Raw genomic sequence first — 115,343 nt, 5'->3', positions numbered from 1 at the left:
TTGCCCAAGCGGGGTCAGAACCAAATCATCACCCGCTGTTAGCCCACTTGCTATCACTGCATCTTGGCTGTTTTGCCATAAAATACTCACTTCGGTACGCAGTAATTTGCCCTCTTGTACCACGTACACGTAACTACCTTGATAGATAGCTTTGGTCGGGATCACAATAGCGTTAGGCAACACTTTACCGGCAATTTTAGCCGTCAAGTACTGGCCAATTTTGAGTGGCATCTGCTTTTGACTCTGGTAACTAAAAGGATCATCGATTTGCGCGACAACATATAACTGCTGAGAACTGTTATCGATGGCACCTTCAGTGCGGTCAAGCTGACCTTGCCAGCTCTGTACGCCAATTAAATCGGACTGAAATTGCACCGCAGCCACCGCCCTTTTTCCTTGCTCGGGTAAATCGACCAGCGCTAAATCTCGGTTGTTGATCGGTAAGCGGATTTCAACATAATCAGTCGCATAAATGGTCGCTAACTGTGCATTGGTCGATACCACGCGCCCTACATCTACGTTCTTTTCAAGAATACGGCCATCAAATGGCGCAACCACTTTGGTGCGCTCCAACGCCAATAGTGCTTTGTCTAATTGGGCTTGGCTTGACAACATGGCCGCTTGGGCTGCGGCCAGTTGCGGTTGACGTAAAACCAGCTCTGTTGGTTCACGGCCATTGCCTAAACGTTTCCAATCAATCAATGCTTGTTCAACACGCGCTTGCTCTTCTTGCAGGCTCTGCTTTGCCTGTAAAATGCCAGCTTGGGCTATTTTCACCTCAGCAAGATAATCACGGTCATCAAGCTGGACCAGCACTTCGCCTTTATTAAAAAAGCCACCTTCACGAAAATTAGGACTTATCGATAGGATCTGCCCGGATGCTTGTGTCACCAATGAGCTTTGGGTTCGTGGTTTAACCACACCAAAACTACTCACTTCGACATGGTAATCAGCTGATTGCAATTGGCGAGTCTCGACCATCACATTGCTAATCGGCTTTTTTCCACCTCGTTTAGACGTGGGCGGGTTACTAGTGATGAGTACAATAACGGTAACAACCACCGCCACAATGGCTACGGGAATGAGATATTTTTTGTTCATTTTAGTTTTCATTTTGAGTTACACCTGCATCAAGGTCGCCACCTAACGCTAGGTGCAATTGAATACGATTAGCTATGATTTGATTTTTGAGATTAATCACCGATGTTTGCGCCACAAACGAACGAGTCTGTGCATCAAGTACTGTGGTGTAACTCTCTAAACCGGCTTGGTATTGCTCAAAGGACAATGTTTCCGCCTGCAGGGCGTTATCTTGTGACTTAAGCGTGGCTTGATACTGTTGTTGTAAACTGGCATCTAAATCTAGAGCGTTTTCTACCTGTTCGAATGCGCTAAACAAAGTGATGAGGTATTGTTGCTCTTGCTGTTTTAACAGTAATTTTTGTTGTTCTGTTTGCGCTTTTAACCGACCAGCATTAAAGATTGGCGATGTTAATCCGGCCACCACTGACCAACTACTAAAATCACCATCGAACAGCTCAGAAAATTCACTACTACTGCTGCCAACACTGCCCCCCAAGCGCAACGATGGATAGCGTTGCTTTTGGGTGTAAGCAACTGTCGCATCTTGTGACAACAGTTGATACCAAGCACTTTGCAACGAAGGTTTACGCTTAACGAGTTCACTTGGTACGCCGATTTTGATGCCTTGAGGTAGTAATGGCAGCTGCGCATCAACCATCAACGCCGCTGCTGGATAACCACCTAAAAGCCTCTCCAATTGGCGGATGTCGGTATTTAATTGGCTACGTTGGCCATGCAGGTTAGATTGCTCATTATAATATTCATTTTGCGTCAAGTAGACATCTAGAGCGGTATTGAGCCCTTGAAAGTAGCCGGACTCAATAATTTCAAAACTGACTTTAGCGTTATCAGTGCGGCGCTCATACAATTTAACCAGCTCTTGTGAGGTCACCACTTTGTAGTAAGCGCTAACAACATCAGCGACTAACGTATCTCGAGCTTGCTGATAATTGGCTTGTGCAGTTAGCAGATCAAGCTTACTCGCCTTAGCCGCATCAGATAGTTTTCCCCAAATATCAAGCTCGTAGCTCAAGTCAAAGCTCAAGCTGTTGGTGTTAGTTTGGCTGTCACTATCACCATTGCGCCCAGAATTTAATGACCCGGTAAGCTCCGGCCAAAAATCGGCATCTGTGCTGATAAGCTGCTGCTGTTTAATCTCGACATCTAACGCCAACTGAATCAATGCTTGGTTACGAATAAGTGCAATATTTGCCAGTTCTAAAAGTTGCTCTGTGGCAATGGCTGTTACCCAAGGTTGGTTTTCTTTAAGCGCTTGCACGCTGGTATACCAAGTTTGTGGCAGCGGTGGATTGACCTGTGTTTCATCAATGTATGTTGTGCTGCTGCAACCGGCCAGCAGGCTTATCGACAACACGATCCCCAATTTAGTGAGGTGTTTGCTCATCGAATTAAATCCCAAGATTTCATTATTTTTATAGTCACAATGTTAATGACTTACGCCAATAAATTAAACTGTGAACGTCGGTCTTTGCAAGGCTTTACATAGCAGCAACGCCACCCCACCTCGCCTTGGTGCAAAAATCACACAATAGTCAGTAAAGACTGCTTTTTGTCTATTTAATCAAGGCAAGGCGACAAAATAAAATAAATACAAAACAATAACTTGAGCCACGTTCTAGATAAGCCACCTCAAACTTTAACTACGATGGCAGAACAAATTTGAGAGTACACACTTACTTACACTCTCTAGCACTAAGTTTACAAAGCTAGAATGAAGCTCTATCACGCAACAGCGGCACCAATTCCATACTCAAGCAATGCTGCTCCTATCAATAAGCTGGTATAGTCGAAGCTAGCAAACCAAGAGATCAATAAAAGATACGTACGACGGCAAATATGGAGATATAGATAGGAGTAGGGATAGGAATAGAGACAAAAGCTAAAGCAAACTCAGCACAAATGAAACGACAGGAACGGGTATTGAGGAACAGGCATTGGGGAACTGACATTGAGTTTGACGAGCCGCAAAACTAAAACGCTATGGTTCAAAGCAATGGTTAAAGATGAGCGTAAAAACGATAACTAAAACCCGTCAGCATGGCATCAATATCCCAATGCAATGCTGACGAAGCCTGATTAAAAGTGAGCTAGAATGCTCAATTTAACGGTTGATTTTTCTCTGCAATACGATTAAAAATCGCGTTAAAAGATAGGCTTGCACCATGTGCGATTTTATCTGCTAGCTTCTTCTTCAACTGATAACGAATTTTAATTACTGTTTTATCTTCTGCGAGTTTCATGATCACATCATCACTGGTTGATACTTCATCAATCAAGCCTAAATCAATCGCTTGTTGACCGTACCAATGCTCACCAGTTGCGACTTTTTCAAGATCGACATCGGGTCGATAGTTGCCAATGAAGTCTTTAAACAATACGTGAGTTTCTTCCAGCTCTTTTTGAAATTTCTCGCGTCCTTCATCGGTGTTTTCACCAAATACGGTTAGCGTGCGCTTAAAGTTGCCGGCAGTATGCTGTTCATAGTCAATATCATGCTTTTTAAGCAAGCGATTAAAATTAGGAATTTGCGCTATCACACCAATTGAACCAACAATCGCAAACGGTGCAGCATAGACCTTGTTTGCAACACAGGCCATCATATAGCCACCACTTGCAGCGACTTTATCAACGCAGATAGATAATGGGATATTAGCTTGACGTAAACGGTCTAGCTGGCTTGCTGCAAGGCCATAACCATGAACCATACCGCCACCACTTTCGACATTGACGATCACCTCATCTTTCGGCTCAGCAACCGCAATTACCGCGCTGACTTCTTCACGCAACGACGCCACTTCATTGGCATCGATACTCCCCTTAAAGTCAATCACATAAACACGCGGCTTAGGATCATCCCCTTCGCCCTTCTTCTCCGCCTTCTCTTTAGCTTTTTCTGCGGCTTTTAGCTCTTTTTCATAAGCTTTAAATTGCTTTTTATCTAACAACTCTTCTTTTAAATGGTGTTTAAGCTCGGTCAGTTTTTCCGACATATTAGTCAGTTTCAACTCACCTTTATCTCCACCTTGTTTTGATGCCGAGGCAGCAACAATAATCACCACAGCAGCAATCGCAACCACAACCGTCAGCGCTTTAGCAAAGAACAAGCCGTACTCGTACAAAAATTCCAAAATATTCTCCCGCGGGGGTCAGTCAGCAAAGGCCATTAACTTCACAAGCTCAAGCAGGCACTAGACTAAACAAATAAAATTGCGTGACATTCTATCAGGCGTAGACAATAAAAAAACCCAGCATTTGCTGGGTTTTTCAATTAAATCACTTTATATCGAGTGATTAGTTAGTCTCAGGGCAAGGACGTAGTACGTCTTGGTCTTCAACTAAGATAGTCGCAGAGCCTTTACCAGCTGTAAGCGCAAATGCCGCAACTTGCTGTTGCATCTCAACGGTTGCAGCCAATGAGCCTTCTACTTCGTTAGGCCCAAGCAATGAGCTATGGTGACCTTTAGAGAAGCGCACCGCACCAGAGCTTGCAGTTGTGCGATCAATACACGCAAGTCCAAGGTTAGCGATCAGTGGCTCTGTGCCTGATACCGGGAAGCCTTCAACACTATTTGGCAACACTTGGTCAGGTAAATGATCGCCGCCATCACCAACCATTTCCACTAAGTGCAATGGTAGACCAGTCGCTTTAAGCATCGCTGCATGGTTAATTGGGTCAGCACTGTCGACTGCAGTTTGTACTGCAAAGGCAAACGTAGGTAAGAAGCCCGCATAAACTTGCTGTACAAGCGCTGCGTACTCAGGCGTACCAGGCTCATAACCTTCGGTATTCGCTTCATCCACAAGCGCTTGGAAATCTTCGGTTGCCACAATAGTGTCAAACAAGATTGGACCAAAGGTTGCTGAGCCAATAAAGGTACCGGCAAAGCCACCTGCTGGTGCGACGAGTGATGCTGCATTAACCGCATAAACATTTGGCAATGCAGTGCCTGAGCTTGGGTCGGTCAATCCGGTGCTGGCATAAGTGGCGAAGTTAGTATTAACAATGCCGCCTAAACTCAGGCCTTGAGAGCTGATTTTACCAATATCAAATACTTGTGGCAGCTCCATTTGTGCTAGTTGCAATGACAAGCCCGTCAACGCTAGGCGCAGACCTAAATGGTCAACCACACTCTGACGGAAGTTATCACGTACCGATAAGGTACTCGCTACGTTAACAAAGGCTAATGGGTTGCCGTTAACAAAAGCTTCTGGTGTACCGACCACATAACCATATGCAGGATCGGAAGCTGACACTTCGTAAACCCCATCACCGTTGGCGTCAAATGAGCGCGCACCATGCAGTGGTTGGTCAATCGCAATTGTTGCTATCCCCATTGCCGCATAGGTACCTGCGAAAGCTAACGCCATCTCCTTACCACCGCCTAAACCATGTAGGGCGATGTTAGTAGGCCAACCATTTGTTGGTGGCGTGAACGGCAACCCTTGCTCTTCATTAAACGCTTGCAACTTAGCAGCATTTGGCATGGCGATCAGAACCGGTACTTTCTCGTAACTCTTAATCTTTGGAATTGGATTAAACTTAGTTAAATGCTTACTCTTATCGGCAGGAGTGCCATCATCAAGCAGGAAGGTTTTACCAGCCAATAATGCCGGATTGCCGAGCGCAGCAGCAGGATCTTCAATGCCCTGTGCAACAGCTTGCATGCCATATGACTCCTGGCTCAATGTGCCCGCTTGCAACGCGAGTAGCACTGAAACAGGGCTGTCACCCTGTGCTAACCAACGACCATTGATTGTTGGTTGTAAGTTGGCATCTAAACAGGCGTTACGCGAACAATCGCCGTAATGCGGCAGCTCGAGTTCAGCCACATAAACATCGGCTAAATCTGATAACACATAAGCTAAGCCATCTGCTGGCGTTAACCCTGCAGCTTGAGCCACGGTATAACCTGCTGGCGTTGGCGGCACGGAGAAGTTAGGCCCATAAGGTGAGCCTGGCTGCGCCATCAGCAGCTTAGTCGTTTCATAGACATCAGCTACAGATTGAGTGGTAAATAACCCAGAATAACTAATGGTTTCACTGTCTACACCGTGCGCCTCAGCCATGCCCTTTTCATAGCTATTAACTAGCGTTTGCAGCAGCAACTGATCTGGGGTTTCAAGCGGGTTCGTATCGATATCGAGCTTTAGCAAGCCATAAGTTGATGATGGAGCGATTGTTCGACCTTCAGAGTCTTGAATTAAATTGGTTGTCGCGTAGATATAAGACTGACCAAACTTAAGCGGTTTAAGCGGCACAATTGCAATGGTATTGCCCGAAGCTGTTGAAATATAATCAACACCATATTGCAACTCATCGCCCACTTTACAGGCGGACACATCAGCTTGTGTTTGACACTCAGGGTCACTTGACAGTGAGCCGCCGACAGTGGCTTCAAATACTCGCACCGCACCAGGCTGAGCGACAGACTCAGCGGCTAAGCTAAGCATGCTGCCGTCATGGTCCATTGCAGGTGCGACTGTAATTGAAATTGGAGAGGTGGTTGACCAACCATCTAATGCGCCAAGGGCCATGCTTGGATCTGTGTAGTCACTACTACCATCCGCCATTTCACCGGGAATGTTAATGGTGCCATCTGTGGTGCCACTAAAGAGTAAATCGTTTGGTAATGGAACATCGCCTGCTGCAGGATCAAATACCATTTGCGACTGAGGAATGAGCGGTTCGGTTTTTTCCGCCAGTTCATTAACACTGTCTTCACTACAGCCTGTCAGGCCCAACGCAGATGCAATAGCAACACCCAAAAAGAGTCTTTTCATCTTTTTTCCCCAAATCTTGTTGTAATAATTTTGTTTTCCCCAAAAATTGGTCACAATAGTCGATAATAGGTGTGACCTAAGGACATTTGTGGCCTTATTTTTAGTTCAAGTTAACGTAAAATTATTGACTTAGCTACAATTTTGTCACAAACAAAGCGAATTTAATGAGCAAAAATCAATCATTTGTTTAAAACAAGTGTAAGACACCCGATAAATCACAGTAGTAGCGGGCTTTTCCGCCAAAAGGAACGACAGCGTCATGTTGGAATATCAAGCAACAGAAAATCTACTCAATAACAAAACAATCTTGGTAACAGGAGCCGGAGATGGGATCGGTCGAGCTGCCGCTTTGGCCTATGCTGCCCACGGCGCTACCGTGATATTATTAGGTAAAACGGTTAAAAAACTTGAAGCCGTATACGACGAAATAGAACAAGCCGGTGGTCCACAGCCTGCAATTATCCCATTGGACTTAAAAGGGGCGACGGAGCAAAACTACATCGATATGGCCGAAACTATTGAGCAACAATTTGGTCATTTAGACGGGCTGCTACATAACGCCAGTTTGTTGGGCGTATTGGGGCCATTTGAGCATATCTCGATGAGTTCAGTTGAAGAAGTAATGAAGGTCAACGTGATAGCCGAAATCATGCTCACTAAAGCTTTACTACCGGTATTGAAAAAAGCGCCGCTGGCTTCTTTGGTTTTCACATCAAGCGGTGTTGGTCGTCAAGGCCGTGCGTTTTGGGGTGAATACGCGATGTCTAAGTTTGCTACCGAAGGCATGATGCAGTCAATTGCCCATGAGTTCCAAGGCTCAAACCTGCGTACCAATAGCATCAACCCAGGTGCAACACGCACAGGGATGCGTGCCAATGCTTACCCAGCAGAGAATCCACAAACCCTAAAAACGCCCGCTGAAATTATGCCCACCTACCTTTATTTGATGGGCGATGATTCAAAAGATATCAACGGCCAGCAGCTCAATGCCCAGTAAAATAACTGGTATAGCCAACCAATAAAAAGGGGAAGCCAAATGGCTTCCCCTTTTTATTGTCTATCGCATTAAATCGCCGCAATGTTATCAACACCGCGGTATTTAACACTTAACGACTATTTATATTTGCGCATCACTAAAGTTGCGTTAGTGCCACCAAAACCAAAGCTGTTACTCATAACAGTATTGAGCTCAGTTTCAGTGCACTGGGTAACCAAAGGCATCCCTTGGGCTTTCTCATCAACCGTATCGATGTTAATGCTCGGGGCAATGAAGTTATTTTCTAGCATAATCAGGCTATAAATCGCTTCGTGAGCACCGGCCGCGCCTAAGGCATGACCTGTTAACGATTTAGTAGAAGCGATAGCTGGTAACGCATCACCAAATGTCTCTTTTAACGCTTCTAACTCACGCATGTCACCCACTGGCGTTGAGGTGCCATGTGTGTTGATATAGTCAACTTTAGTGTCTACATCTGCCAATGCCATCTGCATACAACGCACAGCACCTTCGCCTGATGGCGCAACCATGTCATAGCCATCAGAAGATGCACCATAACCAACAACCTCAGCATATATTTTGGCGCCACGCGCGAGTGCATGCTCAAGCTCTTCAACCACCAAGATACCGCCACCACCAGAGATAACAAAACCGTCACGGTCAGCATCATAAGTCCGTGATGCCTTTTCAGGCGTGTCGTTATACTTAGTCGATAAGGCACCCATAGCGTCAAAGCCCATGGTCAAGGTCCAATCTAGCTCTTCTGAGCCACCAGCAAATACCATATCTTGCTTACCCATTTGGATAAGCTCAACAGCGTGACCAATACAGTGAGCACTGGTCGCGCACGCAGAACTAATTGAATAGTTCATGCCTTTAATTTTAAACGGTGTTGCTAAACAGGCACTGGCCGTGCTGGCCATAATACGCGGCACAATGTAAGGGCCGACACGTTTAACACCTTTAGCACGCAGCGTATCAGCAGCTTGTACTTGGTTAGCGCTCGATGCGCCACCGGTACCAACAATAATGCCGACACGCGGATCTGAATACTGCTCTTCGGTTAAATTGGCATCTTCAATCGCTTGCTGCATAGCAATGTATGCGTATGCAGCCGCATCGCCCATAAAACGCAGTGCTTTGCGGTCAATATGTTCTTTAGGATCTAACTTGATATCGCCCCAGACATGGCTACGAAGCTTCATCTCTTCAAATTGATCTGAATGTGTAATGCCACTTCGGCCAGCTTTAAGTGACTCAGTGACTTCTTGCTTGTTGTTACCAATACTTGACACTACACCAAGTCCGGTGATCACGACTCTTTTCATTATTAACTATCCATTCCGTACATCTAGTACCAATTTTGCTGCGCCAATAGTATCGCTTTTAGATCTTTTAAGTGGTCAGCTTTCCATAAACGCGGCTAAAATAATGCCCAATATTGAACTGAGAGTAAATTCGTTGACTAAAGAACGTGAAGAAAACGGGCTAAATGTAGAAAATAACAATGAAAATCACTCATTATTTACACATTTTGCCAATTTGTCCGCTCTACAATCATCATTATCAGTTGCCGTCATTGGCCGCTTGACTGTGCATGTTACTGCTGTTTTGCTGTCACGTCTGCAACAAACTGCGGCAAACTCACCCTTATATATCAAAGTGTTTTTACCAATTGATGACTCGCTTGATAACTTATTGCCATTGCTGCCGACTTATACTCACGATGCCGTTAACGGGATCAGAGGCGTAAGCGGGTGTCACCGCTTCATTGCTGCAAAACTGACAGTAGATATTTACCTAGGTGACACGCCATCACAACTCAATAGCATGGTTAAGTTCGCCAAGCATAATATAGATCATTGGCATCTTAGCGACCCGACAATTATCGATACTGACGCCTTAGTCTGGACACTGGCAAGCTTAAGCGCTGATCACTGTCAGATCTCTTTATCTGAGCTCACCACTACAGCGGGTATTACACCACCATTTGATTTAATCAAAGCCCTGCAACAAAGTGGCTTCACGGTAAGCCGTTTTAATCCAAACTCAACAACAGCGCAGAACCCAAGTGAATTTGGCAGTGATTCGCCCACAAAACTTAACCAAATTCCTGCCCCAAAGCTTGATAATGTGAGCGCCGACATTATTAACCAAGAGCGCCAAGCGCTGCGCCGACAACAAGCCAATGATTTGCAATCACTGCCACTTCACCGTGCTCACGGCGACATTGCTATCATTGGTGGCGGTATTGCCGCGGGGACTTTATGTTTGTCGCTCGCACAAAGACAGCGAAAATTGCACCTATTTTGCATGGAAGATGCATTAGGCCAACAAGCTTCAGGAAATAAACAGGGCGCAATTTACCCACTGTTGACGCCTGACAACGGCACCTTAAGCCAATTTTTCCAGCAAGGATTATTGTTCTCTGTACGCCAAATAAGCCGGCTCACTGAACAAGGCTTCAACATCGACCATCAGTTTTGCGGAGTATTGCAAACAGGTCATGATGAACGCAGTCGGCAACGATTAAATAAAATTATCCAAGGCCAATCTTGGCCAGAAAATATAGCTAAAGCTGTCGATGCCCAGCAAGCCAATGACATCGCCCAAGTTGCCATCAATCAACCCGGAATATACTACCCGCAAGCTGGGTGGGTCTCCCCTCGTCAATATGCGCAAGCAGCATTTGATTATGCCCAACAGTTAACTGAAATTAACAGCCACTTTAATTGCCATATTGTCTCGATAAGTCAGCAAAGCCAAGGTTGGATATTGCAGCAAAAACATGCCGATGGACACATCGCAACCCATGGGCCTTTTGCGGCACTCGTACTCGCCAATGGTCGTCATTTGACTGACTTTGAGCAAACTAAACAGCTTGCAATAAGCGGGTTTAGAGGCCAGGTGAGTCACGTTCCTTCTACAGGTGAGCTAAGTAAACTGCAAACCGTGCTGTGCTCACATGGTTACCTCACTCCCGCTCACAATGATGCTCATTGCACCGGAGCAAGCTATATCAAAGACCCACAGGATTTAGATTTTAGTGCCGCTGAGCAGCAACAAAATCTTGAGAAACTGCAACAAAGCTACCCCGACTCTAACTGGGTTAATGACGTTGATGTGTCAGCCAATAGCGCCCGTGTTGGCGTGCGAATGGTCACGCGAGACCATGCACCTATGATGGGCTGTGCTCCAAACTATACAGTGATGCTGCAAGCCTATGCCAAGCATCAACATACCAAAGCCAGTATCAATTACTGGCGTACCACACCGGCACCTGTGCATGAAAACCTATTTGTTTTAGGTGGATTGGGTTCGCGCGGATTAACATCAGGGCCACTGGCGGCCGAGCTACTTGCGGCGCAGCTATGTGGTGAGCAACTACCCGCGGATATTGCCACTTTAAAAATGCTCAACCCGAATCGGATGTGGATGCGCAAATTATTAAAAGGCAAAGCACTGGATAAGACATTGGAAAACGGCGCTCGATAAGCTTTCTAGCAAACAGGCCTATGTTTAGGCCTGTTTTGTTGTAAAAGTGAGGGGATTTCAGCAGGCTACTTCGCAGCAGCGTTCATTAGCGCATTCTTAAAGTCGTTCATCCAACCACGATAAACTGTTTTTACATCGCCCCAATTAAAAACTTGGTTGTTTTGACTCCATTGATTAAACCCTTGGCCTCTATCAGCCGCTTTAGCTAACAACTCACCGCTTTCACCATCCTTAATCATCGCCAATAACATCATAGAACCCGAACTTTCACTATAAGTTGTGCCCATTGACGAAAAACTTCTACGGCTGGACTCTATCGGCGCGCTCAAGCGAATGTCTGTCACTGCGGCCTCAACAACCAACACACCCGGTCCTTTAGTGTCAACAAGTTCATAGGGTTGGTCACTGTTAAACACATCTTTTACGGTAATGGCAAACTGCGCCGACATCTTATCTAAAATCTCCGGAGGCAGATCATAAGTGGCATTCAAACCGTCGGTTCGTCTATCAATTCTTGGCGGTCGATAGTCTGCTGGGTGGTCGTTGGTGACAGGCACCTTTTCAAAATACAACTTGTTATATTGTGACCAATCAACGTTAGGTTTAACAAACGATAAGCCTAACTTTGAATGATCCACTCTAACCAACCCCTCAGGGGAAATTTCGGCATCTGGGCCCTGCTGTATACTTGGTGCTTGAGTGGCGCAGCCAGTAACCGTGACAATACAGCCAACAAACAATACCCGCAGTAGTTTTTCCATGATCGACTCCCCTGTATACAATGACTAACACCTCAATAGTAAAACTTTCGATTTAGCGCTTGGTTAAATATAGCAATAACCTATTAAAAATAAAGCATGTTTAAACTATGGCAATACAGAGGTGACGCAAAGAATGACTGGGCAAGCAATCGCATCACAGCCATTGAGGGAAAAAAGGGCAGAAAAAAAGCCACATTAACGTGGCTTCTTAATACTGTGTTTATCAGCGGCTGGTTTAACTCGAACTCGATTATTGGTATCTCGACTGCGACGAATAAGCTCGTCGCTGGCAATCGATGTAGATTTTGCCAGCCTGTCATACAGCAGAACATTCACTGATGCGGCCAAGTTCATGCAGCCTATGGTTGGCACATAGACTACTGCATCGGCACGATTAACAATTTGCTGACTGATTGTGCCATCTTCAGGTCCAAAGATATAAAGGGCTTTTTCTGGGTGCTGAAAGTCAGGCAATGGCACCGCGCCTTCAACCAAGTCAACACAGACAATTTTAACCTCGTCTGGCACCGCATCAACCAAAGACTCGACCTTAGTTTTCGCAATACTTTGGCTCGCCAATTTGGTATCGGTGTTGTATTGGGCACTACCATTACTGGCCGCCAGCTCATAGCGCTTGCCAGTATAGAAAACCGCATCTGCACTATAGCACCCCACCGCTCGCATGATACCACCAACATTAGTCGGGCTTTTAGGGTTAACCAGACCAATCGCGGCATAACTAGATTTACTCATAAGCAGCTCAACTTAAACCTTGTAACACTAGGCGGCCAATTTAGCGCTTAGCTGTGACCAGGCATCATTCACTAAAGCAAAATCACTTTCGTTGAGTTCTTGGCGCGCCAACGCTAAACACTCGGTCATCTTAGCTTCAAGGGCAGTAATATCTTGCTCGGTTTCTGCCTCTAGTTGTGACAAGACCACCGCAAAGTGCCCCTGTAAATAACCACTGGCAAAAAGTGCATCATCATCACCATCTGCGACAATTGCTTCAATCCAATCTTGTAAGGTTTGCTCGTACTTCTCAATCATCGAGGGCTCCGCATTATCTCATTTACACTGATTGGTCATAACCAACCATTAATCTTAACTCACCGCTAGCCACTAGCCTGGCTAACAGGATTTTAAACAAAATCAGGATTAGCTACCTGATACATCACATAATCATGATAACCAGTGATCACTTTATAATAACCTGATAGTGCTTTATCTAATTCTGGGTCGCCACTATCCACGATTAATGGCCGTCCTTCAAGTGCTTTTAGCTTAGTTTTCGTTGCCATTATAATGATATTGTCTTTGCCTACCTGACGGATCAATGCTGGGCTCAACTGCTGGTTACCGCGACCAAGAATATGGCCTTGACCGCCAATAAGGGTGATCACCAATTTGGCAGATTGACCGGCAACAATCTCAAGCAGTTGCGCTGCACTCAAGTCCGATGCCACCAATGCTTGCTCTTGGATCACATCAACACCTAGCAGAGTATTGTCTAAGCCTAAACTTTCCATCACCGCAGCAACCGTGCTGCCTGACCCCATAATAAATAACTCATCTTCCATTAGGTCAATCACTTCTGCTGCCATATCAGCGAGCACCAGTTCATCAACTTCTTTACCGCCCATTTTCACCGCTTGAATATAGCGTGGTTCGGCAGGTACACACATTTCGCCAAAGCGCCTTGCTTTGACTGTGCCACTTCGAAAAGCGCTTTCGTCAATATCCATCACATCGGCAGACATAATGCTCACAAGCTCACCATCTAACAGCATCTTCAACACCATGCCTGAAGCTTGTGGAGTGATACCGTAGACACCAGAGTGAATTTTCACTCCAGCTGGTACACCCAGTACCGGCAATTCAGTATCTAAAGCCTGATGAACATCGCGCGCAGTGCCATCACCACCGCTAAACATCAGTAGATCTAAATCTTGCTGCTCGAGCCGTTTTACAGCATTCTGGGTATCGGTCGCCAAAGTATGTTGACCGGCCGCCACTAAGCCCTGTTCAACAGTGCTTTGATAAACCACTTCATAATTAAATCCCATCTGTTGACACAGTGCCTCGCCCATATCGCCTGATGCGGTAAGGATCTTTATCCGTTCTTTATAAGGTAATATGACTGTCAACGCCTGTGCCATACGCAATGCCGACTTGGGCTCTGCGCCGCGAGCGAGTGCCTCTTTGGCCACATTGTCGCTGCCTTTCAATGCGACACTGCCGCCAAGACCGGCTAACGGGTTAATCACCATACCTAAGCGAAACATTCCTGCCATTAGCTATCCTTTATTTCCTATTCGTTATGACTTGTAAGCGCGCTGAAACCGCTTATGCTGACGGTTGCTGCGATGCTTTGGGGATCATCAGTACCGCTAACATCGACAATACTGCGCAAATACCAGCGACTAGCCAGCTCAGCCAAGCCAAGCTGCCATCTCCCCATATCATGCCACATAGCCAAGTACCCAGCGCGCCGCCCACACCAAAGCTTAAGCTGGCATACAATGCTTGGCCTTTGCTACGGTGGCGAATGTCAAAATGTTGATGAACAAACTGAATTGATGCGGCGTGCACTAAACCAAAAGTAAAAGCATGCAGTAGCTGCGCTATCGCCAACCACCACATACTATGGGCGCAAAAAGCCATTAGCAACCAACGAGCGGCTGTCATGGCGATACTGACCAGCAGTAGCCTTCTCACACCAAACCGCCCCATAAGCCGGGGGGCGTACATAAACATCACAATTTCAGCAAGTACTCCCAATGCCACGTATATGCCCGCAGCAGATTCGGTGTAGCCCACTTGCTTTAAATAAAGAACAAAAAATCCGTAAAAGGGTCCAGCACTCATCTGCAGCAACACCGCAGAAAGCAGGAACCAGAAAATAGCTTTATCTATTTTAAGCGGTTTAACAACACTGGTTTTATCGATACTCGCACGGGTATTGGGCAGCGCTAATGCACAAGCTAATAACCCAAGGAATAAACTCAAACCCACGTATGGCAGCACCTCAGTGCCCCACTCGCTGATAGCAAACCCAACGCCAACAACAAACACTAAGTAACCTAAACTCCCAAAACTACGTATCTTGCCATAGCCACCAGTGTTACTGCCTAAGGTCTCCAAAGTAATCACTTCAAGCTGAGCTAATATCGCATTCCAAAAGAAGGTGTAAATGCTTAGGCTGATAGCTAAATAGACAAAGTCACCGTGGTAAAAAAAACTGAGAAAGGTCACTGCTGAACATGCGGCGCCAAGTTTTACCAGTTGACCGCGCATGCCAGTGCGATCGGCCACTTGGGCCCAGATATTAGGCGCGACAATCCGAGTGGCCATTAAAATGGCGAGTAAAAAACCTATCTCTTGAGCATCAAAGCCTCGGTGCTCGAAGAACACACCAAGATACGGTACTAAAACACCTAAAATGGCAAAAAAGAAAAAGTAACACGCACTAATCCACCGTAATTGTGGCGTCATGGCACTGGATTGCGACATTTACATCAACTCTAAAAAAACGATGACTAAAACGAAAGAAGGCACATAAATGTGCCCTCTTTATCTAACTTGCACACCAATTAGCGCATACCGATATTAGGCGTCGCACTGCTGACATCTTGATTTTGAGCGCGATGCCTTAACAGGTGGTCCATTAGCACGATCGCTAACATAGCTTCGGCGATGGGTACGGCTCTAATCCCAACACAAGGATCGTGACGGCCTTTTGTCACCACTTCTGCCTGCTCGCCTGTGATAGTCATACTTTCACCCGGTACGCTAATGCTGGAAGTTGGCTTCATGGCTATATGGGCAACTATCGGTTGGCCAGATGAAATGCCGCCCAAAATACCACCAGCATGATTAGAGGCAAAACCTTGCGCTGACATTAGGTCGCGATGATCTGAGCCTTTTTGATTGACCACCTCAAATCCATCACCAATTTCAACCCCTTTTACAGCATTGATTCCCATCAATGCATGGGCAATATCAGCATCGAGTCGATCAAACACCGGCTCACCTAAACCAACGGGTACGTTGTGAGCAATCACTGACACTTTAGCACCAATAGAATCGCCACTTTTCTTCAAGTCCCGCATATATTCATCGAGCTGTTCAAGCTTACTCGCGTCGGGAAAGAAAAATGCATTTTGCTCTATCTGCGCTGCATCAAAAGACTCAGCACATATTGGCCCCAACTGAGAAAGATAACCGGTAATTTCAATGCCGTGCACTTGCTTTAAGTACTTTTTCGCCACTGCGCCAGCCGCGACACGCATCGCCGTTTCTCTTGCCGATGAACGTCCGCCACCACGGTAATCTCGTAGGCCATATTTTTGCTGATAAGTGTAATCAGCGTGTCCTGGTCTAAACTGGTCTTTAATATTTGAGTAATCTTTACTGCGCTGATCGGTATTTTCAATCACCAGTCCGATAGAAGTACCGGTGGTTTTACCTTCAAAGACGCCTGATAACACTTTAACTTCGTCCGGCTCACGACGTGCAGTCGTATATCGAGATGTGCCTGGGCGTCGTCTGTCTAGGTCGTGTTGCATATCGGCTTCGGTTAACTCCAACCCAGGAGGGCAGCCATCAATAATACAGCCCAGCGCTTTGCCATGGCTCTCACCAAATGTGGTGACTACGAAATTTTGACCAATACTGTTTCCCGACATCCGCTTTATACACCCCGTCTTTTATTCAATAAGCTTATGAGGTTAACTCAAAAATTAACCGATGACATATTCCGAAATAAACTAGCTTAAGGTCAGCATATGAGCTGACCCATAACTACCTATTGTCCACTATCTTTATAGATGGCGAAAAGTGATTCATTTTCAACTAGCTGATCACGGGTTAACACAAACACACCGTCTCCGCCATGTTCAAAGCTAACCCAAGTAAAAGGTACATCAGGGAACTGCTCAATCAGATGGACCATAGAATTACCCACCTCAACCACCAACAGACCTTCTTCAGTCAAATAATCCGCCGCGTTTGCTAAAATACGTTTAGTGAGATCTAAGCCATCTCGCCCCGATGCTAAACCTAATTCAGGCTCATGGTGATACTCACTTGGCATATCATCGATATCTTCAGCATCAACATAAGGCGGGTTAGAGACAATAAGATCGTATTGCGGACCACGTGGTATCGCTGAAAACAGATCAGACTCAATTGGAAAAACACGTTCCATTACGCCCAATGACTCAATGTTAACCTGCGCCACTTCTAAGGCATCGGTACTAATATCTAACGCATCAACCTCAGCTTCATCAAACTCATAAGCACACGCAATCGCAATACAGGCACTACCGGTGCACAAGTCAAGAATGCGATTAACTGGTTTATTGTATAACCACGGGCTAAAGCGTTCGGCAATCATTTCTGCAATCGGTGAACGCGGTACTAATACACGCTCATCGACATAAAATTCGAGGCCGGCAAACATCGCGCGATTAGTCAAATAAGGCACTGGTAGCCGCTCTCTAACTCGGCGAATAATCAATTCGACTATTTTATGTTTTTCGCTACTGGTTAAGTTAGCATGTACCACTTGTTGACCAAGCTCTTCTGGTAAATGTAATGCGTGAAAAACTAGCGCGATCGCCTCATCCCAGGCATTGTCTGTACCGTGACCATAATAAATATTAGCGTCATTAAATCGACTAACGGCCCAACGCAACATATCACCCACGGTGCGTAACTCGGTAACGGCTTCATCTACAAAAATCTTGTCCACAAGGGTACTCCAACGTATTTGTTCGGCATCATTGTAACTGAACTCTATTCATATGGCATCGGATTCAATAAAATAGCCAGCATGAAAAATGAAAAAGATGATGGTTTGGCGCTATTTAAGGCGCTTACCGCTGGCGTAAAGCCAATAACTCAAGATAAACGCCACTTTGCCGCGCCAGAAAAGCAGAAACGTCAGGTCGTGGAAAAACAGCAGCAGCTCTATGCTGATAGCTATTTTTCCGACACTTATCAGCCTCAGCTGCCCGATGAAGGTGCCATGCGCTGGCAACGAGAAGACACCGATAAGCATGAACTTAAACGCTTGCGCCGCGGTGATTACCAACCGGAGTTGTTGCTGGATTTACACGGTATGCGGCAAACTGAGGCCAAGCTAGAGATAGCCGCCCTCATACAAGCATGCAGTAAGCAACATATCCATTGCTGTTGTATTATGCATGGCCATGGCAGCGGAGTATTAAAGCAGAGTATTCCATTGTGGTTAGCGCAACACCCCCATGTGCAAGCCTTTCATCAAGCGCCTAAAGAATGGGGTGGCAGTGCCGCATTATTGGTTTTGGTGGATGTGGCAGAGCTAAACATCTAGCTCTGCTATGGGAAACTTTGTTGCCTACGCAATCGTGTAGGGAGAGTGCTGCCAGCTAATAGACTGCTGTTCGCCATGCTTATCGATGAGAGTTACCCCTGAGGTTGCAAACAGCGGCGGCTCAATGCCACGTACTAACTCACTAACCATGTAACCTAACAGCGGCATATGCGCGATAACCAATACTTTATCGGCGCGGTATTGTTCTGCGTAAGCACAGACTAAATCTGCCGCTGTACAGGGATCGGCTGATGGGGTTAATTCATCAAGCACCAACCACTTGCGCGGCTCAGGAAAATGCTTTGCAACCTCTTGCCAAGTTTGCTGGGCGCGCAAATATGGACTGACAAACACTAAGTCAAACTCGGCTACACTACGGGCCAAATAATTGCTCATTTGCTCGGTTTGATGTCGACCTAACTCAGTGAGTGTTCGCTCTCTGTCTGAGTGGGCATCGTAACCTGCTTCACCATGGCGCATTAGGAATAGCTGCATACAACATCTCGCTATTATTATCATTGCTTTTGCCAATTGTAGCTTTAAATTAGCAGTCAACAAACCATAGTTGACTCAATAATTAGTCGAATAGTCAAAAATCAGACAAGCGGCCATGTTAATGTAAATTTAACGTTAACCCGGCACAGTAGAACTAACAGATATTCAACACCCTGGCGGTATATAACAGCACTTACCCAGCGAAAATTGCCACTGAATTAGCGTTAACGACTGTTGATATCTATCAGAAATAACATATGAAATTTGCTAAAGTCGAGTTTCAATACCAATATGTATTATCGCGACATAACTTGCTAAGCTGATACTTTAGGTTGATTCATTTGATCAATCGCTAAAAAGGATGGATATACCTGTTGCAAACACAGACTTCGATCATTAAAAGCCCCAACGATCACCGCCAATATGCATTTATTACCTTAGCCAATAATCTAAGAGTCATGTTAGTGGAAGACAGTTTGGCCTCGCAGGCTGCGGCATCAATGGCCGTCAATGTCGGCCACTTTGATGATCCTGTAGAACGTCCAGGTATGGCTCACTTTCTCGAACACATGTTGTTTCTTGGCACAAAAAAGTATCCAGATTCTGGTGAATACCATGCTTTTATTAACCAGCATGGCGGCAATAATAATGCTTGGACGGGTACCGAACAGACCAATTTCTTTTTCTCTATTGATGCCGAGGTTTTCGAGCAATCTTTAGACCGATTTAGCCAGTTTTTTATCGAGCCACTATTTAATCAAGAACTGGTCGATAGAGAGCGCCACGCAATAGAATCAGAATTTAGCTTAAAGCTCAAAGATGATGTAAGGCGCACCTATCAAGTCCAAAAAGAGTCCGTTAACCCTGCCCATCCCTTTAGCAAGTTTTCGGTTGGCAACCTCAGCACACTTGATGGCGATGAAGGGCAATTGCGACAAGAATTGTTGGCCTTTTATCAAAACCACTATAGCGCTAATCTCATGACGCTTTGCTTGGTAGCGCCGCAACCAATCGCCCAGCTGCAAGCGTTTGCCGAACAATATTTTAGTGCGATAAACAATGCCAACTTAGTCAAACAATATCCTGATGTGCCGCTTTATAGTCAGCAGCTACTGCAACAGCAAACCAATATTGTGCCACTTAAAGAGCAACGCCGAGTGGCGATAACATTCGCCTTACCTGCAATCGATCCATTTTATCGACGTAAGCCTCTGACTTTCATCAGCCACCTACTTGGCTACGAAGGTAAAGGCAGCCTGTTAAGTTACTTGAAAGAAAAAGGCTGGGCAATCAACCTCTCGGCCGGAGGGGGCGTGAATGGGTATAATTTTAAAGACTACAACATTAGTATCCAGTTAACCGAGCGCGGGCTTTCGCATCTCGATGATGTCATTAGCTGTGCTTTTGAGTACATTGAGTTAATTAAATTACAAGGTATTGAAGATTGGCGTTATCAAGAACGCGCTAATTTGCTCAACTTGGCATTTAAATACCAAGAGCAAATAAAGCCATTAGATCTCGCCAGCCATTTAAGCATTAATATGCACCACTATGACGTCGACGATTTGATCTACGGCGACTATCGGATGGATGGCCTAGACTTACCGGAAACTCATCGGTTGTTAAAGCTACTAACCCCGCAAAACATGCGGCTGCAACTGATTGCCCCAGATCTAGATACCGAAAAACAAGCGGCTTGGTATCACTCGCCATACCAAACAAAACCCATTGAATCTGACAGGATGGCAAAGTGGCTTGAGGTGACTCCACGGGAAGCGCTGGAGCTACCCGATAAAAACCCGTTTATCATTGCCGATTCGGTCGCTAGACCGGACAAGAGCAGCGCCCCGGTTCCCGAAGTTGTTTGCCAAGAAAAAGGCTATCGCCTTTGGCATCGTAAAGATGATGAATTTAATGTGCCCAAGGGGCATATGTATCTATCGATGGACTCAGAACAAGCCTCTAAAACGCCTAGGCATGCCGCACTCACTCGGCTTTATGTAGAAATGTTACTGGATTATTTGACCGAATTTACCTATCCAGCTGAAGTTGCTGGGCTCAGTTATAACATCTACCCTCATCAAGGGGGGATCACCCTACATTTAACTGGCTTCACCGGCAAACAAGAAGCCTTGCTGTCTCTGCTTATTAATAAAGCCCGGGAACGGAACTTTACCCAAGCGCGATTTAACACCATTAAGCGACAGATCTTGAGAACATGGTATAACCACAGTCAGGCCAAACCGATATCTCAACTGTTTACCAGTTTAACGGTGACCTTACAAAAGCGCAGTTACGAGCCTAGCCGTATGGCTGAACTACTTGAAGAGATTGAACTGGAAGATCTGCACGAGCATGTCCGAAGCTTCTATGAAAAAATACACCTTGAAGGTTTAGTCTATGGCGACTGGCTGACAGACGAAGTGCGGCAGCTGGGCAACCGCTTAGACCATATTTTATCCTTGGTGACTTCACCAAGTGGCGAATCTGAGCGTGAACTCGTTAATCTCAAAGGTCACGGCACACTAATGCGTGAGCTACCTGTCACCCATCAAGACAGTAGCATTATCGTTTATTATCAGGCAGAACAAGCCACACCAGAAAAGATGGCCCTGTTTAGTTTACTCAACCACACCATGTCATCTACTTTTTTCCACGAGTTACGCACTCAACGGCAGCTTGGCTATATGGTCGGAACGGGGTATCTCCCGCTAAACCGTTACCCTGGGATGATTTTCTATATTCAATCGCCTACTGCTGGACCGCTGCAGTTGCTAGAAGCTATCGATGAGTTTATTGCTGATTTCAATTATGCGGTGATGCAAATCACCAGTGAACAGTGGGAACAAACTAAACTTGGGTTGATTAACCAGGTGATGGAACATGACGCTAACCTTAAGACCCGCGGTCAACGTTATTGGTCTAGCATTGGTAATAAGGATTATCAGTTCAATCAACGCGAATTGGTGGTAGAAAATATTCAACATATCACCCGCTCAGATCTTATCAAATTCATGATGAGTAAAATGCGCACCAAGCACGGAGACCGATTAGTCCTGTTTACCACTGGCGAACAACATCGCCACTTGGATAGATTAACGTCTGATAATATGATCACTGATTTGCGATCTTTTAAACAACAAGCGAATAAATTCAGCTATTAACAGGCTAACTATTGGCCGCGTAGATTTCAAATAGCTAATTTACCGATATAATACCAACAAACACGTAACACCAGACTTTTAATCTAAAAGGGCGTCATTTGTCAGTTAAATAAACTACAAACAATTACTGCACCAAATTTTCTTCATCGAAGTCAAAGGGGATGCAAATGATTTTCATCTAGAAAAAGTAGCCACAACTTTGACAAATCGCTTACTTTCTGAAAAAGTGAGGTTAATCAACTGTTGCCTACGCTTTTCTGGCTAATAATCAAACAAATAATTATGCCTAATGCTCTGTTAAAGCTTGTATTGACCTTGTTTATCACGTGCCTGTCTTTGACTGTTGCTCGTGCCCATGACTCTATTACTCACTCTGTTGAACTTAATAGCGACAATTTTAGTGTACCTCAAGGTCTATCTCAGAGCACCGTTACCTCTATTGTTGAAGACGAGCAAGGATATGTATGGATAGGCACACTAAATGGTTTAAACCGTTTTGACGGCAAGTCTTTTACCCGTATCAAGAGCCACCACAGCGGTTCATTGTCTAGCACTTTTATAAGAAGCCTTTATTATTCAAATAATCATGGTCTACTTATTGGAACTGACAAGGGCTTATACGTTTTTGATCCAGTCAATGAGCATTTTCAGCAATTAGTTCCGCAAAATACATTGTTGACTCAAGCAATTTGGAGCATTAACGAAAATGAAACCGGGCAGCTATTTATTACGCTACCTACCGAATTATTGGTATTGAACGCAGACCTCACTGTGAGTTTTCATGATACCAAGCCTACGGCAAAAGAAATTAAGAAAACGATAATAAAAAACAACATAATCTACACCCGAAATTACGATGGTGAACTCCATAGTATTGATATTAAGAACTCAGGAAAAACCCAAAAGCTCGTCGACAATGTCATCGATATTATCGAGCTCAATGACAAGATTGTTTTTTCAACAGCGTCCGGAATAAGCGTAATAGAAAGTGATACGACTTCGAGCATAGTGGCTCTGGAGTCGCCCCATCTAAGTGAAGCAAACGGCGTCGTTTATGCCGTGAATAAAAATGGCATTTATAGCGTAGACGGTAATAACCTCGAGATCGTTGGTCAGTTTAAGCACAATATTGCTGAAAGAAAAATTTCCAGCTTTTATCGAAGCCAAAATGGGTTCTATATTGGCTTTAACAATCAAGGCTTCCAACTTATTCTAGATGAGAGAAATCTTGTCCAGCAAATCACTGCTGAAGTTAATAACACTTGGAGTATCACGCCGTATAAAGAAGAGCAAATACTCGTAGCGTCAGATCAACCAACAATCAATCGATACGATAGGAACCTAAAGTTAACAGCAAAATATGACAGCGGTATCATTGGTTTTAAAAATGCAATTGAGCTTAACGGTGATATCTATATAGGCAGTTACGAAGGGCTGATAAAAATATCACCTAATAATGAAAAAAACCAAATACTTGAAGATACTATCGTCACAGTGCTGGCAAAGCACAAAAACAAAATATATTTAGGAAGCTATGACGGGCAAGTATCGGTCATTGACAATGAACAATACGAATTTACGATAGATACCTTAGTTCAAGAGCCTATCTTAGATATTTTTGCCACCGAAAAAGCGACTTATATCGCCTCTCAAAGTGGCTTCTACGAATACCACAACAACAGTTTAAGAAAAATACACGATGAGATCACCTACAGTGTCAGCCAGCTAGGGAATAACATCGTGTTTGGCACTGCGACGTCCATCATGCAATATGATCCCAACGGCAAAGTCTCAACTCTGTTTAGTAATAATAAAGAGATTTATGCATTGGTGGGGGTTAACAATAGCCTTGTAGCCTCATCTTTAGGTGAAGTTGTTTATTTAAAAGACAACACCCCCTTTGTCTTACCCACGGCTTACGGCAGTCAATATGAGTACAACACCCCGAGTAAATTAGTCTTGGATGCCAGTACTGTACTTTTAGGTGGCATTGATGGCATAAGCTTGTTCAATATCGACAAACTAAATCAGCATGTAGAAAATAAAAAAGTAATAAATACGCTGATAGAAGAAGCGCTGGTGTTTAACGTACCGGTCGCGGTTGGCAGCGAGTTTATAGAACAATCGATGATGAGCACGTCGCAAATTCAACTTAAATATTCCGACTACCCATTTACTTTTAAGTTCTCTAGCCCCAGTGCTAGCGCTCAAGATATTGAGTATTTTTACCAAATGAGTGGTCTTAATGAAGATTGGATTTCGGGCAAGAAGACCCACTCTGCAACTTACACTAACCTATCAGATGGTGAGTACATATTTAACGTTTATGCTATTGACCCTCTCACCAAACAGCAAGGGCCAATTAGAAGCCTACAAGTGCTGATTTCACCGCCCTGGTGGCTTTCCACAACATCTAAGGTCATCTACTCATTATGCACGCTAATATTGTTGGGCTTCACATTCAAAGCAGCGTTAAGACGACGGGAAGTACAACGTCAAATTGCTAAGTCAGAAGAACGCTTGAAGCTGTCACTCTGGGGCAGCGGTGATGAAATGTGGGACTGGGATATTGAAACCGGCCAGATCTATCGCTCCAATATCTGGGGCTCTTTGGAATTCCCTCGCGATGGACAGCGCTCTGGTGACGGCAGTGAAGAAAGCAATATCCACCCAATGGATCAAGAGCGCGTAAGTAGCGCGCTAAATAAACATTTCACCGGCGAATGCGATCATTTCGAGGCCGCTTACCGAGTAAAAGGCAAAGCGGATGAATGGGTATGGATTTTAGACCGCGCTAAAATTGTTGAGCGAGACGAACAAGACAAACCGGTTCGGATGACGGGTACCATCAAGAACATCAACAACTTTAAGCAAGCTGAAGAACAATTACGCTTGTTTGAGCGCGCAATCGAGAACATTTCTGAAGGTATGTTTATACTCGATAGCCAGTTTGACTTTGTCGAAGTGAACGAAGCTTGTTGTGACCTGTGTGAAAAAAGCCGCAGTGATTTTATTGGCACCAAACTTAACTTTGATTTGTACCCTGACAGTTATTCAGAACAGATCCATGCCATATTACAGCAGCAAGGCAGCTGGAGTAATGATGTCGAATCCTCTAAAGGCGATGGCAGTAGTTTCTTAATGGAGCTAACCATTGATGCCATCTATGACGAGCAAGGCGCGTTGTCCCACTATGTCGGCGTATTCTCCGATATATCACGTCGTAAACAGCAAGAAGAAGAGCTGCGAAAACTAACCAATAATGATTTACTCACTAGCCTGCCCAACCGCTCGAGCTTAATGGTGACGTTAGGTAACCTAGTACGCAAAGATACTCACCACACATTGATGGTATTGGATTTAGACAACTTCAAAAAGATTAATGACTCACTGGGTCACCAAGTTGGTGATGAATTGCTGAAGATGGTCGCCCTGAGAATTGAAGCTGCAGTACCTTACCATACAAGCATTTATCGTTTAGGTGGCGATGAGTTTGCCATTCTTGTTGATAACAACCCCGATATCGGCTCTGCAGCAGTGATCGCCAATAGCGTTATCGATGCTTTTAATAATCCATTTGACCTATCTAATGACCGAGTGGTCGTGGGTGTCAGTATAGGTATTGTGCTGTATCCTGAAGATGATCAAAATGAGCAAGCACTGCTGCGTAAGGCAGACATCGCTATGTATCATGCCAAATCTGGCGGTGGTAACCGATACCAATTCTACTCTGAATCACTCAACCGTAATGCAATTCGCCAGCTTGAAGTTGAAAATTTAATTCGTGAAGGACTGAAAGAAGATCTGTTTGAAGTCTACTACCAACCTAAGATTGACCTAAAATCTGGCAAGCTAGCCGGCATGGAAGCTCTGGTACGTCTAAATCACCCTCAGCATGGTTTGATACCACCAGGAGATTTCATTCCTCTGGCAGAAGAAACTGGCTTGATCATTGATATCGGTGAAGTCGTGCTAAAGAAAGCGTGCTTTGCGGCACAAAATTGGCGCCGTCAAGGAATCTTCAATGGTAGGGTTGCTGTCAATTTATCATCGCAACAATTCGCTCTACCCGACCTCCATCAACGCATAGAGTCAATTTTACGTCTAACTCAGCTACCTGCAAGTAATCTTGAGCTAGAAATTACCGAAGGGACCGTCATAAAACAGCCGGAAAAAGCGATCAAGGTGATGGATCAATTGTCGCAAATGGGCGTCAGCCTTGCGTTAGACGACTTTGGCACCGGATATTCGTCACTGTCATATTTAAAGCGCTTCCCTATCCATACTCTTAAGATCGACAAAGCATTTGTTGACGATATAGATAAGTCCGACAGAGATCTTAAAATGGTTGATTCTATTATCACCATCGCGCACAACATGGGGCTCTCTGTTGTCGGTGAAGGGGTTGAAGAAGCATCACAACTGAGTATACTAAAAGCATTAAAATGCGAAGAAATACAAGGCTTTATATACAGCAAAGCGGTAACAGAAGAATGCTTTTCTAAGCTGCTAATTCAAGAGAATATTGAGCCTCAAAAGCATGTAAAACAGGCAAATTCCGGCCCTAAAATGTAATCAAAATGCTAAATAAATAAGGAAAAATGTAAAACTTGGCATAACACCTGCAATTACTCTCTCAAACGTCAACGTTTTGTTGATACAAAAAAAACCACCTTGAGTAGAGAGAGATAAACATGATTAACGGACTAGTTACTGCCATCGCCCTTACCTTAACAGCACCTACTGCAATTAATGCACTGGATACTATTAGCATTGATAACAGCGAAATAGCTGGATCTCCTCATATCAAGTTCAAGCCTGTTGAATTAGCGGGTTCGCCACACATTAAATTCAAGCCTGTTGAGCTAGCTGGCTCACCTCACATTAAGTTCAAGCCTGTTGAACTAGCAGGTTCACCACACATTAAATTCAAGCCTGTTGAACTAGCGGGTTCACCACACATTAAATTCAAGCCTGTTGAATTAGCGGGTTCACCACACATTAAGTTCAAGCCTGTTGAACTAGCAGGTTCACCACACATTAAATTCAAGCCTGTTGAACTAGCAGGTTCACCACACATTAAATTCAAGCCTGTTGAACTAGCCGGTTCACCACACATTAAATTCAAGCCTGTTGAACTAGCCGGTTCACCACACATTAAATTCAAGCGTGTTGAACTAGCCGGTTCACCACACATTAAGTTCAAGCCTGTTGAACTAGCCGGTTCACCACACATTAAGTTCAAGCCTGTTGAACTAGCCGGTTCACCACACATTAAGTTCAAGCCTGTTGAATTAGCCGGTTCACCACACATTAAGTTCAAGCCTGTTGAATTAGCTGGCTCACCACACATTAAGTTCAAGCCTGTTGAATTAGCTGGCTCGCCACACATTAAATTCATCAATACTGCACACGCGTAAGGAGAAGTGACTATGTTAAATTCACTAAAGAAAGCCCTAGGTATTGCGCACAAGTCAGAACGTAAACGTGTTGAGTTGCCTGTTGGCCTTGATCATTTGGAAGTGATTCCTGCGAAAGTCTGGTGGAAGTAACCTTTTGGTTACCTCAAATAATCGTAGTAAATAAAAAAGGAGCCAACGGCTCCTTTTTATTTTGAATGACGCTATAAGCCAATATTGACGTTACCGCGCCCTTGCGCTTTTTTCCAAGCAAAACGCTTATGGGTGCTTAATAACGGATAACCAAATGGTCCACACAGCAATCCGATAAAAGCCCAGCGTTTGACGCCTAATCCTGCTCTAAATGCTAAATTTCCCATCACAAGTGATGATAACAACAAGCCCGCTACAACGAACAAAACCATTGGGTGTATACCTCTTACTGCTACTACACCTGCCAATACATCCCACGCAAACAACCTCATAAATTAGGGTGTGTACGCAGATAGCTGTACCAACAGAAACCGTCCAACGCGAACCTTAAATTGTACACTAAGCCATCATATTTTGGCTAAAAAATTAACAAAAGTTGCCTTTTAATCGAAAAAAAACGGCATAAATATGCCGTTTTTAATTTCAATAACAATGACCTGGAGTATAACTATGAGTAAAATTTACTTTGCTCTTCAGCCATTTTCTTTAGACGTTCACATGGTGTAAAGCGATCGCCATACTGAGACTGGTACTGGGTCAGTTTATCAACTAAGTTTTGCGCACCTAAGGCATCAATATACTTAAACGGCCCCCCAAGAAACGGTGGGAAACCAATGCCGAAAATCGCACCAATATCCCCATCACGAGCTGAGCTAATAATCCCCTCTTCCAAACAGCGTACTGCTTCGTTGAGCATTTGCACAACACACTGCTCTGCAAGCTGTTCAGCCAGTTTGCCCGCGCCTGGGCTCACTCCTAATACGCCATAAACGCTTTCATCTACGCGCTTATCTTTAGGTTTTCCATTATAAAGATAAAAACCTTTCTTATTCTTACGGCCTTTACGGTCATCCGCTAGCAACTTATCAAATGCCGCCGGCGCCTTGAAACGCTCACCTAATTCCGACTCTAAAATGGGGGCAATCTTAGCTCCAACATCAATACCTACCTCATCAAGCAGTGTCATTGGCCCGACTGGGAAACCAAACTTCACTAATGCTTTATCCAGATGTTCAACGCCATTACCTTCTAATAGCAAGTTAGCAGCTTCATTCATATACAGCGCTAAAATACGATTCACATAAAAACCTGCACCGTCTTGAACAACAATAGGAGTCTTACCCTGCTTTCTCGCAAATGCAACAGTGGTAGCAATGGTTTGCGCCGATGTGCCTTCATGGGCAATTACTTCAACTAACGGCATTTTTTCTACTGGTGAGAAATAATGCAGCCCTATCACATTTTCAGGCCGACTTGCCGCTTGGGCGATTTGACCGATAGGCAGTGACGAAGTGTTCGATGCGAAAATGGTATGCTCGCCACAGTGTGCCTCAACATCTTTAACCATTTGATGTTTTAAGTTGATATCTTCAAATACGGCTTCAACTACAATATCGGCATCTTTAACACCTTTGTACTCCGTTGTAGTGGTCATCAACGCCATTTGATTATCACGAGCTGCAGGGGTGATATGGCGACGTTTAACACTCTTATTAAGTAGCTTATAGGCATAGGCTAGCGCATTACTTAACCCTGTCTCATTGATATCCTTTACCCTAACTGGCAATTTAGCTTTAGTTGAGGTCACCGAGGCAATACCACCGCCCATTAATCCACCACCAAGCACCATCACCTTCTTAAGCTCACCGGGTTTAGTATCGCCCGCACCGGTTTCTTTTTTCATCTCTGTTGTAGCAAAAAAGATACTGCGCAAAGCTTCTGACTCAGGTGTCATAACCAGCTTAGCAAAATGACTCGCTTCCACTTCTAAGCCTTTCAACAAACCTTTAGCACTACCTTGGCGCACACAGTCAATAATTTTCTCAGGCGCAGGATAATTGCCTTGAGTCTTTTTATTAACCTGTTTGAGCGCCTGATCAAAGATAATATTACGCCCAACAGCGGTCCCTTCTAATACTTTATTAACCGTCGATAGTTTGGGCTTTTTGGCTGCTTTTTTACCTTTTAACGCCATATCAATGGCGGTTTGTAATAGAATCGACTCAGGCACAACGTCGTCCACCAAGCCCATTTTCTTAGCTTGTTTAGGTCTAACTTGTTTGCCCGTTAACATCAAATCAAGGGCTTTAGTGATTCCCACTAAGCGCGGTAAACGCTGAGTTCCACCGCCGCCGGGCAACAAGCCTAGCTGAACCTCAGGTACGCCCATCATGGTTTTTTTACTATCAGTACATACACGCTGATGACAAGCCAGCGCTAATTCTAGTCCACCGCCAAGGCACGGCCCATGAATCGCAGCAACCACCGGAATATTTAGCCCTTCTAAAGCTAAGAATACTTGGTGGCCTTGCTGAGATAACTGCTTAGCATCTTCTTCGGTTTGACAAGCATCCAACATGCTGATGTCTGCACCAGCAACAAAAGAGTCAGCTTTACCCGAGGCGACCACTAACCCCGCTATCTGACTGTCGGCCTTTATTTCCTCAAGCATGGTACTGATCTGCTCGCCAAACTCTGCTCGCAGGGTATTCATGGTTTCACCAGGCACATCCATAGTCAAAATGGCAATACCATTATCGTTGCGAGTTAACTTGAAACTGTTTTCCATCACATTACTCCACTTCAACTATCATTGCTGCGCCTAAACCACCTGCGGCACACGCTGTTGCCAAGCCCGTTCCACCACCACGACGCTGTAGTTCGCGACACAGTTGCGTGATGATCCGCGTTCCTGTTGCTGCAAATGGGTGACCATAGGCAAGCGAGCCACCAAGCACATTAAATTTGCTCATATCAATTTCACCTATCGCTCTGTCTCGACCTAAGTGCTGTTGAGCGAACTGCTTAGAAGCAAACATCTTCATATTGGCTAATGTTTGCGCCGCAAAGGCCTCATGCATTTCAATGAGGGTAAGATCTTCCAGCTCCATTCCTGCACGCGCTAGCGCCATAGGCGTGGCGTAGGATGGTCCCATTAGCATGTCTTGCCAGACATCTATGGCACTAAACGCATAACTCTTTATATAACCGATAGGCGTGTAACCCATGGCCTTAGCGCGGCTCTCACTCATCAGCAATACCGCTGATGCACCATCGGTTAAAGGCGTACTATTTGCCGCGGTTACTGAGCCATGTTTTCTATCAAATGCCGGGCGCAATTTGGCATATGACTCAATTGAAGAGTTTTCACGAATATTGTTATCGCGATCAATAAAGCTATTGTAAGGCGGGACGTGGGCAGTCATAACCTCATCAGTTAGTTTGCCCGCGTTCCATGTTTCTGCGGCTAAAGTGTGCGAGCGATGTGCAAGTGCATCTTGATCTGCACGGCTTATGCCGTAGGTTTTTGCCATTTGCTCAGCCGTTTGGCCCATTGATAGACCAGTAGAATACTCGGCTACGGCTGGCGGGACAGGCAGCAGATCTTTTAAGCCTAGGCGCTTGATGATGGCCAGTTTTTGCGAGAATTTACGGGCCTTATTTAGGTCGACCAAAGCATGGGCTAGTTTCTTGGAGACACCAATCGGTAGAACAGAAGAGGAGTCAGCGCCGCCAGCAATACCGACTTCGATATTACCGGTCATAATCGATTCGGCAACATTCACTGCAGATTGGAAACTGGTGGCACATGCTCGCGTCACGCTGTAGGCATCGGTAGCAATATCCATTCCGGTACCCAATACGATTTCCCGTGCGATGTTAGGAGCCGCTGGCATTTGCACCACTTGACCATAAACTAACTGCTGAATCTCTTTAGGGTCAATTTCAGAGCGAGAAAGCATCTCATTAACCACCATTTTACCCATGTCGAGTGCTGATACGCCATGGAAAGCCGTTGCTTGTTTAGCAAATGGTGTTCTTAGACCTGTCACAATCGCGACGCGGTCGCCATTGGCGTTGGTAACCCGCTGTAAATTACTCATTACTAACCCTCTTATTAACATCCACTTGGTATTCAAGCTGATGCGATTATTATTGTGTCCCTAAAAACCTGTCTTATCTCACCTGCTCAACAAACAGGTCTGACCATCAAAGTGTGATCTGATTCTAACTTCTTATGTTAAAGTTTTAAACACCTGTTTGGTTTTTAATCGTTAAATATTGAAAAAGTGCTTTATTAACAATGTTTAATTGAATATATTTTGAAAGTGATGGTCCAAATACGTCATAGTCAATGAATAATATTAGTGGTTAAAAGAGAGCCTTTTGCGCTAAAACGTCATCTATTTGTTTTAAATTAAGCCAACTAAGTCGGCTTATATGGAATTATTTCAATGACGAGATGTCCTAACGCTCATACAAAAATTTACGAGTAGCAACATGCCTTTAAGTCGATTTCACGCATTAAGAGAATACCTAGACCAAGTTATTCTTGGTCAGCCAGTCCTGACAGAAAACCTACTCATTGCATTAATTGCAGATGGCCATTTATTAGTCGAAGGCCCACCAGGCCTAGCTAAAACCCGCGCGGTAAAAGCCTTGTGCGATGGTGTTGAAGGGGATTTTCACCGCATTCAGTTTACCCCTGATTTATTACCCGCAGATTTAACAGGTACCGATATCTATCGCGCTCAAACCGCCAGTTTCGAGTTTGAAGCCGGGCCTATTTTTCACAATCTCATTTTGGCAGATGAAATCAACCGCGCGCCGGCTAAAGTCCAATCGGCGCTGCTAGAAGCCATGGCCGAAGGTCAAGTGACTGTGGGGAAAAATAGCTACAAATTACCCGAACTATTTTTAGTCATGGCCACCCAGAACCCATTGGAAAATGAAGGCACCTACCCGCTACCAGAAGCGCAGTTAGATCGTTTTCTCATGCATTTAAACCTCGACTACCCCAGCGCAGAAACAGAGTTTGCCATCATGCGTATGTCACGCAATGAAGCATTAAAACAAGCGCTGCCCGAAGTCACACCTATCATGCAGCAAGAAGTGTTTGCCGCACGGGAACAAGCACTTGAGATCTACCTCGCAGAGCCTTTAGAGAAATATATTGTTGATATCGTAATGGCAACACGCACACCAGCTAAATACAGTGATGACCTGGCTAAATGGCTCGAATACGGTGTCAGTCCACGCGCGACCTTAGCACTTGAGCGCTGCGCAAGAGCCCGCGCTTGGATAAAAGAGCGTGACTTCGTCTCACCTGAAGATATTCAGGCGGTTGCACCTAATGTGTTACGCCACCGCTTACTACTGAGCTATCAAGCCCAAGCCGAAGGGGTCAACAGTGAGCAGGTCATTAGTCACATCTTAAGCATGGTGGCGGTACCTTAGTTTATGGTTAGTCAGGACTTACCTCTGTTTGCCGATGGTATCCACCTGTCGCAACAAGAGTTACTTGCATGCCAAAATTTGGCCAAAGCGATTCCAGAGCGTCGAAGTAAAGCTAAAGCGGCGCTCGCCGGACACCGTGCAAGTAACATCAAGGGCCGCGGGATGGAGTTCGCCGAAGTACGCCATTACCAAAGTGGCGATGATGTACGCACCATTGATTGGCGCGTGACCGCCCGGACCGGCAAGACCCATACCAAACTGTTTGTCGAAGAACGTGAACGGCCGGTTATCGTGCTGCTTGATATGAGCCATAGCCTCTACTTTGGTTCCAGTTTGTTGCTGCAATCTGTGCAAGCTGCCCATTTAGCCGCCACCTTAGGTTGGAATGCGATTGCCCATGGTGACCGCTTAGGCGCACTGATTGCCAGCGAACACCAGCACATTGAACTGAAACCTCGCAGCAGACAAAATGGTATTTTGCAGCTAGTTTCTGCAATTGAGAAAATGCACCAACAGCAACTGTCGCACATCAATGATTTGCCAAGTGAACCTCAACATATGTACCGTGCCTGCCAAAGGTTGCAACGCTTAGCCAAGCCCGGTTCGCTGATCTGGATTATTTCCGACGGCAAACATATCGACCAACAATGTATTGGCCCACTACTGGACTTGAAACGTCATTGCGATATTGGGGCTTTTTTAGTGACGGACCCCTTACGCCAAGGAGAGCTGAACTTACCAAAGCGTTTTTCCTTGCCCGTGCGCGATGGCGACAAAGAGCTAACACTAAATCGACAAAGCTACGATGCATGGCTAATGACTCAGCAGCAACAGCAAACAAACTTCGTCAACATGATGGACAAATTAAGTGTCGAAACACGATTTGTCGATGCCGGTAGAAATCTTAATCAACAGATCGGAGCCCTAAGATAGATGTCAGCACCGACTCACCCCGCATTGGCCAATTTGCAAGATATTCAGTTGCCCGAACAGATCCATCAATGGCCCATTGCACCAGGCTATTGGTTAGCTTTAATAGCGATAATCGTCATTGTTTTACTCATCATACGAGCCTGGAAGCGTCGTCAAAGTAAACTAGCCGCAAAACGCAGTGCTATAGAAGCGCTAGCACTTATCAATATCGATACCCCAAACCTCGCTATTGAAATCAACAGTTTAATAAAACGAGCTGCGATGAGTTACCTCGGCCGAGATACCATTGCCAAACTTGAAGGTCAAGCATGGCAAGAATGGCTATTACAGCACCAAGCTAGCCAGCAACTCGTCACTTTATTGCAGCGCCGTTACCAAGCAGAAGCTTATAGTCGCGAGCAAAAGCAACAACTGCTCTCAGAGACCCAGCGTTGGCTGTCTCAAGCGCTACCGCTAACTATGGAGGCAAACCATGTTTAGTATTGCCTGGCCATGGCTATTTATATTGTTACCACTGCCGCTTATTTTTCGACGTGCTCAGCAACAGCAAAAGGTAACCGGTCACCTGCAACTTCCGGGTGTTAACCAAACGGCAATCGAACAGGTAAAACAGCAGTCTTCACGCCCCTCACTATTGCTATGGCTTATTTGGATTTGCCTCGTTAGCGCTGTCACTCGCCCGCTATGGGTAGGTGAGCCAATCGAACTGCCGAGCAAAGGCCGCGATTTAATGATGGCGGTGGATTTATCTGGCAGTATGCAAATTCAAGATATGGTTATCGATGGCAAGCCAGTCGACAGGCTGGTTTTGATTAAGCACGTATTGAGTGATTTTATCGAGCGCCGTCAAGGTGACCGTTTAGGGTTAATACTGTTTGCCGATCATGCTTATTTGCAGGCGCCGTTAACTCAAGACAGACGTTCAGTAGCCCAATTTCTGAGGGAAGCTGAGATTGGCTTAGTCGGCAAGCAAACCGCCATTGGCGAAGCTATCGCTTTGGGAGTGAAGCGCTTTGAACAAGTCGATGAGAGCAACCGTATCTTAATTCTTCTCACTGACGGTTCCAATAACTCAGGTAGCGTAACTCCGCAGCAAGCTGCAGAAATTGCCGCTAAACGTGGCGTCACAATTTATTCAGTTGGTGTCGGTGCAGAGGTTATGGAAAGGCGCAGCATTTTTGGTACCGAGCGCGTCAATCCATCAATGGATTTAGATGAAGCAGAATTGACAAAGTTGGCAGAAATGACAGGTGGTCGTTATTTCCGGGCACGTAATAGCGAAGAGTTAGAGCAGATTTACCAAGCAATAGATCAACTTGAACCTATCAGTCGAGAGCAATTTAGCTATCGTCCCCAAGCTGACTTATTTTACTATCCTCTCGCTTTAGCTTTGTTATTTAGCATGATCAGCGTGGTGATCAATTTGCCCGTCATGCAACAAATCACTCGCCGGAAAAAGGGGGCGTTATAATGCAGTTTTTACGTCCCGAATGGTTATGGGCACTATTACCTCTCGCCCTCATTTTACTGGCACTTTGGCGATCTGAGAAAGTCAGTTCTAATTGGAGCCGTTATATTGCTCCCCATCTTGCTAAGTTATTAGTGTCTGAAGGTGAACAACAACAAAGTCGTAATCTGGTTTATTTAGCCCTAGCTTGGTTGATTGCTGTCATAGCACTCGCAGGACCGGCGATAAGCAAACAGGCACTGCCTGTATTTCAGGCTGATCAGGCGCGCATTTTGGTTATGGATATGTCTTTGTCGATGTATGCCACCGATCAAGCTCCCAATCGCTTAACCCAGGCAAAATTTAAAGCAACAGATTTGATTAGCGGCTTTGCTGAAGGCGAAACGGCGTTAGTGGCGTTTGCCGGTGATGCATTTACCATCAGTCCATTGACCCGTGATAAGTCCACCCTACTGAATCTACTGCCAACACTCAGCCCAGAGATTATGCCAGTACGCGGCTCGAACCTTCCCGCGGCTTTATCGCAAGCCAAATCATTGTTAAGCCAAGGTGGTCATCTACGTGGTGATATTATTTTGCTAACCGATGGCGTAAAAGCCAATCAGGTTAATCAAGCGAAATCGGTATTAACTGATAGCCAATATCAGCTACATATTTTGGCTTTTGGCAGCAAACAAGGCGCGCCAGTAAAACTACCCAATGGCCAGCTTTTAAGAGATCAACGCGATGAGGTTGTCGTAGCAAAAACTGATTACGCCAAACTTGCAGCCATTGCCAATGATACCGGTGGCGAGCTTTATCAATACCGATCAGACAACAGCGATCTGGACACATTGATTAGCCGTATTGACCAACATCATGCCAGTAAAAAAACTGAACTTGACGGCGAGGTGCTACAAGACCTCGGCCCTTATTTAGCCCTGCTGTTATTACTGCCTATGTTGCTAACATTCAAACACGGAATACAGGCTTATTTATTGCCCATTGGTTTATTATCACTGCTGATGACGACCAGTCACCCCGCGCAAGCTTCCACGTGGGACAGTCTATGGCAAACCCAAAACCAGCAAGCAATGACACAGTACGATCAACAGCAGTATCAGCAAGCCAGCGAGTTATTTACTGAGCCGCAATGGCAAGCCAGTGCCCTGTATAAAGCGGGCAACTATCAACAAGCTTTGCCTTTGTTCGAACAAGATAACAGCGCGCAAGGGCTGTATAACCAGGCAAACAGTTTGGCGCAGTTAGGTGACTTTCAAGAGGCCATTAAACGTTATGAAGCCGCATTAGATAAACAGAACGATTTTCCTCAAGCGCAGCAAAACTTAGACATTGTCAAAGATATTGCTGAACAACAGCAACAAAATGATCAGCAAAATCAGGACAGTCAACAACAGGATGAACAACAAGGCGATCAACAACAAGATGGCCAGCAACAAAGTGACCAACAGCAAGACGGCCAGCAACAAGACAGCCAGCAGCAAGACGGCCAGCAGCAAGACGGCCAGCAGCAAGACAGCCAGCAGCAAGACGGTCAGCAACAAGACGGCCAGCAACAAGACGGTCAGCAACAAGACGGCCAGCAACAAGACGGCCAGCAGCAAGACGGCCAGCAGCAAGACGGCCAGCAGCAAGACGGTCAGCAACAAGACGAGCCACAGAGCAACGATGCCGAAATGCAGGCTGATAGCCAAAATAGTGATGCTGGAGCGCTTGATTCTGCTCAACAAACGGAGCAGCAATCAGCCCAAGCTCAGCCAGCTGACCCTAACAGCACCGGCGAACAGGGCGCTGAGCAAGTCATGGCAACCAGTGCAAGTGATGAGCCCTTACCGCCAGAAATGGAACGAGTCTTACGCTCTTTAGCCGATGACCCACAAGTGTTGCTGCGCAACAAAATGCAATTGGAATATCAAAAACGCCGTCAACAAGGTCAAACTTCTAAGGACAATGAACAGTGGTAATTAGACAAAGAATATTGGTCGCGTTAATCGCACTATTTGCCATCTCGCCCGCATGGGCATTGAGCAGTATTGAAGCCTCGGTCGATCGAAATCCTGCTATTGAAGGTGAATATTTAGTCCTGACGGTCAAAGCAGATGATGATGTAAAAACTGCTAAGCTAGATACCTCCGCATTGCTAAGAGATTTCATTGTTGGTCGAACGAGTGTGAGTCGCAGTACTCAGATCGTCAACTTCGACTCTCGTAAAGAGACCCGTTGGCAAATTTTGATTGCCCCAAAAACCACCGGCCAATTGCAAATCCCAGCGTTAACCATTGACGGCATCGCTTCCCAACCCATTAATTTGCAAGTCGCACCGCAGGGCAGCCAACCGCAACAAGCTAAAAATCTGTTTATTCGGACGAGTTTGTCGACAGAGCAAGCCTATGTTGGCCAGCTCGTTACCTATAAAGTTAAGTTATTCTTAGCGGTAGAGCTGCAACGAGGTGTCTTAAGTGCACCAAATATCGAAGGAGCATCAATAAAGCAACTTGGCGAAGATGTCGATACCACCGAGTTAGTTAACGGTCGCCGCTACCGCGTTATTGAACGAACCTACGCGATTATCGCCGACAAAGCCGGTGACCTTGATATTAGCGGCGCAGATTTTCAGGGGGACGTGCTGGTGCAATCACAGCGCCGTGGTGGCATGTTCTCATTTAATGAAAGCCGGCCGATGCAAGCAAAATCTAGCCCAGCGACATTAACGGTTATGCCGATTCCCCCGCAGTACCACGGCCATTGGCTAGTCAGTGATCTCGTTGCCTTAAATGAAGACTGGCAGCAACAAGAAAGCTACGAAGTGGGCACACCGATTACCCGCAGCTTTAATCTATTGGCATCAAATGCAGATGAAACCAGCCTACCCGAATTAGCGTTTAACCTACCTAAAGGGTTAAAAAGTTACCCCGAGAAAGCACAGCGACAAACCGTTGTACGCGATAAACAAGTTGTTGCGCAGATCAGTCAGTCGATTGCTATTGTTCCTACTCAGCCTGGTGAGTACACCCTACCCGCGATAGAAGTCCCGTGGTGGAATGCCCACACTCGCAAACAGGAACTCGCAAGCCTGCCCGCAAGAACAATTACGGTTGTTGCGCCTGAAGGCAGTGTGGAGCCAAGCCCTTATGTTGCCGCGACACCTGCAGAAAAATCAGGATTAAGCCTATGGTTTTGGAGCACCTTAATTTTTGCAATATTGTGGCTGGTCACCTTAATTGCTTGGGTACGCCAACGTAATCAACCTAGGGTTGTAGCGCCTGTCGCAGACAAAAGTCACCCTCATACCAGTAACGAGGTGAGTTTGCAGCAAGCTTGTGAAAAAGGTGATGTCGGCAACGTATTGTTAATCTTGCAGCGCAATCTATCGGCTGCACGGGGCCAACAACTCAACCTCGCGCAGATAGCGGCATTATCACCGGCACTTGGAGCAGCAATTAGTGATCTACAAACTGCCGCCTACAGCTCAGCGCATTCTCAAGCAGACTTTACTGCATTATTGAATGCCGTTGCATCGCTTGACAGCCAAACCTCGATTGTTAAAAACAGCCCTTTGTCGCCACTAAATCCACAATAACCGCACAATAACATTCAATCGCAAGGGGTTAACTTTGGTTAACCCCTTGCGATTACTGCACCACACGTTAAGCTAATACGGCAAATAGTCACAATAAACTTATGTTCTTCAGCCAGTTAGATAAATATTGTTGAATATAATCACGATGACACTTTGAATACTATAATAAACAATAAGTTATCAAAGTATTACTACCAAGTTAGTTTTGGTTTATCGCTGCAAACGCTCACACGCGGGGTCACAATAATAAAAATGTTTAACTTTGGGCGAAATAAAAATTCTGAATCCTCGGTCAATTCAGACATGCTAAGTAAACAACGACGATACGATAGCCTTGTCAGGGCACTTCATGGTGATATTTATCGCTACGCATACTGGTTATGTGGCGACAAACACATTGCCGAAGATATCACTCAAGAGACTTTCTTAAGAGCATGGCGCTCTTTAGAGTCTTTAAAGGATAACAAAGCAGCGAAAGCATGGTTAATCACCATATTACGCCGTGAGAACGCAAGGCGCTTTGAACGCAAGCAGTTTGACTACTCTGACGTAGAGCAAGAAACCTTAGAAGACAGTTTCTCGGTCTCTACTGAAGAAAATGCAGAGCAACATCTGATCCGCCGTCAAATTGCTAAGCTAGAAGTAGAGTATCGGGAACCGTTAATTCTTCAGGTAATTGGTGGGTTTAGCGGCGAAGAGATTGCCGACATTCTATCGTTAAATCGTAACACCGTAATGACCCGTTTATTTAGAGCACGTAATCAATTAAAAGATTTACTCGATGAACCCCAAGTAAGAGGTCAATCCAATGGATGAGCTGAAATTTCGCCGCCAGGCCTATGAAAACCCTAATAGTGATGAGGCAGACTTTATTGCCGCAATGCAGGGATCTGAAGATCGTAAGGCGTTCGTCAATGACCTAAAGCAATTAGACAATCAACTAGAGCAAGCCTTTAAGGTACCCGTACCCGAAGGCCTTGAGGCCAAGTTATTGCTTAATCAGCAGTTACACCAGCATCAACAGCAAAGACGCAAAACCGGTTTTACCTTAGCGTTAGTTGCCTCAGTCGCGTTTATTGCCGGTATCAGCTTTACCTTGTTGCGCATTGCACCGGTTGATCTTAACCAACATGCCCTCGCCCATGTGTATCATGAAGATGCGGCAATGACCAGTAACGAGCAAATAGGTTATGAGCAACTCAATGTTCAACTGGCCTCAATGAGTCAATCTGGTAGCGGTCACTTTACGCAGCAACCGGGTCGAGTGCTTTATAGCACCTATTGTGATTTTCAAGGTGTAAAAAGCCTGCATTTAGTCATGCAAGGTGAACAAGGCAAAGTCACGGTATTTATTGTCCCGGCAGAAGAGCGCATGCAAATGCAACAACAGTTTGCCGATCAGCGCTATCAAGGACTTGGATTTGAAACCGACAACACTTATATGTTGCTTGTGGGCGAGAATCAGCAAGATTTATCTAACATCAAATCCGAAATAAAACAAAGCTTCATTTAAGCGACTAACATTGCCGTGACACTTTTCACGTGTCACGGCAAAGATCTGCGTCACAAATTGATTCAATATTGAGGTATTTATCAAACATGCTAGCATGTGAGCCACAATTTAAAGAATAACAATATGTGGCACTTGCATGACAATTGAACTTCCTATCCTGATAACCTTTGTTGGTTACCTCGTATTAATGATGGCAATCGGCTTATGGGCCTATAAAGCAACAGACTCTGTAGATGACTATATTCTAGGTGGACGAGGCATGGGGCCTGCGGTCACCGCATTAAGTGTGGGCGCATCCGACATGTCGGGCTGGCTGCTGCTCGGTTTGCCCGGCGCAGTCTATTTAGGTGGACTTGGAGAAGCCTGGATTGGCATAGGCTTGGTGATGGGGGCCTACCTTAATTGGTTGTTCGTCGCCAGACGCCTCAGGGTTTATACCGAATTTACTGACAATGCCCTCACGCTGCCTGACTTTTTTGAAAAGCGCTTCAAAGATAACAAAGGCTTGTTAAAGCTAGTTTCTGCAGTCACTATTTTAATATTTTTTACCTTCTACGCCTCATCTGGCATGGTCGGTGGCGCGATCTTATTTGAAAAAGTTTTTGGTCTAGATTACACCTTAGCACTTATCATTGGTTCAACAATTATTGTGGCCTATACCTTTGTTGGGGGCTTTTTCGCAGTTAGCTGGACTGACTTTTTTCAAGGTTGCCTGATGCTAATCGCACTCCTTATTGTGCCAGTAGTCATATTTAGCCAACCAGAAACCCAACATGGACTGGATAACATTGATCCTGCCATGCTGCAGTTCTTTAGTAGTAACACCACCGCTATCGGACTGATATCACTACTTGCATGGGGACTGGGCTATTTTGGTCAACCGCATATTTTGTCACGCTTTATGGCGATCAAATCGGCAAACGATATTACCGTATCTCGCCGCATAGCCATGAGCTGGATGGTTGTCGCCCTAATTGGCGCTTTGGCAACGGGTATTGCAGGTAGCCTGTACTTTGCCTCAGAGCCTCTGACTAACCCAGAGACCGTATTTATCCACCTTGCCCATGCTGCGTTTAACCCTTGGATTGGGGGTCTACTGATCGCAGCTATTTTATCAGCGATAATGAGCACCATCGATTCACAGCTATTAGTGTGTTCCAGTGTTATCACCGAAGATTTCTACAAGAAATGGTTAAGACCCGCGGCAAGCAGTCAAGAACTGATGTTAGTTGGCCGTATCGGTGTGGTCGCAATTGCTATTATTGCCGGCATCATTGCACTTAATCCAGAAAGCAGCGTACTTGGCTTAGTCAGTTATGCCTGGGCGGGTTTTGGGGCTGCATTTGGTCCAGTGGTATTGCTCGCCCTGTTTTGGCAGGACTATAGCCGTAATGGCGCCGTGACGACTATTATTGTCGGTGCGTTAACAGTTGTTATCTGGAAACAACTTGAAGGGGGTATTTTTGACCTCTACGAAATTGTTCCAGGCTTCTTATTTGCCACATTATCAGGTGTCATTGTCAGCAAGCTTTCCACACCAAGTGATGAGATAAAACAACAATTTAGAGTATTTACTTCAAAATTATAATTGGCTTATTTCAGCCGTCCGGACGGTTAAAAAACAAAATAGCGTACACGCGTACGCTATTTTTTTAATTTATTTTTACTGCCAGCATTTACAAACCTATAACCTTTAATCAAATAACGTAAAAACCTTAATTAGCCTATAGATAAGCGCTATAGACTCACTTTAAAACTACTGCGGTTTATTAGCGCAATCCCCCTCGATAAAATTAACATTTACGCAACCGATTTCGTCTTCTGGTCGGAGTTGTTGCGCCACTACTGCATCCCTAATATGCACTGGTCAAACAAGTGGCTAAGGCTCAGATGAGTCAAAATAGACTAATTTAAAACAACACGCTTTGGCCTAAAAATACAGAGATAATAATGATGAAAACCTTCAACAAGACGCTTTTAGCTGCAGCCATTACCCTGGCCAGCACTCAAACAATCGCCGCTGGCTTCCAGCTAAATAGCCAGTCTGCTACCGGTATTGGTCGTGCTTTCGCCGGTGATGCTGTAATTGCCGATAACGCCTCTGTGTTATCACGTAACCCTGCAGCGATGGCCATGTTTGATGAAAAACAACTGTCAATGGGTCTAACTTACGCTGATGTCGAAGTACAAGTTAGCGATGTAACTCATAGCACTGGTGCAAACTATGGCAGTGTCGATGACGCCGCTGAAGCAAAGATCATCCCAAATTTCTACTACGTTAGCCCAGTGAACGATAAGTTCGCCTACGGCGTAGCCATGTTCAGTAATTTTGGTACTGGTACCGACACAACTGAGTTGTCAAACAACATCATCGGCGGCTTATTGCCTGCACCTATTGATTTGTTAGGTAAAACTGAAGTCACCACCATCAACTTCAATGTCAGCGCCTCTTACCGCTTTAACGACCACTTCAGTGTCGGTGCTGGTGTAGATATCATTTACGGTGAAGGCACACTAACCCGTGGCGGTGCGACCCCAAGTTTAGGTGGCCCTCAGCATGTTGATTTAGTTGATGTTGACGCTGATGGCGTAGCATTCGGTGGTATCGTAGGCGCTGTCTACGAGTTTAACGACAATCACCGTATTGGTGCCAGCTATCGCTATAGCCCAGACTTTAAAGCCACTGGTGATATCAGTATGACTGACCCAGTTGCTGGCGCAATTAAGTTTGATGAAATCAACATCCCTATGCCGAATATCTTCCAAGTAGCGGGTTTCCATCAGCTAACCGAACGTTTTGCTTTGCATTACACTGCGCAGCTAACTACTTGGGGTGACTTCCATGAGATCACTGTTCACGATGGTACAATTGGCGGCAACCCAGTAGCACCAGAAGCGAGTCTAAAAACTTATGCTTGGGATGATTCATGGTTGTTCAGTGTCGGTGGTACCTACACTCTAAATGATAGCTGGACACTGCGTGCTGGTTATATGCATGACACTGGCGTTGTGGGTGAAGTTAGCTCTATCTCAATTCCAGACTCTGACCGAAACTGGTACACCGCAGGGGCAACCTATAACCTGTCTAAGCACACTAGCTTAGATTTTGGTATCGCCTTTGTTCGCGGTGAAGATGTAGGTCTGATTGAAAACAGTGCGCTTGTGGGTGATATTCACGCTACAACACGCTCAGATGCGACCTACTACTCTATGCAGTACAACTACAAGTTCTAACATAACTGACACTTGAAATAATCGGCAGAGGTGCTTTGCTCACCACTGCTGATAAAAAAGCCGCCAAAGTTTGGCGGCTTTTTTGTACTTATGGCATTTTTTTTCTAAAGTTATAGATAAACCTATAAAAATTGACAACAGATATGGCAAAAGTAATTGGCCTAGGCGGCATTTTTTTCAAGAGTAAAGATCCTGCCACATTAGCCGAATGGTACAAAAAATATTTGAACATCCCCATCGAGCCTTGGGGTGGTGCGGCTTTCTATTTAGACCGAATGACACCTGAAAACAGTGCAGGATATAGCGTGTGGACGCCTATGCCTGAAGACACGGATTATATTCAACCGAGCCAGAATCGATTTATGTTTAACCTAGTTGTTGACGATCTTGATGGCGCGTTAGATCAGGTCGCCGCCGGTGGCGCAGAAATTATTGCCGAAACGGAAGAGTCTGAGTTTGGCCGTTTTGGCTGGTTCATTGACCCTGAAGGCAATAAGGTTGAACTGTGGCAAACCCAGCCGCTGGATCAAACCTAATCACCGCAATAGCTTAATTTATTTTAACAAATCACTTTTGTCCTAGCTTTGTCTAACTTTGCAGATTATGCTGAATTGATCGTTTGCTCGACTGTCAATGATAGAGGATACCATGCAAAGAAACCTTCCCCTTGCGGCCACCCTATTTGGTCTACTGTTCATCATCGGCCTAGTGCTATTGTCACAGGGTATTGGGTCCAGCCTCCTTAAAATGCGGGAAATGGAGCGTACAGTAACAGTAAAAGGTTTGGCAGAAAAAGAGGTCAATGCCGATATTGCCATTTGGCCAATCCGTTTTATTGAAGTCGACAACAGCTTAGATAACTTATATCAAAGCGTACAAACCAAAACGGATAAAGTGGTCGCCTTTTTGAAAAAACAAGGCTTTAGCGAAGCAGAGATTTCGCAATCGTTACCCTCTATTGAAGACCGCCAAGCCCAAGGCTATGTCGATCCCAATGTTAAGTTTCGCTATGCCGCTAAAGTGACCATCTCTCTTTATACCAAACAGGTAGATAAGCTACTCGCCACCCAAAAGCAGATGCTTGACCTTGCCAAAGAAGGGATTGCTATCTCAAACCAAGATTATGATAATCGCACCCAATTTCTGTTTACTGGCCTTAATGAAGTCAAACCAGAGATGGTGCAACAAGCAACCCAAAATGCCAGAGAGATTGCCACCAAATTTGCCATCGATTCTGAATCTAAACTGGGCAAGATAAAAAATGCGTCTCAAGGGCAATTTAGCATTCGTGACCGAGACAGCAATACCCCCTACATCAAACAAGTCAGGGTAGTCTCAACCCTCACCTACTACCTAAATGACTAAAGAATAACGACCGAGCGGCAGCCTATTCGCTATTGATTGCTAAGCTGCCGCGCTAAGAGCGACTTAGCCGTTCAATGACCAGAGCCAAGGGCATGCGCTCACCGTGTTGCTACCAAGCTTGTAATGCGCTGTTGGGCATAATGGCACGTGATGGCGCAATGATCGATTCATCCCCCAATCACGTATAATCAAAACACTGGCTAAGCAATCCGCTTCAAGATAATCTATCTGTTTTCGGCCACGATAAAGTCGGCATTGCGCCCAAAACTACTAGGTTGAATAATTTAAGGAAATCACAGTGACTCATATATCCAACACTCATTTTAGTCGTCTTATCAGCTTAATGGTGTTAGCCCTAGGGCTGCTTTTACTCGCCAATAACGCCTTAGCCCAAGACAAAGATCCGGTGCATGCTTGGCAGATGATAGAAGATGGCGCACTCATTGTAGATGTGCGCACGGCCGAAGAGTTTGCCGCCGACCATCTCGATAACGCCATTAATATTCCGTTTGAACAGATAACGACAGAGTTTAGCAGCCGTAATATCGATAAAAACCAAGCGGTAGTGGTGTATTGTCGCAGTGGTCGACGTAGCGGCATCGCACAGCAAGCGCTCGCTGAAGCAGGCTACGCTCATACCTATAATGGCGGTGGCTTGGTGCAGCTGCAGCAAAACAAACCACAGCCTTAACCCTAGCCTTAACCCTAGTCAATTTCATACTCTACACACGCCGCGCACTCCCCTGCGGCGTGCATGTGGTATCGGCAACACTCAAGTATGCTATCACGCTTTAATGAACCACAGCGCTTCTGTCCACTAGCCCACAAATAGATTTTCACGACAGGCCTCACCCATAGGTGATATAATTACTGCCATCTTTATCTGAATACATGTGCTCATGACCCAAGTAAACAATCCACTGCATGGCGTTAAGCTAGAAAATTTATTAAACGACTTAGTTGATCATTATGGCTGGGAAGAGCTAGGACAACGGATAGACATCCGCTGTTTCAATCACGACCCGAGTATTAAGTCGAGCCTTAAGTTTCTGCGCAAGACCCCTTGGGCCAGAGAAAAAGTCGAGTATTTGTACCTTAAAATGACGAAGCAGCCACTGCCTAAACGTAAACCCAGCAATGAAGCCACTGCCGAGCGCAACAGTGCAATGGTTAAACAACGCCAAAGCACGCCTCGCTCAGACGATCAAAATGAATCAAGTAAAGCCCAAGTGAATAGTCACATTTGGGGTGACAACTAAGCGTAGGCGACAGCGGTATAAAGCGAAAACGATCAGTAAGTGAAAAACGGTAAGCTTACAACAGCATTTCACCCCTAACGCCTGAGTATACTGCTATCTCAGGCTTTTTGTTGGCAACTTAGATAGGAAACTCAAAAATGAGTCGCCAGGCTTGTACGCCATCGCCTGCACGCACACTGAGCCCTAACCTATCAATCCCCATCCACTCCCAAAGTATGGGTTTAGAAAACGCTAAGGTCGCGCCCACTTCTAAACTATGAGACACCACCACATCATCGCCAAAGGGCATCACAAAACGCAGTTTGTCGAAATACCAGTAACCCACCGCAAAAATTCTAGGTTCAACATCCACCCCGAGCCAATCCCAGCGCCAATGAATATTGGTGCCGATATCAATCCCTGACTGAATGGCGGAGTAAGTTTCTGTTTGCTTACCATCGAAACTACGGTAGCCAGCAAAAAACAGTCGATTAACCCAAACCGGACTATTCTGTTTGTAGTCGATATCAAGCAAACTTGAAATACCTGCTGACATAATGGCCACATCGGTGCCAGAGCTAAAGTTATTGCCATAGCCCAAATCAAAGTAGCTTTGAAACTCATGATCTTGTGAAGTGCGCTTGCGGTATTCAATGCCCGGCGTAAAGGTCATGGTTCCCACGCTATCAGGTAAGCCCTCTTGCGGGAGATCGCTCCATTTAAAATTGAAAAAACCAAACGATACAGGGGTTTTTAAGGTCCAAGACTCTAACTCATCACCGGATAATTTCCAGCTTAAGGGAACATTGACCACCGTGGCATTTTGACTGGAGGTACGATAAATACCACTGCCAAGATAGTTGGCAAAGGCATAATGGGTAAAATCTTCTTCGGCGTATACTGTGGGCGCAAGAATGAGCAGAAAAGCGATGATAAATTTCAATAGCATAGTCGATGATGGCCAACGTCATATGCTATTGAATATAGCGGCTAACATATTGAAAATCTAGCCGCAATTTACAGTGGATTTAAAAGAGGTGTCTAAAGGGCGTCTTTAACTTGCATCATCTTCATTAAAATGATGCTCTGACATCATATGCCCTAGCTGAGTCGATTTAGTTTTTAGGTAATCTTCGTTATAACGGTTCTTACCAACTTGCAATGGCACCCGCTCTGCAACTTGCAAACCCATTGACTGCATCGCTTTCACTTTGCGTGGGTTGTTGGTCATCAACTTCACTTGCGATACACCAATCTTCTCCATCATAGGTAAGATCATATCGTATTTACGCATGTCAGCGGCAAAACCTAGCTTCTCATTGGCTTCAACCGTATTGGCACCGCAATCTTGCAGTTCATAGGCACGAATTTTATTCAGTAAACCAATACCACGCCCTTCTTGGCGCAAATAAAGAATGAAGCCACTGCCATTCTCAGCAATATTTTGCATTGCTGTTTGGAGTTGGAAACCACAATCGCAACGTAAACTAAATAAGGCATCACCCGTCAAACACTCAGAATGGATCCGTCCAAGCATTGGCTTGTCTTGTTCCATCTCACCAAACGTGAGTGCCACATGTTCTTTACCCGTTTCAGTATCTTCAAAACCATGCATGGCAAACACGCCCCAAGGCGTGGGTAGTTTTGAAGTAGCAACATACTTAATCGACATGAAATAACCTTTACAGCTCGCCCAACAATGGCGAAGTTATGCGACACCCAACGAAACCGTGTAGATTTCGTATTTAGGCGACGTATTCTATTGGTTTTTACACTGGAGGGAAATAGCTTCACAGTCTATTTGACTGCATTACCACCTACAGTTTGGGCTAAAGCATACGCCTCGCGATGCCAAACTACTATGACACCGCTCACGCTACTTAACGCCTTGTTGTCTATCAGAACGATTTTGGCGCAAAGCCGGTAACTTTAGTGATGCCCATTTCTCGGCCCAAAGCCGTCATTGGGTGGACAACAACCAAACCTTTGATACTTGCCTTGAGCTTGCCCATATCGGCTTGCTCTGCTTTAGTAAGCGCGCGATTAAACGGCAATGAACGCACATCGGCGCCCTTTTTGTTTAGCTGTCTAGTTTGCTGACCTTTTACATTGGCAATACGCTTAGTAAGCGTCGCAATTTCCTGCTTAAATTGTAAAATAACCCCTTGATCGCCTCGCTTTTCAGCGGCATCAAGTTTACGGCGAAATTTATCGAGCTTATCGTTTAACTGCTGCAGTTCTTGCTTTAAATTCATGACTTGCCTTAACAATGACGTCTATCCTGTCTCGACATTCACCTCATGTTGATGAGCTTAGCCGAGCGCGTAATTAGCTTAGTATACCACTAATGTTAAAGATGGTGGATCACCTGATTACTGCTACCACAATAGGGTAAACTGGGATCGGCTAAGTCTTGTTCAAACTTACCGTCTACCAGCACATCGACGTAGGCTAGTATCGCGAGTTGTTCTGGGCTCAACTGACTTCTTGTATAGCCGGTCCACATCCAGATATCTTTCTCTGGCACCGCCTGTTTCACACGCTGAACCAGATCTAATATGGCAGACAAATTGGCGGGATATAATGGATCGCCACCACTAATCGACAAACCGCGACGCTTAATTCGGCTATCGCTTAAGTCAGCAATGATGCGGTCAATCATCTGATTGTCAAACTCATGGCCATTGTTAGGGTTCCAGGTTGATTGGTTGTAGCAACCACGACATTGATGTTCGCAACCGGATACAAATAACGTCGCTCTGGTACCCGGCCCATTGACAACATCGACAGGAAAATACTGATGGTAATTCATTTTCATTTGCTCTGACTAAACCAAAAAAGGCGCCAATGCGCCTTTTTTCGATATACGCTGGATTTGATAAGCTTATAGATGCTTAATACGACGCTTAACTTCTTCTTGCTTACCATAGTTAAACGGTCTTGCATCTGGGCTACCAAGATAACCACACACTCGACGAGTCACCGATACACGGCTTGGTTCATGGTTACCACACTTAGGACAGGTAAATCCTTTGCTGGTACAGCCAAATTCACCGGTATAACCGCAATCGTAACATTCATCAATTGGCGTATTGGTTCCATAATATGGCACACGGCTATAGCTGTAATCCCATACATCTTCTAGCGCTTCGATGTTGTTCTGCATATTTGGATATTCGCCATAGCAGATAAATCCGCCATTGGTTAACGCTGGGTATGGCTGTTCAAAATCCAACTTGTCGTACGGATTCACCTTCTTTTCCACATCTAAATGGAAGCTATTGGTGTAGTACCCTTTGTCAGTTACTCCGTCGACTAAACCAAATACTTTAGTGTCTAACTTGCAGAAACGGCTGCATAGGTTTTCACTTGGCGTGCTATACAAACTGAAAGCATAACCACTTTGTTCACGCCAGCGCAGTGTCGCTGCTTTCATGTGCTCAATAATGGCAATGGCTTTAGCGCGCAAAGTCTCGCAGTCATAAACGTGAGTTTGATTACCATAAAGCGCATTAATGGTCTCATGCAGGCCAATATAGCCAAGAGAGATGGATGCGCGGCCATTTTTGAAAATATCAGAAATGTCATCATCTGCACGCAAGCGTACACCGCACGCCCCTTCCATGTATAGAATCGGTGCAACACGCGCTTTCACGCCTTCTAAACGCGCTATACGGGTGTCGAGCGCTTGCTTTGCAGTCGCAAGTCTTTCATCCAACAGGGCAAAGAACTTCTGCTCATCACCTTGCGCTTCTAGCGCAACTCGCGGCAAGTTCAAACTCACTACACCTAAATTGTTACGCCCTTCATGTACCAATTCACCATCTTGCTCATAAGTACCTAGGAAGCTACGGCAACCCATTGGCGTTTTAAATGAACCGGTGACTTTTTCAACTTGTTCATAGTTGAGAATGTCTGGGTACATGCGCAGTGACGCACATTTTAGCGCGAGCTGTTTAACATCGTAGTTGCAGTCACCTTGCTTATGATTAATGCCATCACGAATCGCAAATACCAGTTTTGGGAACACGGCAGTTTTACGGTTTTTACCTAAACCGGTAATGCGTACCTTCATCATAGATGATTGAATAAGGCGTGACTCCCAAGAGGTACCTAGGCCGAAACCAAAAGTAACAAACGGCGTTTGACCATTGGCGGTGTGTAAGGTGTTGACCTCATATTCCAATGACTGAAACGCATCGTGACACTCTTTCTCAGTTTGCTGGGTGGCAAACGCTTTCGCGTCAGTAATGCCCCAAGTCAATGCAATTTGGTAGTGCTTGTCATAGCTTTTAGCTACATACGGCGCCAACACTTCATCGATGCGATTGATGGTGGTGCCACCGTATATGTGGCTAGCCACTTGAGCAATAATTTGCGCCGTAACAGCCGTTGCCGTAGAGATAGATTTAGGTGTTTCAATCTCCGCGTTACCCATTTTGAACCCTTGGGTCAACATGCCGCTAAGGTCAATTAGCATACAGTTAAACATTGGGAAAAATGGCGCATAGTCGAGATCATGGTAATGGATCTCACCGGCTTCATGAGCTGATACCACCGCTTTAGGCAAAATATGGCGAGTGGCATAGTGTTTAGCCACAATACCCGCGAGTAGATCACGCTGGGTTGGAATCACTTTAGAATCTTTATTGGCATTCTCGTTAAGTAACGCCGCATTGCTTTGCTCAACAAGGCCGCGGATCTCACGATTTAAACGGCTGTTGCTTTCACGATGTTTATCACGATCGTGACGATACTCAATATACACCCGTGCAAGAGACTTATACGGCCCTTCCATTAATTGGTTTTCTACCGCATCCTGCAGATCATGAATATCAATTTCTTCGATGTTTTGTAGTGAGTCTGCAACCGTTTGCGCTACGGTCTGTGCGTAACAATCATCTTCAATACCTGCTGAGTTCGCTGCAGCTATCACAGCATCTCTAATCCTTGTTTCGTCAAATGGCGTGCGGTACCCATCCCGCTTAATAACTACTGGCATTACGATTGTTCTCCTCAATTGGAAGCTTTTTAAACACCATATATAGTGTCTAAAACTATACTTGGCACAACATATTGCGTATTAAGCTACAAACCGAGAATAAGTACATTGATCCAGATCATAGTTTAGGGGATGGTTTTTAACTACGAAAAATTACTGCAAACGAGGCCACTTAACAGTAAATAGTGGCTTGACGATACCGGTCAAGCAAGCTAGATGCAGGACAACATTGGTAAAAACTGTGGATAAAAAACTACATTTTAAGCGAAGCAGTTGGCTACCCTGTATTATCGTCACCAATATCACGATTGCAGCAAACAGATAAGCTGATTAACAGGGATGATAACTGAGAGAAATTAGGTTTTTCTCGCCACTGGCGTTGAGTGCAATGGCGATGAAGTCGCTCAATCACTATGGCATAAACAGCGGGTTATCTCGCGAGAGCCAAGTAACTTTTTAGCTGGCCAACATCTTGCTGACTCTCACCCATTGAACTGGCTAGCTGCATTACCCCCCGCATGGTTTGCCATTGCTGACGGTCTTGCTCGCTCATATCAACATCGGCATTGATGAAAACTGATAATTGAGCGGATACCCGTGCTGCTGTTTGGCTGGTTTGTTTACTACCAGCTTGGTCCATCTGATTGAGCACACTTTGGGCATCGTCAAGTAATCGACCCATTATCTGGTCGCCCTCATCGTCGCCTAACTGGCTACGTTGCGTCTCTATAAACTGCTTTAAATCTGCTTGATTAGCTTCAGGCGTAGGAATATCAAAACCAGCTTGTGACAAACGATTCAATTGACCATCTGACAAAATACCATCTTGATGCAGACGCTGGATCAGTTTGGGAAGTTGCTGTGCATCGAAGCTGCCATTGGCGAAGAAATCTTGTGCCATCGCTTCTATCTTCTGTGCCCGTTGTGCTCGAGGTGATAAAGACACCTTGGCATCATTGGCACTGACTTGCTCATGTTCAGGCTTACCTTGCGATAACTTATCTTTGGTATCAACGGCTTGTTGCTTTTGCGTTGCTAAGCCATATTGTTCAGCCAAAGCGGGCTGAGTGGTTAATTGATTTGCCAGTGATCCAATTGTATTCATCGTCAAAAAGCTGTCTTTTAAAATGGTATAGCCCCAATCAAGCATGAACCGTGCCTAATTGGGGCTATGAAAAGCCAACCGCTGTTTTTTTGCACGTTAACTGGCGTTTTTATCCACTATGGCCATTTCTAGCAAATGTGCCACCTGCTCAACCGCGCGTTCACCGGCCAAAATTGCCTCTTCGGCGCGATGAAACTCCATCGTGCCAATATCACTGACATCTGGGGTAATGATTACATCTGGTGGGTCGCCCATTAATCTGACGCGTTTATGTCGCTGCTCAAGAATATCCATCGATTGCGACATGACCGCTAACATCCCTGGCGCATTATGTTTAGACAAGGTGAACTTATCGGTTAATCCAGTGATATAATCACGGCCTCGGGCAAACAAGTCCATAAACCCACCCTCTTGATGCTCATCAGCTTGCACCAATTCCGCCTTGGTCGGCTTGTTGCTGGTCATGGACACCGGCACCGCCTGCATGCGAGTTCGACGCTGCGCATTAAGATCGACCGCAATGACAATATCCACTTCCATCGCTCGACTCACAGACACCGGAACAGGGTTGACCACCGCACCGTCAACCAACCAGCGTTCACCCACTTTAACCGGTGGTAAAATGCCCGGCATGGAGCATGACGCCCGCACGGCATGGCGTAAATCGCCCTCGCGAAACCAAATCTCTTGCCCAGAGTAGAGGTCGGTGGCCACGGCAGCAAAAGGTCGCTTCATCTGCTCGATACTTAAGTCACCGATTTTGTTCTGCATGACATCAAATACTTTTTCACCACCAATCAGCCCACCTTTACGCCAACTGACATCGAGCAGGCCAAGCACGTCCCAACTCGAAAAACTGCGCACCCATTGCTCCAAATCGGCTAAATGGTCTTCTGCATAGGCCGCGCCTACCAGCGCGCCTATTGAGCAACCCGCAATTTTATCCGGGGCAATACCCAATTTTTGTAAACCATTGAGCACCCCAATATGCGCCCAACCTTTCGCTGCGCCGCTACCAAGGGCAATACCAATCGTTGCCATTCACTCTCTCCTAATGCAGGCATAAAACCCGTTTTATCTCTACGCTAAGCTCAATTTCTGGCGAGCAATGAGATCCATTGACTCACAGTGACCAAAAATAGTCGCCTTGCTTATGGTCATTATTTTGCTAAAACCTAAGCAAATGCACAAATATAATCCCAATGAATGCTTTGCGTTGATAGCCCAATTGCCACTCTCGCTGTATAATAACTGACTTGCCCAATAAAAACGCCACACAGACATCACTATCTTGATGCGTTGTCGCCCGCTTATTGACTAGCTGGCTGAGCAAATTGGGACCAATCAAATTAGCGCTAAAGCGCACGATTAAAGCCGTGGTTGGCAGACTTTACTTTGGAGTACACCTTTGCAATTTACCGAATTTTCACTTGATAAACGCCTATTGACTAGCCTTGAGCATATGGGGATCAATCAGCCCACCGAGATCCAGTCAAAAGCGATTCCAGTTGGTTTATCTGGACGCGATCTAATGGCATCGTCAAAAACTGGTTCAGGTAAAACCTTGGCGTTTTTACTGCCGGCAATGCAGCGCGTGATCAGCACTAAAGCCCTTAGCAAACGCGATCCCCGTGTACTCATCCTGTTACCGACTCGAGAGTTGGCCAACCAAGTCTATGCTCAGTTGCGTTTATTGGTCGCCAATACGCAGTATAAAGCGATGAAGATTCTCGGCGGCGAGAACTTTAACGATCAAGCCAAAGGATTAGCGAGAGACCCACATTTTGTTGTCGCGACCCCGGGCAGATTGGCCGACCACTTATCTCAGCAACACTTATACCTTAATGGGTTAGAACTGCTGATTTTAGATGAAGCAGACCGCATGCTTGATCTCGGTTTTGCCGAGCAACTTAAGGCAATTAATGCCGCAGCCGATCACCGTCGTCGTCAAACCTTAATGTTTTCTGCCACCCTAGATCATGGTGAAATCAACGACATTGCTGCAGAGTTGCTTAAAGAGCCTGAACATGTTGCTGTGGGCCAGTCCCATGTTGAAAACCAAGATATTACCCAGAAGATTTACCTGGCAGACCATTTAGATCATAAAGAAGCGCTGCTCAATCATGTGTTAAAGCAGCAAGAACACAAACAAGTGATCATTTTTACTGCCACACGTGATGATACCGACCGTTTGGCGGCTAAGCTGACCGAGCAGGGCTTTAACACCAGCTCACTCAGTGGCAACTTGAAGCAAGCTGCACGCAATCAGATCATGGATCAATTTAGCCGTGGCCAACAACAAATCTTGGTGACTACCGATGTGGCTTCTCGCGGCTTAGATTTATTAAACGTGTCACTGGTCATCAACTTCGATATGCCAAAATTTGCTGAAGAGTATATTCACCGCATTGGGCGTACTGGTCGAGCTGGCGCCAAAGGTGATGCAATATCGCTAGTAGGTCCTAAAGATTGGGATAACTTTAAGAAGGTACAAATATTTCTTAAAAAGCGCTTCGACATTAGCGAAATTGAAGGTTTAACCGCCAAGTTTAGTGGCTTAAAGGACAAGCCAAACAAAGCTAAAAAGTCAGCAAAAACGGCAAACAAAGGCGGCAATAAGTCAGCAGCAAATAAACCCGCTAAAGCCAAGAGCAAAGATAACCGTGATAAGCGCTTTATTACTGGTGTTGATGTGGGTGATGCGCCAATGCTGCGCAAGCCTAAATCAAAATTACAGGAAACCCCTGAATAGCGAATACTGGCCAACGACTGTGTTTTAGTCGCTGGCAATAAGATTATTTTATGGCGTATGTTTGAAACCTGCGCCTCGGTTCATCTCGGGTTACACTGAACCCGACAAGTAACAATTAAATTAGGGTCAACATGAGAGTTTGTGGCGTAGAGTTAAAAGGTGGCGAAGCCATCATCAGTCTTTTAAGTTATGAAGGTGAAACCTTTAATGTACCGGAGTGCAGAACACGGTCATTAACGATTTCGAACTCAGCGAAAACAGAGTCAATTCGTGAGTTTCATTTCGCGTTCAATAAACTAATGCAAGACTATAAAGTCGATGAGATTGTGGTCATTGAGCGTGAGCAAAAAGGCAAACTGGCCGGTAGTGCCACCAGCTTTAAGATGGAAACCGCCATTCAACTGTGCAGTATTCCGGTGACATTAGCGTCGCCGGTGGCAACGAAAGAGCAGTTAAAGCGTAATCCACCACATGTTGATTTTGAAGGCTTGAACCTTAAACGTTTCCAAAAAAATGCCTTTGAAGTGGCTTATGCCTATCAAAATAAACTGATCTTTACTAAAGAAGATTAATTAACAAGGGCGAGCGTAGCTCGCCTTTTTTTCATTGGGTCTTCAATGCAATCACCTACACTGACTTACCTGCAAGGTTATCCCAGCCAGCTTATTGAACAAGTACAACAACTTATCAATGAAGATAGGTTAGCCTCTAGTTTGCAAAAGCGTTATCCAGAAGTCCACCAGCTCAGCAGCGACAAAGCCTTATATGACTACACCATGGCGTATAAGCAACGTTATTTAAAGCGCTCGTCACCTTTAAATAAGGTCCTGTGGGATGACAAAATCACCTTAAAAAAGCAAGCCTTGGGCCTGCATAGTTATATCGCCAAAAATCATGGTGGCAAAACCAAATCTAAAAATGAGATCCGTATATCTTCAAAATTAAAACGGGTGCCAGAGCCTTTACTGCGTATGGTGGTGGTACATGAGTTAGCTCATCTGAAAGAAAAAGATCACAACAAAGCTTTTTATCAACTTTGTTGCCATATGGAAGCCGATTATCACCAGCTTGAGTTTGATTTGCGGTTACTGCTGACGCTTGAGGATTTAGATGCTAACCCCTATTAGTCTCCCTAGTATCACCTTAGCCAAATAAGCAAGGCAGCCAAGCTTCACTGACAAGTGCCTGTTTTCACGCTAGTATAGGCTGATACGCTCGGCAAATAACAATAAAAAAAACTTCTTCGCCTATGAAAACAGTGCTATTTAACACCCATGATCTCGTGCTATTGATCACTTTGTATCAGTGCATATTATTTGGGCTGTGCCTGCTCACATTTAAAGCAGGTAACAAGCTAAGCCATCTGTTATTGGCGCTATTTTTATTTAGCTATGCCGCCATCCCACTCGATACATTGATTAATTACGGCGAAGCATTTCGAAGCTTTACCTTAGGTATATCAGCTAACCTATTTTATATTTTCGGTTACGCCTACTGGCTCGAGTCGGTGTTGTTATTGTTTTATGTGCGATCGCTGATTTATCGAGATTTTCGCTTCAAACGCCAAGATTTATGGTTTTTGATGCCGCTGGCGCTATATTTTGTTTATCACCTCGACACTTGGTATTTGCTCTCAGATAGCGAGAAAATGTTACAGCTACAACAAAACTATGCGGGTAATGAGGCCTTGTCACAGCGCTTTATAGGCCTTGGTCGGGAATGCTTCCGTTTATTCTGTGCGATTTTGTGTTTAGTCGAATTAAGACGCTATCAATCTAAATTAAAAGATAATTTTGCCAATTTAGAAAGCGTCGATCTTAAATGGTTAACCATATTAGTCGTCGGCTTCTTATTCATTAGAGCAGATGCAATTCTAGTCTCGTTGGCGCTGTTCTCTTCATTTGAGTTTAACCATCATATTGATTATGAATTGCTTGGGCTTATTTCCAATTATACGGTTTTGGTATTGATCAGTGTGTTGATATTTTTCAGCCTACGTTTTCAAACTGGCCTGAGTGGTATTCGGCAGCAACATCGCATTAGCGATGTGATGAATAAGCAAGATAAACAGCCTGATACGGCCTACATTACTCAAATAAAAGACTATATGCAGCAGGAGAAACCTTACTTAAACCCACTACTCACTTTAGATAATCTCGCCTCACAGTTGCAGCTTTCGCCGCGGCTACTGTCACAAATTATCAATCGTCATTTTGAGCAGAACTTTTTCGAGTTCATCAATCAGTATCGAATTAATGAAAGTCAGCGTTTACTCAGTGATGCAAGCCTGAAGCACACCACGATAATCGATATCATGGATAAGTCCGGCTTCAATAGTAAAGCCACCTTCAATACGCTATTTAAGAAACGCTTGGGACAGACACCAAGCCAGTACAGAAAACAGCAATTACTCTAAAACCTCTGCTGTTAAGGCATAAAAAAGGGCAGCTTAGGCTACCCTTTTTTGGTTTTCTATTTGCAAGCTTAATCGCGGAAATCAAACTGCTTGTTTAAGCGTATATCGGCCACTGACGCGCCAAGCATGACATTATACTTGCCCGGCTCTGCCAGCCAATCAGAGCGAGTCACATCCCAAAACGACAAGTCGCGCTGATTCAATGTCATTGTCACTGTCCCCGACTGCCCCGGCTCAAGATAAATCTTACTAAAGCCTTTTAGCTCTTTATCTGGTCGCGGCACACTGGCTTGCATGTCATGTAGGTACAACTGCACCACTTCGCTGCCGGCTCTCGCCCCAGTGTTAGTGACTTTAGCGGTCACAGTTAACGTGTCGCCACTTTGCATACTGGCTGAAGACAACTTGATGTCGCTGTACTCAAATTGGGTATACGAGAGACCGTGGCCGAATGGAAACAGCGGCGCAATCTTTTGCTGCTCGAACCAGCGATAACCAATAAACACGCCCTCTTTGTATAACGAATCAACCGCATTGTAGTCATCTAGCATAATTGGCGCAGTGTCTTGCAATGACTTTGGCAAGGTAATTGGCATTTTACCACTGGGGTTAACGTCACCAAATAACACATCAGCATAGGCATTACCGGCTTCCATACCGCCATACCAGCCCCATACAATGGCTTTGGCGTCATCGGCCCACGGCATCTCGACTGCAGAACCACCATTGAGGAACACCACAGTGTTAGGGTTAGCTTGTAATAGCTTGCTGATCACCGCATCCTGGCCATTGGGTAGCTTCATATCGATACGATCGATCGCTTCACGATCGTCAGCATGGGATAAACCACCGTAATAAATCACCACGTCAGCCGCTTTTGCCGCCGCCAGATATTCCGCTTCTGGCGTAAACAATGCGCCCGGCGCATCCCAACCCAATGTTACCTGACCGCTACCGGCATATTGCAGTTCAAATTTGTACGTTTGATTACTGTCTAACTCGATGACTTGCTCAAATACTTGTGCTTTATCAGCTTGCTGACTCATCACTTGTTTGCCATTAATACGCAAACTCGCCTGGCCTTCTAGGGCTAGTTTTAAAGTGTGCTGTCCCGATGCCAGCGGTTTAATATCCGTGCTCATGCGGATAAACTCGGGGCTATTACTACTTGCTTTGTAGGTCGAATTAGCAATCCAATCATCTTGACGTTCAATATGAGCGAAACCGTCATCTTGATAGCGAATTAATTCCCACTGTGGCGTGCCCGTCCAGTGACGCGTTGCCATGTAGTCGGTTGCAATTGGTGCCACACCAGCACTGTTTTGTGCCCGCATCACGGTGATATTAACATCGGTGCCGAGCTTGTTTTTCAAACCTTGCAACGGCGATATCTCGTACAAAGGCTTCACCTCAGATGAGCCGCCACCTTGGCTGTGCAGGACATCCGCATTGGGGCCCAACACCAACACATTGTTAATTTTGGCCTGTTCAAGTGGCAATAGCTGTTGCTCATTTTTAAGCAGCACAATGCCTTCGCTAATGATTGTGCGCGCCGCTTCGTGGTGCGCTTGGATGTTACGCTGACCCGACAGGCGATACTTGTCCATCATGCCGATAGACAGTTGTACTCGCAGAACACGGCGCACTTTATCATCAAGCACTGACATGGGGACTTTGCCCGCCTCTATCATCTCTTTAAGTGGCTGCGCTAGAAAATAGTCGTCAAAGCTATCAACCGCCGTACCCATTTCAATATCAAGGCCGTTCATCGCAGCATCAAAAGTATTGATATCGACATTCCAATCGGTCAATAACACACCTTTGTAACCCCACTCACCCTTAAGAATGTCCATCACCAAGTGCTTACTTTGATTGGCATTGGTACCGTAATAACGATTGTATGCTCCCATAATAGTATGGGTATTACCCTCTTTAACTGCTGCTTCAAATGCCGGAAGGTAAACCTCTCGCAGCGTTCTTTCATCAGGCTTTGCATCAACACCTATTCGGTTAAGCTCCTGTGTATTAAGCGCATAATGCTTAACTGATGCCGCTACATCATTTGACTGAATAGCTTTAACTGCCGGTACCACAAGCTTTGCAGCCAAAAACGGATCTTCACCTAAGTATTCAAAATTACGTCCATACAGTGGCAACCTTGCCAAGTTCACACCAGGACCGAGAATCACGTCTTTGTTACGCTGCCTGGCTTCGCTGCCCAGCACATTACCGTGCAGTGCTGCCATCTCAGGGTTCCAACTGGCCGCGACAGCCGTCAATGGCGGCAGATAGGTTGATTGATCATCTTGCCAGTTAGCAGAGTTCCAGCTATATCGTTCAATCTCGTGTCTTACGCCGTGGGGGCCATCAGACATCCACATTTCGTGGATCCCGAGGCGCTCAATTGCGGCAATGGAGAACTTGGCATTGGCATGGGTTAAAGAGATTTTTTCATCAAGTGTCAGTTGTGCGAGCAAGCGCTCTACGTTTTGTTCAACCTCAGCAAGCCGCTGCTGTTTATGCGCTGCATGAACACTAGCGGCTGTTTGTGGCGTGTCACTGCCCCTAGCGGCTTCGTCTTGCTTGGCGCTCTGGCAACCAACCGCCGTCACCAACAACATAGATAAAAATAACCGATTACGTTTCATCAAATCTCAATCCCTTTTGTCACTTTGAGTAAGGCGCTACCGGCATCAAATAGGATGGAAATCGCTATTGGCTGCCAGCTTGTTATTTGTACTAGGCACCACATTAGCAAGATTAAATAAAAAGTGGGTTCAAGCTTAGGTTTATTTCCCAAATTTGAACGTTCAAATTCAGGAATACGGGTTATTGAACTTTTGACTCCTTTAAATTCAAAGCATTACATAACACAGTGATTTGCTACGCTTTGTATCTTAGCTGCATTCTGTGGCGGAAAATCCTAAGGATGAGACAAAAAAATACCAGCTTGCGCTGGTATTTATGTCATTTATACATCTTGACCCATCATCATTTGGCGTACTTTTACCAGTTGTTTGAAGTCGGTCATTTCCGCTTTAGTCAACTGGCTTGCCATGGGGATATTGGCTTTCATCGGATCAACTGGGCGACCATTTACATGGAACTCATAGTGTAGATGTGGCCCGGTAATGCGCCCAGTATTACCCGACAACGCGATCACTTGGCCGCGACTCACTCGCTGACCTTTGTGCACCAATGGTTTAGATAAATGTAGATAGCGGGTACGATACTTTTTACCATGATCAATCACCACATACTTACCAGCAAAGCGATGTTCGGTCACCAAAGACACAATGCCGTCACCTGGTGCGACAATCTTAGTGCCTATGGGTGTAGCAAAGTCAGTACCGTTGTGGGGTGACACGCGGCCCGTCACTGGGTGATGGCGATGGCGATTAAAGCGTGAACTTATGCGATAGTTTTTCTGCAACGGAATACGCTGAAATGCCCGCGCTAGGCTGCGACCTTGGTCATCGTAAAAGTTACCATCACTATTTTGGTAAGCATTGATACTGCTGCGTCCCCGTTGAATGTGGACACCCAAAATATCACTGTTACCGGTTGCGGCACCGTCGATAAACTGATCATTAATCAAAACAGAAAATTTGTCACCCGCACGTAAATCGCGGGCAAAATTCAATTTTTCTTTCAGTAGTGATTCAATTCGCTGGATCTCGCCGGCGTTCAGACCCATACGTTGGGCTGATAAATAGAACGAACCTTGGATATCGCCAATCACACTGCGATTGCGCCATATCCCCTCAATATTGATTTCATCAACTTTAAACTCACCGTCATCATAACGGCTAAACACGACCTGACGTGCGGCGTTAAAATATAACTCTAATTGCTGCAGCTTGCCTTGGTCATCAAGCCAAAACTGCATTTTATTTCCGGGCATCAAGGTATCAAGTGCCAAGACATTCAAATCAGCTTCTAAAACACGGTACATGGTCTGCTGATCAACACCAGCCTGTTCAAACAAACCACTGAGCGTATCGCCTTTGGCAATTGTTTTAACGAAGTCTGCTTGTTTGACCAAGGTTTCGGTCTGTTCGCTAGGGGCGATTTGGGCAATGATATTATCAATATCAAGCTCAACCGGTATGCGGGTTGGGAGATACTCTCGTTGATTCGGCCACAATATAGCCGCGCCTATCATTAATACGGCACCCATGAGGATTTTTTTATGGGGGCTGGGCAATGCCTGTAAACGATTTGGCGACATTTTAAAAAAAGAAAATTTACTTGCTAACAACCTGCGCCTCAACTCTCATCATCGTTATTATCAATAAAGCCAGAATTCCGTGCTAGACGGAACTAAACGTCCTTTTATATCAAAGATTGCTGCAGATACAAAATGATCCATGCAACAAAACCTGCATAAATATTCGTAAAGATAGTGGCTATTGACAATAAGCGACCTCATTTGAGTCTTCGCCAACCAATAAAAAGCCCGCAAAAACTGCGGGCTAGAATTCAAATATTAGTCGGTCTACGGCGCGCTCTACGCCCAACTTGTCAGTTGACAATCAAACCTAGTGACAATGCTTATGCGCGACAAACACGAGTTATGCTGCCATTAGCAGATTTGGTGATCTCTATGCGGCTACTTATCTGCTCTTTCATTTCTGAAACATGGGAAATAACGCCCACCATACGACCCGCTGACTGTAAATCTATCAAGGTGCGGATGGCCAGCTCCAGTGAGTCTTGGTCTAGGCTGCCAAAACCCTCATCAATAAACAGCGTATCAAGTTTAATACCGCCTGCGTATGCCTGCACCACATCCGAAAGTCCAAGCGCCATAGACAGCGCCGCCATAAAGCTCTCACCACCACTGAGAGTCGCTACTGGGCGAACTTTTGCGGTATAGGCATCTTCTACTTCTAACTCCAACCCTGAGGCTTTGTTGCCCTTCGCTCTGTCCTCTTTACGCAATAGTCGGTAGCGGCCTTTGCTCATCAACTGTAGTCGCTCACTCGCGGCTAACAACACATCGTCTAGCAAAACGCTCAGCACGAAGCGTTGCAAACTGATTTTATTCCCCGTTTGACCATTGGCAACATCGGCTAAGGTACCCACTACGGCGTATTCATCCTCTAGCTGTTTAGCCGCAGCATCGGCTTGCTCTAGCTGCTTTTGGGTCTGCACAAGCTGCGTCATCCGCCCTTGCAGTGCCTGCCATGCGGTTTCAGCAGTTTGCTGCGCAAGTTGAGCCTGCTGGACCTGCTGTTCCACCTCAGTCAAATTGGGCGTAACTTGCTGCGCCAATTTTTCGTTAAGCTGTGACAGACGGGCTTGGTTCTCAATTCGCTGCTGTTGCTCATTCGCGATTTCTGTGGCTATTTGTTGCAGCACATCAGCCGGTAATAACGCCTGTTGCAATGCTTGTTGACTATCAAAACCTTGTTCAGCCAGCGCGGTATTAAGCTCATTGAGTGCCTGCTGTTGTAACTCGATACACTGTGACTGGCTTTGCTGGGCCGCAGTGACCGATGCGCTATGTGATGCATCAAGCTCACGGGCATGGCTATATGAGTGTCGAGTCGCATTAATCGTTTGCTGGCGCTGCTCAACGTCAGTCGTGAATTGTTTTATGGCTGCTTGCAGAGCATCAAGACTGCGGTAGTCAGCCGGAATATGATTTTCTGCTTGCTCAACTTTGCCCTGCAAACTAGAAACTTGCTGCTGTAATTCCTGAAATCGCTCGCGTTCTAAGTCCAATGCATTGCGTTGTTGCTGTGCACTGGCTTCTCGTTCATTAATTTGTGATCGCAGTTGACTAAGCTGCTCAGCCCCTTGATTGGCTTTGGCGAGTAGTTGCTGCTTGAGTAATAATTGCTGCTGTAGTTCATCAACAGACTGTTCACTGTACTGCGCCAACTTATTTTGCAATTCATCAGCTAATTTCTGTTGCTCTTGTAATCGCGTTTGCAGCGCCGCGTATTCCGATCGCGCTTGATTAAGCGAAGAGTTTGCGTTCTCTTCTGCTTGTTGCGCTTGGGTGAGCTCCTCCTCACTGGGCAAACGCTCATCACTGGTTGCCAAATTCGGATGTTGCTCACTTCCGCAAACCGGACAAGGCTGACCCTCATTGAGTTGCATGGCTAAACTGGCAGCCTGGCCTTGATGCCACACTAACTGCAATTGGCGATGAGTAAGCTGGGCTTGGCTAAACTTATCACGCAGCAATTGCCCGTGCTGTTTTGCCTGTGCTAACTGCTGCTCTGTTTTTTGTACCGATGACTTTGCTTGCAACCACCCTTGATAACGCTCAATCATCTCACTAAGGTGACTGACAGCCTGACCGGCACTCACTTGCTCAGCAGCAAGGTCCTCTAGTGCCGGTATTTGTAACTTAAGCTGCTCAATTTGCTGTTGTAACTCATCAAATTGCTCGCGCGATTTGCTGCCACTGAGTTTAGCTTGCTGTAAAGCGCTGCTCGCTTGCTTGGCCGCTTGATACAGTTCATCTAACCCGCTGAGCTGCGGCACTAACTGGCTTAGCTGCTGCAGTTGTTGCTGCAGTTGCTGCAATTGCTGTTCTTGTTCGGGCAGCGCATCAAAGTGCTCTTTAGCCTCAATTAGGGCTTGCTCACTTTGCTGTTTAGCCTGCTGCGCAGTTGCCATTAATGTTTGAGCTTGCTTAAGCTCGACATCACGTGCGGCGCTGCCATCAAGTAGTGGTTTGAGTTGTTGTGCTTTATGGCCATTATCTAGTTGCTGTTGGCGCTGCAACAATAGTGGCTCATTACTCTGAAACTGTGCTTGGGCCTGCTCTAGTTTGCCCAGTTCATTAAAATCATTGATCAGTACTTTGGCGCTTTCAAGTTGTTTACTGGCAGAAATCAGTGACGATTTAGCTTGTTCATTGTCGACTTTTGCCTGAGTCAGGCGCGGCTCTAGGCCGCTAATTTCGTCGCGTAACGCGTCATCGGAGCTGACTTCAATATTGAGCAGCATACCATCACGTTTATTACGGTGTTCACGCACCGCGTTTCTGATATTGGCGGCTTGAAACTTGAGTTTATCTTCTATTTTGCGATAGATATGAGTTTGAAACAGCTGGCTAAAAATCTTCTCACGCGCTTTAGAATCAGCCATTAATAATTCACGAAACTTGCCCTGTGGCAGCACCATCACTTGGCGAAATTGATCTACATCTAACCCGGTTAGCAATTCAATTTCCGCTGTCGCCTCCGACACTTTGGTCGCTACCAAGGGCGTGTGTTCACCATCAGCTTCAATACGATATAGCTGTGCTTCACTCTTTTGCACTGTATGACCATCGCCACTCTTTTTCAGGCGCTGCTGCTCTGGTACCCGCCGAATTAAATATCCATCGGTCCCCAATTGAAATTGAAAACTCACCTCAGTAAGCAGATCTTCAGCCGCTAGATCACAGCGCATTTGGCTGCCTTCACGCTCATCGCCAGTTGTTTTGCCATATAGAGCAAAACAAATTGCATCAAGGATGGTTGTTTTGCCTGCCCCGGTAGGGCCGTTGATCAGAAATAGCGGGTTTTCTCCCAATGACGTAAAGTCGATGACTTGCTTAGTCGCAAAAGGACCAAACGCCACCATAGTTAATACTTGTGGTCTCATTGGTTGTCCTCTGACTTATGCAACGCATCTATGGTTTCTACCATTAACGCTTGTTGTGAGCGCGTTAAGGCAACGCCAGAAACCTGTTCAAAGAAATCACTGAACATATCTAACTCACCTTTTTTAATATGGTCGGCCCGCACTGCCAGGCTATCACTGCTCGCCATTAAACCGGTTCGTTCTAGATGCAGCACATTGGGATAAACACTGCGCAGCTTGCCCATCGCATCGAGTATTGCCTGCTTGTCACTCAGGCGCACCATAATATAGTCGTCACGCAATGGATCGTTAAGCCCCTTAGTCAACAGCTCCTCTAATGCCCCTTCAATAATGCGCACATCTCGCTTAGCCTGCAGCGGCAACAACTCAATATGCGGCACATTAGCAGGCGTCAACTCAACCAAAGTGACTGACTTATTTTGCTTTTGTTCACTAAAAGAGTATTTCAAGATAGAGCCCGAATATCGAACATTGGCCTGGCCTTTGTATTGTGGCCCATGCAGATGACCTAACGCGGTATAGTCAAAGTTTGTAAATAGGCTAGGTGAGATTTTATCTGCCCCGCCTATGCTCAGAGGACGTTCAGATTCTGACTCGCTGCCCCCATCTAAAAAACAATGTGCTATCACCACTTTGGGTAGCCCTTGGCTATCATGGTTGCTGACGCCCTCGAGCAGTTTGGCCATGGCTTGTTCATGACTATTCACGTCACAATCATAGAGATGACGCACTGTGGCAGGCTCGGCATACGGTAGCGGGTAAAACACCGCATCGCCGCTTTCACTATGCAGCACAATAGGGTCTATTTGCGCACTTAGCGGCCCTTGAATATAGAGGCCAGCCTCTTGCAACTGCCGAGCTGCGAAACCCAAGCGTTCATGGCCGTCATGGTTACCCGCTATCATGATCACCTTTATCGCTAACTCATTGACCAATTGATTGACCACTTCATCGAGCAGGGCGACGGCACTGGCTGGTGGCACTGAGCGGTCATAGATATCACCGGCGATGATCACAGCGTCAACTTGATGGCTGCGAGCCAAATCGACTATCTGCGCCAGAATATAGCGTTGATCTTCAAGCAGACTTTGATTGTGTAACTGACGACCAATATGCCAATCAGAGGTATGGATAAATTTCATGAATTCTCATCGTTTGATTAAACTTGCTGACCTAGCTTACGGTGTTGATTCTTTGCAGCCATTAGACAACCACAAATTTTGTAATCGCTTGGTCGGTAGAACTTGCTGGTTAAACCTTTTTATTTCTAGCAAAACCTGACAAATTTGTTGTCTCGCCTGTTCCACTTGTTGGGATTTTTCCGCATCGCTTAAGCCCGGTTGACGAAAGGCAGCCACAAGCTGTGCATGATGAGATTCGATATCTTTGCATAGCTGCAGTAATAATTGATCGTCTATCACTGCATCAACGGTTTTCGTACCAATTTTCAATGGTGCTTTAGCGCGTTTATTGGCACTGCGAATCGCCTTCTGCGGTACCTGTTTGTCATTGCTTTTAGCGGCATAGTAAGCTTGAACTAAAGTCCCTAACGCACTAATTCCCGCAACTAATAGTCCTGCTAACTCCACCTCATGCTCCATTGACCGTGAACGCTGACCTAGGGGTTGTCGCGCTGCCATAAGCGCTGATTTATCGAATAGATTGGCCAACGGTAACACGAAGTGTTTACTGTCTCAAACCTAACGTTTCACTCACCGATACTTTTTAAGTAAAGCGTAATAAAATCAATTATGTGAATCAGATCACTTCTGGGTGTGACACAGTGTCGCAGCTTGCACCATTTAGATTGTTCGCTGCGGGTCAATCTGCGACAAAGGCATCAACAACCGATAATAAAAAAGGCCATTCACATGAGCTGTAAAGTGAACTACTTGGCGATAGCGATCGCCGCTGCCCTGCCACTGACTGGCGCTTATGCCGACGGTCCGGCACATTGCGATGACAAAGTGTGTGATGACTATATAGTTGTGACGGGTGAGGTGATGCGAGAACCAACCAAAGTCAGTAGCGATCCTAAAAAGCCGAGACTACCTTTACCGGCCTATGACGGTGCAGGCTTTTTGAAAACGATACCAGGTTTTAGCGTAGGCAGAAAAGGCGGCGCCGGTGGCGATCCAACCCTGCGTGGAATGGGCGGTTCACGGGTCAGTATCGTTGATGATGGTCAACATGTGGCCGGCACCTGTGGCGGTAGAATGGATCCACCTACGGCTTATATTTACCCTGAATCCTATGACAACATCACCGTAATTAAAGGACCCCAAACGGTAAAATATGGCCCGGTCGGTTCAGCAGGTACCGTGCTGTTTGAAAAAGATCGTCATAGCTTTAGCGAAAAAGATATGGAAGGACGAGCCAGTGTTACCGGTGGCAGCTTTGGTCGCCAAGATTATCTGGTTGAACTAAAAGCGGGTACCGACACGCACTATATCGATATGGACATCAATCAATCAAAAAGTGATCACTACCAAGATGGTGACGGCAATACCATTCAGTCAAGTTATGATCGCAACAACTACAACTTTGCCCTAGGTTGGACGCCCGATGACGATACCGTGATCGAGCTAGCGTACGGCCGCTCTAGTGGCGAGGCTGAATACGCCGACCGCGCCAATAAAGCCCGAGAGATCAGCAATGAAAACCTAAGTTTATTGACGCAAATTGATTTGGATGGTCACTGGTTCGAGCATGTAGAGCTACAACTATATAGCAACGAAAACGATCATATTATGGACCAGTTTGACCAGGGCAATAACGCTGGCACCAATGTCCGTCGCACCACTTTCGGTGGCCACTTATGGCTCGAACTGGCCTCAACAGACAACTGGCAAACCACGCTAGGTGTCGATTACGTGGACAGTTTACATGAAGGCCGCAGCATCAACCCGGCAATAGATAATGGCCTTGACGACCTTCTAAACAAACCATTCAACGATAATATGCGCCACAAAAACATAGGCGTATTTGTCGAGTCAAGTTACCAAATTGGTCAAGGAAAAGTGCTCGCTGGAGCGCGGCTTGATCAATGGCAAACGGAACTATTTGTCGCCCAACAAGGACTGCGAGAAGATGATTTAGTCAGTGGTTTTATTCGGTATGAATACATAGTTGGCAATAGCCAGTACTATATCGGTGGCGGCCACGCCACCCGCATTCCTGATTACTGGGAGTTAATGAAAGCAGATATCGATGACCCGGCACAGAAATCCTTTGACTTAGCACCGGAAAAAACCACCCAATTAGACGTTGGCTGGATTTATCAGGCTGAAGTCGAGATATCATCTTCGTTCTACTATGGCAAAGTTAAAGATTACATTTTAATAGACGCCAACACAGACAAAACCTCCGCCTACAACGTTGACGCCACGATTTGGGGAGCGGAATTGAGTTTAACCTATGAGTTTAATGAACATTGGTCGACCATAAGTTCGGTCAACTACAGTCATGGTGACAATGACACGGACAACACCCCATTAGGACAAATATCTCCCCTAGAAGGACGAATCGCACTTAACTATGAGCGCGGAAACTGGACTGCGGGGTTATTGTGGCGCATGGTCGCCGCACAAAATAGGGTGGCAATTGGACAGGGCAACATCTCTGGGCAAGATTTAGCGGAAAGTAGCGGCTTTGGTACCTTGGCCATCAATGGTGCTTGGAAGCACGATGATATTCTTATCAGTTTTGGGGTTGAGAACCTATTTGACATTACCTATGCCGAACACATCAGTCGCTCTGGTGCTGGCAACGATATTCCCGGCAGTGAACCCCTGTTCCAAGTTAACGAGCCGGGGCGAACCGCGTGGATAAAGCTCGACTACAACTTTTAACGAGTCTATCTGCAGCAATGCCTTGCTCGTCAGAGCAAGGCACCAGCCTTAAATCCACCCAAACAGATCATACTGACTAGATAGCAGCTTAATACTCATCGCGATGGACATGGTTACCACCAATGGTTTAATGATTTTAGTGCCCTTGGTGATCACCAGTCTAGAGCCTAATGTAGCCCCAATAGCCTGACCTATCAGCATGATAAATCCGAGCAACCAAAACACTTTCCCGCCGATAGCAAAGAAAATGAGCGATGCAATATTCGTAGAAAAATTGAGTACTTTTGCATGTGCCGTGGCCTTAGCCAAGCCATATCCGGCTAACGAAACAAAAGCTAAAGCAAAGAAACTGCCGGTACCTGGGCCAAAGAAACCATCATAGAAACCAACACCAAGGGCTGCAGTGAAACCGAACATACTCGGCGTTAATACTTGATGTCGATCTTGCTCACTAATTTTCTTTGAAAATAGAAAATAGCCGCCGATAGCCAAAATGAGAAATGGCAGTAATAACTCTAACACCGAGGTATCTACCATCTGCACTGCCACGGTCCCCAACGCCGAACCGATAAAAGCGCACGCAATGGCCAATTTCATCTGCGATAATTTAACCATCCCTTTGCGCACGAAATATAAACTGGCGAAAAAACTGCCGCCACAAGCCTGCAATTTGTTAGTCGCTAACGCTGCTGTGGGGGGTAAGCCTGCCCACATCAATGCCGGAATCGTTAACAATCCTCCTCCGCCAGCAATAGCATCAATAAAGCCGGCTAAAATGGCCACAAAGAACAGTAGTGCGATTAATTGGTATGAGAGCTCGATGGCCATTTAGTGATCCGTAAACGATGACAATATAACAGCTTGCTATTAGACGCGGTTTGCTTGCCAATTTCAAAGGAGTTATTATCCACTTGTGTGAGATATTCTCACACTAATTATGTCACCATACAGGAAAAACTGTGTCTTACACCTTACCGCCAATGACCACTCTACGGGTATTTGAAGCTGCTGCTCGGCATCAGAGTTTTAGTTTGGCTGCCAAGGAGTTATTTCTCACCCATGGTGCAATTAGTAAGCAGATAAAACAGTTAGAAAATGATTTAGGCTGTGCGCTTTTTACTCGCCAACACCGACAGGTGAGCCTTACCACGGCTGGTCAACGCTACTTATTACAGATTCAAGCTGCTTTGGCGACAATAAGCCGTGCCACGACTGACATTCGCACCGCTGGAACTGACAATCAATCGCTGTCAATAAATGTGTTACCTAGTCTTACCATCAACTGGCTTATCCCCCGAATGGAAGAATTTAAACAACGCTACCCGCATTTGTACGTGGACTTGTCTATCGGTGATTTTAATGTCGATTTCAATCAGCATCGCTACGATATCGCTATTCGCAGTGTCACTAGCGCGCCCCAAGGCTGTCAGTACGTCAAGCTTATGGATGAAGATCTCTGTCTAGTCTGTAGTCCGCAACTCGCAACCACATTGCACAGCCTCAATGACATCAATTCATTGACGCTACTTAAGCACACAACACGACCAGAATTGTGGCCGCTTTGGTCAAAACAGGTGGGGGTTACGCTTAATAATGATAAGAAGTTTGGTATGGAGCATTTTTATATGCTTAGCCAGGCGGCAGTCAGCGGTATGGGCATCGCTCTGATCCCGCGCTTTTTTATCGAACAGCAACTCAGCGATGGCAGCTTAGTGATCCCATTTGATAATCACTTTACCAGTCCCTACAGCTATTATGTACTGTCGCCGCAAGCGCAGCGCCTTCCAGCTAAGGCGCAAGCATTCATCGATTGGTTACTAGAGATATTCGCCCCCTATCGACATTAGCGCCCAGCTTTGCAAACAAAGTGACAAAGTCGGGCGCTGTGGCACTTTCAGCTAGATTAGCTCTTCAACAACATCAAATGCTTCAAGGTAGTTAACTCCAGGTTGAGCATCAAACTCAAAATTAAGCACCTTTAAACACGTATCAAATGTCTTTTCACCAAACCATGACTTATCAAAAGCATGCAGTGCATTGATGATGCCCTGCTGATCGCCCTCGCCTTGAAAGTTTAGCGGCGTCAATGTCGCAATAAAGCTTGCTACCAATCCGTAAAGATCTTTCTCAGCATCACCTTCTGCGGCCCAAAGGTCTGGATCGGCATAACGACTAGCATAATGACTTGTCGCAATATCGAGCCCAATACCAAAATTCACCAAAATGGCTTTCTCTCGGTTGCAGATGATATTTTTAGGACAAATAGCCCCATGGTAAATGTCCATTTGATGCATAAACTGCAACCCGGACAGTAACTGGGTAAACCACATGATAGGCTGACCAAGCTGAACTTCTGAGACATCATCAAGTGACACGCCGTATTCCCACGCTCTGGCAATAAACAAGGTTTCGCTTTGTGGCAACTGCCCAAAAGCCAACACCTTTTCAACATGGGGATGGTACAACTTCGACAAACTGCGGTACAGATTGCTCAGTTGTGGCCATTTAGCCTCAACCTTATGATAAATCGATACACCGGTGTTGTATTGACCTTGCAGGTGTTTAGCACGCCAAAACTGACTGCTTTCAGTCGCGGCGATAAACTGGTCAAGTCGATAGTGATGATCGATTATCGCCCCAGTCGCGATTTCAACCTTTTCAGGTAAAGTGTCACAAACACCGTTATCAATAAGCGCCGAGAGATCACAACGTAGTGCATCCAAGTCGATGGTTCCGCCCGCAGCAGCTAATCTAAACCATTGATAAATACGTGGCTGCTTGGTTTGCTCTGCTAAAGTCAAAAATCCTTTGGCATAGGCTTGAATATCTTGGCTATTGTTCAAATTATCTTTGATATCAATAAACTCAACATCACCAATATCAGAGATGAAAATACAATTGCTAGTCCAGCCACCAACGGTATAACCGCGGCGATGTATCTGTTGCAGGCCTGTCACTGAGCGGCGCAAAATTTCGAGCAATTGATAAGTTGTTAGCGCCTCGTGCTCAAGTACATTGAGCGGTACGCCTCGTGGCATACGAATAGGCAGCACCAACTGTTCGCCATCTTGGATAAGCGGCGCACATTGCGGCACACCACTGCAGCCAGCCAGGCCTTGCATTCGCTTAAATTCATCCCGCAATCTGAGTTCATATCGTGTTGACTCCTCAGCGCTTTCAAATTGCGTCGGCACCAAGATTTTCAACAACCAAGGGGCAGTCCAATCACCTGGATTATACTCAGATTGCCAAACCTCTAACCCGCTTTGAATAAACAAACACTTTAGTTTAATGAAATCTTGAATCTTGTTATTGCGCTGCTCAACTAATGCCACCTGACCGATGGTTTCAAGCACCATCTCTTTTTGCTTGTCGGTGACTTGATGTTTATGCGGAGCGGTTAACCCCCACTCTTTAGTTAACGCCGCGACGATCTGTTTAGGCGTGTAGATACTCAACGAGCCTTGCTGCTTTTCCAGCTCAATCTCTTCGCCCTTACGCCCAGTAACAAACACCATGCCTTGGCACCAAGGTGCATATACACCGACGGGGATTTTATGCTTGACGTTACCCGCTAACACGCGCGCAACATAGTTGGCTTTCGCTAGGCTATTGTCGACTTGACGGCCGTCAAGTGACCACGCGTGCAGTCCGGCATCAAGTCGGCCGATGTAGCCTTTTACATCGACGACGTAGACGCCCCACTCACCAATCACAAGTGCATCGACTTCCATCGCTTGACCAGATTTAGTCGGAATTTCCACATTCGTGAGCAAGATGTAGTTTTCTGGCAGTTCATCTGCAAGCAAAGAAAACGCCCAGCGTTCGGCATCATTTACGGGGGTACCAAAACTAATTAACTTTGCCATTCTTATCTCCTTTAGTGGCATTTGACCTGTCGAAGTGTTTGAATGCAGACAGGTGTGTCATTATTTTTTAGGCATAAAAAAGCCACTGCAAAGAGTGGCTTAGTAGTAAGGCTAGTGGTTGCAGCTGTCTGAGCACTGATGATCGTCATCAGCAAACTCATCATCACCTTCTTGGTGCTGCATTACGCCCCAGCCGTCAGTTGCGCCGCCAAACTCGGCTGCAAACTCATTAAGCGCCACTTCTTGAGCGACGATCGCGTCGTATTCGGGCACCATATTTAAACACACAATCAGCTCCCATTTACCGAGCTCATCATTTAGGTGCAATTCAATTTCACCTTTTAAATCTGATTGACTTAGCTCTTCAACAGCAGACTCTGCATCACGTTGATCTTCAAATACTAAGAAATAATCAACATCTAGGGCCTGAGTTAAGTCTATGCCCGCTTCTTGCATTGCCGCTAGCATTTTGCCATTGTCGTCATCTGGAAATTGCATTATCTACTCCTGACTGTGTTGCTAGCTTTGTGAAGCAACGATTTGTACTGACTCACCGTTATAAGTAACGACTTCACCGGCCACTACTTTCTTGCGTTTGCGCGTTTCAACTTCACCGTTTACTGTGACTTGACCTTCACTGATAACAAACTTTGCTTCGCCGCCACCACTGGTCATCGACTGAACTTTTAAGATTTTGTACAGTTCGATATATTCATCACCCGGCAATAATGCCAATGTTTCTATTTGTGCAGTCACACTTAAACCCTTAATTAATGCTTATCGACGCGATTATATCATTTGCTGGTTATTGTGCACGCTCTGATGCCAACAAACCATAATAGCAATCGTCGACCCAAGCATCATCTAGGCGAATATTGTCTCGAAGCACGCCCTCAAGTTGAAAGCCGCACTTCTCCAATACCTTGGATGAGGCAAGGTTATCTTTGGCACAAACGCCAACAAATTTATGCACTGCGAACTGCAAACAAGCCCAGTCCACCACCGCTTCTAAACTTTCACTGGCATAGCCTTTACCTTGCATGCGTGGCGAAAGCATATAACCCACTTCGACATGTCCAAGCTCAGGTTTATTGGCATAAAAGCCGGTAAACCCGACAAAATTGCCACTGTGGACCTCTTCAATCACAAGCGTTAGCCAGTTACCAGAGTCAAACTCCCATGGGGCAAGACGTTGGCAAAACTTATCTTGCAGCGCGGGTAAGCTATCGGGGCGCCTGACAAACTTATTCACCACAGGATCTTGATGCACAAGCAGGAAATCATCCCAGTCTTGTGCATCAAGCGAGCGAATTTTAAGTCTATCGGTATAGAGCTCAATCATCGTTGGGCTCGATTAACCGCGGCTGGTTACTTCAAGCAAGTGATAACCAAATTGGGTTTTCACAGGTCCTTGAACTTCATTCAATGGCGCGCTGAATACTACCTCATCAAACTCACGTACCATCATGCCTGGACCAAACGATCCCAGATCGCCACCTTGAGCACCTGATGGGCAAGATGAATGAGCTTTAGCCAAATCAGCAAACTCAGCACCATCCAAAATTTGTTGCTTTAAGGTTTCACATTGCTCTTCTGAGCTTACTAGTAAGTGACGCGCTGTTGCTTGAACCATGTTATGTCCTCTCTTTGGGTAAAAATAATCCCAGCCAGTATGCCACAACAGCTGGGATTACCTAGTGAATTTTCAAATATTAGCTAGCTTTTACCGTCGCTATCCAGTTGTCGATTTTGCGCTCCATAACCGCCATTGGCAAAGAGCCGGTAGTAATGATTTGGTCATGGAAGCCTTTCAAATCAAATTTATCTCCCAGCGCTGTCTCAGCTTTTTCGCGTAGTGACAATATTTTCAACTGGCCGACTTTATAAGACAAGGCTTGCCCCGGAATCGCCATGTAGCGCTCCACTTCCGCAACAATATCAGATTCTGCCATTGGCGAATTATCTTTCATATATTGGATTGCCTGCTCACGGCTCCAGCCTTTGGCATGCAAACCGGTATCGACAACCAGACGCATAGCACGCAGCATTTCATCAGACAGCTTACCAAAATACTGATAAGGGTCGCTGAATAAGCCCATTTCAATCCCTAAGTACTCTGCATATAGCGCCCAGCCCTCTTCAAAAGCGGTATAGCCGCCAAAACGCTGGAACTCAGGCACACCGGTTAGCTCTTGCTTGATAGCGATTTGGAAGTGATGACCAGGTGCTGCCTCATGCAGCGATAGGGTTGTCATGCCCCATTTGGGCTGCGCTTTTAAATTGTAGGTATTGATATAGAACACCCCAGGTCGTGAACCATCAACCGCCGGCGACTGATATGACGCTCCTGCGGCAGATTGCTCGCGGAAACTCTCCACCGGTTTCACTACATAGTCAGCTTTAGGCATCACATTGAAGTACTTAGGTAGCTCAGCATTAATACTGTCTTTTAATGCCATGTAGCCATCGACAAGATCTTGTCGTTCGGTAAAGAAATATTGCGGCTCAGATCCCAGTGAATCGAAAAATGCGCTCAAGTCTCCTTGGAAACCCACTTTCTCTCTAACACCATCCATCTCAGATAAAATGCGCGCAACTTCAGAGAGCCCAACTTGATGAATCTCGTCAACCGGCATGGTCGTCGTAGTGTGCTGATTAGCAAGGTGCTGATACCAAACTTTACCATTAGGCAATCCCCACCATCCATCACTGGCTCGCGCTGCAGGCAGATAGGTGTTAGCAAAATAGTTTTTAAGGCTTTCAAGTGCTGGGATGAGTTTGAGTTCAATCTTTGCTCTATAAGCATTAGTAAGCTCGGTGCGCTCTGCGTCGCTAAAGCCTTCTGGCAGCTTATTAATTGGCGCATAAAACAGGCTGTTCTCTGCACCCTCTACTATTTGAGCTTGCAACTGCGGCACGATGCGTTCAACCAGAACGCGAGGCAATACCACCTTGCTTGCAATCCCTTCATCCATGCGCTGTTGAGCAAGCTTAGTCCAATTGATAAAGCCATCTAAGCGCGATAACCAGTTATGGTAATCTTCTACTGTGTTAAAAGGCTGAGCGCTCTCTGCACTGCCCAGCTGCACCATACTGATAACAGTGCTATAAAACTGGTTCATCGGAATAAAATGCTCAGGAAAGGTTTCTGAGGCTAGCGCCACATTACGATCATAGTTAAACATGTCGTAACTTAGCTGCAAGTTTGCTGGCAGGCTGTTTCTGTCAATCGCTTTGACTTGCTTAAGATATCGAGTATTAAGCTCATGACGGGCCTTCAGATACCCTTCAGTCAATGAATCACCAAACTGGTCGTTATAATCATTAACTCCTACATACGTGGCATAAATAGGGTTAAGTTGCAGCACATCTTTAAAATATTGATCTACCAGCGCCAGGTACGCTTGCTCTGCTGACTGCTTAGCTGCAGTTTCAGTAGTTTGTTTTACATCTGAATTAGCGGTTACTTGGGAGTTTTTCTCTTGCGAACAGGCTGATAGTGTCAGCGCTGATGCGATAGCAAGCGTCAGTATACCTTTCTTCATTGTTATTTTATCCCTCTTATTCTGTGCGATCGCGTTTAATTTTCTATACTTAACATCAGGACCAATAAAGGAGCTAGTCAATGATCTACTCATTTCGTAACTCAGGTTTTCGAGATCCAGAAACTGGCGTCTACAACCAAACCTACTTTATGGAAGTGTTTAACCGTGAGTGGCACCGTCATATACGGGAGCATCAAAGTTTGGCTCTATTGTATCTGTGCCCACACATTCATGAAACAGTAAAGCAACCTCATTTACTAGAATTTTTCATGAAACAAGTTCAGGAAGCGATTCTACGTAATACTGATTTGGTTGCCCGGCTCAATCACAATAACTTTGCTTTAGGGCTTTTCAATATTGATCAACCAGGTACAGAAGTCGTGATATCTAGAATTGAGGAAAAAATAGCAGAATTTAATCAGGAATATCGACGTAAACACACAAGCCATGTCGACTATGAACTGGCAGCTTATGTGTGTCAGCCAGAACAAAACATCCGCATCGAATCACTATTTAAGGATGTTGAAGCACTGACCCACGAACTAGAGTTAGAGAAGGATCAGCATATGGCACTGAGAAAGTTAAATTAATTAGACCCAAAAAAAAGCCCCTTTAAAGGGGCTTTTATTACTCATATCAATTATAGGGCAACGTTATAAATACGCGCTTTTTCTTCGATATAAGCCAGGTAGCTTTTTGCTGTTCTAGCGGTTTTCTTATCTTTAGCAGCCAACTTACAACGCTGATAAGCAGCCTTGTATTGTTTAGTGCCTAAATAAGCTAACGCAAGTTCAAATTGAACCTCGCCATCACTCACACCACCCGCAGCAAGCGCTTTCTTCAAGACAGGAATAGCTTGTTTATGCTTTTCCTGTAATGTCAGCAAACGCGCCTGACGCAAATAAAGAGTACCACTGTTCTCTAGCTCTGCTGCTTTACCATAATACTCGGCACCTTTACTTAGCTCTTTAGCATTGTGGAAAAAACCAGCAAGAATAGAAAGTGACTTTTCTTTCTTCTCGATTAATCCAGAGTTTAGGTGTTTTTCATAAACTTTTGCAGCTCGGTATGGTGAACCATTCTGAGCTAACAACTGAGTATAACGAGTAATATTACCTGCAGTTTCTAAAAAGCCATTTCGATACGCTAAGTCATAAGTTGCTAATGAATTAGTGTAATCTTCAGTCATCAGATAAAACTGTGCTAACTGAACCCAAAGACGTTTATCGTCTTGGAACAGTGGCACCATAGTCTCTAATACATTGATAGCATTTTTATAGTCTTTCTGGTTGAAATAAGCGGTTAGCTTCATCTGATATAAGCCTTTATCCGGCTTATCAGTGATAGCTATACCCTTATCCGCGACTTCAAGAACCTTATCCCATTGCTTAAGCTCTGAGTAGGCAATACCAATACGGCGGTAGACTTGTGCATCTTCCTTACAAGTAAATGCCATCCAATCAAAATAAACTGGAATCGACTCTTTAAACTTTTTCTCTTGAATTAAGAGATCAGCATAAAGACGTACAGTAGCGCCGTGGTCTACACCACCCAATATATCTGCATCGACTGCGGTCTTAAGGTACTTGATAGCCGTACTCATTTGGCCTTTTTCAGCGTAGAAATTACCCAACATACGCGCAATATACGCTTTGTCGAAGTCATTCTTAGCATTAGCCTCAAGCAATATCGCTATCGCTTCATCCACATTACCTTCTTGGTATGCTTCAAAAGAGCGTTGTACTTTCTTTGCAGCGCTTTGGCCAACAGCCTTAGACTGACGTTTTTCGATAGGACACTTTTCCGCAGCCATTGCTGTAGGAAGTGTCACTACGCTTCCGCCAACAGAAAGCAATATAGCCGCAGCGATAGTATTAACTTTACGCATTGTTATTTGCCTCCCTTGTCTAAGCTAAAGTCTAGTTGAACTGTCATGCCTGGTTGCTTAATGGCTTTGCCATCTACAATCTTTGGCTTGTATTTCCACTTCTTAAGCGCTCGGCGTGCTTCTTTATTAAACAAACGCTTTGGTTCGGCTTTGATGATTTTCACATCTTCAACACCACCAAGTTCGTTAATAGTAAAGCTTAGCTGTACCCAGCCCTCTTTGCCATCACGTGCGGCGGCAATAGGATACTGTGGTTCAATACGAACGATAGGCGTTGCGTCACCGTCACGCGTCATCATATTGCCAAGCTTGAAGCCTGTGTTAGCTGTACCAGCAGCTACACCACCCATGTTAAATGACATATTAGTATCAATGTCAGATGAACTATCTGGCGGAGGTGTATCCGGCAGAGGTGGTTGCTCAGGTGGAGTTGGTGGCTTAGGTTTTACCCTAGGCTTATCCTGAACTTTCGTATCCTGCTTATCCATACTGATCTCAATAATAGGAGAATCAGTTTTGGTGTCGGCGCGTTTAGCGCCGCCACCGACCAAGAAGGCCATAAAGACAAACAGGGCGAAAGTAACAGCAGCACCAATGATGAGTGATACTATTGCTCTCAGCATATTAGTCTTTCCCCGCAGAGATCGAGATCTTATCGATACCCGCTTTCTTAACGTTGTCCATCACCTTAACAACAAGGCCATGTTCAGCTTCTTGGTCTGCTTCGATTAATACAGCCGCTTCTGGTGCTTCAGCTAGCATACGTTCAACGTTTGCTGTAACACGCTCGATGTCAACCTGACGGTTTTCCATCTTAATTACGCCTGTCTTACTCACACCAATAAAGATGTTAGCAGATTTCTTTTGTGTCGCTGTTGATGCTTCTGGCTTTTTATAATCAAGACCAGAAGGCTTAATGAACGACGTTGTTACGATAAAGAAGATAAGCATGATAAACACGATGTCGAGCATCGGCGTCATATCTACTTGTGCTTCTTCTTCTACACTTGAATGCTTTTTACGTGCCATTTTAAATACTCTCTCTAGTGGTGTGGCAAGCTATCTTTTAGCTTTTCTAAACTGATTTTCATTTTTGCATCTAATCGAGTACTAAAAAATACGCCCGATAGTGCCGCAACCATTCCTGCCATAGTAGGCATGGTCGCCATTGAAATACCAGCTGCCATCATACGAGCATTACTCGTACCATGAACTGCCATCACATCGAATACCTGTATCATACCGGTTACGGTACCTAGTAGACCAATCATAGGACAGGTAGCTACTAGAGTTTTGATAATCAGCATACGAGCATTCATATCTTGTTTCGCTTGGGATACCCAAGCTTCACGGATACGGTGTGCATACCAAGAGGTTGAATCCTCTCTGTCTTTCCATGCTTTGATAATGTTGTTGTGCTCTTTTGGTGCAATTAGATTTAAGTACCAATAGCGCTCAAGCATTAACACCCACATGATAAATAGCACTGCCGCTACCAACCAGAGGACGTCGCCCCCGGTGGCCATGAAGCCCCTGACGGAATCCCAGATGTCCATCAGGTATAGCATCATTAGGCGTTCCTCTTCTCAGCGTGCGCTGCAACAATACCTGCACTTTGCTCTTCTAGAACTTGTACTACAGACTTGCTACGCGCAATAACAATTGCGTGCATCAACATTAGTGGTAGTGCAGCAACTAGACCCTGTACAGTAGTCATAAGTGCCATAGAAATACCACCAGCCATCAAGCGTGGGTCACCTGTACCGAACAACTGAATCGTTTGGAAGGTTGCAATCATACCCGTTACAGTACCTAGTAGACCCATCATTGGGGCGATAGCTGCAAGTACTTTAATGATAGAGATGCGAGTCTCAAGTGCTGGAGTTTCCTTAAGGATAGCTTCATCAAGCTTAAGCTCAAGCGTTTCAACATCAACGTCTTTGTTTTCTTGGTAAGTCTTAAGGATACGACCAAGTGGGTTATTACCTGGGTTATCGATATTCTTACGTTGCGCATTCACTTTAGCACCAACTAGGTACAGAGTAATTAGACGCTCGATAGAAATCAGCGCACCAAGAATAAGTAGACCGATAATGATGTAACCGATTGGTCCACCCGCTTCGATACGCTCTTCAATGGTAGCTTTTTGTGTGAATACACTTAGCAGTACACCGCGTGCAGGGTCAACGAATAGTTTTTCATAACCAGAAGTCGCTTGGCCAAATGACTTAACACTTGCCACTTGCTCGCCACCTGGTTGTTGAGAAAGCTGCTGAATAAGACCAAGATCAGCGTTATAAACAACATATTCACCATCAGCAAGTAGGTTATAAGCACCTACACGCGTAACAGTTGTGTTTTTAACACCTCCATCAAGACCAGTTACAGAAGCATCAAAAGATACCACTTTACCTGACTCAGCCATTTCGAAAAGCTGAGCTTCCCAGAACTTTTCTAACTCGTCAATTTTTGGCAGTTCTTTACGTGCGCCAAGCTCAGCGATGAATTGATCACGGCCAGGAAACTGTGCAGTTACGTTTGAACCAACTAGTTTACCAGCAAAATCACCGGCTTCACCTTTAACAACACCGAACATTTCGCCCAAGTCACCTTGAGCAATCTTACGGTCTTCTTCTAACTGCGCAATTTTACGCTCGTTATCAGTAAATGCCTGAGCAAGATCTTTACCACGCTGTTCTTCAGCAGCTAACGCTGCTTTTTCACGCTTAAGTAATGCGGCTTTATCACCACGTTCAGCGCGGAATTCAGCTTCACGATTTTTGTTAGTTTTAGCAGCGTTTGCACGATCCGTTTGAACTTGCTTTAACAGTTGGTCAATAGTTTTAGGTGCATCAGCAGCGCTAACCATGCCAGATGTTAGAGAAAGTGTGGCAGCAACGATTGCTGTAGAGATAAACTTTTTCATTATTGCGCAGCCTCCGCAGCAGGGATTGGTAGTGCAAACATATCAGGAGCGCCTTGACCCCTTGCTTGTTTGATAGCTTTGTTCAAGTTACGAAGATAAGTGGCTTCTAACTTGTCCCATGCTTTTGTATCTGCGTTGTACATCCAAGCTTGCTTTTGGTCCTGGCTTTGAGCGTAAAGTGCAACACGGCCAAAGTTTAAGAAATCAACTAAGATTTCTTTGCCTTCTAATTGAAGCTGACCAGTTTGTGCATTTAGCTTAGTACCGTATTCACGCTCAATATTGTATGCATCAAGAATCAGACGATACTTTTCTGCTAGAGTTACCTCTGCAGTGTTTAGAATATCGCGAAGACGTTGAACACGTTCTTGACGAACCTCTAGGTTAAACGGCAGATCAAGCGCAATGAATTGCTCTAATGCATCAACCATTTTGAACATTAGCGGCACAACACCTTGACGCAGTTTATCAACACCATCAATGTCGTCTTGGATTAGTTTCATTGTTGCTTCTTGGTCTGCAACTAATCCAGCTACGTAATCGTTATAAGATTTAACTGACTCACGTGTATCTGCTACTTGAGCATACTCAAACGCCATGTCTTGCGCTTGGTCAAAATAATTATCGACTTTCTTTTGAGATGCTGCTGCATCTTGATGAATTTTTGTATCCGCCTTCTGAACATCAGAAAGTGGATCGGCAACCACTAAGTTACTGCCTGCTAAGGCCAGAGCTCCAACGAGCGCTGTAGCGATTTTAGTTCTATTGCTTACCTTGGACATAGTTCCCAACCAATTTGAAGTGAAAATAAAAGGTTTAACTTATAATTAACCAGTGGTTTCTGCTTATTGTTGCAAGAATGCCACGGTCATAAGTGTGTATTTCTCTTGTGATTGTTAATTATTATCTTCCCTTTCCTACACCCTCTAAGATGTAGACCCGCAGGCATCATTTCACAAAATGTTGACCTGTGTCAACATTTGAGAAGCAGTAAAAGTGGCAAAAACCCCCCTTTCATCACTAAAACTAACTAAGAGCTAGTTTTTTCGACAAAATGACAGGTGTATTTAGTTAAAATTTTGATAAGCAAGCGTCAGGTAACAACATAAACAGCCATTTAAACAAGCACTTAACCCTGCGAGCAAACCCACGCCATTTAACATAAAATTAACAACACCGTTATCGGAAATATATTGTTATCTTATGATTTATTCACGTAGAACTGAATGAGTTATGGCAACCATTACGGACATATGTCATCTCTTTTAGTTATATTGATTATGAAGCTGCTGGTTAATACGCTTCCGCAAGTGCGGTATACATCGATTTAAACCTCATAGGGCAAAAAAAAGCCCCGTATAAATACGGGGCTCTATGACTATTTAAGACTAACTTTAGAAGTTCCACTCACCAGCTAATGTGTAAGTACGGCCAATGTGACCAGTACTATACAGTGAATCATAACCGCTAGCGTATTCACCATTAGTATTCAAAACCGGATCTTCATCAGTTAAGTTACGAGCACCTAGAGTATATTTACCCCATGCACCGCCATCAAAAGAATAAGTTAAGTTGTGAATTAAGAAGCTATCATTCTTACCATTCGTTACAAGTGAACCGGTAAGGTTGCCGTTTGCATCAGAAGCTGGAGTTTCATATCCACCTGTCTCAGGTACATAGTCCATGTTCCAAGCAATCTGGTGCTGATCGAAAGACCAAGTAGTCGTAAACTGTGTTTTGTACTCAGGTTGAAGTTCGAAACCAGCTTGATCCTGAACTGGACCACCAACATATGAATCTTGAGCATACTCGAAGAAGTAGTTAGTGCTTGAGTTCAGTCGGAAATCACCGATTCCAGTCTCAATTAAGTAAGTGATGTTGAAGTTTGTACCAGTTACTTCTAGACCTGGACCGTTTACGGTAGAAGTCTTGAAGATTGGCTGACTTGGACCATCAGTTACACGGTCAACAGTAATTTTTGATGGATCAGGGTTAGCTGAGCCAAGTAACTCCATCATTACGATATCTTGAATAGGTACGAAACGAATTGCATTTTCTATCTGTAGGTTGTAGAAATCTGCAGTGATGCTTAGGTTTTCTACACCATTCCAAACGACACCGAAGTTAATAGTTTTAGATGTTTCAGCATCTAGGTTAGGGTTCGCTTGACGTGTAGTATCATATTGCTGCTCAGGGCAGTCTGCATCTGAAGTACCTACTGAACGACAGTAAACGTAATCGGTTGCATAATCTGCTGCAAAGCTATCAGCTTGAGATAAAGTTTCTAATGCTGGAGCACGGAAACCTTCACCATATGAAGCACGTAACATTAGGTCATCCAATGGACGCCATGTTAACGATGCTTTAGGAGATAGTTTGCTACCAAAATCAGAGTAATCATCATAACGCGCAGCAATACCTAGCTCTAACCCTTCCCAAATTGGGAAAATACCTTCATAGAACACTGCCCAAATATCACGGTCACGTCCTGAACTATTACCAGATGAACCACCGATTAGACCCGCCTCTGATTGGGCATCTACAGTTGATGAATAAGCAATAGCCGAAGTTTCACCACCGATGTAGTGACCGATATCACCACCAGGTAGTTCACCTAAATCAAAACTAACACCAGCAAAAATTTGATCAAGTTTATACTTGTCTTGACGAAGCGTTGTTGACTTCATGTTCTCAATCCCTTGGTCTAACGGGATATCAAAGTATAAGTTAGTATATAGACCTGCGTAGCTCAAGTAATACTCACCAACGGCTTTATTGTCAGTGTTACTATGGTGATAGTAGGCTTCCCAAGTTACTGACTCACCAATATTACCTTCTAGGCCAACCATATAGTCTTGAGTTAAATCACTTACATTGCCATCACGGTTACCAATTTGATACCAACGGAAACGGCCATCCGTTGTTTCGTCATATGGGTTGTGATCTGAGTTTGCTGGGATATCATTCCAACCAGCCGCTGGTGGAGCATAACGGCCAAAAGATTCGTTGCTTGTGATCATTGCACGCGCTTTGAATTTTAGATCGTCAGTGATTTCATAGTTACTGTTTACGAATACAGATTGACGGTCAGTCGACGCTTGGTTAGCAGAAACTCCTGCGTACGCAAAACCACAATACTGGTTGCCCGCGCTACCTTCCATAATACCAACAAAACCATCGACTGTACTTGCTAGCTCCTGACACTTAGGAGAAGCTTCCCAAAGCCCGGTATTTGGGTTCTTGATACTCGCACCATAAGTACTCACACCAATAGATGAGTTATAATCTAAAATACCGTTACCATCTTCATCTGCGATATATGGTGCAGTGTATGGACGGTCACGGTCAAATACAGGCTCTTGAACTTGCTTTTCAAATGAGAAAGTGATGTTACCTTTTTCACTGCTGATACCTGTAGTAACTGAGAAGTCATGACCATCACCGCCTTCATCTTCAGGTCGAGCAACACGACCAGTGACATTTAGGCCTTCGTAGTCTTTCTTAGTAATAATGTTTACAACACCAGCAATAGCATCTGAACCATAAACCGCTGAACCACCATCTTTCAGGATTTCAATACGCTCAACAATTGACATTGGAATTTGGTTAATGTTGATCGCACTACCAGACAGAGTAGGCGATGCAGCTAAGCGCACACCGTCCATCAATACTAGAGTACGAGAAGAACCCACACCAAGAAGGTTAACACTCGCTTGAGACTGAGCGCTACTACCTGAAGAAGGTACTAGAGAACCAAAGCTGTTAAAGGTTGAAGCACGAAGTGCGTCAGCAACACTATAACGATCAAGATCTTTAAAATCTTGAGCACTAATGACTTCTACTGGAGAAGCGCCTTCGATATCTACACGACGGATACGTGAACCAGTTACTTCGATTCGTTCAACGTTTTTCGCGCCATCATTTTCTTCTGCAACAGCTACTGGAGCAGCTAAGCTCGCAGCGGCAGCTACACCGCTAACTAGTGCAAAGCGCACTGAATTAGCCAAAAAACTATTCTTATACATGTTGTTTCTCCCTGGACTCTATTTTTTTTATAGAAATTACATTAAGTGAACACTACAAAATGTCACACCTATGAATTCCGCAAGCAAATAGAACCACAATGGATACAAATTATCAACATTTAAGCCAAAAAATTCACAATGGTTACGATCGTAAGTGCATTTTTTGTACACAAATCGTTTTAACATAAGGGGTTAACATATTGTGGAGGGCTATATAAACGCTCAAAAATTGAGTTGTGTAGGTTAAAAACAAGAAGAAACCCAATCATCTTACGGTATAGGTAAACCTAATTTAACTAATAAAAACAGTGATTAATGGTTAGCCAACCGGCGTGGCGACAAGATTTATTCGTCTAAATTGGAAAGAAGTCAGAGAGAGTTGATATCCCGATACAGTACAAAGCTTATGCGAAGGTAACAAATTCGTTAAGTGCAACAAAAGTGTAAACTAATATCTACAGATTTGGTTCACTTATGGGGGAATGGAAAAATGAACAAAAACATTATCGATAATAAAAAGCCCTCAGTGCTAGGTACTGAGGGCAAAGTAGTTCAGTAACTAATTTACATGTAGTAACGGATACCGATTGCTACACCGTCATCTTCGGTAATAGACATAGCCGCTTCTTCTGAGCCGCTAAAGTCACTGAAGTCTTTACGGCCTTCAAGATAAAGTACAGTGTTGTTGTCCCAGTTAAAGTGCAAACCCGCTACAACAAACTGACGCTTGAACACATCACCGCCGTACTGTGCTTGGTACTCATCACCAGCTTCTAGCATGTTATAAGAAACAAATGGCTTAAGGCCGTTTTCAAACTTATAAGAAGCGATAGTTTCGATACCGATTGACTCAGGGATCATACGACCTAAGTTATCTGTGTCGTGGTATTCGTTTTTGTTCACGTTAGCTGCGGCGTATAGACCTTCACCGTCCCAAGTACCCCAAGTGATACCGGCACCATAGATGTAATCGGTTTCAGTGAAACGCTCACCTTTAGAAGTCACAGCATCAAACTCACCGAAGTTAAAACCAGCAGTAAGTGTAAGCTTGTCAGTCACAACATAAGTTGCAGAACCACCGTAAGTGTAGTTGTACTCAACTTCTGTAACAGCTTCACCAGTTGTTGATGCAGCTAGTGCGTTAGTAACATTGTAATCTTTTTGCGGGAATGGATTTTGGCCATTTGCGTCATCTTCGATGATAGTAAAAGCATTTTGCTTTAGCTGCGCTTGCAGAGCAAAACTGAAGTCACCGAACGCATTACGGTATTGTACAGTTTTGTCACCACGGCCTGTACCGTTGATAGCACCATCTGCTTTGTTATAAGTGTAAGTACCAGATGCATTACCATCCCATACATAACCCATGTTGGTGTTATAAACGACATCGTACCAAGCACCCCATTGCTTACCAATGGTTAAGCTACCGTATACGTCGTGTGAAAGACCAACATAACCTAAACGATTGTTCAAGAAATCGCTGCTTTGAGATTCAAAGTTACTCTCACTGCTATATACGATTTCTGAATTACCAAATGGGTTTACACCCCACTCAAGTTTAGTAAATGCCTTCCAGCCATCACTCATTTCGCGAGTAAAGCCAAAGTTAATTCGAGAAGCACCATTTACTACTTCAGTGTCGCCTTGGGTGTTGATAATACGCGCATCAACAAATCCGCCGATTTCTACAGCATTTTTGTCATCTTTATAGATTTCAATTGCAGAAGCCGTTGGAACAAAAATGACAGCGGAAAGTGCTGTCGCTATTAAACTCTTTTTCATGTGATGCCTAACCTTGTTTGTTTTCAGTTTGCGTAATTATACTTATGTGCATTCCGTTGTTTCGTTTCACTCCTAACTGAAACTGAGGTTAGCAAAAGATTAGCAAGTCCTCAAAGACGAATGTCACAAAAAGTGCATGCTTTATCATCAAATTAACTGCCAAACACCTTATACACCAACACTTGTACCGTTTTTTAACATTTGATCAAGACGGGTGCAAACTTTAGCCAGCTAAATTAACGACATTTGATTGGAGGTCAATTCACTGAAATTTAGTTTCAAAATTGAGAGCACAGGATCAGCAATAGGGCGTATTTGTTTCTGTAAGTAATATTCATAGTCCAATGCAGTGCGCCGATAATCGACAGGTTCAGCACCGTTCAACGTCATCACGTAAGTAATTTTTGCCCCTTTTCGCAAATAGCTATCATCACCACTGACTTCGCTGGCGATAGTCGCCGCTTTTACATGGGGCACTGCCTTTGCAGTATAGTCTTTTGCATTGCGCCTTAAGCGCTTGCTAAAAACCAATTTGCTATCTAGCTCGCCATTGACCAGTGCTTTAGCAACCGATTTCAGGTAATCAACGGGATCTTGTTGAGTAAACAAGCGCTGATAAAGTGCAAGTTGTACTTCTTTAGCTAACGGACTCCAGTCACTCCTAACCTGCTCCATCCCCTTAAAGGTCAACTGCAACTCATCGTTATCATCGTGGTAGGCACCTACATAACGCTTCTTAGAGCCTAGCTCGCTGCCCCGCAAAGTTGGCATTAGAAATTGCTCGTAGTGCTGCTCAAACTCTAGTTCCAAGAAACTGGGCAATTGAAAATCATCGTTAAGGACTAAACTCCAACGTCGATTGATTTCTTCGACCAGCTCGTTAGCTAATTGCGCAATCTTACGTTTATCGGTTTCATCTTCAATCCACACAAAGGTTGAATCTGTATCGCCATATATAACCTTATAGCCTAGTGATTCAATCCAAGCTTTAGTCTGCTGCATTATTTGATGGCCGCGAAGCGTAATTGAGCTGGCTAACTTTGCGTCATGAAACACACAACCTCTTGACCCCAGCACACCATAAAGCGAGTTCATTATGATCTTTATCGCCTGGGACAGAGGGCTATTGTGGTCACGCTTTGCCTGTTCTCGCTTATAGGTAAGCTCGGTGATTAATCCAGGTAAAATCGGAGATTCGCGGCTAAATTTGGCACCTAAGAATCCCTCAACAGCGGTATCGTTATCGCAACCTAGGCCTTCAACCAACCCTTTGGGGTCAATCAAAAAAGTTCGAATAATGGATGGATAGAGACTTTTAAAGTCCAGCACAATAATATTGCGGTACAAACCAGGGATGGAATCCATCACATAACCGCCCGGACTTTCAATGCCATCACTTGCAGGTGCACTGGGAGCCACATAGCCGGAGCGATGTAAATGGGGAAGGTATAGGTTGTTAAAGGCAGCAACGGAAGCCCCAACCCGCCCAAACTCTAGCCCTGTCATTCGGGCGCGCTCTAATGCAAACTCAATTAAGTCGGTGGTTTTAAATATATCCCATACCAAGCGACAATCCGTTAAATTGTAGTAAGCTAGCGACCATTTATCGTGGGCAAACATATGGCTGATTTCGCCGGCACGATCGCTGACATTGTGAATGGCTTTACCCTCGCCTAACAGTTGCTGCGATACATTCTCAAGCGAGAAACTGTCAAACTGATAAAAAGCGGCTTTCAACCAATCGATACCATCAAGTACGACTCGCCCGGGTAACACTAACGTTTCCGGTCTAAACTTGTCAGCCACTTTCCAGCCTAACCTTGTACCACCGCGACCCAAAGTGAGTGGGATATCTAACTTGAGAGCTCGGCGATAAAGTAGCGCTAGATCAAAAGTGACCACAGCCCAGCCAATAATCACATCAGGATCATGGGCTTGGAACCAACGCAGCAAAGCCAAAATTAACTGGCGCTCGTCATCCACTAATTCAACATGTTCATGTAGTTGCTGATACTGGCCGTTGTCAGCTGGTTTTTCCAACGCCATCGAACGCTGTGCATCCACCATAATGATATGTTTGAGTTCATCACCGTTACTTGCTTGGCCAAAAAGTGCCACGCTGTACAATTCACCCGACATCGCACATTCAAAATCTAGTGATACGATGCTCATCGCAAGCGTAATATCTGTTTTCCTTGCTCGCTCAATCTGTAATCTCGGTAAAGCCGACGTTGGCGCTAACCTTGCGCCGACAATTTCGATGTCTAAAGCAATAAAGCGTTCAATTAAAAAACGATGCTCTGCGCGAATATCACTTTCAAATAACTCTATTCCTATATCCGTTGCACCACGTATCACCGCTCGATGCATCGCCGCATTCTTACTATAAATGGCACAAACAGGTTGCGAGGCAAAACTCTTAAGTGCCACGGGTTTGATGCTTACGTGATGGCAACCGGGTAATTGACTAACCTGATGAGCCTCCTCTTGACGACAAAAACACACTAAATCCACATTCGCTAATTCGGCGCGCAGTGGTCCACCCTTGGTATTGATATAGAAATGCAAATCACTACTGCCGTTGGGCTGCTGCACAATATGTCGAGAAAGAATACGACCTTGAACTTGAACAACTTCAGCGGCGGTTGCAATTAATGTGTCACTCAAATGAGTCGATTCCTACTAGGTGGTGTGGCTAACAATTATGAACGATTGGGTAAATAAATCGCCAAATCCGAGATTTCACTTCTTAGGCTAAGTAATCACTGTTATTATGTACAGCTCTATTTATCTGCTTTGTATTCTTAAATGCTAACGGCTAACGTTAAAACTCAAATTCGTACCATATATAAAGACATCGCCAGCGCCTTGCCGAATTTCCGTTCACGCCGAGAGCAAAACTATATCGTCGCAGAAATATCTAAAACTCTCGCGGGTGAATACGACAAACACCGACGCATCATAGTCGTCGAAGCTGGCACTGGTATCGGTAAATCTCTTGCTTACATATTGGGTTCTATTCCGCTTGGCTTAGCCAGTAAGAAAAAAATCTGCATCGCCACTGCTACCGTTGCATTGCAAGAACAACTGCTAAATAAAGATTTACCATTTTTTCTGCAGCATTCGGGGTTAGACTTCAGTTTTGGATTAGTGAAAGGCAGACAACGATATGTGTGTCTAGCCAAATTAGATATGCTTATTGGTGGCGATGACGGCACCCAGATGGCCATGTGGCAAACGAAACCTGACACGAGTCAAGTGGAAGAGTTACAGCAACTGAAAAAAGACTTTCACGAAGGCCGCTGGAATGGTGAACGGGATACATTAACCACACCCATCGCCGATCACCTTTGGCAACAAATCGCCTGTGATAAGCACAGCTGTCATCGCCAGCTAGCAAGTCATCGTCAATGCCCATTTCATAAGGCCCGAGAGGATATTGATAATTGGGATGTACTCATTGCTAACCATAGCTTGTTATTTGCCGACTTAGAGTTAGGTGGCGGAGTGATTCTGCCTGAGCCCGAAGATCTCTACTACATCATTGATGAAGCACATCATTTACCAATTGTCGCACGGGATTTCTCAAGTGCACAGTCGACTTTGCGCGGTGCAATTGACTGGCTGGAGAAAATTAATAAGACCAGTGCCAAGTTGCAAAACCAGCTTAAAAGTACCCATATCATTGCGCCATCACAAGCCATGCAAGACCATGTTGGTGATCTAACCACTCAGCTTAATCAGGTCGCGCAGTACTGCGATAGCCAACAAAGCCGTTTCGACAATCCAGAAAACCGCATACGTTTCGAACACGGAAAATTGCCAGAAGTGTTACTGCGCTCGGCAGAAAACCTTGCCACCAGCTCAAATCAGGCACTGAAGCAATTTAACAAAATGTTAGTGCTTCTCAATGAGGCGATTAAAGACGGTGAACTCCCCAAGCATCAATCGGAGCAACTATTAAGTGAAACCGGCTTTATGCTCCAACGGCTAGAGAACTTAACCAAGCTGTGGAAGATGATGGCCAAAGAAGACAACAGCAAAGGTGCCCCTATGGCTCGCTGGGTCGAACAGCTAACCGGCAAACAATCGGACTACCTGTTTAGTGCATCACCCATTGAAGTTGGCTTTATGCTGGAAAACCTGTTGTGGGAAAAAGCCGCTGGCGTAGTGCTTTGCAGTGCAACCTTACGGGCACTCAATAATTTTAATCACTTTACCCACCAAGTAGGTCTATCTATTAATGATGGTAGCCGCTACTTAGCCATGGATTCTCCCTTTGACTTTGAACAAAACGCCACCTTGTTTATCCCCAAAATGCGCACTGAGCCAACTGACGATCGCTATACCGATGAGTTAGCCGAGCAGATCTTAATGCACATAGAAGGCGAACAAGCCACTTTGGTGCTCTTTGCCTCGTATTGGCAAATGGAAAAAGTAGCAGACATTGTCAGACCTAAAGTCGATAGCCAAATATTAATCCAAGGTGAGTTGTCTCGACAGGAGATCCTGCAGCAACATAAACAAAAAATAGACGCTGATAAGGTCAGCATAGTCTTTGGAACGGGTAGCTTTTCTGAAGGACTTGACTTACCCGGTGACTATTTGACCAATTTAATTATAACCAAGCTACCTTTTGCAGTGCCAACTTCACCCGTTGAACAAGCTCACGCCGAATACATAAAGATAAAAGGTGGAAATCCATTTTTACAACTTACAATTCCTGATGCATCGCGTAAACTAATTCAGAGTTGTGGTAGATTGCTACGTAAAGAGCAAGATTACGGGCGCATCACCATTTTGGACCGCCGGCTAGTGACCAAACGGTATGGCAAGTCATTGTTAGATGGCTTACCACCCTTTCGCCGCGTAATAGAGTAGGAAAATATTTGGAGCTTTTATTAGAACCTAGCAGCTGGGCTATCTTGGTTGCTGTGGGTTTTTTCGCTGGATTTATTGATGCTGTCGCTGGCGGCGGTGGACTGCTATCTATTCCAGCCCTTTTGTCTCTTGGCATCCCGCCGCATTTAGCGTTGGGTACTAACAAGTTGGCCGCCAGTTTTGGCTCGTCAATGGCGGCATTGACCTATTATCGCCAGCATTTATTTAATCCCAAATTTTGGTATCACGCTACCATCGCCACGTTTTTTGGTGCCATTGTCGGCACTTTTGCAGTCTATTTAATTAATACGCAGTGGCTTGAGAAATTATTGCCAATACTCATTATTGCCATTGCGCTTTACACCTTACTCAACCCCAATGCCATGGGATGCAAAAACTGTTCTCCACCGACTAAAGCCCCCAAAAAAAATAAGCAGTGGCTGCAGGCTTTCCCCCTGGGTTTCTACGATGGCTTTGCCGGACCGGGCGTTGGCGCCTTTTGGACCATTAGCAGCACTTCAATACATCAGTTACCGATACTACATAGCTGCGGATTAGCCAGAGCGATGACACTCGTTAGCAATCTCACGTCTTTAGTCGTATTTATTATTCTTGGTCAAGTGAATATCATGATTGGCTTAAGTATGGGTATTTGTATGATGATAGGCTCATTTGTTGGCGCACGTACCGCCATTAAATTTGGCATACCCTTTATCAAACCACTATTTATTACCGTGGTGGTGTTAATGGCCGCCAATTTAGCGTGGAGCGCGTGGGTATGAACAATGCCGACTTAGTCAGACGTTTAAGGGTTCAACTCCAGCAACTTGAGCAAGAAGTGCTGCAACATGACAGTCACCTGCCCGCTAGCCAAAGTAAACTAATGCAAGATACTGAACGATTTAACGACCAGTTATTTTATCAGTCAGGCGCCCAATTGGGCCCGTGCATTATGCAGATTAGCAAGAATATTGCACACCTTGAGAAAATGCTCAAAGGTAAGATATCAAACAATACCATCTTGTTAGCCTGCGAGCAGATACAAGATCGCTTTACCGCCGTTAAGCGCGCGATGAATACCACCGATATTGACGTAAAAGCAGCGCAACAAACTAAGGCATCGCGAATTGCTAGGGCAAAAAAAAGGCGACAGCAGTCACACTCTGAAAGCGGCTTCAATTGGATAGCTGCTGGAGTCATGCATAATAGCCATCAAATGTATGATGAATTGAAAAAACATCATAACTGGGTATCAAAGTTCGAACAGAAAATTGAAAGTTTGCAAAGTCAATTAGAAAGCTGTCATAGTGCTGACAAAATTGCGTTGCAAAATGAAATACTTTTAGTTCATCGCCGCTTAGGAAAATGTCGTCAAGCGATTAGCTATATCGAAGATCGCATTCAAGCATTCGAACGTCCATATAAGAGTTACAATCGTTAAGGAGCAACAATGAAATCTCTATTACCAATCACCGCTATCCTCGCATTGCTTGGTGCATCATCGGCTATGGCAGCCAATTTATCTATTCCAATGTCTTTTGAATATTTGGCCGTTGATGGTAAAAAAATAGACACTAGCCTGTTCAGTCATCAGTCAGATCTCGATCTTAGCGAAGGTTCACATAAAATTGCCATTCGTTACCATGATATGGTGCAAGATGACTTTAGTGATAGCGAAAGCTTTATCAAATCTTCACCTTTCATCGTTACCATTGATGTTGATGGCGACTACAACTACACATTATCCCCAGCTGAAGGGGTTGTGAAACGTCCGAAGTCATTCGCCAAGGCACCACAAGTGGTGATTACCCGTGAAGATAAAGGGAATGTGAATTATAAAATAACCCAAACTGACTACACAGAAGAAAGCTTCTTCGACAGCTTATTCTCTAGCAGCAATAATAACCAAGATATCGATACCGTTGCGGCTGCAGCTACAGGCGCTGCAGTGGCGGGTCAACCAACCGCACCGGTTAGTAAGCCTAAGCCACAAAGCGCAACGGTTGCTGCCACTGCAACAACAGCGGCGGTTGCTACAACGCCAGCTGCCAACAGTCCTAAAGCAAGTGGTGATGCCACTCATGCTGAGCAGATGCTGCAATATTGGTGGTTACAAGCAGATGAAGCAACCCGTAAAGAGTTCATGAGCTGGGCAATTAAACAGCTGTAGTATGATCCCTTTGGTATACCACGCCAGCTACTCTCAGCTGGCGTTACCCAAACAGCATCGATTTCCGCAAACCAAGTACCAAAATTTACAGCAATATTTGTTGTCCCAAGGTATTGCCCAGCCCTATCAATTTTTAACACCAAAAGCACTCGACCTACAGGTGCTATCTCAGCACCATGCGCCAGACTATGTTGAGCAGGTATTAACCCTGCAACTCGCCAACAGTCTCGCTAAGCGGATCGGCTTCCCACAGACTAAAGCCATTGTTGATCGCAGCTGCTATTCGGTAGCCGGCACTATCTTGGCTACCCAACAGGCATTACAACACGGGATCGCGATTCAACTCAGCGGCGGTTATCACCATGCGCATTATGACTTTGGTAGCGGCTACTGTATTTTTAATGACCTCATTGTTGCCGCCAAAGAGATCAACCAGCAGTATGATTATAAAGTGCTGATTTTCGACTGTGATGTGCACCAAGGCGATGGTACTGCTGCCATGGCCCAAGACAATGAGCAAATCATTACCTGCTCGGTGCATTGTCAAAGTAATTTCCCAGCCCGTAAGCAAGTATCAGATCATGATATCGGACTTGAAGATGGCTTAGGAGATGATCCCTACGTGCAGACTATCGATGCGGTTTTTCGTTATCTGGTGCAACTACATAGGCCAGATATGGTGATTTACGATGCCGGAGTCGATATTCACCAACAGGATGATTTAGGTCGCTTGTCTGTTTCAACAGCGGGTATTCTTGCCAGAGATTTAGCAGTACTCAACATAGCGAAAAAACAGCAAATACCCATTGCCTGTGTGATTGGAGGCGGATATAGCAAAGACCCGCTAGAATTATCTGTAAGGCACAGTCAACTTTTTATTGCCGCCAATCAAATATGGCTGCAAACTGAGAGTTAACCAGCCCAATAACTAGACCTCATGGAGTGATTATGCAATTAGAGATCCGAAACTATTATGAAGTGCTACTGATGGAGTTATTGTCTGATGAAGGACTGTTAGATGAGTTACCAGAAGATTACCTTGCCGATTTATGTTGTGTGACACTCAACCAGCTACCTGTACGCTATATTCGTCACTTGGTTGATACCTACTTTTTTGAAGACTATAACGAGCTCAAGCAGATGAAAGAAGAGATCCAAACAGCGCTGGAACGTTCGCGCGCATTCCTAAAAGCAAATATAAAAAAGGAACAGGAATCAATTTAACGCTTACATGTCATAAAGATGACTATAAGATAATAGAAATATGGGGAGTCTAAATTTGGAGGCTCCCCTAGAGCCACACCCCGGCACATGAGTCGCCTGCTGCGGTTGCTCCCTTCCGGGCCTGGCCGAGTTCACAAGTTATCATTGCGGGACGAGTAAGCCCCTTTAACTACTTCAAAAATGAACTAAGTCGGATTTGTACTTGGAGTTTTGGAGGTTCCCCTAGAGCCACACCCCGGCACATGAGTCGCCTGCTGCGGTTGCTCCCTTCCGGGCCTGGCCGAGTTCACAAGTTATCATTGCGGGGGGACCCTAGGGTCACCATAGATTCTTAAACAGATTACTGCTTAAGACGGCGAGCATTATCTACTAAGGTCGCCAAGCAATCAAGTGATTATCACAGCGAACAAACAATTCAGGTGTTGTTTGCTGAATCTATAAACAAAAGCCCTATCAAAAGGGCTTTTCAGGTGTAGCAGTCTGCTAAAGTTTAATATTGGCGCGATTGGTCTCAATAAATTTACTGCCAATCCCTTTCACATTTGCCAGCTGATTAATATCAGTGAACTGCCCATTTTGACGACGATAATCAATAATGGCCTGCGCTTTCACCTCACCGACCCCTTTGAGGGCTGCAAGTTGTGATAACGTGGCGGTATTAATATTAACGGTTTGGGCTACAGCGGCATGTTGTGTGGACTCAAGGCTTTCCTTAGCCACCACACTAGGTGAAATAACAGACGCGGCAGCTATCGCCGCTAACAAAAGCAAGCTTTTCATAGTATCTCCTTTATAATCCTTTAATAGTCATGTGGCCGGCGATCCTTCTCCTTGGCCACATTAATAAGGTAGATCAAGCTCAAACAAAGCGCCAATTTTTGATTACAAACATATTACACCCGCAAAAAACCAGACCAAGATCACACTATCGTGTTGTGTAAAAATTCCAAAACCTGACCTCTCACTAGCGCTAAATTACCAATTTGAAACCAAAGCTGATCGACGATCACCGCAAGAGGGTGACGCAAGTCACGAATCAACACGCAAAAGTGACAAGCATCTTATTAAGTTTTTGTTTATATGAAATAAAAACTACAAAATAAATCGTTTTGCTAATCGTAGAGGCTGGGATAATGTTGGCCGTCAAATAATAAAAAGGAGCCCTACATGTCGTTGGATGCCGCACAAGAAACTGCCAATAGCAGTGTGACAACACAGCAGAAAAAGCTAATCATCTTATTCGCTGATATTGCTTTATTTGTATTGCTATATAACTTCCTGCCATTCGAACCTGGAGTAAACACAGGGCTATCGATTCTTATTTTTGCTGCGATTCTTTGGTTAACTGAAGCAATCCATCTCAGTATTACGGCGATAATGATTCCTGTACTCGCCGTGCTACTAGGTGTATTTGAAACTAAAACCGCAATGGGCAATTTCGCCAACCCCATTATCTATCTATTTTTTGGTGGTTTTGTGCTCGCGGCAGCCTTGAATCATCAAGGGATCGACAAGCTAATAGCACAGCAAGTGCTTACCGCATCAAAAGGTAAGTTGAGCCTAGCTTGTATGTTTCTGTTCGGTATCACGGCGCTACTGTCGATGTGGATCAGTAATACCGCCACAGCAGCTATGATGTTACCGCTAGCACTGGGTATTTTGCAGCAACTTGATTTTAAAGAGCATAAGAGCACTTACCTATTCATGTTATTGGGTATCGCTTACTCTGCCAACATAGGTGGCATCGGTACCTTAGTCGGTAGTCCACCAAACGCAATTGCGGCTGCACAAGCAGGTCTAAGCTTCAGTGATTGGTTAGAGTTTGGCTTAATCACCGTCGCACTCATGTTGCCGGCGATGCTATTAGCGCTCTATCTATTTTTTAGACCCAATTTAAGTGTGACCTGTAAGATTGAAAGCCAGAACGAAAAGATGACTTTATCTGGCAAACTCACTTTGCTGATCTTTTTGACCACAGTTTGTTGCTGGATTTTCAGCAAGCCAATCTCGGCGGCACTAGGCGGGATCGCTCAGTTTGATACCGTAGTGGCGTTAAGTGCCGTTGTGGTATTGGCCGGCCTAGGCTTGGTTGAATGGAAAAAGATTGAGAAGACTACTGATTGGGGCGTGCTAATCCTGTTCGGTGGTGGTCTAACCTTAAGTGCTGTGCTAAAAGCAACCGGTACCAGTGTATTCTTAGCCCATTGGGTTACCGATATATTTGGTAACACTCATATGGCACTATTTACCCTAGCAGTGATTTTCTTTGTGGTTATGCTTACTGAGTTTGCCAGTAACACTGCCAGTGCTGCGCTGCTTGTTCCGGTATTCGCCGCTATTGCAGAAGCACTAGGCTTATCGCCCATCATGCTGTCTGTACTGATTGGTATTGCCGCATCTTGTGCCTTTATGTTACCAGTCGCCACACCGCCTAATGCGATTGTTTATGGCTCCGGTTATATTAAGCAGTCTGAGATGATGCGTGCCGGTGTGATTATTAACTTCATCAGTATGTTGGTGCTTTATGTTATCTCTCATACTTTCTGGAGCTTCTAGATCATCGAGCTCGTCTCTGCTATCTAGATAAATCTCGCAATCAAAACTAAAAAGCGCCTTACGGCGCTTTTTCTATTTAAATGCTTGGGCTAAATCCGCTATCAAGTCCTCACAATCTTCAAGACCGACCGACAGCCTTAATAAATTATCAGTGATCCCAGCCGCTTGACGCTCCTCGGGGCTGTAGGGTGAATGCGTCATCGAAGCCGGATGCTGAATCAAAGACTCCGCATCGCCTAAACTTACTGCAATAGTCCACAATTTAAGTCGATTAACAAACGCAATAGAACCTGCTAAATCTTGTTTTAACTCAAATGCGATAACGCCGCCAGCTTGTTTCATCTGTTTGCCGAGCAGTGCATAGCCTTTATGGTTTTTTAAGCCTGGATAATAAACTTTGTCGACCAATGGGTGGTTATCCAAATATTCAGCGATTTGGCCTGCGCTACTGCAATGGCGACTTAAGCGTACATCTAAGGTTTTCATGCCGCGTAAAATCAGCCAAGCATCATGGGGGGAGAGTACCCCGCCAAAGTCTTTTAAAACTTCATATTTGGCCTTGTCAATCATCTCCTGGCTGCCACATACCATACCGGCAATCACATCACCGTGGCCATTGAGGTATTTAGTCGCACTGTGTATCACCATATCAGCGCCCAACTTAAGTGGTTGCTGCAATAGCGGCGTCATAAATGTGTTATCGACGACAGTGGCTACGCCACGCTCTCGAGCTAAAGCCGTCAGTGCAGCGATGTCAAAAACATCCAAGTGAGGATTCACTGGCGTTTCAAAGAACAGCACTTTAGTCTGCGGTGTTATCGCCGCGCTCACCGCCGCAATATCTTTGCAATCAACCAAGCTTACCTTGACGCCATAGCGCGGTAAATGTTCGGTCATAAACGAGTAAGTACAACCATATACAGCGTTGGAAGCCACCAAATGGTCCCCTTGGCTTAGATAGCTTAATAGCGCCGTTGAGACTGCTGCCATTCCAGAAGCTGTTGCCGCTGCCGCTTGAGCGCCTTCAAGCACGGCTACTTTACGCTCTAGTTCACTCGTGGTGGGATTCCCAAGCCGAGTATAGATATAGCCAGGCTCATCACCAGCAAAGCGGCGGCCGCCCTGCTCTGCGCTGCTGAAGGTAAAAGTGGCACTTTGGTATAGCGGACTGACAAGGGCACCCGACGGGTCCTTTTCATGGCCGGCGTGCACAAGCTGAGTCGCTTGTTTCCAGCGATCTTGCATAGGTTTTCTCCAAGGTCTTGTTGCTCGCCTATTGTTTATTGTGATGGTGGCGAGTGAAGACTAACTTGGACTGTGTGGTGATATGAGTAAACCTAACCTGCACATTTTTCAACTAGGAGTTTGTAAAATCTTTGTTACGTTCGCTGCTCTTGTTAAGCACTGCCGCCGAGAAATCTCGTAGCTCACTGAGTAATTCACGATGAATTTGAGTAAGCTTAGGCCGCTTAGCTTCGCTAAATGCCACCGGCCGACATAACGCCATGGCTTGATATCCTAAGCGAGCCGTTAAGATGCCGCCACCCATGCCTTGAGCAAGTCTTGCAGAAAGTTTGCCCGTCATTTCAACTGACAATAGCTGAGTGCCAATATCGGTGACAATTTCACTGGTTCCGGCGTAGATAATATTAACGATCACAGCGCGGATGAGTTTAATCCGGCTCCAATACCCCAGCGTAATGCCATAGCTGCGCGCAATGTCATATATCATGGTTTGATTGCGCCACAAAATAATCGCCATATCTAACATCGCCACAGGACTCGCGGCTAAAAGGAGTGCTGATTCGGTGGCGTACTTGTGAACAAGTTTCTTGGCGACCAAATCACAAGGCTCTATCACAGTGCGCTCAAACAACATGATCCGCTCGGCATCATTGTGTTCTTCTCGCACATTTTGGGCATAGGCCATACGATTATCAACCGCTTGACGTTGCAATAAAGCATCAATAAACGGTTCTGCCTCGCCCATTTGCATGCTTTGGGATAACCGCTGACTAATCAGCTGATTGTCTTCAACTTGCTTGAGCTGTTTGAGTTGTCGCCACTCTTTCATAGCAATTGTTGAGGCCCAACTCACCACAATGGTGACGACCGTTGCGTAAAAGCCAAATAGCAGACCACTTTGCTGCCAAGCGCCGTACAAAGATAAAAATAGCTCAACAAAAATCAAACTCATCACTGAAAGCAGCGACAGTTTTGCCAACAGTGACCACTTACGCTTTTGCGGTTTTAAAGAGGCAATAGGTTGCTCTACCTCAGCGACAATGGCTTCTATGCTACTGTCATCGAGCAGCTCATCATTGTCAAAATGGCTCGCCGCTTTTAGGGTTACCTCTTGCTGAGGTTGATGCTCAAATACTTTAGCGGCCTTAATCGGTTCATCACTCATAAGAGATAGCCTTGTTACACCAGCTTATCGCCAGTTAAATACTGTAATAAATGATCTAGACGGACATGCTGTAGCATTGTTTGCTCGTCAATATCACTGGGCGGAGAGAATTGCCTAAAATCAAACCCTTGTTGTTGCCAAAAATGGCTATCAGGCAATTGTTTTGGCACATCACCTGGGTACAGAGTTAATGGCTTGTCCGACCCAAGCTCCGTCCCGGTCACCACCTCAATTTGTTGTCCATCTTGGCGCACCATACCTGATGTGGTGGCTTTGATAGCACTGATAGCCATGGTCTCAACTTCACAGCCATCAAACTTGGCTTTTTGCTGACTTTGCTTAACCAATTGGGTTAATAGCGCCAATACATTACCTTGCTGGTCCCGGGTGACATGGTCTACTTTACTGGCGGCGAACAGCAGCTTATCAATGCGAGGGGAAAACAAACGTTTCAGCAGATTTGATTGGCCAAACTTAAAGCTCTCCATAATTTGCTCTAACGCTTGGGTCATATCATCAAACTGTGCCTTGCCATTATTTAGCGGTGTAAAGCAATCAACCAGTAAAACTTGCCGGTCAAACTTAGCAAAATAGTCACGATAAAAAGGCTTTACCACTTGTTTGGTGTAGGCTTCATAGCGTTGTTTCAGCACGTGATACGTGGAACTTTTATCTGTCGCTTCTAATTCTGTTAGCGCAATGGGACTCAGGCCCAATAACGGAAAAAACGCCAATACCGGTGTGCCTGCATATTCGCCAGGCAGCAACATTCTGCCAGGTTGTGCATGATAGAAACCGTGCTGTTCAACCACATCTTTTAGCACTTGTTGGTAAGCATCTGCTACCTGTTGCAGCGCCTGCTCATCGGCACTTGCGGTCAAAGATAGCTTATCAAGTAGCGCTTTAAATTCGTCATAGTGAGTACTCACTGAAAATGTACTGATTTGTTCTGACTGCTTTAGTGACCACTGCACATAATCGAGTTTCAGTAGCGGTAAATCCAATAGCCATTCACCGGGGTAATCAACAATATCAAGATACAAGGTGGCACTATCGGTAAGCTTGGCAAGCAGTCCCCGCGCGGGTTGGTATTTAATCGCTAAGCGCAGTTCACTTATATTGCGTGTCGAAGCTGGCCACGCAGCGGGGCTTTGAGTCAACGATGCCATCGCCTGTTGATAATCAAAGCTGGCAATGGTGAGATCCGGCTGCAAACAACGCTGCACCCCGAGTAAGCGTCCTTCTCGTGCAACATGCCATAGCGGGAGGTTATTTGCCTCGCCAGTATGACCGCTATTAAGTAGTTGATTGACCAGCCCGGTAATAAAAGCGGTTTTGCCCGCACCTGATAATCCGGTCACGGCTAGCCGAAGATGGCGATCCGAGGAGCGATGCACAATGGATTGAGTTTGCTGTGAGAGCTTTTTGAATGACTGCTTGAAATTGCTCATTGGCTTACCGAAACGATTAAGGGCGGTTTACACCGCCCATTGAAAGGATTTATAGATTATTAATTTCTCTTTTAAGATCGAAGTTATCCGATGTAACATGCCTTTCAATATTTTGTAGTCGAATTTCTATGGCACGAAACTGACTACTGACATCTCTAAGCGCTGCTCTGGCGGGTTCCCCTGCTTGCCAAACTTTCTTCTTAACTTCTATCTCTTTGTATTCAGACTTAGTGCTATTACTGAGTGGTTTAATATCCAAGATCATCCATAATGCTATGTATAAAATCAGTACTATCCCTGAGCCACCAAGTAAGAATATCGATACCGCTACCACTCTAACTAGCCAAGTTTCAAAATTGAAGTAATCTGCAATCCCTGCACATACTCCGGCAATTTTACCTTGCTGAGGAATGCGGTATAAGGTTCTTCGATTATCTTCCGTCATCTCGGCTCCTCCATTGTGGTGCTTCGCTGTCTAAAATCGCTTCCAATGTATCGATGCGTTGGGCCATTTTATCGGCTTTAGCAATTAAATCATTGAGCTGGGTATACTCTTCATCAGTGAGTCCCTGGCTCACTTGGCGCTTACTGCGATAATGCAATATGAGCCAAATCGGTGCCACGATAATCATGAAAATAATAATCGGGGCTATCAGTAAATCCATATCCATAACTCACCTCTGAATCGTTGTTATTTAGTTTTCGCTTTTGGCTTAGCTTGGCTACCCTTAACCTTCGCTTTCAATGCTTCTAGTTCAGCATTAACAGAATCTTCAGCTTCTAAAGCGGCAAACTCATCTTGCAGTGTTTTCTTGTTACCAAGGTCATAAGCTTCAACTTGTGATTCAAGACCTTCAACACGACGCTCGTATTGTTCAAACTTGCTCATGGCATTATCAATCTTGCTTGAATCTAGCTGACGTTTAACATCTAAACGAGAGCTTGCAGTTTGCTTGCGCATGATAATGGTCTTTTGGCGAGCTTTAGCGTCAGCTAACTTCTCTTGTAGCAAGTTCACTTCTTCTTTAAGGCGCGCAATCTGCTCTTCAACCACGACTAGCTCTTGTTCTAGTGTTGCAGCCAATTCGCTAGCTTTTTGCTTTTCAACTAATGCCGCCTTGGCTAAATCTTCGCGACTTTTAGATAGCGCAAGTTCAGCTTTATCTTGCCAATCTTGAACTTGTTCTTGCACTTTACCAATGCGACGAAGAATCTCTTTTTTCTCAGCCAGTACTTTGGCCGACGTTGAACGAACTTCAACTAACGTGTCTTCCATTTCTTGAATGATAAGACGTACCATTTTTTCTGGATCTTCTGCTTTATCTAGCAGTGCGCTGATATTTGAGTTAATGATATCTGCGAAACGAGAGAAAATTCCCATAATGTTGTCCTCAATTTATAATGTTGGTTTCGAAAGTAATTAATACATCTTCCGTGCCAACTTTTACAAACCCTTTATTATCAACGGTTAAACCTAGATTTTAACTTTTTCTTTATTTTATTAACAGAGCCATTTATTATTATTTTCACCAATTATTAGTGTGAAAGACTAAAAAATAAAGTGGCTAATCAATTTCAGCAAGACAATCTCATCGGACAATCGAACGCGTTACTCGAAGTCCTTGAACATGTTTCGAAAATCGCGCCGCTTTCTAAGCCGGTGCTCATCATTGGTGAGCGCGGCACAGGTAAAGAGCTAATCGCTGAGCGACTACACTATCTTTCTAAGCGCTGGGATCAAAGCTTTATTAAGCTTAATTGCTCTTCCTTAAGCGAAAATTTACTTGAAAGTGAATTATTTGGCCATGACGCTGGCGCCTTTACTGGGGCGAGCAAGAAGCACGAAGGTCGGTTTGAACGAGCAGATGGCGGTACGCTGTTTTTAGATGAGCTTGCTAATACCTCAGGTCTTATTCAAGAAAAGTTACTACGCGTTATTGAATATGGTGAGTTTGAGCGAGTCGGTGGCAGCAAGACAGTACAAACTGATGTGCGCTTAGTATGCGCAGCTAATGAAGATTTACCGTCATTGGCCGAAGCGGGCGAGTTTAGAGCCGATTTACTCGACCGCCTTGCATTTGATGTGATCACCCTGCCACCACTTCGTCATCGTAAAGAAGATATCATGCCGTTGGCTGAATATTTCGCCGTTGGCATGGCTCGCCAATTAAAGCATGAGTATTTTGAAGGGTTCTCACCGGCTGCCATTGAGCAGTTAATGGATTACGCTTGGCCGGGCAATATTCGTGAACTTAAAAATGTCATCGAGCGCAGTGTCTACCGTAATACCGATTTAGATGCCGCCATTGATGACATCGTCATTGACCCCTTTGCCTCACCGTTTAGGCCAAAAAAGCGAATTAAAACCCTATCACGACAGGCCCCTAGTGATAGCAACAAGGAGTCGCCAGTCGAATCAGTACCTGAAAGCACACCACAGCCAAGTGCCAAAATCAGCTTCCCCCTTGATTTTAAAGAGCATTGCGAAAGCAAAGAGGTTGAGCTAATACAGCAAGCATTAGAAGCAGGGCAATTCAATCAAAAGAAAACAGCAGAGTTGCTCGGATTAAGTTATCACCAGCTGCGCGGTATTCTAAAGAAGTACAATTTATTGGACAAAAGCTAAACGACAGGGAACAAGAGGTTTGCTACTAGCACGAACACACTGTTAAAATGTTTTAATAAATTCAAACAATGTGCATCAATTGATGAAAGTGCTGCAAAAGCGTTTACCTCTTGGTCTGGCTCTGTGTATTAGCACCTTGCAGCTGCTTGGCTGTGATCAACAGAAACTTCCCAGTGGAATTGTTTATTGCTCAGAAGGAAACCCTGAGTCATTTAATCCACAACTGGTCACCTCCGGAACCACAGTTGATGCCACCTCGCAGCAGATTTATGATGGTTTAGTCAACTATAATGCCGCTTCAGGTGTGGTTGAACCGGCGTTAGCAACTCGCTGGAACATCAGTGACGATGGCCTGACCTATACCTTCGACCTTCGTACCAACGTCAACTTTCACCATTCTGATAACTTTACCCCAAGCCGCCAGTTTAATGCCGATGATGTATTGTTTTCATTTAATCGCATTATTGATGAAGGCCACCCGTACCACTTTGTATCGAAAACAGGTTATCCATTTTTCCAAAGTATCGGTTTTTCACAGTTAATTGATGACATTGAAAAAGTCAGTGACCATCAAGTTGCATTTCATCTCAGTCGCCCTGATGCCTCGTTTCTTGCCAATCTGGCCACCGGATTTGCGGTAATATTGTCGGCAGAATATGCCCAACAACTCAGCCAGCAAGATCAACAAGATGAGCTTGATAGACTCGCCATTGGTACCGGTCCGTTCAAACTAGTGCAATACGTCAAAAATGATTTTATTCGTTACCACCGCAACGAACACTATTGGCAAGCACAGCCAGACGCTGAAAGGTTAGTATTTGATATTACGCCTAAAAGCACTTCTCGGCTGGCCAAGTTAATCACCGGTGATTGCAATGTCTCAGCATTGCCTAAAGCGGGCGAAATCCCGGTTATTCTGGACAAAGAAGCGTTAGAGGTCGATTCACTACCCGGGTTTAATGTGGCTTTCTGGGCATTCAATACCGAGCGCATTCCATTTAATGATGTGCGCGTAAGACGCGCGCTGGCTCATGCCGTCGACAGAGAAAATATCTTGCGCGCTGTGTACCAAAAGACCGCCGTTGCCGCCACAGGGATGTTACCGCCACCTTCCTGGGCTTATAACGCCAACGACAGTATGATTGATTACAATCCACAAAAAGCTAAAGATCTGCTTGCCCAAGCGGGGATCACCGAGCTAAGCATCGACATTTGGGCAATGCCCGTTGCGCGGATATATAACCCCAATGCCCATAAAACCGCTGAGCTCATTCAAGCCGATTTAGCCAATATTAATGTGAAAGCCAATATTGTTAGCTACGATTGGAGTGTGTTTAATCAAAAGCTATCTAGTCGTAGTTATGATTCAGTATTGATTGGCTGGAACGCCGACAATAGCGACCCCGATAACTTTTTTACCCCAATTCTTAGCTGCAAGTCAGTGGAATATAATAGTAATCGCTCGCGCTGGTGTGATAGCCAGTTTGATGCACTATTACAGCAGGCCAAGTCGATTACCGATAAACCGCAACGAACCGCGCTGTATCAACAAGCTGAACTTTACCTGGCTGAGCAAGTCCCGGTGCTGCCTTTTGCCCATGCCACACGACTGGTGTTTAAGCAGAAAAAGGTCAACAATTCAAAATTAACGCCATTTGGTGGGATCTCTTTTAATCATTCCAGCCAAAAACCGGCCGACATGAGCACGCAGCCATGACCCGTTATTTGTTACGCCGTCTTAATCTATTTCTCGCCACCTCACTGGTGTTAATTCTGGTGTTGTTTGTTGCAACTAGCCGTTTCCCGGTTGAGCATAAGTTTGCCTTAACCGGCATTCATTCGCCCACACCAGAACAAGTGGCACAAATCACCGCTGACTATCGGCTTGATGAGGGCAATTTAAGTCAGTTCACAGCGTACCTACAACAAAGGCTTAGCGGCAATCTAGGGGTCTCAGCCACCTCTAACCAGCCTGTCTTAGATGAGCTTGTACAAGTGTTACCTGCATCGTTTGAGCTTGCCGGAGTCGCGGCGATTCTTGCCTTGCTGTGTGGCATCCCTTTGGGCGTACTGGCATCGCTGAGTAAAAATAAAATCACCCAACACAGCATCATGGCAATCACCCTAACAGGCTACTCTATTCCGGTGTTTTGGTTAGGGTTAACCTTGTCTTTATGGTTTGGGGTCGAACTCGGCTGGTTGCCCATTTCAGGGCAAATAAACCTGCTTTATGAAATCGAACCCGTAACCGGCTTTTTACTGATAGATACCCTTTTGTCAGACTCTCAATATCGAATGTCAGCGTTCACTGATGCGGTGCTACATATTATTTTGCCGGCCATTACCTTGGCTGTTTTGCCGTTTACCGTTGTCGTGCGTATCACGCGTACTGCCATGTTAAGCATTATGGAAGAAACCTATATTAAAGCAGCGGCGGCGCGAGGCCTGCAAACATCTAAAATCGTCATTCGCCACGCGCTCCCCAATGCCCTCATCCCTGTGCTAAAAAATATGGGCCTCATGCTCGGCGCTTTTTCAAGTTACGCCATGGTAGTAGAGGTAATCTTTGCTTGGCCGGGAGTAGGCGCTTGGTTGGTTTCTGGCATTTATCAGCGTGATTACACAGTTATTCAAGGCGGCATACTCAGCGTGGCGCTAATTATTATCTTTTTAAGTATTCTCATCGAAGTGATGCACACGGCTATCAATCCAATCAGTCGCAAGGAGATGTATGCCACAAGTTAACATCTACCAAGAGGACGACATCCCCTCACCTATGCGGCGTATTTGGCATGCTTTTGCCGATAATCCGTTCGCATTTGCAGGTTTATGGGTGGTTTGCGCGTTTATATTGCTTGCGGTGTTTGGGCCTTTTATTGCGCCCTATAGCGCTGAAGCACAAGACCCTAACGCCCTGCTGCTGCCTCCGTCATGGGATCCTGCCGGTACGGTCGATCACTTTCTTGGCACCGACGATTTAGGCCGCGACATTTTTAGCCGCTTACTGCATGGTGCGCATTTAACCTTTGGTATGGCGCTGGGAATCGTTTTCGCTTCACTCATTGTGGGGTTTGTCATCGGAGCCATCTCAGGGATGATGAAGGGCTTAAAATCCAGTATTTTAAGCCACCTACTAGATGCTTTACTGTCTATTCCGTCACTTTTAATGGCGATTTTAGTGGTCGCCGTGATGGGGCCGGGTTTGAGCAATGTATTCTGGGCGGTAGGTATCGCCTTAACGCCACAGTTCATTCGCGCGATCCATCAAGCGGTACATGAAGAGCTGCAAAAAGAGTACGTGACGGCGGCTCGATTAGATGGTGCCAACCCATTGCAGGTTTTTTGGTATGTCATTATGCCTAATGTGTGGGATATCGTAATTATTCAAACCACCTTAGGTATCTCAGCCGCTATTTTGGATATCGCCGCACTGGGTTTTCTCAACCTAGGCGCGCAAGCACCCAGCCCTGAATGGGGCGCAATGGTGTCACAAGGCATGGATAATCTGCTTACTGCGCCATGGACCGTCACCATACCGGGTGTAGCTATTTTATGTAGTGTATTAGCGATTAACTTGGTGGGAGATGGCCTACGTTCGGCCCTATCTCCTATCAAGCACTAGAGGTTTAACGATGCCATTACTTGATATTCGCAACCTCACCATTGAACTCGATACGCCACATGGCCGTGTTAAAGCACTTGAGCGGGTGAGTTTAACTTTAAACCCTGGCGAAGTTCACGGCTTAATGGGCGAATCAGGCTCTGGGCGCAGCTTGTTAGCTAAAGCCATATTGGGCATTGGCGGCCATAACTGGAAAATCACCGCGGACCGCATGATGTGGAATGGTGAAAACCTGATGGACATGAGCACTAAGCAGCGTCGTAGCTTAATGGGCTCAGAAATCGCGATGATTTTTCAAGATCCTATTAGCAGCCTCGACCCGGCCAAGTCAGTCGGTAGCCAGATTATTGAAGCGATGCCAGACAACCCCGATATCCCATGGTGGCGTCGTGGCCAAGATAAGAAGCTCAATGCAAAGAAGTGGCTACATAAAGTGGGGATTAAGAACCCCAAAAAGGTCATGGGAAGCTTTGCTTGGGAACTCTCCGATGGTATTTGTCAGAAGGTAATGATTGCAATAGCTGTCGCAAACCAACCTAAGTTACTAATTGCTGACGAGCCTACCAACTCAATGGAGCTGCGCACTCAAGCGCAGATTTTCCGCCTACTAAGTAAACTCAATCAACTGCATAACGTATCTATTTTGCTGATCAGTCATGAATTAGACACCTTGTCACGCTGGAGCGACCGCTTATCTGTGATGTATTGCGGACAAATTATGGAATCGGGAATTACCGCCGAAGTGATAGAGACGCCCTATCACCCCTATACCCGCGCTTTGCTCGATAACATTCCAGATCATAGCAATCCTGAATATCATAAAATGATGATGGAAACACTACCCGGTTCTGCTCCGGCGTTGCAACATCTGCCTATAGGCTGTCGTCTTGGACCTCGTTGTCCAGAGGCACAGAAACGCTGCGTGGCTCAACCACTACTTTGCCGTAAGAAAAACCGTGAGTTTGCTTGCCATTTCCCGTATCACGAAGAGCCCTGCTATGACGACACCGCTACTAAAAGTTGATCAGCTGAGTAAGTCATTCTTTACCGGATATAAACGCTTTAAGCGCCAATATAACCGCGCACTAGAGCCGATTTCATTTGAGCTCAATAAAGGTGAGACCTTAGCGATTGTTGGCGAAGCTGGCTCTGGTAAAAGTACCTTAGCTAGGGTTTTAGTTGGCGCTGAGGTGCGCACCAGTGGTGAAATTCTATTTGAAGGTGAAGCATTAGAAAGTCGCAACCTAAAGCAACGCTGTAAGTTGATTAGGATGATTTTCCAAGATCCTAACACCTCACTGAACCCAAAACTAACCATCGGCGATCTATTAGATGAACCGCTGAAGTTTAATACCGAGCTAAATGAAGCGGAAAGACGTAAACAAGTCATCGACCGCTTGAGAAAAGTGGGGTTACTGCCTGAACACGTAGATTTTTATCCGCATATGATTTCAGAAGGGATGAAGCAGCGCGTTGCCGTAGCACGTGCTCTAATGCTTAACCCTAAGATTATTATTGCCGATGAAGCCCTAACCGCGTTAGACCTGTCAGTTCGCTCGCAGATATTAAACTTACTATTAAAATTGCAAAAAGAGATGGGTTTATCTTATATCTTTGTCTCGCACAACATGAATATTGTGCGTCAGTTCAGTGATAAAGTGATGGTACTACACAATGGTAAGATGGTAGAAAAGGCCACCACAAAAAAACTATTCTCGGCACCGGAACACGAATACACCCAGCGGCTAATACAAGAGCAAGAAATGTTCTCTTACAAACGCTAAACTGCTCCAACCACTGCGAATATAAGATCCAAATACTAAAAAACATGTGCCATTTAGGCGTTGTTTATTTATCCTTATGACACTTTTTTAAGAGAAGCGAAAAACATGATAATCAAACCTAAAACACGCGGCTTTATCTGTACAACCACTCACCCAGTTGGTTGTGAAGCCAACGTACTTGAACAAATAAACATAACTAAAGCCAATGGCCCAGTTCACAACGGCCCTAAGAAAGTCTTAGTTGTTGGCTCTTCAAGTGGTTACGGACTGTCATCAAGAATCGCCGCAGCATTTGGCAGCAACGCCGCCACTTTGGGCGTTTTCTTTGAAAAACCAGGAACAGAAAAAAAACCGGGTACTGCGGGTTGGTATAACTCAGCGGCATTCGACAAGTTTGCTAAAGCAGAAGGCCTATATTCAAAAAGCTTAAACTGTGATGCTTTTAGCCACGAAGCGAAGCAAAAAGTCATTGAGATGATTAAACAGGATTTGGGTCAAGTGGACATGGTAGTCTACTCATTAGCCTCACCTGTGCGTAAGCTACCTGATAGTGGCGAGCTGATCCGCTCTTCTCTAAAACCTATCGGTGACACCTATACCGCCACCGCGGTAGATACCAATAAAGACTTAATAATCGAAACCAGTGTTGAACCAGCAACTGAGCAGGAAATTCAAGACACCGTAACGGTAATGGGCGGTCAAGACTGGGAATTGTGGATGCAAGCACTCGCTGAAGCTGGCGTGCTCGCTGATGGCTGCAAAACTGTAGCTTACAGCTATATTGGCACAGAGATCACTTGGCCTATCTACTGGCACGGTGCTCTTGGTAAAGCCAAGATGGATTTAGACCGCGCTGCCCAAGCGTTAAATAGTCAGCTTGCCACTAGCGGCGGTAGCGCCAATGTTGCAGTGCTTAAAAGTGTTGTAACCCAAGCAAGTTCTGCAATCCCAGTGATGCCGCTGTACATTGCGATGGTATTTAAAAAGATGCGCGAAGCCGGTCTCCATGAAGGTTGTATGGAACAAATTAACCGGATGTTCACTGACCGCCTCTATCGTGCCGATGGTCAGGCTCCTGCGGTTGATGAAGCTAACCGTCTGCGCCTTGATGATTGGGAGCTTAAAGATGAAATCCAGCAGCACTGTCGCGACCTATGGCCTTCGGTTACTACCGAAAACTTGGCTGAGCTAACCGACTACCGTGAATACAAACAAGAGTTTTTAAAACTGTTTGGGTTTGGTGTTGATGGCGTTGACTATGAAGCAGACGTTAACCCGGAAGTGAACTTCGACGTAGAACAGCTATAAAATAGTCATTACAGTTATTAATTAACCAGCTGTAATTAAAAGATATTTTAATTTTGAGCGCCACTTCAAAAAGTGGCGCTTTTTTTTAACTATTCATTAGTGTTTCACTACTAAGCCACTACAATAACTGCGATCAATTAACTATGAATAGGAATCACAATGAAAATCAGTGCACGTAACAATCTAGTTGGCAAAATTAAATCTATTGAAGTTGGTTCAGTAAATAACGAAGTCGTTATTGAGCTAGCACCTGGTGTAGAAATCACTTCTGTAGTAACCAAAGCATCATGTGAGCAACTAGGATTAGAAGTTGGTGGTAGCGCTTATGCTATTATCAAAGCAAGCAACGTAATGGTTGCAGTAGACTAAACTGTTAAAAAACAGCAAATAAAAAGGCCAGCTAATGCTGGCCTTTTTTATGTAACCCTAAGGTGTTATTCAACCACCGGATATTCAACTTTACCTTTGCTTTTAAGCGTTGCCACTACGGCGCGGTAATCGTTCTCGCTAAACTGCGAAGCAAGACGCTGTTTCATTGAATCCACTAATGCTTGGTCAATATCTTGCGCTGCATGCACGGCATCAAGTACCACGACCGCGTAGCCATTCGCTAACGCAACCGTGTCTACAATAGCCTCACCTTGTGGGTGAGCAATCTGGAATGCTTTATTGACAATCGCACCGTCGATGTCTGAGTCGAAACGAGTAAGTGCAGTCTTTGCTTGTAAATCAACACTGCTGTCACCAGCTTTAACTGCCGTCATCATCGTCTGGGCTTCTTCACGAGCTTTGTCGTTAGCTTTGTCTTGCTTTAAGCGCTGAGCAATACCATCACGCACTTTACTGTATTCAACGGTACCAGCAGCGGTATGTGACTTCATACGTACAACCACAACATGGTTAGGCGCAACTTCAATCACTTCACTGTTCATGCCGTCTAGCAATACTGCTGATGAAAACGCTTCTTTCATCACATCAGGGCTATCTAAAGGCGCTGGCGCATTATCGCGAGTAAACACCGGCGAGGTCTTAACTTGAACACCTAATTCAGCGGCTGTCTCAGATAGCGTATCAGGTACTTCATAACTGACATCAGCAAGTGTTTGTTGTAAACCAAAGAACTTATCAATCGCTTGCTTGTTTTTCAAATCAGCGAAGATTTTATCTTTGACTTCAGCAAATGGCGCGGTTTTACCTTGTTGGATATCAAGCGCTTTAATAATGTGGTAACCAAAACTTGTTTTGACCACGGCAGAGTATTGGCCTTTCTCAAGGGCAAAAAGTGCGTCATCAAATGCTGGCTCCATGACACCTTGCTCAAACCAATCTAATTGACCGCCTTGCTCACCACTAAAGGTATCTTCAGATTCAGTTTTTGCCAGTTCAGCAAAATCTTCACCCGCGGTTAACTTGGCATAAATCGCTTCAGCCTTTGCTTTGGCGGCATCATCATCGTCACCAAGATTAACCAAAATATGTCCTGCTAGACGTTTTTCTGGTTGCAGGTATTGGCGCTGGTTCTCATCATAATAAGCTTGTGCATCTTCTTCACTTACTGTGATATCAGCAGCCATATCAGCGGCATTAAGCTCAACATACTCAAGACTGATAGTTTCAGGCTGGATAAACTGAGACTGGTTAGCATCGTAATAAGCTTTAACTTCTTCGTCAGCCACACTGACATTACCGATAAATGGCGTTGCATCAACGATGTGATAACGAATATCACGGGTTTGGCCTTGTAGCTCAGCTATATAGTTAGCTTCGCCCGGTAATACGAATTCTGAACCAACTAATGATGCCACTAACTGGCGGCGAGTCATATCAACACGCATCATGTCTCTGAAGGTACTCGCTTGATAGCCAAGCTGCATCAAGATGCGTTGGTAGCGGTCATTATCAAATACACCATCTGTTTGAAATGCTGGCTCTTGCATAATCGCGTTACGGATCTGCTCATCAGAAACAGTGAGACCCATTTCCGTCGCCGCTTGATCTAGCAATTTATCACCAACTAATCGCTCAAGCACACTTTGCTTAATACTGGCTTGATAAGTTTCGTCTGCAGCTAATGCTTGGTACATTTCACCCAATTGCTGCTCAAGGCGTGCACGCTCATTCTGATAGGCGTTTTCTAACGCACTGACGCCAATTTCTTCACCATTCACCGTCGCTGCGGCTTGTTCTGTTGAAGATCCTAAATAACTACTTACACCAGTAAATGCAAAGGAAAGTATTACCAGAACTAGAATACTTTTGGCTATTACGCCTTGGGAGCCTTCGCGAATTTTTTCTAACATCTGACATCTCGCTCGTTGCGATTAAAAAATAAAAAGGCGCATCAATAACTGAATGCGCCTTCTTGTAATTTTGTTGCTAATCCAAATGTGGTCGTATTTGGATTAACATCATGAGAATGAAACAAACTTCTCTTCTCTATAACTCGTAAAAAGCACTGTCTAGACAGTGCTTGTATGCTTTACGAGTAAGCCTTACAAAGGCTACACCTTAAACTAATTCTTAGTTTACGGCGTCTTTTAGCGCTTTACCGGCTTTGAAAGCTGGAATGTTCGCTGCTGCGATTTTGATCTCTTTACCCGTCTGTGGGTTGCGACCAGTACGCTCTGCACGTTGACGAACTTCAAAAGTACCGAAACCAACAAGAGAAATCTTATCGCCATCTTTTAGGCCGTTAGTTACAGCATCAATGAAAGAGTCTAGTGCACGGCCAGCAGCCGCTTTAGAAATGTCAGCACCAGAAGCGATTTTCTCGATTAGTTCAGATTTGTTCATGTCATCCCCTTGAATGTAATTTTTTTGCGCCGCAACCAAATCCTTCTCTAGAGCGGTCTGCGGAGGCTTTTTATAACAAGCTTGAAAACAAAGTTCAAGCCAAATAGGAAAACCTAAGAAATAAAATTGGATTTGCCTCAAAACCAGTAGCCTCAAGGGCTGTAGCGTTGAAACTCTCCACAGACCTAGGCTACCACAGCTAGCGGCTAGAAAAAGCCCCTTTTTGCATTTTTTTTAAGGCAATACTGTAATTTCTTGCGTTAGCCCAAATTTTTAACTACTTCAAAGCCTTCGATTGGTCGCTCAAGCGCCAATTCCAGTACTTCGTCAACCCATTTCACTGGGCGAATTTCGAGATCGGCAATCACGTTTGCTGGAATTTCTTCCAAATCTCGCTCATTTTCCTTGGGAATCAGCACTAACTTGGTGCCACCGCGATGCGCTGCCAACAATTTTTCTTTCAAACCACCAATTGGCAAGACCTCACCACGTAGGGTAATTTCACCTGTCATCGCCACATCAGCCCGTACAGGATTACCCGTTAAGCTAGATACCAAGGCTGTGCACATTGCGGCACCCGCTGATGGACCGTCTTTTGGTGTCGCGCCTTCCGGGACGTGTACATGGATATCGCGTTTTTCATAAAAATCAGGGTTAATGCCGAGCTGTTCGGCACGAGCCCGAACCACTGTCATTGCCGCCTGAATTGACTCTTGCATCACATCACCAAGCGAGCCAGTATAAGCTAACTTGCCTTTACCCGGTACTGAGGTCGCCTCAATGGTGAGCAAATCGCCGCCCACTTCAGTATAAGCAAGCCCAGTCACTTGACCAATCTGGTTATTCGACTCCGCTTTACCGTAGTCAAAACGTTGAACACCAAGGAAAGACTTCAGGTTGTCAGCATTCACTTCAATATGCTTTAACTGCTTGTCTAACAAGATCTGCTTAACAACTTTACGGCAAATCTTAGATAACTCACGCTCAAGTGCACGCACACCAGCTTCACGGGTGTAGTAGCGAATAATACCCACAATAGCACTATCGTCTACGGTCACTTCACTGGCTTTAAGGCCATTACGCTTAACCTGCTTTGGCAACAAGTGTTGCTTAGCAATATTGAGCTTTTCGTCTTCGGTATAGCCAGAAAGACGAATCACCTCCATACGGTCAAGCAGCGGACCTGGGATATTCATTGAGTTCGATGTTGCGACAAACATAACATCGGACAAATCGTAATCCACTTCTAGATAGTGATCACTGAAAGCCGAGTTCTGTTCTGGGTCAAGCACTTCGAGTAAGGCAGACGATGGATCGCCGCGCATGTCCGAGCTCATCTTATCGATTTCATCGAGTAAGAATAGCGGGTTCTTCACCCCAACCTTAGACATCTTTTGAATCACTTTACCT

The 115,343-nt window shown here is 45.1% G+C and carries 96 protein-coding genes and 2 other RNA genes (2 of these 98 only partly in view); 42 read left to right on the top strand and 56 right to left on the bottom strand.

All coding sequences use genetic code 11. The features are described 5' to 3' along the window. From FLM48_RS08115 to FLM48_RS08100, 4 genes are all read right to left on the bottom strand, one after another. Positions 1–1,113, bottom strand: the 5' portion of a protein-coding gene (locus tag FLM48_RS08115; protein ID WP_179024293.1) for an efflux RND transporter periplasmic adaptor subunit. The gene continues 147 nt to the left of window position 1, outside the view; 1,113 of the gene's 1,260 nt are visible here — the first part of the coding sequence; it begins with the start codon at positions 1,111–1,113; its stop codon lies off the left edge, out of view. After that, positions 1,103–2,488 carry a TolC family protein gene (locus FLM48_RS08110; protein WP_028775181.1) on the bottom strand — a complete coding sequence of 462 codons (1,386 nt, stop codon included), beginning with the start codon at positions 2,486–2,488 and terminating at the stop codon, positions 1,103–1,105. The genes FLM48_RS08115 and FLM48_RS08110 overlap by 11 nt, the downstream gene beginning before the upstream one ends. 712 nt (positions 2,489–3,200) lie before the next feature. Then, a complete protein-coding gene (gene sohB / locus FLM48_RS08105; RefSeq protein ID WP_179024292.1) occupies positions 3,201–4,232 on the bottom strand; it encodes a protease SohB in 1,032 nt (343 codons plus the stop codon). A gap of 163 nt (positions 4,233–4,395) precedes the next feature. Then, a complete protein-coding gene (locus FLM48_RS08100; RefSeq protein WP_179024291.1) occupies positions 4,396–6,885 on the bottom strand; it encodes a VolA/Pla-1 family phospholipase in 2,490 nt (829 codons plus the stop codon). A 259-nt stretch (positions 6,886–7,144) separates the two neighbouring features. Between FLM48_RS08100 and FLM48_RS08095 the strand changes: the two genes are divergently transcribed. After that, positions 7,145–7,882, top strand: coding sequence for a YciK family oxidoreductase (locus FLM48_RS08095; RefSeq protein WP_028775178.1), 738 nt, complete (start codon positions 7,145–7,147; stop codon positions 7,880–7,882). 116 nt (positions 7,883–7,998) lie between these two features. Here the strand turns inward: FLM48_RS08095 and fabB are convergent, their stop codons facing one another. Further along, entirely contained in the window at positions 7,999–9,210 is a 1,212-nt protein-coding gene (gene fabB / locus FLM48_RS08090; protein WP_179024290.1) for a beta-ketoacyl-ACP synthase I, read from the bottom strand. 133 nt (positions 9,211–9,343) lie between these two features. Between fabB and mnmC the strand changes: the two genes are divergently transcribed. Then, positions 9,344–11,377 carry an FAD-dependent 5-carboxymethylaminomethyl-2-thiouridine(34) oxidoreductase MnmC gene (gene mnmC / locus FLM48_RS08085; protein WP_179024289.1) on the top strand — a complete coding sequence of 678 codons (2,034 nt, stop codon included), beginning with the start codon at positions 9,344–9,346 and terminating at the stop codon, positions 11,375–11,377. Between the two features lie 65 nt (positions 11,378–11,442). On the opposite strand, the gene FLM48_RS08080 is transcribed toward mnmC, so the two are convergent. The 7 genes from FLM48_RS08080 to prmB form a co-directional block, all read right to left on the bottom strand. Beyond that, the gene (locus FLM48_RS08080) at positions 11,443–12,138 is read right to left on the bottom strand and encodes a DUF3313 domain-containing protein (RefSeq protein WP_179024288.1); all 696 of its coding nucleotides are present in this window, start codon (positions 12,136–12,138) and stop codon (positions 11,443–11,445) included. Positions 12,139–12,333: 195 nt separating this feature from the next. Continuing rightward, complete coding sequence (locus FLM48_RS08075) at positions 12,334–12,891, bottom strand: RNA methyltransferase (RefSeq protein WP_179024287.1); 558 nt, start codon at positions 12,889–12,891, stop codon at positions 12,334–12,336. A 27-nt stretch (positions 12,892–12,918) separates the two neighbouring features. Further along, positions 12,919–13,188 (bottom strand): YfcL family protein, encoded by a 270-nt coding sequence (locus FLM48_RS08070; protein WP_179024286.1) that lies wholly within the window; start codon positions 13,186–13,188, stop codon positions 12,919–12,921. A 92-nt stretch (positions 13,189–13,280) separates the two neighbouring features. After that, the gene (locus tag FLM48_RS08065; protein ID WP_179024285.1) at positions 13,281–14,432 is read right to left on the bottom strand and encodes an ATP-NAD kinase family protein; all 1,152 of its coding nucleotides are present in this window, start codon (positions 14,430–14,432) and stop codon (positions 13,281–13,283) included. Between the two features lie 52 nt (positions 14,433–14,484). After that, the gene (locus FLM48_RS08060) at positions 14,485–15,651 is read right to left on the bottom strand and encodes an MFS transporter (RefSeq protein WP_179024284.1); all 1,167 of its coding nucleotides are present in this window, start codon (positions 15,649–15,651) and stop codon (positions 14,485–14,487) included. A gap of 80 nt (positions 15,652–15,731) precedes the next feature. Next, positions 15,732–16,826, bottom strand: coding sequence for a chorismate synthase (gene aroC, locus FLM48_RS08055; protein WP_179024283.1), 1,095 nt, complete (start codon positions 16,824–16,826; stop codon positions 15,732–15,734). Between the two features lie 119 nt (positions 16,827–16,945). Beyond that, entirely contained in the window at positions 16,946–17,893 is a 948-nt protein-coding gene (gene prmB / locus FLM48_RS08050) for a 50S ribosomal protein L3 N(5)-glutamine methyltransferase (RefSeq protein WP_028775170.1), read from the bottom strand. 81 nt (positions 17,894–17,974) lie between these two features. On the opposite strand from prmB, the gene smrB reads away from it, so the two are divergent. Next, the gene (smrB, locus tag FLM48_RS08045) at positions 17,975–18,496 is read left to right on the top strand and encodes an endonuclease SmrB (protein ID WP_179024282.1); all 522 of its coding nucleotides are present in this window, start codon (positions 17,975–17,977) and stop codon (positions 18,494–18,496) included. A gap of 24 nt (positions 18,497–18,520) precedes the next feature. On the opposite strand, the gene sixA is transcribed toward smrB, so the two are convergent. Beyond that, positions 18,521–18,991, bottom strand: coding sequence for a phosphohistidine phosphatase SixA (gene sixA / locus FLM48_RS08040; RefSeq protein ID WP_028775168.1), 471 nt, complete (start codon positions 18,989–18,991; stop codon positions 18,521–18,523). A 374-nt stretch (positions 18,992–19,365) separates the two neighbouring features. On the opposite strand from sixA, the gene FLM48_RS08035 reads away from it, so the two are divergent. The 3 genes from FLM48_RS08035 to FLM48_RS08025 all read left to right on the top strand — a co-directional run bounded on the left by FLM48_RS08035 (position 19,366) and on the right by FLM48_RS08025 (position 27,575). Next, complete coding sequence (locus FLM48_RS08035) at positions 19,366–22,155, top strand: insulinase family protein (protein WP_179024281.1); 2,790 nt, start codon at positions 19,366–19,368, stop codon at positions 22,153–22,155. A gap of 282 nt (positions 22,156–22,437) precedes the next feature. Beyond that, the gene (locus tag FLM48_RS08030; protein ID WP_179024280.1) at positions 22,438–26,730 is read left to right on the top strand and encodes an EAL domain-containing protein; all 4,293 of its coding nucleotides are present in this window, start codon (positions 22,438–22,440) and stop codon (positions 26,728–26,730) included. Positions 26,731–26,849: 119 nt separating this feature from the next. Further along, positions 26,850–27,575 carry a hypothetical protein gene (locus tag FLM48_RS08025; protein WP_179024279.1) on the top strand — a complete coding sequence of 242 codons (726 nt, stop codon included), beginning with the start codon at positions 26,850–26,852 and terminating at the stop codon, positions 27,573–27,575. Between the two features lie 203 nt (positions 27,576–27,778). Here the strand turns inward: FLM48_RS08025 and FLM48_RS08020 are convergent, their stop codons facing one another. The 3 genes from FLM48_RS08020 to fadI form a co-directional block, all read right to left on the bottom strand. Continuing rightward, positions 27,779–27,979, bottom strand: coding sequence for a hypothetical protein (locus FLM48_RS08020; protein WP_028775165.1), 201 nt, complete (start codon positions 27,977–27,979; stop codon positions 27,779–27,781). A 236-nt stretch (positions 27,980–28,215) separates the two neighbouring features. Further along, positions 28,216–30,336: a fatty acid oxidation complex subunit alpha FadJ gene (gene fadJ, locus FLM48_RS08015; protein WP_179024278.1), complete on the bottom strand. Its 2,121-nt coding sequence runs from the start codon at positions 30,334–30,336 to the stop codon at positions 28,216–28,218. Between the two features lie 4 nt (positions 30,337–30,340). Further along, positions 30,341–31,651: an acetyl-CoA C-acyltransferase FadI gene (gene fadI, locus FLM48_RS08010; RefSeq protein ID WP_179024277.1), complete on the bottom strand. Its 1,311-nt coding sequence runs from the start codon at positions 31,649–31,651 to the stop codon at positions 30,341–30,343. Positions 31,652–32,048: 397 nt separating this feature from the next. On the opposite strand from fadI, the gene FLM48_RS08005 reads away from it, so the two are divergent. The 14 genes from FLM48_RS08005 (at position 32,049) to FLM48_RS07940 (ending at position 46,357) form a co-directional block, all read left to right on the top strand. After that, positions 32,049–33,005 carry a MoxR family ATPase gene (locus FLM48_RS08005; protein WP_179024276.1) on the top strand — a complete coding sequence of 319 codons (957 nt, stop codon included), beginning with the start codon at positions 32,049–32,051 and terminating at the stop codon, positions 33,003–33,005. A 3-nt stretch (positions 33,006–33,008) separates the two neighbouring features. Continuing rightward, positions 33,009–33,938 (top strand): DUF58 domain-containing protein, encoded by a 930-nt coding sequence (locus FLM48_RS08000; RefSeq protein WP_028775161.1) that lies wholly within the window; start codon positions 33,009–33,011, stop codon positions 33,936–33,938. Beyond that, on the top strand, positions 33,939–34,418 hold the full coding sequence (locus tag FLM48_RS07995) for a DUF4381 domain-containing protein (RefSeq protein WP_179024275.1): 480 nt from the start codon (positions 33,939–33,941) through the stop codon (positions 34,416–34,418). It begins immediately after the preceding gene. Continuing rightward, entirely contained in the window at positions 34,411–35,409 is a 999-nt protein-coding gene (locus FLM48_RS07990) for a VWA domain-containing protein (RefSeq protein WP_028775159.1), read from the top strand. Before FLM48_RS07995 ends, FLM48_RS07990 begins: the two co-directional genes overlap by 8 nt. Beyond that, a complete protein-coding gene (locus tag FLM48_RS07985) occupies positions 35,409–37,370 on the top strand; it encodes a VWA domain-containing protein (RefSeq protein ID WP_179024274.1) in 1,962 nt (653 codons plus the stop codon). Before FLM48_RS07990 ends, FLM48_RS07985 begins: the two co-directional genes overlap by 1 nt. Further along, the gene (locus tag FLM48_RS07980) at positions 37,364–38,986 is read left to right on the top strand and encodes a BatD family protein (RefSeq protein WP_179024273.1); all 1,623 of its coding nucleotides are present in this window, start codon (positions 37,364–37,366) and stop codon (positions 38,984–38,986) included. Before FLM48_RS07985 ends, FLM48_RS07980 begins: the two co-directional genes overlap by 7 nt. 252 nt (positions 38,987–39,238) lie before the next feature. Further along, positions 39,239–39,802 (top strand): sigma-70 family RNA polymerase sigma factor, encoded by a 564-nt coding sequence (locus FLM48_RS07975; protein WP_179024272.1) that lies wholly within the window; start codon positions 39,239–39,241, stop codon positions 39,800–39,802. Next, positions 39,795–40,499 carry a DUF3379 family protein gene (locus FLM48_RS07970; protein ID WP_028773558.1) on the top strand — a complete coding sequence of 235 codons (705 nt, stop codon included), beginning with the start codon at positions 39,795–39,797 and terminating at the stop codon, positions 40,497–40,499. The genes FLM48_RS07975 and FLM48_RS07970 overlap by 8 nt, the downstream gene beginning before the upstream one ends. A 136-nt stretch (positions 40,500–40,635) precedes the next feature. Next, positions 40,636–42,087 carry a sodium/proline symporter PutP gene (gene putP, locus FLM48_RS07965; RefSeq protein ID WP_179024271.1) on the top strand — a complete coding sequence of 484 codons (1,452 nt, stop codon included), beginning with the start codon at positions 40,636–40,638 and terminating at the stop codon, positions 42,085–42,087. A 365-nt stretch (positions 42,088–42,452) separates the two neighbouring features. After that, on the top strand, positions 42,453–43,733 hold the full coding sequence (locus tag FLM48_RS07960) for an OmpP1/FadL family transporter (protein WP_179026312.1): 1,281 nt from the start codon (positions 42,453–42,455) through the stop codon (positions 43,731–43,733). Between the two features lie 143 nt (positions 43,734–43,876). Beyond that, positions 43,877–44,269 (top strand): VOC family protein, encoded by a 393-nt coding sequence (locus FLM48_RS07955; RefSeq protein ID WP_028773555.1) that lies wholly within the window; start codon positions 43,877–43,879, stop codon positions 44,267–44,269. Positions 44,270–44,381: 112 nt separating this feature from the next. After that, positions 44,382–45,098 carry an SIMPL domain-containing protein gene (locus FLM48_RS07950; protein WP_028773554.1) on the top strand — a complete coding sequence of 239 codons (717 nt, stop codon included), beginning with the start codon at positions 44,382–44,384 and terminating at the stop codon, positions 45,096–45,098. Positions 45,099–45,441: 343 nt separating this feature from the next. Next, a complete protein-coding gene (locus FLM48_RS07945) occupies positions 45,442–45,789 on the top strand; it encodes a rhodanese-like domain-containing protein (protein ID WP_179026311.1) in 348 nt (115 codons plus the stop codon). A gap of 208 nt (positions 45,790–45,997) precedes the next feature. Then, on the top strand, positions 45,998–46,357 hold the full coding sequence (locus tag FLM48_RS07940; RefSeq protein WP_028773552.1) for a VF530 family DNA-binding protein: 360 nt from the start codon (positions 45,998–46,000) through the stop codon (positions 46,355–46,357). A 118-nt stretch (positions 46,358–46,475) separates the two neighbouring features. On the opposite strand, the gene FLM48_RS07935 is transcribed toward FLM48_RS07940, so the two are convergent. The 7 genes from FLM48_RS07935 to rssA all read right to left on the bottom strand — a co-directional run bounded on the left by FLM48_RS07935 (position 46,476) and on the right by rssA (position 53,484). Further along, positions 46,476–47,285 (bottom strand): hypothetical protein, encoded by an 810-nt coding sequence (locus FLM48_RS07935; protein ID WP_028773551.1) that lies wholly within the window; start codon positions 47,283–47,285, stop codon positions 46,476–46,478. A 105-nt stretch (positions 47,286–47,390) separates the two neighbouring features. Beyond that, complete coding sequence (ribA, locus tag FLM48_RS07930; RefSeq protein ID WP_028773550.1) at positions 47,391–48,008, bottom strand: GTP cyclohydrolase II; 618 nt, start codon at positions 48,006–48,008, stop codon at positions 47,391–47,393. A 226-nt stretch (positions 48,009–48,234) separates the two neighbouring features. Then, entirely contained in the window at positions 48,235–48,591 is a 357-nt protein-coding gene (locus FLM48_RS07925) for a YibL family ribosome-associated protein (protein ID WP_179024270.1), read from the bottom strand. A 95-nt stretch (positions 48,592–48,686) separates the two neighbouring features. Further along, complete coding sequence (gene nrdG, locus FLM48_RS07920; protein WP_028773548.1) at positions 48,687–49,148, bottom strand: anaerobic ribonucleoside-triphosphate reductase-activating protein; 462 nt, start codon at positions 49,146–49,148, stop codon at positions 48,687–48,689. Positions 49,149–49,220: 72 nt separating this feature from the next. Beyond that, positions 49,221–51,338: an anaerobic ribonucleoside-triphosphate reductase gene (gene nrdD, locus FLM48_RS07915; protein WP_028773547.1), complete on the bottom strand. Its 2,118-nt coding sequence runs from the start codon at positions 51,336–51,338 to the stop codon at positions 49,221–49,223. 430 nt (positions 51,339–51,768) lie between these two features. Next, positions 51,769–52,443 carry a hypothetical protein gene (locus tag FLM48_RS07910; protein ID WP_179024269.1) on the bottom strand — a complete coding sequence of 225 codons (675 nt, stop codon included), beginning with the start codon at positions 52,441–52,443 and terminating at the stop codon, positions 51,769–51,771. Positions 52,444–52,539: 96 nt separating this feature from the next. Then, positions 52,540–53,484: a patatin-like phospholipase RssA gene (gene rssA / locus FLM48_RS07905; RefSeq protein ID WP_179024268.1), complete on the bottom strand. Its 945-nt coding sequence runs from the start codon at positions 53,482–53,484 to the stop codon at positions 52,540–52,542. Between the two features lie 367 nt (positions 53,485–53,851). Between rssA and FLM48_RS07900 the strand changes: the two genes are divergently transcribed. The 4 genes from FLM48_RS07900 to FLM48_RS07885 all read left to right on the top strand — a co-directional run bounded on the left by FLM48_RS07900 (position 53,852) and on the right by FLM48_RS07885 (position 57,611). Continuing rightward, a complete protein-coding gene (locus tag FLM48_RS07900) occupies positions 53,852–55,195 on the top strand; it encodes a DEAD/DEAH box helicase (protein ID WP_179024267.1) in 1,344 nt (447 codons plus the stop codon). Between the two features lie 131 nt (positions 55,196–55,326). Next, positions 55,327–55,767 (top strand): DUF3010 family protein, encoded by a 441-nt coding sequence (locus FLM48_RS07895; protein ID WP_028773542.1) that lies wholly within the window; start codon positions 55,327–55,329, stop codon positions 55,765–55,767. Positions 55,768–55,812: 45 nt separating this feature from the next. Continuing rightward, a complete protein-coding gene (locus tag FLM48_RS07890) occupies positions 55,813–56,322 on the top strand; it encodes a M48 family metallopeptidase (protein WP_028773541.1) in 510 nt (169 codons plus the stop codon). Between the two features lie 122 nt (positions 56,323–56,444). Then, positions 56,445–57,611 carry an AraC family transcriptional regulator gene (locus tag FLM48_RS07885; RefSeq protein WP_179024266.1) on the top strand — a complete coding sequence of 389 codons (1,167 nt, stop codon included), beginning with the start codon at positions 56,445–56,447 and terminating at the stop codon, positions 57,609–57,611. A gap of 68 nt (positions 57,612–57,679) precedes the next feature. On the opposite strand, the gene FLM48_RS07880 is transcribed toward FLM48_RS07885, so the two are convergent. From FLM48_RS07880 to FLM48_RS07860, 5 genes are all read right to left on the bottom strand, one after another. Next, a complete protein-coding gene (locus FLM48_RS07880) occupies positions 57,680–60,259 on the bottom strand; it encodes a glycoside hydrolase family 3 C-terminal domain-containing protein (protein ID WP_179024265.1) in 2,580 nt (859 codons plus the stop codon). Positions 60,260–60,582: 323 nt separating this feature from the next. Beyond that, positions 60,583–61,842: a peptidoglycan DD-metalloendopeptidase family protein gene (locus FLM48_RS07875; protein WP_179026310.1), complete on the bottom strand. Its 1,260-nt coding sequence runs from the start codon at positions 61,840–61,842 to the stop codon at positions 60,583–60,585. A 323-nt stretch (positions 61,843–62,165) separates the two neighbouring features. Continuing rightward, entirely contained in the window at positions 62,166–65,222 is a 3,057-nt protein-coding gene (locus FLM48_RS07870) for an AAA family ATPase (RefSeq protein WP_179024264.1), read from the bottom strand. Next, positions 65,219–66,364, bottom strand: coding sequence for an exonuclease SbcCD subunit D (locus FLM48_RS07865; RefSeq protein ID WP_179024263.1), 1,146 nt, complete (start codon positions 66,362–66,364; stop codon positions 65,219–65,221). Before FLM48_RS07865 ends, FLM48_RS07870 begins: the two co-directional genes overlap by 4 nt. Before the next feature lie 36 nt (positions 66,365–66,400). Then, on the bottom strand, positions 66,401–66,811 hold the full coding sequence (locus tag FLM48_RS07860) for a hypothetical protein (protein ID WP_157577557.1): 411 nt from the start codon (positions 66,809–66,811) through the stop codon (positions 66,401–66,403). A gap of 282 nt (positions 66,812–67,093) precedes the next feature. On the opposite strand from FLM48_RS07860, the gene FLM48_RS07855 reads away from it, so the two are divergent. Continuing rightward, complete coding sequence (locus FLM48_RS07855) at positions 67,094–69,073, top strand: TonB-dependent copper receptor (RefSeq protein ID WP_179024262.1); 1,980 nt, start codon at positions 67,094–67,096, stop codon at positions 69,071–69,073. A 48-nt stretch (positions 69,074–69,121) separates the two neighbouring features. Here FLM48_RS07855 and FLM48_RS07850 read toward each other — a convergent pair whose 3' ends face one another. After that, positions 69,122–69,901 carry a TSUP family transporter gene (locus FLM48_RS07850; RefSeq protein WP_179024261.1) on the bottom strand — a complete coding sequence of 260 codons (780 nt, stop codon included), beginning with the start codon at positions 69,899–69,901 and terminating at the stop codon, positions 69,122–69,124. A 152-nt stretch (positions 69,902–70,053) separates the two neighbouring features. On the opposite strand from FLM48_RS07850, the gene FLM48_RS07845 reads away from it, so the two are divergent. Beyond that, on the top strand, positions 70,054–70,920 hold the full coding sequence (locus FLM48_RS07845) for a LysR substrate-binding domain-containing protein (RefSeq protein ID WP_372847474.1): 867 nt from the start codon (positions 70,054–70,056) through the stop codon (positions 70,918–70,920). 51 nt (positions 70,921–70,971) lie between these two features. On the opposite strand, the gene FLM48_RS07840 is transcribed toward FLM48_RS07845, so the two are convergent. From FLM48_RS07840 to FLM48_RS07815, 6 genes are all read right to left on the bottom strand, one after another. Then, a complete protein-coding gene (locus tag FLM48_RS07840; RefSeq protein WP_179024259.1) occupies positions 70,972–72,942 on the bottom strand; it encodes an NERD domain-containing protein kinase family protein in 1,971 nt (656 codons plus the stop codon). 111 nt (positions 72,943–73,053) lie between these two features. After that, positions 73,054–73,440, bottom strand: coding sequence for a ribonuclease E inhibitor RraB (locus FLM48_RS07835; RefSeq protein ID WP_028773531.1), 387 nt, complete (start codon positions 73,438–73,440; stop codon positions 73,054–73,056). 21 nt (positions 73,441–73,461) lie between these two features. Next, the gene (locus FLM48_RS07830) at positions 73,462–73,698 is read right to left on the bottom strand and encodes an RNA-binding S4 domain-containing protein (RefSeq protein WP_028773530.1); all 237 of its coding nucleotides are present in this window, start codon (positions 73,696–73,698) and stop codon (positions 73,462–73,464) included. Between the two features lie 49 nt (positions 73,699–73,747). Beyond that, positions 73,748–74,284: a GNAT family N-acetyltransferase gene (locus tag FLM48_RS07825; RefSeq protein WP_179024258.1), complete on the bottom strand. Its 537-nt coding sequence runs from the start codon at positions 74,282–74,284 to the stop codon at positions 73,748–73,750. 12 nt (positions 74,285–74,296) lie between these two features. Continuing rightward, positions 74,297–74,575, bottom strand: a complete 279-nt coding sequence (locus FLM48_RS07820) for a peptidylprolyl isomerase (RefSeq protein WP_028773528.1) — start codon at positions 74,573–74,575, stop codon at positions 74,297–74,299. Between the two features lie 79 nt (positions 74,576–74,654). After that, on the bottom strand, positions 74,655–76,487 hold the full coding sequence (locus FLM48_RS07815; protein ID WP_179024257.1) for a DUF885 family protein: 1,833 nt from the start codon (positions 76,485–76,487) through the stop codon (positions 74,655–74,657). A gap of 80 nt (positions 76,488–76,567) precedes the next feature. Between FLM48_RS07815 and FLM48_RS07810 the strand changes: the two genes are divergently transcribed. Beyond that, positions 76,568–77,077 carry a diguanylate cyclase domain-containing protein gene (locus FLM48_RS07810; protein ID WP_028773526.1) on the top strand — a complete coding sequence of 170 codons (510 nt, stop codon included), beginning with the start codon at positions 76,568–76,570 and terminating at the stop codon, positions 77,075–77,077. A 50-nt stretch (positions 77,078–77,127) separates the two neighbouring features. Here the strand turns inward: FLM48_RS07810 and FLM48_RS07805 are convergent, their stop codons facing one another. The 9 genes from FLM48_RS07805 to FLM48_RS07765 all read right to left on the bottom strand — a co-directional run bounded on the left by FLM48_RS07805 (position 77,128) and on the right by FLM48_RS07765 (position 89,775). Next, positions 77,128–78,375, bottom strand: a complete 1,248-nt coding sequence (locus tag FLM48_RS07805; RefSeq protein WP_028773525.1) for a lipopolysaccharide assembly protein LapB — start codon at positions 78,373–78,375, stop codon at positions 77,128–77,130. Positions 78,376–78,377: 2 nt separating this feature from the next. Continuing rightward, positions 78,378–78,998: an energy transducer TonB gene (locus tag FLM48_RS07800; protein ID WP_028773524.1), complete on the bottom strand. Its 621-nt coding sequence runs from the start codon at positions 78,996–78,998 to the stop codon at positions 78,378–78,380. 1 nt (position 78,999) lies between these two features. Next, complete coding sequence (locus tag FLM48_RS07795; protein ID WP_028773523.1) at positions 79,000–79,404, bottom strand: biopolymer transporter ExbD; 405 nt, start codon at positions 79,402–79,404, stop codon at positions 79,000–79,002. Between the two features lie 14 nt (positions 79,405–79,418). Further along, positions 79,419–79,946 carry a MotA/TolQ/ExbB proton channel family protein gene (locus tag FLM48_RS07790; protein WP_084632530.1) on the bottom strand — a complete coding sequence of 176 codons (528 nt, stop codon included), beginning with the start codon at positions 79,944–79,946 and terminating at the stop codon, positions 79,419–79,421. Beyond that, the gene (locus FLM48_RS07785) at positions 79,946–81,301 is read right to left on the bottom strand and encodes a MotA/TolQ/ExbB proton channel family protein (RefSeq protein ID WP_179024256.1); all 1,356 of its coding nucleotides are present in this window, start codon (positions 81,299–81,301) and stop codon (positions 79,946–79,948) included. Before FLM48_RS07785 ends, FLM48_RS07790 begins: the two co-directional genes overlap by 1 nt. Next, a complete protein-coding gene (locus FLM48_RS07780) occupies positions 81,301–82,083 on the bottom strand; it encodes a DUF3450 domain-containing protein (protein WP_028773520.1) in 783 nt (260 codons plus the stop codon). Before FLM48_RS07780 ends, FLM48_RS07785 begins: the two co-directional genes overlap by 1 nt. A gap of 612 nt (positions 82,084–82,695) precedes the next feature. Next, positions 82,696–85,326, bottom strand: a complete 2,631-nt coding sequence (locus tag FLM48_RS07775; RefSeq protein WP_179024255.1) for a TonB-dependent siderophore receptor — start codon at positions 85,324–85,326, stop codon at positions 82,696–82,698. A 564-nt stretch (positions 85,327–85,890) separates the two neighbouring features. Continuing rightward, the gene (locus FLM48_RS07770) at positions 85,891–87,108 is read right to left on the bottom strand and encodes a porin (protein WP_179024254.1); all 1,218 of its coding nucleotides are present in this window, start codon (positions 87,106–87,108) and stop codon (positions 85,891–85,893) included. Between the two features lie 231 nt (positions 87,109–87,339). After that, the gene (locus FLM48_RS07765; RefSeq protein WP_256871087.1) at positions 87,340–89,775 is read right to left on the bottom strand and encodes a DNA polymerase II; all 2,436 of its coding nucleotides are present in this window, start codon (positions 89,773–89,775) and stop codon (positions 87,340–87,342) included. Between the two features lie 141 nt (positions 89,776–89,916). Here FLM48_RS07765 and dinG point away from each other — a divergent pair, with 141 nt between their 5' ends. The 6 genes from dinG to FLM48_RS07735 are packed head-to-tail and all read left to right on the top strand — an operon-like array spanning position 89,917 to position 95,383. Next, complete coding sequence (gene dinG / locus FLM48_RS07760; protein WP_179024253.1) at positions 89,917–91,989, top strand: ATP-dependent DNA helicase DinG; 2,073 nt, start codon at positions 89,917–89,919, stop codon at positions 91,987–91,989. 8 nt (positions 91,990–91,997) lie between these two features. Then, positions 91,998–92,771, top strand: coding sequence for a TSUP family transporter (locus FLM48_RS07755; protein ID WP_179024252.1), 774 nt, complete (start codon positions 91,998–92,000; stop codon positions 92,769–92,771). Then, complete coding sequence (locus tag FLM48_RS07750; protein ID WP_028773515.1) at positions 92,768–93,430, top strand: primosomal replication protein; 663 nt, start codon at positions 92,768–92,770, stop codon at positions 93,428–93,430. Before FLM48_RS07755 ends, FLM48_RS07750 begins: the two co-directional genes overlap by 4 nt. A 9-nt stretch (positions 93,431–93,439) precedes the next feature. Continuing rightward, entirely contained in the window at positions 93,440–94,159 is a 720-nt protein-coding gene (locus FLM48_RS07745) for a DUF2057 domain-containing protein (RefSeq protein WP_179024251.1), read from the top strand. 1 nt (position 94,160) lies between these two features. After that, entirely contained in the window at positions 94,161–95,075 is a 915-nt protein-coding gene (locus tag FLM48_RS07740) for a histone deacetylase (RefSeq protein WP_179024250.1), read from the top strand. A 32-nt stretch (positions 95,076–95,107) separates the two neighbouring features. Next, a complete protein-coding gene (locus FLM48_RS07735; RefSeq protein WP_028773512.1) occupies positions 95,108–95,383 on the top strand; it encodes a late competence development ComFB family protein in 276 nt (91 codons plus the stop codon). A 64-nt stretch (positions 95,384–95,447) separates the two neighbouring features. Here FLM48_RS07735 and ffs (FLM48_RS07730) read toward each other — a convergent pair. The 3 genes from ffs (FLM48_RS07730) to FLM48_RS07720 all read right to left on the bottom strand — a co-directional run bounded on the left by ffs (FLM48_RS07730) (position 95,448) and on the right by FLM48_RS07720 (position 96,163). Next, an RNA gene (gene ffs / locus FLM48_RS07730) (signal recognition particle sRNA small type) lies at positions 95,448–95,544 on the bottom strand. Between the two features lie 58 nt (positions 95,545–95,602). Next, positions 95,603–95,699, bottom strand: an RNA gene (ffs, locus tag FLM48_RS07725) — signal recognition particle sRNA small type. 167 nt (positions 95,700–95,866) lie between these two features. Continuing rightward, a complete protein-coding gene (locus FLM48_RS07720) occupies positions 95,867–96,163 on the bottom strand; it encodes a ComEA family DNA-binding protein (protein ID WP_028773511.1) in 297 nt (98 codons plus the stop codon). Positions 96,164–96,550: 387 nt separating this feature from the next. Between FLM48_RS07720 and FLM48_RS07715 the strand changes: the two genes are divergently transcribed. Then, positions 96,551–97,939: a DASS family sodium-coupled anion symporter gene (locus tag FLM48_RS07715; RefSeq protein ID WP_179024249.1), complete on the top strand. Its 1,389-nt coding sequence runs from the start codon at positions 96,551–96,553 to the stop codon at positions 97,937–97,939. Between the two features lie 72 nt (positions 97,940–98,011). Here the strand turns inward: FLM48_RS07715 and FLM48_RS07710 are convergent, their stop codons facing one another. The 6 genes from FLM48_RS07710 to pspA all read right to left on the bottom strand — a co-directional run bounded on the left by FLM48_RS07710 (position 98,012) and on the right by pspA (position 103,181). Continuing rightward, on the bottom strand, positions 98,012–99,184 hold the full coding sequence (locus FLM48_RS07710) for a PLP-dependent aspartate aminotransferase family protein (protein WP_179024248.1): 1,173 nt from the start codon (positions 99,182–99,184) through the stop codon (positions 98,012–98,014). Between the two features lie 112 nt (positions 99,185–99,296). After that, on the bottom strand, positions 99,297–100,349 hold the full coding sequence (locus FLM48_RS07705) for a YcjF family protein (protein WP_179024247.1): 1,053 nt from the start codon (positions 100,347–100,349) through the stop codon (positions 99,297–99,299). Positions 100,350–100,363: 14 nt separating this feature from the next. Further along, on the bottom strand, positions 100,364–101,800 hold the full coding sequence (locus FLM48_RS07700) for a YcjX family protein (protein WP_179024246.1): 1,437 nt from the start codon (positions 101,798–101,800) through the stop codon (positions 100,364–100,366). 49 nt (positions 101,801–101,849) lie between these two features. Beyond that, a complete protein-coding gene (pspC, locus tag FLM48_RS07695) occupies positions 101,850–102,245 on the bottom strand; it encodes an envelope stress response membrane protein PspC (protein ID WP_028773507.1) in 396 nt (131 codons plus the stop codon). Then, positions 102,232–102,471 carry an envelope stress response membrane protein PspB gene (gene pspB, locus FLM48_RS07690; protein WP_179024245.1) on the bottom strand — a complete coding sequence of 80 codons (240 nt, stop codon included), beginning with the start codon at positions 102,469–102,471 and terminating at the stop codon, positions 102,232–102,234. Before pspB ends, pspC begins: the two co-directional genes overlap by 14 nt. A gap of 20 nt (positions 102,472–102,491) precedes the next feature. Continuing rightward, on the bottom strand, positions 102,492–103,181 hold the full coding sequence (gene pspA, locus FLM48_RS07685; protein WP_028773505.1) for a phage shock protein PspA: 690 nt from the start codon (positions 103,179–103,181) through the stop codon (positions 102,492–102,494). Positions 103,182–103,361: 180 nt separating this feature from the next. Here pspA and pspF point away from each other — a divergent pair, with 180 nt between their 5' ends. From pspF to FLM48_RS07645, 8 genes are all read left to right on the top strand, one after another. After that, entirely contained in the window at positions 103,362–104,426 is a 1,065-nt protein-coding gene (gene pspF, locus FLM48_RS07680; RefSeq protein ID WP_179024244.1) for a phage shock protein operon transcriptional activator, read from the top strand. An 82-nt stretch (positions 104,427–104,508) separates the two neighbouring features. Continuing rightward, complete coding sequence (locus FLM48_RS07675; protein ID WP_179024243.1) at positions 104,509–106,143, top strand: ABC transporter substrate-binding protein; 1,635 nt, start codon at positions 104,509–104,511, stop codon at positions 106,141–106,143. Continuing rightward, positions 106,140–107,171 (top strand): ABC transporter permease subunit, encoded by a 1,032-nt coding sequence (locus FLM48_RS07670; protein WP_179024242.1) that lies wholly within the window; start codon positions 106,140–106,142, stop codon positions 107,169–107,171. The genes FLM48_RS07675 and FLM48_RS07670 overlap by 4 nt, the downstream gene beginning before the upstream one ends. Further along, entirely contained in the window at positions 107,158–108,048 is an 891-nt protein-coding gene (locus FLM48_RS07665) for an ABC transporter permease subunit (protein WP_028773501.1), read from the top strand. Before FLM48_RS07670 ends, FLM48_RS07665 begins: the two co-directional genes overlap by 14 nt. Before the next feature lie 10 nt (positions 108,049–108,058). Beyond that, the gene (locus FLM48_RS07660; RefSeq protein ID WP_028773500.1) at positions 108,059–109,072 is read left to right on the top strand and encodes an oligopeptide/dipeptide ABC transporter ATP-binding protein; all 1,014 of its coding nucleotides are present in this window, start codon (positions 108,059–108,061) and stop codon (positions 109,070–109,072) included. Continuing rightward, positions 109,047–109,832, top strand: coding sequence for an ATP-binding cassette domain-containing protein (locus FLM48_RS07655; protein WP_028773499.1), 786 nt, complete (start codon positions 109,047–109,049; stop codon positions 109,830–109,832). The genes FLM48_RS07660 and FLM48_RS07655 overlap by 26 nt, the downstream gene beginning before the upstream one ends. 105 nt (positions 109,833–109,937) lie before the next feature. After that, positions 109,938–111,140, top strand: a complete 1,203-nt coding sequence (gene fabV, locus FLM48_RS07650) for an enoyl-ACP reductase FabV (RefSeq protein WP_179024241.1) — start codon at positions 109,938–109,940, stop codon at positions 111,138–111,140. A gap of 159 nt (positions 111,141–111,299) precedes the next feature. Continuing rightward, positions 111,300–111,509 (top strand): molybdopterin-binding protein, encoded by a 210-nt coding sequence (locus tag FLM48_RS07645; protein ID WP_028773497.1) that lies wholly within the window; start codon positions 111,300–111,302, stop codon positions 111,507–111,509. 65 nt (positions 111,510–111,574) lie between these two features. Here the strand turns inward: FLM48_RS07645 and FLM48_RS07640 are convergent, their stop codons facing one another. The 3 genes from FLM48_RS07640 to lon all read right to left on the bottom strand — a co-directional run. Beyond that, positions 111,575–113,440 (bottom strand): SurA N-terminal domain-containing protein, encoded by a 1,866-nt coding sequence (locus tag FLM48_RS07640; protein WP_179024240.1) that lies wholly within the window; start codon positions 113,438–113,440, stop codon positions 111,575–111,577. A 220-nt stretch (positions 113,441–113,660) separates the two neighbouring features. Next, a complete protein-coding gene (locus FLM48_RS07635) occupies positions 113,661–113,948 on the bottom strand; it encodes an HU family DNA-binding protein (protein ID WP_169732693.1) in 288 nt (95 codons plus the stop codon). A gap of 245 nt (positions 113,949–114,193) precedes the next feature. Beyond that, a protein-coding gene (gene lon, locus FLM48_RS07630) for an endopeptidase La (protein ID WP_028772355.1) crosses the window boundary here: on the bottom strand, positions 114,194–115,343 show its 3' portion. Its footprint extends 1,208 nt past the window's final position; 1,150 of the gene's 2,358 nt are visible here — the last part of the coding sequence; its start codon lies off the right edge, out of view — the gene reads right to left on this strand; the stop codon is at positions 114,194–114,196.

Source organism: Shewanella sp. Scap07 (assembly GCF_013394145.1).
In the GTDB taxonomy this organism is placed as follows: Bacteria; Pseudomonadota; Gammaproteobacteria; order Enterobacterales; family Shewanellaceae; genus Shewanella; species Shewanella waksmanii.
Note: the sequence above shows the minus strand (reverse complement) of the source record. Positions and strands in the feature narration are given on the sequence as shown.

Coding starts and splice junctions, on each gene's coding strand:
- FLM48_RS08110 (WP_028775181.1), bottom strand. CDS start 2,488: ATGAGCAAACACCTCACTAAATTGGGGATCGTGTTGTCGATAAGCCTG.
- FLM48_RS08100 (WP_179024291.1), bottom strand. CDS start 6,885: ATGAAAAGACTCTTTTTGGGTGTTGCTATTGCATCTGCGTTGGGCCTG.
- FLM48_RS08095 (WP_028775178.1), top strand. CDS start 7,145: ATGTTGGAATATCAAGCAACAGAAAATCTACTCAATAACAAAACAATC.
- fabB (WP_179024290.1), bottom strand. CDS start 9,210: ATGAAAAGAGTCGTGATCACCGGACTTGGTGTAGTGTCAAGTATTGGT.
- FLM48_RS08080 (WP_179024288.1), bottom strand. CDS start 12,138: ATGGAAAAACTACTGCGGGTATTGTTTGTTGGCTGTATTGTCACGGTT.
- FLM48_RS08075 (WP_179024287.1), bottom strand. CDS start 12,891: ATGAGTAAATCTAGTTATGCCGCGATTGGTCTGGTTAACCCTAAAAGC.
- FLM48_RS08070 (WP_179024286.1), bottom strand. CDS start 13,188: ATGATTGAGAAGTACGAGCAAACCTTACAAGATTGGATTGAAGCAATT.
- FLM48_RS08065 (WP_179024285.1), bottom strand. CDS start 14,432: ATGGCAGGAATGTTTCGCTTAGGTATGGTGATTAACCCGTTAGCCGGT.
- FLM48_RS08060 (WP_179024284.1), bottom strand. CDS start 15,651: ATGTCGCAATCCAGTGCCATGACGCCACAATTACGGTGGATTAGTGCG.
- aroC (WP_179024283.1), bottom strand. CDS start 16,826: ATGTCGGGAAACAGTATTGGTCAAAATTTCGTAGTCACCACATTTGGT.
- smrB (WP_179024282.1), top strand. CDS start 17,975: ATGAAAAATGAAAAAGATGATGGTTTGGCGCTATTTAAGGCGCTTACC.
- sixA (WP_028775168.1), bottom strand. CDS start 18,991: ATGCAGCTATTCCTAATGCGCCATGGTGAAGCAGGTTACGATGCCCAC.
- FLM48_RS08030 (WP_179024280.1), top strand. CDS start 22,438: ATGCCTAATGCTCTGTTAAAGCTTGTATTGACCTTGTTTATCACGTGC.
- FLM48_RS08025 (WP_179024279.1), top strand. CDS start 26,850: ATGATTAACGGACTAGTTACTGCCATCGCCCTTACCTTAACAGCACCT.
- FLM48_RS08020 (WP_028775165.1), bottom strand. CDS start 27,979: ATGGTTTTGTTCGTTGTAGCGGGCTTGTTGTTATCATCACTTGTGATG.
- fadJ (WP_179024278.1), bottom strand. CDS start 30,336: ATGGAAAACAGTTTCAAGTTAACTCGCAACGATAATGGTATTGCCATT.
- fadI (WP_179024277.1), bottom strand. CDS start 31,651: ATGAGTAATTTACAGCGGGTTACCAACGCCAATGGCGACCGCGTCGCG.
- FLM48_RS08005 (WP_179024276.1), top strand. CDS start 32,049: ATGCCTTTAAGTCGATTTCACGCATTAAGAGAATACCTAGACCAAGTT.
- FLM48_RS08000 (WP_028775161.1), top strand. CDS start 33,009: ATGGTTAGTCAGGACTTACCTCTGTTTGCCGATGGTATCCACCTGTCG.
- FLM48_RS07995 (WP_179024275.1), top strand. CDS start 33,939: ATGTCAGCACCGACTCACCCCGCATTGGCCAATTTGCAAGATATTCAG.
- FLM48_RS07990 (WP_028775159.1), top strand. CDS start 34,411: ATGTTTAGTATTGCCTGGCCATGGCTATTTATATTGTTACCACTGCCG.
- FLM48_RS07985 (WP_179024274.1), top strand. CDS start 35,409: ATGCAGTTTTTACGTCCCGAATGGTTATGGGCACTATTACCTCTCGCC.
- FLM48_RS07975 (WP_179024272.1), top strand. CDS start 39,239: ATGTTTAACTTTGGGCGAAATAAAAATTCTGAATCCTCGGTCAATTCA.
- FLM48_RS07970 (WP_028773558.1), top strand. CDS start 39,795: ATGGATGAGCTGAAATTTCGCCGCCAGGCCTATGAAAACCCTAATAGT.
- putP (WP_179024271.1), top strand. CDS start 40,636: ATGACAATTGAACTTCCTATCCTGATAACCTTTGTTGGTTACCTCGTA.
- FLM48_RS07960 (WP_179026312.1), top strand. CDS start 42,453: ATGAAAACCTTCAACAAGACGCTTTTAGCTGCAGCCATTACCCTGGCC.
- FLM48_RS07955 (WP_028773555.1), top strand. CDS start 43,877: ATGGCAAAAGTAATTGGCCTAGGCGGCATTTTTTTCAAGAGTAAAGAT.
- FLM48_RS07950 (WP_028773554.1), top strand. CDS start 44,382: ATGCAAAGAAACCTTCCCCTTGCGGCCACCCTATTTGGTCTACTGTTC.
- FLM48_RS07945 (WP_179026311.1), top strand. CDS start 45,442: ATGGTGTTAGCCCTAGGGCTGCTTTTACTCGCCAATAACGCCTTAGCC.
- FLM48_RS07940 (WP_028773552.1), top strand. CDS start 45,998: ATGACCCAAGTAAACAATCCACTGCATGGCGTTAAGCTAGAAAATTTA.
- FLM48_RS07935 (WP_028773551.1), bottom strand. CDS start 47,285: ATGCTATTGAAATTTATCATCGCTTTTCTGCTCATTCTTGCGCCCACA.
- ribA (WP_028773550.1), bottom strand. CDS start 48,008: ATGTCGATTAAGTATGTTGCTACTTCAAAACTACCCACGCCTTGGGGC.
- FLM48_RS07925 (WP_179024270.1), bottom strand. CDS start 48,591: ATGAATTTAAAGCAAGAACTGCAGCAGTTAAACGATAAGCTCGATAAA.
- nrdG (WP_028773548.1), bottom strand. CDS start 49,148: ATGAATTACCATCAGTATTTTCCTGTCGATGTTGTCAATGGGCCGGGT.
- nrdD (WP_028773547.1), bottom strand. CDS start 51,338: ATGCCAGTAGTTATTAAGCGGGATGGGTACCGCACGCCATTTGACGAA.
- FLM48_RS07910 (WP_179024269.1), bottom strand. CDS start 52,443: ATGAATACAATTGGATCACTGGCAAATCAATTAACCACTCAGCCCGCT.
- rssA (WP_179024268.1), bottom strand. CDS start 53,484: ATGGCAACGATTGGTATTGCCCTTGGTAGCGGCGCAGCGAAAGGTTGG.
- FLM48_RS07895 (WP_028773542.1), top strand. CDS start 55,327: ATGAGAGTTTGTGGCGTAGAGTTAAAAGGTGGCGAAGCCATCATCAGT.
- FLM48_RS07890 (WP_028773541.1), top strand. CDS start 55,813: ATGCAATCACCTACACTGACTTACCTGCAAGGTTATCCCAGCCAGCTT.
- FLM48_RS07885 (WP_179024266.1), top strand. CDS start 56,445: ATGAAAACAGTGCTATTTAACACCCATGATCTCGTGCTATTGATCACT.
- FLM48_RS07880 (WP_179024265.1), bottom strand. CDS start 60,259: ATGAAACGTAATCGGTTATTTTTATCTATGTTGTTGGTGACGGCGGTT.
- FLM48_RS07875 (WP_179026310.1), bottom strand. CDS start 61,842: ATGTCGCCAAATCGTTTACAGGCATTGCCCAGCCCCCATAAAAAAATC.
- FLM48_RS07870 (WP_179024264.1), bottom strand. CDS start 65,222: ATGAGACCACAAGTATTAACTATGGTGGCGTTTGGTCCTTTTGCGACT.
- FLM48_RS07865 (WP_179024263.1), bottom strand. CDS start 66,364: ATGAAATTTATCCATACCTCTGATTGGCATATTGGTCGTCAGTTACAC.
- FLM48_RS07855 (WP_179024262.1), top strand. CDS start 67,094: ATGAGCTGTAAAGTGAACTACTTGGCGATAGCGATCGCCGCTGCCCTG.
- FLM48_RS07850 (WP_179024261.1), bottom strand. CDS start 69,901: ATGGCCATCGAGCTCTCATACCAATTAATCGCACTACTGTTCTTTGTG.
- FLM48_RS07845 (WP_372847474.1), top strand. CDS start 70,054: ATGACCACTCTACGGGTATTTGAAGCTGCTGCTCGGCATCAGAGTTTT.
- FLM48_RS07840 (WP_179024259.1), bottom strand. CDS start 72,942: ATGGCAAAGTTAATTAGTTTTGGTACCCCCGTAAATGATGCCGAACGC.
- FLM48_RS07835 (WP_028773531.1), bottom strand. CDS start 73,440: ATGCAATTTCCAGATGACGACAATGGCAAAATGCTAGCGGCAATGCAA.
- FLM48_RS07825 (WP_179024258.1), bottom strand. CDS start 74,284: ATGATTGAGCTCTATACCGATAGACTTAAAATTCGCTCGCTTGATGCA.
- FLM48_RS07820 (WP_028773528.1), bottom strand. CDS start 74,575: ATGGTTCAAGCAACAGCGCGTCACTTACTAGTAAGCTCAGAAGAGCAA.
- FLM48_RS07815 (WP_179024257.1), bottom strand. CDS start 76,487: ATGAAGAAAGGTATACTGACGCTTGCTATCGCATCAGCGCTGACACTA.
- FLM48_RS07810 (WP_028773526.1), top strand. CDS start 76,568: ATGATCTACTCATTTCGTAACTCAGGTTTTCGAGATCCAGAAACTGGC.
- FLM48_RS07805 (WP_028773525.1), bottom strand. CDS start 78,375: ATGCGTAAAGTTAATACTATCGCTGCGGCTATATTGCTTTCTGTTGGC.
- FLM48_RS07800 (WP_028773524.1), bottom strand. CDS start 78,998: ATGCTGAGAGCAATAGTATCACTCATCATTGGTGCTGCTGTTACTTTC.
- FLM48_RS07795 (WP_028773523.1), bottom strand. CDS start 79,404: ATGGCACGTAAAAAGCATTCAAGTGTAGAAGAAGAAGCACAAGTAGAT.
- FLM48_RS07790 (WP_084632530.1), bottom strand. CDS start 79,946: ATGATGCTATACCTGATGGACATCTGGGATTCCGTCAGGGGCTTCATG.
- FLM48_RS07785 (WP_179024256.1), bottom strand. CDS start 81,301: ATGAAAAAGTTTATCTCTACAGCAATCGTTGCTGCCACACTTTCTCTA.
- FLM48_RS07780 (WP_028773520.1), bottom strand. CDS start 82,083: ATGTCCAAGGTAAGCAATAGAACTAAAATCGCTACAGCGCTCGTTGGA.
- FLM48_RS07775 (WP_179024255.1), bottom strand. CDS start 85,326: ATGTATAAGAATAGTTTTTTGGCTAATTCAGTGCGCTTTGCACTAGTT.
- FLM48_RS07770 (WP_179024254.1), bottom strand. CDS start 87,108: ATGAAAAAGAGTTTAATAGCGACAGCACTTTCCGCTGTCATTTTTGTT.
- dinG (WP_179024253.1), top strand. CDS start 89,917: ATGCTAACGGCTAACGTTAAAACTCAAATTCGTACCATATATAAAGAC.
- FLM48_RS07750 (WP_028773515.1), top strand. CDS start 92,768: ATGAACAATGCCGACTTAGTCAGACGTTTAAGGGTTCAACTCCAGCAA.
- FLM48_RS07745 (WP_179024251.1), top strand. CDS start 93,440: ATGAAATCTCTATTACCAATCACCGCTATCCTCGCATTGCTTGGTGCA.
- FLM48_RS07740 (WP_179024250.1), top strand. CDS start 94,161: ATGATCCCTTTGGTATACCACGCCAGCTACTCTCAGCTGGCGTTACCC.
- FLM48_RS07735 (WP_028773512.1), top strand. CDS start 95,108: ATGCAATTAGAGATCCGAAACTATTATGAAGTGCTACTGATGGAGTTA.
- FLM48_RS07720 (WP_028773511.1), bottom strand. CDS start 96,163: ATGAAAAGCTTGCTTTTGTTAGCGGCGATAGCTGCCGCGTCTGTTATT.
- FLM48_RS07715 (WP_179024249.1), top strand. CDS start 96,551: ATGTCGTTGGATGCCGCACAAGAAACTGCCAATAGCAGTGTGACAACA.
- FLM48_RS07710 (WP_179024248.1), bottom strand. CDS start 99,184: ATGCAAGATCGCTGGAAACAAGCGACTCAGCTTGTGCACGCCGGCCAT.
- FLM48_RS07705 (WP_179024247.1), bottom strand. CDS start 100,349: ATGAGTGATGAACCGATTAAGGCCGCTAAAGTATTTGAGCATCAACCT.
- FLM48_RS07700 (WP_179024246.1), bottom strand. CDS start 101,800: ATGAGCAATTTCAAGCAGTCATTCAAAAAGCTCTCACAGCAAACTCAA.
- pspC (WP_028773507.1), bottom strand. CDS start 102,245: ATGACGGAAGATAATCGAAGAACCTTATACCGCATTCCTCAGCAAGGT.
- pspB (WP_179024245.1), bottom strand. CDS start 102,471: ATGGATATGGATTTACTGATAGCCCCGATTATTATTTTCATGATTATC.
- pspA (WP_028773505.1), bottom strand. CDS start 103,181: ATGGGAATTTTCTCTCGTTTCGCAGATATCATTAACTCAAATATCAGC.
- FLM48_RS07675 (WP_179024243.1), top strand. CDS start 104,509: ATGAAAGTGCTGCAAAAGCGTTTACCTCTTGGTCTGGCTCTGTGTATT.
- FLM48_RS07670 (WP_179024242.1), top strand. CDS start 106,140: ATGACCCGTTATTTGTTACGCCGTCTTAATCTATTTCTCGCCACCTCA.
- FLM48_RS07665 (WP_028773501.1), top strand. CDS start 107,158: ATGCCACAAGTTAACATCTACCAAGAGGACGACATCCCCTCACCTATG.
- FLM48_RS07660 (WP_028773500.1), top strand. CDS start 108,059: ATGCCATTACTTGATATTCGCAACCTCACCATTGAACTCGATACGCCA.
- FLM48_RS07655 (WP_028773499.1), top strand. CDS start 109,047: ATGACGACACCGCTACTAAAAGTTGATCAGCTGAGTAAGTCATTCTTT.
- fabV (WP_179024241.1), top strand. CDS start 109,938: ATGATAATCAAACCTAAAACACGCGGCTTTATCTGTACAACCACTCAC.
- FLM48_RS07645 (WP_028773497.1), top strand. CDS start 111,300: ATGAAAATCAGTGCACGTAACAATCTAGTTGGCAAAATTAAATCTATT.
- FLM48_RS07640 (WP_179024240.1), bottom strand. CDS start 113,440: ATGTTAGAAAAAATTCGCGAAGGCTCCCAAGGCGTAATAGCCAAAAGT.